Origin of the sequence: Neobacillus thermocopriae (assembly GCF_010975035.1) — a bacterium.
Classification (GTDB): domain Bacteria; phylum Bacillota; class Bacilli; order Bacillales; family Cytobacillaceae; genus Neobacillus; species Neobacillus thermocopriae.
In genome coordinates this window covers 1-104,545 of record NZ_JAAIUV010000010.1, presented here as the reverse complement: position 1 = coordinate 104,545, position 104,545 = coordinate 1, and the positions used below count along the sequence as shown (strand labels likewise).

Below are 104,545 nucleotides of genomic sequence, written 5' to 3'. Positions count from 1 at the left end.
TGGCTTCCTGGCATAGAACTCATGCCCGCCGAGGCTCCATGTCAAGCCACGAAAGGTAACTGTAATTTAAATTAGAAAGTGGTTTGGAATTTAATTTATTTGTGTCCGGAATATTGACGTAGGTCCATTATCTTAGTAGGTTTTATATGAAGAAAATAGGAACAGTTATACTAATTTTATTAATTTTCATTGGAATGGGATTTAGCTATATTCAATATAAAAAGTCAAATGTTAAGAAAAGTGTAACTAAGTATCTAACAACAGTTGCAAATTTACCAGGAGATAAGAATTGGATGGTTAGCATCAAACTAAAAAATGATGATAAAACGTATTATTATTACAAAAGTAAAAATAAAGTTATTTTAGAATCATATGTAGAAAACGGAGTAGAACATGTTCAATAAATAGGTTAATTAAAGAACGAGGAAACCCTTGATAAATGAGGTCTCCTCTAATTTTTATAAAAAACCAACATTAAGATTTAACAGATCCTAGAAATAAAAAAAACCCTTGAAAGATCAAGGGTTTTCTTAAATGACCTGTGAGGGGTTCGAACCCCCGACCTCAACCCTGTCAAGGTTGCGCTCTCCCAACTGAGCTAACAGATCTCTTTAACAAATTACAAATTTAATTATAATAACAGATTTAAAATTGTCAATATGTTTTTTTACTAAAGGCTCTGTTACATTTTAAGGTTGATAAATGAATAAAATTTTTAGGAAACCCTATTTATTAAGGTTTCCTAACGACCGCGTTTCTTTAATAAAAAGCTGTTCCATATATTTTCTTCAACCAAGAAAAATCCTTCGTGTGAACAGGAGGCTAAAAGGCACTTACCATCTTTGTAAAACATTAAGTCCTCTGGTAATTCTGGACTTATCCAATCAAAAAGAGATTTGCTACGTTCTTTTAAAAATTGCCTTGTAACATTGTTTAAATTGAAATAAAAAACGTATGCTGTATCTTCAAGAAGTTTTGTCGTTTCCCATTCTTGTTGAATTTTTCTCTCAATGAAGTGTTCTTTAATAGGTGCTATCAAAATATCAATATAGGCAAGGCGTTCATCTTCAATCTCCATCATTTGTCTATTCTCAACAAAAGCAAAGATATTGCAATTTCTGGATAATAAGTCAATTAGTTCTTTATATCGTTTGCCCTTTACATTTTCCATTATCGTTAGCATTTTAGTTTCCCCCCAAACTACATTGCTTTATTAAGGTTTTTTCGTATCGCACTTTATGTCTATTATCCTTCAACTATCCTACCCATTGAATAAGGGCTACACACTAAATTTTGACAGTCTTAAACTGTCATATGTGTCAGTCATCTCATATACAAATGATGTTAATAAAAATTCTTTTATATGCTGTTTGGTACTTTCGCTACTACGACTGTCTACAAATAAAAACCAAGCAAGGTAATTGTCGAGATACTTTGTTGCCACCCCTTTAAAACGGTCTATCCACTGCTTTAGACGGGAATGAAGACCGTTGACATTTTGAATGTGATACAAGCCCTTGATAACGTGTTTGCCACCGTCTGATTTAATACGGTAATGCTCTAATCCTTTTTCTTTTGCATAGGTATTATAGGCTCTCCACACATCGGTTACAATCACGTTTTCATTAGATAGTTTAGAGCCAATCAAAGTATCGACTTTTGTTTTCACCATCCGCCCCATACAAGCGACTTTTGAGATAGTTGCTTTCGTTCGGTCTCTGGCAACGAGAACACAAACCTGTTCGTGGCTTATACCTCTGTGTTTGGACTTCCCGCCACGTTTGCGAGGTTTACGTTCAGTAATGCCACGTTGTCCCTTTTGAGAGTACAGAAAAAAAGTCTCGTCAATTTCAACGATACCCTCAAAATGTTCAACATCCATTTGTTTTAAGGCGTTTAACAGTTTGTGTCTCCAATAAAATAGCGTAACCTAAGTAACCCCTACGATTTCATCCGATTTTCGCAGAGAATAGCCTTTGAACATACAGTCTACAAAGGTAATCCGTTCGTCACCTTTTCGGGTGCGATAAAGTACAGTATTTGTTGTATCGGTAAAAGTTTTACGACAACTTTTGCAACGATAGCGTTGACGACCTTTAATTTTGCCAAATCGAACAATGTGTTCAGACGAACAATGAGGACACTCAACCCCTTCTTTGAAGCGAGTTTCCCTCATTTCATTGATTAACCGACCACCAACCGAGGATGAAGGATCAACATAGCGTTTAACCCATTGATAAACTTGTTCTTTTTGAGTGTGTGATAATTTGTCGATATTTTTACCAAATTGCTAAACGCTTTGCTCACCTTGATAACCTCTCCGAATGTTTGTTCTTAATAAATTATATTAACAATTCGGATAGGTTTCAAATATCAACAATAGTCTTTAACAGAGCCTTACTAAAAATAACCGAATAACCATTTTTTAATTGAATAAAGAACATATGTTTGGTTATAATATAATTATAAGAAAGGAGGATTGCAGATGGATGGACTCTTCATACGATCAATGGAAGAAAAAATCCCGTTAGACATGATTTACCTGGGGAATAACAAAGAAATCACTCAGCGAAAACTTATTATCAAAGAGGTAAATGATAAATACATTTATGCCTACTGCTTACTAAGGAAACAGTTCCGCACCTTTAAACGCGAAAATATTTTATCCATCCTACCCATATCCGAAACATATTCAATGAACCATTATCTCCACTAACTCACCCCCCTATATGCACCACCTACTTCTGCAATTTCTCCATCATTATGTTAAAATTCATATGTACGATACGAACTACAGGGGGATTTTTTAAAATGGAATATCCAAAAGGCACAATCCATGAACTTACTTTTTTTAGCCAAGAGCTTAATGAAGAAATGCAGCTTTTAATTTACCTGCCAGCAAACTTTTCACCACTATACAAATATTCCTTACTAATAGCACAAGACGGACGAGACTATTTTCAACTTGGAAGAATCGGACGTTTAGCAGATGAGTTTCTGTACAAAAAAGAAATTGAAAATTTAATCATTGTTGGGATACCATACAAGACAGTTAAAGACAGAAGAAGAAAATATCACCCTAATGGAGATCAAAATCAACAATATATTCGGTTTTTAGCCCATGAATTAGTTCCATTTCTTGATCAGAAGTACCCAACCTATCAAATGGGAATAACGAGGGCGCTAATAGGTGATTCCCTTGCGGCGACAGTCTCGTTAATGACAGCGATTCAATACCCGCACACTTTTGGAAAAGTAATTATGCAATCTCCTTATGTTGATTCCCAAGTGTTAAATTTAGTATCCAGTTATTCAGATACGCCAATTTTAGAATTCTATCATGTGATTGGACAACAAGAAACAGAAGTAAAAATGACTGATGGAAAAATAAGTGATTTTCTGAACCCAAATCGTGAGCTTTCCAAAATATTATCTTCTAAACCTTTTACATATTTTTATGAAGAATTCAATGGCAATCATACATGGACCTACTGGCAGCCGGATTTAAGACGCGCACTAAAACAGATGTTTTCTTAAGACTATCTTATTATTTATTATATTTAGAAAATTTGTTATAATAGTTTGAAAGCCATTTACCGTTGCTACTATTCATGTCTTAACCATGGAATTGAACTTTTCTTTATAGGAGGTAAGTCTATGAAATTTGGTGTTGTTGTTTTTCCATCTAAAAAGCTTCAAGATTATGCAAATTCCTTTCGTAAGCGCTATGATCCGCATTATGCATTAATCCCACCGCACCTTACATTAAAAACTGCTTTTGAAGCAACAGAAGAAGAAGTTAAAGGATTTGCTGATAAATTGCGGCAAATTGCAAGTAATACAAGCCCCTTCACATTAAGAACCTTGAAAGTCAGTTCGTTTTTTCCAGTTAATAATGTGATATATTTTAAAGTAGAGCCTACAAAAGAACTGATTGATTTGCAAAAGGAAATTAACAAAGAATTTAGTGACCAAAACTCAGAATATGCCTTTGTTCCCCATATTACAATTGGACAAAAGTTATCCAATGATGAACATTCTGATGTCTATGGGTCACTGAGAATGACAACAATTGATTTTGAGGAAACAATCGATCGCTTCCATCTACTTTATCAATTAGAAAATGGCTCTTGGACAGTTTATGAAACATTTCGTCTAGGAAAGGAATAATTTAACGTGACAGTAAAGCTAGTTGAGAATCAAAAAGAACTTAAAGATGCTTTTTCAATAAGAAAAATGGTTTTTGTAGAGGAACAAAATGTTCCTGTTGAAGAGGAAATCGATCAGTTTGAGGAGGAAGCGGTACATTTTGTTATGTATCACGAAGGCTCTCCAATAGGGGCTGGCCGTTTTCGTCAGGTGGATGATTACGGAAAAGTAGAGCGTATTTGTGTTGTAAAAGAAGCCAGAAAACTCGGAGCTGGAAAGGCGATTATGAACGCTATTGAATCCTATGCACGTGAGAAAGGGTTTCAAAAACTAAAACTCAATGCCCAAACACATGCGATTCCGTTCTATGCTGGATTAGGATATGAAGTTGTTTCTGACGAATTTCTCGATGCTGGAATCCCTCACAAAACAATGGTTAAGAATCTTTAAATTGTAAAGCACTTGCTCGTAACATAAAACGGCAAGTGCTTTTTATTAACTAAGATTTTTCCGTTGTCTCACCTATTAGCGTTATTAGGATAGGCACGTACAATAATCGAAATTAGAGGCGTTTTTAAGATCAAATCAAGTCTTTTTCTAATAACTCAATCCAATAAGACTAGCTCCCTAATTTCTTCCCACACCATTCGCTATTCAAGCATTGAAGGAAAGATTGACTGACAGTACGACAATATTCTTAAAGAAATTTCCAACAAAAAGGAGCCAATTTCTATTAACGGAATCAGCCATCATTCTTATCTTTTATTCATCATATTTGAAATGGTATTAAAATCAAGCTTTTTGCCATCTTTAATAATTGTTTTTACGAGTTGATCTTCTAATTGCTTGCTAACTGGTTTATTGGCAAGTCTAGAAACTTTTCTAATTACACCACGGACTGTTTTTTCATCCTTAAAATTTGCATTCTGTAAAGAATTGGCTAGTTCAAATATATCCTTCATATTTACGCCAGTTCTATTTTCGATGTTTTTAAAGAAACCATTATCCATTCTTTGTTCTCACACTCCTTCATAAACTACTTTATTGTATGAAGGAGCAATAAAATGGTGAAAAGTAAAAGTTAAGAAGGGCTGGCCTATTTTTGGCCAACCCTTCTTGATAGGCATGCTAAATATTAATAAAAGCTAGCTCCTACAATAATCAATAGAATGAATAGTACGACGATTAATACAAAACTATTGCCATAACCACCACCGTAGCCGTAGCCACCATAGCCGCACCACATAGAATCATTCACCTCTCTTTAGTAATCTCATTAATAACATATGAAACCACTAAAAGAAGTGTATAGGCACGTCAATTGTAAAGTGAAAAAACTTATTAACCCTTTGGTTTGAACAAAAGTGCCCCGATAAAGCCGAAAATAATAGCTGCCGATACCCCGGAACTTGTAACTTGGAACATTCCAGTCAACACACCAATCAACCCATGGTTTCTTGCATCCTGGAGAGCTCCATTTACTAATGAATTACCAAAACTAGTGATTGGAATTGTGGCTCCCGCTCCTGCAAAACTGACGAGAGGGTCGTATAATCCGAATCCTGCTAACACTGCTCCTGCTACAACTAATAAACTTAACGTATGTCCAGGTGTAAGCTTTGCCACATCAAATAATAGCTGTCCAATTACACAGATGCTTCCACCAATTACAAAAGCCCAAAAAAACATTGCTAACACACTTCATCTCTCCTTTTAGTCTATCATTTCAATTGCTACCGCATGTGCAATACAAGGTATGGTCTCATTTTGTTGGAAAGTAAGTGGCGACAATAAAGCACCTGTTGCAACAACCAAAATTCTTTGATACTTACCTTTTTTCATTTCATTTAATAAATGTCCATATAATACAGTGGCTGAACAGCCTGCGCCGCTAGCACCAGATTGTACAGGCTGGTCTTCTTTATAAATAAGAAGGCCGCAATCTTGAAATTGCCTACGTTCCAATTGAAGGCCACTTTTATTAATTAGCTCAAAAGCTGTATCATGACCTATTCTCCCTAAATCACCAGTAATGATAAGGTCATAATAGGAAGGTTCTAATCCAAGATCACGAAAATGTGCCTGAATGGTATCTGCCGCTGCAGGTGCCATTGCCCCTCCCATATTAAATGGATCAGATAAGCCCATATCGATAACCCTTCCAATCGTTGCTGAGGTAATAACAGGATGTTTTTGAGAGGGATTATTTTTCTGAACCAGTGCAACGCCCGCACCTGTCACTGTCCATTGAGCGGTTGGCGGCTTCTGGCTACCATATTCCGTTGGATAGCGAAACTGCTTTTCCACTGCTGCATTATGGCTTGATGCTCCAGTTAATACAAAATTTGCCCCCTGATGATTAACAACGAAGGAGGCTAGTGCCAAGCCTTCCATCGAGGTTGAACAAGCCCCGAATAGTCCAAAGTATGGAATCTTCATAGTTCTTGCTGAAAAGCTTGAAGGAGTAATTTGATTAATTAAATCACCTGCAAAAAGAAACTGTACTTGTTCTTTTTGAATGTTCGCCTTCTTTAAAGCAATTTTGATTGCCTCTTCGAACAACACCCGATGCGCTTTCTCATACGAATCTTGTCCGATCCATAAATCCTCAAACAAAAGATCGAAATCTTTAGCCAGATTCCCATTTGCCTCGAACGGACCGCCCGTCACCCCAGTTGCAGTAATCATCGGGTGGTTTTCAAAGACCCATGATTGATGTCCTTTTAACAATTACAATACCCCCCACATACTTAGAAGAGTTCGAATAAGGGCAACTACAAAAGCAGCGAACACTCCAAAGAGCAATACAGATCCTGCAAGCTTAAACATGTTCCCGCCTACTCCTAAAACAAACCCTTCCGTCCTATGTTCGATTGCCGCTGAAATAACTGCATTACCGAATCCAGTTACAGGCACAGCACTGCCAGCCCCAGCAAACTGACCAAGTCGATCATATACTCCAAAACCAGTTAAAATCATAGATAGAAATACCATTGTCGCAACCGTTGGATTCCCTACATTTTGTTCCGTAAAATTAAAAAAATATATATAAAAATAACTGATGGCTTGACCTATAACACATATCAATCCACCAACAAAAAATGCTCTAATACAATTCTTTAATACCGGCCTTTGTTTTTCATGTTTTTGCTGCAACTGCTGATATTTTTGCTGCTCAGGTGTCACATTTTTTTGTTTACTTGCCATCTGTATACTTCCTTTCTACTTCATATCTTTTGTCAGTTTAACGATTTCCTTAAAGCGTTTTTCAGCATCTTTTTCGCTAATATCTTTTGATTGCATCTTCTCGTTAAGCCTTACAGTTTCAAGAAAAATTTTATAATCACTTGAAACTGTAAAATTTTCCTTTGGATATTTCTTTTCTAGCTTTGCTGTAACGTCTTTTTCAATTTTTTTCATTTTAAATCGGTGTAAATGCTTTACTTTATAAACGACCAGTGTATCTTTTTTTCCTTTAACTACAGCAACATCATAAATTGGTGGAAAAGAACTGACATCTTTCTCAATTTGTTTAACGAGTTTGTTACTTTTATGGTGGTCCGTTACAAATGGAGTTGGATTCGTTGTTTTCATTAAGGTCAGCTGGCTATCTTTAGTTTGTTGATTTACACCACAGGCAGTAAGTAAAAATAGACAAGACATAAATATAATCGCACGATAGATGTTGAGCATTTTATGGTTCCTTCCCTTTTGCAAAGTTTATTTTTCTACCTATTATTTTTTTCGGCAAACAAAAAAATTATGAGTCATTGATGAGTTGATTCCAAAAAATAAAAACTGCCAATAAACTGGCAGTTTTTATCCTTATCTATACTTTTTTTGACCGCAGCCACAGCCCTTTTTCTTTTTTTTCTTTGAAGACTTTTTCATCTTATTGACTTCCGATCCATGAAAATATTTCTTCACCTTTTTCGCTCCCTTTTCCTCATTTGCATTCCTACTAATTAAGATATGTGAAATTCACCAAACTGTCTGAGCGAAAACCTTATTTTTCTAATAAAAACTGAATAATGGTCTCCAGAATAGACGCAGCACCAGCAATAGCCAATATTAAGATTACAGGTGTAAAAACTGGTGATAGATAATACATTCCCACAATTCCGACAGTACTCCAAATCCCTGTACACCAGTAACAACTCAAAAGCTCTCCTACAAATCGCTTCCACCCCGACTGTTTTGGTGTGTAATAAATCTCTATATCACCGGAATTCTCCTCTATAACTTCATCAAAAAAAGGTTTACGGAGAAATTCAGTAATCTTATCAAAAACAATCAATCGCGTGAGCCTAAAACTTGCCAAGGAGAGAATTAGTAAATTCATAAAAGTAATGTTCATTTTAAAATCGATCCCTTTCTTATATGATTCCGCCTAATTTTGTTAAATAAGGCAATTGTCCGTAACCCAAAAGGTAGTACTAAAATATGTTAGTAATGTAAGATACATTAAGGATTAAGGAGGAAAATATTAATGGGTTGTGGGAAATCTCGTCATGATCACGACAAGGATAATTGCGTATGCCAAGTCGTTCGAGCGATAAAAGATATCCAAGATAATGCTGTGAATGATTGCAGACCATGTACTAGCTGTTTTAATGAGCCGCTCGGTTCACTTGCCCCAGCATTGGATAGAGTAGATACACGTGTATTTGTTCTAAAAACAAAAGATGGCACTCCATTCCATGCTTTCTTTACTGCGGAAGATCCATCAGATGGTTGTGTTTCTATCTTTTTCCGAGTGGAAGAAGTATTTGACAATTGCTGTGCAACTCTTCGCGTACTAATTCCAGGGGTAATGTCTACTGGTGGTCACAGTCATAGCAGCCATGGCGGACATGGTAAACATCACAAAGGCGGCAATCAATTTGAGCCTGTACAGCTATTTAATTCAGACTCTTGCTGCATTGACTTAAATGCTGTTTGTCAAGTAAATGCTTTCATGCCAACGAATGATTGTGTAACAGTAGATTTAAGCTGCTTCTGTGCAATTCAATGTATTGCAGATGTGTTCCTAGATATTTGCGATTAAACAAAACAGCCAGTCGGTTAATCGGCTGGCCTTTTTGTTTTGTTATCTTCTTATTCCGATCATCACGACATTTAAAATTTCTGCCGCAGAGAATGTTTGGGTTGTATTATTTTGAAATTGAATGGTTACCTTGTCTTCTTCATATTCTTTTAAAAAACCCAAATGTTTTTGTTCTGCCGTATAAAACACGCAAAGAACAGGAGGAAGTGCCTTCGGGAAATTCTTTAAATATTCCAACCTTTCATGAACATTCATTTCCTTGAAAGGCTTTACTCGATTTAACGTAGGGAATCTTTGCGCAGTTTTTGAAGCAGACGTATCTTTATTCGATAGGTCACTGTTTGCTGTTTTCATATTTTCAGTATTGCCAAAATGTTCATATTTTTCTTCTTGTTTCTTCTTCCATTCTTCATTACTGTCATCTTCATTAATAGATGGAAAATTAACTTGCTTGCTTCTAAACACTTCCTGCATTTTATTTGCTGGTGGCCTTAAAAATGGCTGATTTATAAAAAGTAATGGTCCCTGGCTCTTTTTATTTGCCATATAATCTACCTCCTAACGGTCAATCCTACATTCTATATGTATGCGAAATACAGAGACACGTTAACAGGATTTTTCAATCAAAAAGCCCGCTAGATTAGCGGGCTTTAATGATGGTCATGGGACAACCTAATTGTTCAATTGTTTTAGCTTTCTTTTTATAAAATATGATAACCTGAGTCTACATGAATATTTTCACCAGTAATTCCACGCGAAAGATCACTAAATAGGAATAATGCTGTATCTCCAACTTCTTCAGGTGTAGTTGTTCTACGTAATGGCGCTTTTTCTTCAATTTCCTTTAAAATGGAGTTAAAATCACTCACACCTTTAGCAGATAAAGTTCTGATAGGACCGGCAGAGATTGCGTTCACGCGAATATTGTCTTTTCCAAGATCTGCTGCTAAGTAACGGACACTAGAATCCAAGGAAGCTTTTGCTACGCCCATTACATTATAATTCTTAATAGCACGCTCTCCGCCAAGATACGTTAAAGTAACAATGCTGCCACCCTCAGTCATTAAACTGCGAGCTTCCTTCGCTACTGCTGTTAAAGAATAAGAACTAATATTGTGAGCAAGCAAGAAACCCTCTCTTGTCGTGTTCAAGTATTCTCCTTGAAGCTCTTCTTTATTAGCAAAAGCAATACAGTGAGCAACTCCATGAATCGTCCCAACTGCCTCTTTAATTTCAGCAAAGCATTTAGTAATGGCTTCATCACTCGTTACATCACATGGAAGTACAATCGTTCCCTCCGCTTCTAACGACTCTGCCAATTCACGGACACTGCTTTCTAGCCTTTCTCCTGCATAAGTAAATACTAAACGTGCTCCTGCTTTATGTAAGGAACGTGCAATTCCCCAAGCAATACTACGTTTATTTGCTACACCCATTACCACAAATGTTTTTCCGGCTAACGAAAGATTCATAACGAAAAAGTCCTCCTAAAATATATACAAGATATTAGTACTTGGTCCTAATTTTACACTATTTTATTTAAAATGAAAAGTATGTCATCCTAATAAAACCTTTTACTAGCTTCCGAAAACTCCAATTCATTTTTTAACTCATCAACATACTCTTTTGAACCTGTAACAATTAACCGGTCATGCAGTTGCAGCTCCGTATCTCCGTGCGGTACGATGGAATCTTTCCCTCTAAATATCCTGACAAAAATAACGTCCCCTGTAAACGGAAATCTACGTAACGACATGCCATCAAAGGCTTCATTCTTTAAGACAATTTCATAAAGAGCTGTTTCCTGGTTTGTTAAAATATTAATAACATGTGGAGACTCAATCATAGCCCGAAGCAATACTTTTGTAGACATAAAAGAACTAAAGACTTCTACGTCATGCTCCTTTAATTTCTGTTCTAACTCAGGGGATTCAATTCTCGCAATGACTCTTGGAACCCCTTTTTCTTTTGCCTTTATAGCAAGGGAAGCATTTAATTCTTGATCACCAGTTGATAGGACGACAATTTCTGAATCAAACACTCTTGTTTTATCAATGGTTTCAAATGAATAATCTGGAATTTCTTCTATATCAAAAAGTGAATTCGCAATTTGTTTCTCATCCTTCTTTATTTGTGTATGATAGAGAATTGGTTCATACAACCCAGATTTTAATTCTCTGGAAATTGGTAATGTAATTTGATTAGCACCAAGGATAGCAACAGGTATCTTCTTATTGATAATTTCCTCTCTAGGGAACAACTTTTTAAAAACAATAGGTGTAAATATGGAAGTAATAACAGCTACCAATATCAATGTTCCCTTCATTTGCTCGGTGATAACCCCGATCCTTTCTCCAATTGTCGCTGCAGCGATAACAAGGGAAAGAGTCGAAGTAAGTAAAAAACTTGAAGCAATGACCGTTTTTGTATCATACCAAATTTTTAGCAGATAGACTGGAATCAACTTTGATAATAAAAGACCAATCAACAAAAATGGAATTAAAAGTAGCAGTTTTTTATCGCTAAACATGGACCATATATCTAAATCTACTCCAACCATGACAAAGAAAATTGGAATGAGGAAGCCGTAACCAAAAGAATCGAGCTTATGTACCAACTCTTGATTCGGTGATAGTAATGACACTAATACCCCAGCCAAAAAAGCTCCTAGAATATTTTCTGCCCCAACGGTTTCAGATAAACCAACTAACACGATGATCAATGTGAAGACAGCACGAGTTCCTATTTGAACGGTACCTGTTGATAAGGTTTTAATAAAGCTACGATTTTTTAATCTTTTTCCAACAAAATAAAGAACAACCCCTGCAGCAAATAAAATCAATAATAACCAAGTATTGCTGCTTCCAGAATCATTTAACGAAACAAAGATGGCAAGAAGTATCATTGTTGCCAAATCTGCAATAACAGCAATTAATAAAATAATCTGCCCGATGACCGTTTTCATCAAGTGTGCTTCCTTTAATGTTGGAACTACTACACCTAATGAGATGGTCGAAATGATCAATGTCATTAAAAAGGCATTCTCAATAAATCCAGTTTTTACAAATATATATGATAAAATGAGGGATAGGACAAATATCCCTATGAAAATGACCGAGGACACAACAAATGAATTTGGTTCCTTTTTTCCATTAGGAAGAGTTTCACGCCTTTTACTTCTCGAAAACGCGGTGAAATCAATTTCAAGTCCACTTAAAAACATAAGAAAAATAAAACCTAGAGTTGATAAAGTAGACAGCCACATATCTTCATGAACAATATTAAATCCACTTTTCCCGATAATTAAACCTACAATGATTTCGGCTACCACAACAGGGATGGCATTTAATTTTAAACGATGAAGAAGAATGGGAGTTAAAAAGGCCATAGTAACAACTATAAGCAAAGATGTAACTGATACATGCTGATCCATCGTATTCCTCCTTACATAAAGCATTATCGCTTACCTTGATTAAAATGATCACATTAACGAAAAATATTGATAAAGGGGGTTATTCCAATGAAAATAGATATCATTGGCGACATTCATGGATGCTTTCAGGAATTAAAGGAACTAACCTCTTTACTAGGCTATAGTTGGGACAAAGGGGTACCCCTCCATCCTGAAAACAGAGTACTTGGCTTTGTAGGTGATTTAACAGACCGTGGACCTCAATCACTAAGAGTCATTGAAGTGGTCTGGAAACTTGTTATGGAATATAAAAAAGCTTATTATACACCTGGAAATCATTGCAATAAACTTTATCGTTTTTTCCTCGGGAATAAAGTTCAAATCACCCATGGTCTCGAAACAACAGTTGCAGAATATGAATCATTATCCAAACGGGAACGGGAATCCATTCGAAAAAAATTTATAACATTATATGAACAAGCCCCTTTATATTTAGTATTGGATAATAATAAATTAGTTATTGCTCATGCTGGGATTAAACAAGAATTAATTGGGATGAACAATGAAAAAGTTAAAAAGTTCGTTCTTTATGGAGATATAACAGGAGAAAAACATCCTGATGGTTCACCAGTAAGAAGAGACTGGGCTAAAACTTATAATGGCGATTATATAATCGTTTACGGCCATACACCTGTGAAACAACCAAGAATTATTAATAATACTTATAACATTGATACAGGTGTAGTTTTTGGCGGTAGCCTTACAGCATTAAGGTATCCCGAGATGCAAATGGTCTCCGTTCCTTCTACTATGCCATATATTGAAGAAAAGTTTAAGAAATTTGATTGAAAGTACAAGTTAATGTAGAAAGGGCTGACCCTATGTTTGTGGGTCAGCCATTATTAATTTCAACATATCTTCAGGAAGCGGTGCCGTAAAGCTTAGTTTTTCTCTAGTAAATGGATGAGTAAACTGGATTTTTTTACAGTGAAGGGCTTGTCGTTTTATAAGAGAAGTATCTCCTCCATATAAATCATCACCAAGCAATGGATGCCCTATATAGGACATATGCACTCTAATCTGATGAGTTCTTCCGGTTTCAAGCTTTAACTCAATATGCGTATAGTCCCTGAACCGATTAATTACTTGATAATGGGTACAAGCATATTGGCCATCTTCACGTACTTCTCTTTCAATGATGCTATCCTCTTTTCTACCAATAGATGCACGAATCGATCCTTTATCGTTAATTATCCATCCTCCTGCCAATGCTTCATATGTTCGATTTATTTCTCTGTTACGCTGCATCATGCTAAATAAATGATGAACATGACGGTGCTTAGCAATTAAAACTATACCCGATGTCTCTCGGTCAAGCCTCGTAACAATATGTGCGGTTGCTTGGAGTCCTTTTTTGTTATAATATCCGACAAGAGCATTAGCAAGGCTACCATTTGGGTGTTCTCTAGATGGAATCGTGTTCATACCAGCAGGCTTTACGACTACGAGGAGAAATTCATCTTCATATATGATATCTAGTGGTATGTCCTCACCTTCAAAGCTTGGATTCTCAGGAGGAAATATCACTTTTAATACATCCCCAGCTATTAGTCGATATCTCACGTTTTCTTCTTTGCCATTTACAAGTATCTTTCCGCCTTTAAACTTAATATCTGTTAAAGCTGTCCTTGAAATTCCAGCATTATGTAAAAACTCCTTTATTAACAAACCACTAATGTTTTCATCAATGTCCCATTGCAAGTAAAAACATTCCGTCATATTCAATGTCCTCTTTTAATCAGAGATAAATGAATCATGCACTCTTTTCCAGAAAGGAAACGGCCGGAAGCGTGCAAATCGGATTTTTTCATCAGGAACTCTAAATTGAATCGACTTGACATCTTTATGGAGAAATGTCAAATGATCGATTGTGATTTGAAAATCAGTTCGATTCACTGGCTTTAACATGCATGTATGGTGTGCTGGAAGTATAAGAGGAGAACCTACTGTCCTAAACACCCTGTTGTTTATTGATGCCATTTCGGCCACTTGAATCGCTGATATAGATGGATGGATAATCGCTCCACCTAGTGCCTTATTGTAAGCAGTACTACCTGAAGGAGTTGATACACATAGACCGTCACCACGAAAGCGTTCAAAATGTTGACCTCGTATCTCCACATCCATGACAAGGGTCCCTTCAACACATTTGACTGTTGATTCATTTAATGCTAAATATCTGGATTCCTTCCCAGCATGTGAGTAACGAATAATCACTTCTAGGAGAGGATATTCTACGACCTGATAAGGTGTTTTTGCTATAGCAATTACAAGTTTCTCAACTTCATCTGGCGTCCAATCAGCATAGAATCCCAAGTGACCCGTATGTATTCCAACAAACGCTGTTTTACTGAGACGACTGCTATATCGATGGAAGGCATATAATAATGTTCCATCACCGCCAATTGAAATAACAATATCTGGTTGATCTTCATCATATTTAAGATCAAAATCTAATAAATATGTACGCATTTTATGCATTAATATATTAGATTTTTGATCCCCTTTTGATGTTATGGCAAATTTCATCATAATATCTCCTTCTACTGTATTGCTTTCAAAAAGTCGTCAGTGAAATGAGATTCTAATTTCATTTATTTCCTTCTTGTGCCGATTCCTTCTTTCTTGTAAAAAAGGCTTGTGCTTCTTGAATTTCTCCGCGAATTAAAGACATTTCCTCATCCAGGCGAAATGCTGCTTCTGCTGCCCTTTGCAGTCGCATTTTTATATCTGAAGGAAAATCACCTTTGTATTTGTAATTAAGAGAATGCTCAATTGTTGCCCAAAAATTCATTGCCAATGTTCTAATTTGGATTTCTGCGAGAATTTTCTTTTCTCCGTGTATCGTTTGTACAGGATAACTAATCACTACGTGATAAGATCGATATCCACTTGTTTTTTTGTGAGAAATATAGTCCCTTTCCTCAACAATCTCAAAATCATTACGGATTCTTAATAAGGATACAACTTTATGAATATCATCCACAAACTGACACATGATTCTTAGCCCAGCAATATCTTGCATTTCCTCTTCCAATTTATCCAAGGGGATCCCTTTTTGTTTTGCCTTATCCAAAATACTGGCTATTGGCTTCACTCTCCCAGTTACAAATTCAATTGGTGAATGTGTCGAATCAAGTTCAAATTGCCCCCTCATACCTTTTAATTTAACTTTAAGTTCGTCAACCGCCTGTTTATAAGGAGCTAAAAATTGATCCCAATGCTTCATGACTCCACCTCATTGCTTACATATTAAAAAATGCTTTCAATCTTCTCAACCATTGCTTTCCCATAGTTGGTATTTCCTTTAATATTGCTAATGACATATTCCAATTCTTCAAGAAAATGAGTCAGCTCCAATTCTATTTCCCCATTTGTAAGCACTACTTTCAAGTTATGAACGTGAGCCTCCTTTAATGAATCCCATATTGGTTCTGGGATGACAACATAAGTATAGTCGTCTGAATTCTCCAATAAATATATGAAGGAGAAATGATCTGAATCAACAAGAATTTGTCCTCCTGGATTAAGATCATTTAATGATTCGGATACTTCCAAAAAAAGTTTATTTTCAATAATTTTCGCATCTGTAACGTTTAACCTTTTCTTCATCTTTTTACCTCCATCTTTACTCTACTATTTTAGCATAATCTTTTCCATTCTCCTAAAGATTGAAGTTCTAATAATATTTGCGATAATAGTAATACAGGATGGTTGAAAGGAAGAAAATCGAATGAGACAAAATATTGAAATTGAATTTAAAAATATATTGACAAAAAAGGAATATGTAAGACTTCTAAATGCATTTGATATAAAAGAAGAGCAGATCTTTTCCCATGAAAATTATTATTTTGATACGCCCGATTTTGATTTAAAAAAGGTCGGATCGGCATTAAGAATCCGGAAAAAAAAAGAATGTTTTGAGTTGACATTAAAACAGCCTTCCAATCTAGGACTGCTGGAAACAACCCAAACGTTAACTAGTGATGAAGCCATTCAAGCCATTCAATATAACCAACTTCCTTCTGGAAAAATAAAAGACATCATTGAGGAACTCAATATTCCTTATTCAAATATCGTATACTTCGGCCTCCTTAAGACAAATAGGGTTGAAATAAATTATCTAAATGGATTACTTGTTCTTGACTACAGCTCTTATTTGGGAAAAGAAGATTTTGAAATTGAATTAGAGGTAGATAACTATTCAGAAGGCAAAGAAATTTTTAAAAAGCTACTTCAGTATTACGAAATTCCTTTAAGAAAAACAGAGAACAAAATTCAACGCTTTTATAATCAAAAATATCAAAAAGGAAAAACATCATAAGCCTTATCTAATGCAATTCATTTGAGATATAAAAAGAGCATTGATACAATAGAGAAAACTCTAGATGGGAATCATTTTATTTAACACTATAACAATATATTATTGACTTGAGAATTTATTCGAACGATTTGACTGAAATAAACAGTTGGAAGAGGAGTTGTCAACATGATTGAGAAAAAACTTACACCTTTTGAGGCTATTGGGGAAGAAACTCTTCATAGTCTAATTGACAATTTTTATGGCCTTGTTGCACAACATCCTGATCTGGCTCCACTTTTCTCAGATGATTTTTCAGAGATTGCTCGTAAGCAAAAACAATTTTTAACGCAATATTTAGGTGGGCCACCGCTTTATACCGAAGAACATGGACATCCAATGTTGCGCGCACGCCACCTTCCTTTTCCAATTACCCCGACTCGAGCAGAAGCCTGGCTTACTTGCATGTCTAAGGCAATGGACATGACAGGATTGCAAGGTCCATTAAGGGATGAATTTTATTCTCGACTATATCTGACCGCTCAACATATGATCAATACACCCGATGATAAAGAAATTACAGGTGAAGATCGTGAATAATTTCTGGGACCCAAATTCGAAAAACCGTTGCCACGGTACGGAGAAAAAACCAATTGAAATTTATTTGTTTATTGACCCGTTATGTCCCGAATGCTGGGCACTGGAACCAATATTAAAAAAATTACAAATTGAATATGGACGATATTTCTCATTAAAATATGTACTTAGCGGAAATTTAGCAAACCTAAATCTCTCCAGGAAAAAAAATTATGAAAATATCACCGATATTTGGGAGAAAACAGTAAGTAGATCAGGGATGTCTTGTGATAACCGAATCTGGTTTGAAAATCCTGTAGATGCCCCTTATTATATATCCATAGCGATAAAAGCTGCTCAACTCCAAGGAAGACGAGCGGGAACCCGCTTTTTGAGAAAAATTCAAGAGCGATTATTTTTAGACAAACAAAATGTATCCGATATGAACATTTTGAAGGAATGTGCCGCCAAGGCGGGGCTTGATGTTGAAGAGTTCGCCAATGATATGCATTCTGAAAGTGCATCGAAAGCTTTCCAATGTGATTTAGAAATTACATCAGAAATGGATGTTCAAGAAATTCCAACACTTGTATTTTTTAATGAAAATGTGGAGGAAGAAGGTATTAAAATCACAGGTATTTATCATTATGAAATTTATGAACAGATTTTGGAAGAAATGTTGACCGAAAAGCCAGTCAAATCACCACTTCCCCCATTGGAAACATTTTTTAAAATATTTAAATTCGTTGATTCAAAGGAAATTGCAGTAATCTACAATATGACTATTCCTCAAATAGAACGAGAGCTCAAGAAATTACTATTAAAACAAGTAGTGGCTCAAATTCCAGCAAAATACGGGACATTTTGGAGATACATTAAAGAGGATGAGTAATATTAGTCAATATTACTTGGAGTGCTTGGGAAAAAAATAAAAAAATGCCTTGCAGTATAACTGCAAGGCATTTTTTTAAATACGAACAAAGGGGATGGGAGAAATTTTTCACGGTCAAACAAAGGGGTATATGTTTGTTGTGATCAACTTCACGTATTAAATATAGCACGGCATGATATAAGTGACAAGAAGTTTGTGCTTCATTTCACATAATTGTCAAATATTCATAAAAGTATTCAATTCACAATACAAATAATGTAAGGATGTACCATTTCATGAAAAGGGGCATTATTACTTTGAAAAAAATCACTTTACCATTAATGATTCTCTTTTTTGTCATTGCCTTTTTTCTTCATATTTTGGCTCTACTGAATATCTTTCCAATAATCATAAGTGTACCACTATTGTTCCTTGCCATTCTCATTCCTATTGCCTTTATTAATAACCGAAAAAGATTTAAAGGATTTTAAAAAGGATGGCACTTAAAAGCACCATCCTTTTTCATTATGATAATAGTTGCTCTAATTCATTTAATTTTTCTTCAAAAACTTTACATGCATTTTTAATTGGTTCAGCACTTGTCATATCTACACCGGCTTTTTTCAACACCTCAATTGGATAATCCGAACTTCCAGCACTCAAGAAATCGATATAACGTTTGACCGCAACTTCTCCTTCTTCTAAAATCTGCTTGCTTAATGCAGTTGCCGCACTAAAACCTGTGGCGTATTGATAAACATAGTAATTATAATAAAAATGAGGAATACGTGCCCACTCTAAACCGATCTCTTTATCAATAATAATATCCTCTTCACCGAAATATTTTTTGTTTAAATCATAATACTTTTCAGTTAGTGAATCAGCAGTTAATGCTTCGTTATTTTGCGCTTTTTGATAAATAAGATGCTCAAATTCCGCAAACATCGTCTGCCGGAATACAGTCCCTCTAAACCCTTCCAAATAGTGATTGAGTAAATAGATTCGTTTTTGCTCATCATCAATTGTTTTTAACAGGTAATCATTCAACAATGCTTCATTACATGTGGAAGCAACTTCAGCCACAAAAATCGAATAATTTCCATAAGGATATGGCTGTGTCTTCCTAGTAAAGTAGCTATGAACTGAATGGCCGAATTCGTGTGCTAGTGTAAAAAGATTATTAACATTATCCTGCCAGTTCAGAAGAATATACGGATTTGTTCCGTAGGCACCAGAAGAATACGCTCCACTCCGCTTACCTTTGTTTTCATAAACATCCACCCAACGGTTTTCAAATCCTTCCTTTAAGACCTTCAAATATTCTTCTCCTAAAGGTGCTAAAGCTTTAATGACAAGATCCTTAGCTTCCTCATACTTTATTTCCATTTTTACATCTTTCACTAATGGCGTGTATAGATCATACATATGTAGTTCATCAACGCCTAACACTTTTTTCCTCAGTTTTACATAGCGTTGTAATAAATGTAGATTTTCATTTACCGTATTGACTAAATTATCGTATACCGATTCGGGTATGTTATTTGCTGACAATGCTGCATGTCTGGCAGAATGGTATTTGCGAATTCTTGCATTAAAATTATTCTTTTTAACATTTCCGCTTAGTGTACTGGCAAACGTATTTTTAAAATCACCATATGTTTTATATACCGCTTGAAATGCTTCTCGTCTAACGCGTCGATCTTCACTTTCTAAGAAACGGATATATCTGCCATGAGTAATTTCTACTTCGTTCCCATTTTCATCCTTAATAGAAGGGAACTGCAAATCAGCATTATTTAACATGCCAAACGTATTGCTAGAAGCATTCATTACCTCCCCAGCTTCTGCCAATAGTGCCTCCTGCTCAGCAGATAAAATATGCGGCCGCTGAAGATTAATTTCTTCTAGGGAATGTTCGTAGAGCTTTAGTTCTGGCTTTTCATTTAAGAAATTTTTCAACTTAGTCTCATCAATAGATAGTATTTCTGGAACAATAAAGGCAAACTGGCTAGCTGCCTGTGAATAAAGATTTTTCATCCGGTCATCTAAACTTTGATAAAATGAGTTTGTGGTATCTTGGTCATATCTCATATGTGAGTATGTATAGAGTTTACCAATCCGTTCAAATAACTGATCTTGAAATTGAAGTGCATTATAAAGGGTCTCTGCACTTTCACCCAGTCTACCCTCGAATTCTTTAATCCCTGTGATTTTGCTTTTTACCTCGTGAAATTCTTTTTCCCATTCTTCATCACTTGCAAAAATATCTTCTAATCTCCATGTATATTCAACAGGAATTTCACTTCTTAGTGGCAGTGACTTTGCCGCAGTTTCATTGGTCATTCTGAATCCTCCATTTCCTTAGTATCACGAAAAATTTTATTATATTTAATATTCTTCTTAGGATGCCTATTTCCTTTTTCATGTAGGAAATTTTATTGCTGCATATTCTATATTATACCCAAAGACTTGTATATTCCTTTGAAGAATTCGTGTGCTTCTTTTTTCTCTTGCTCAGAGGTGGGGATAATGATTTTTCGTTTAACTTGACATGTGGTGTCTCCAGTACGAATGAAAATATTAAGTTTGATTAATTCTCTAAAATACTCCATGACTGGTACCATTGGATTAATCTCATTTAACTGCGGAAGTTTCCTAATTACAATCTCATTTCTTTTCATTCTTTTATTCACGTGAAATTGTATTTCTTGTAATGTAATCGTTTCACCAGGATGCTTACGGGAAATGACATCTAAATATAAGTATGTTTGCCATTTCACTGGCGATGTTTGAAGATAATATGAATGAGGAAGTGGAAGACCAATTTCAGGAGGTAACAAAAAAATATTTAAATTTCTACTGTATATTTCTTTCAGAAAGGGGTCTTTTGCTGCATGGGAATGAAGTGTCCACTTCAAGGTAAAATGATTAATGGCCCTTGCCCAAGTTGCATATTCGAGTACAAACCATTTTTTAGAAGGAGCAAGCAGGGTATTTATATTCATTTTTTCAAGGGGATTAATAGAGTATTGGGCGAATGCGTTTTTTATTGAATAAGGAAATAAAGATTGAATAAAGTGAAATTGTTTTTTTTCCGAGCAATAAGCGGGAATATAATCTCCTACTGATGACTTCCTTAAAAATAAATACGAAAAATTTGATAATGAGATAACATTATTTCCGTTTCTCTTGAGGTGATTGCTAGAGAGGATCCAAAGTGGAATGTAATCATTTTCCAAGTATGTTTTGGTTCTTTTTTCAAAAACCGATTCAGATATAGTCGAACATTGGTATTCCAACGCAAACTTCCTACCATTGAACTGAAATAGTATATCCGGCCGTTGTTTTATCTCTTTGTCATAATACTCCAAACAGCAAGGAATCTTTTGACGAGTAAGCCATTGATACAGCTGTAGTTTTCCCTCCATGTGATCCATCGTTTCACTTTCAAAAAATTTATGACATGTACTCCCTCTTTTATGAGAAAAATGAAAAATGCGCTGATTCCCTAATTTGAGTATTACATTTTCGCCACAAATCGGACAAATAAATTCCTCTTTTTTTCTTAACTCCAATAATGCTTCCTTTGAATAGTAATTCCCTAAACAAATTTTTAATCCAGTTTTAGTATGCGCGGTTAACATACCATTTCCTCCTTTCCTCCAAATTATTTCAACACATACTTTAAAAATTCCTTTTAAAAAAACCCGTTCTAATGAACGAGTTTTTATAATAGTGGTGATAACAATCTTGCTGTTGATTCCAGAAGTCTGTATCCAATATGTCTTTGTTGAAAGGTTTCCAAGTCAATTTGTTTAGAGTGTTTAAGATCATTTAAGTACTCTTCCACTAGCTTTAGTGTACTTTTTGTCCGAAATAAGAAAGCATTCACTTCAAAGTTTAAGTGGAAGCTTCTCATATCCATGTTTGAAGTACCGATAGAGGCGAGTTCACCATCAACAATAATTATTTTGCTGTGCATAAATCCACGTTCATATTCAAATATCTTTACTCCTGCAGCCATCAATTCTGGAAAATACGATCTTGACGCATGAAAGACAATCCTTTTATCAGGGCGATTTGGAACTAGAAGCCTTACATCAATGCCACTTAGCGCAGCTACTTTTAACGCTGAGAAAATATCTTCATCGGGAATAAAATAAGGTGACGCGATCCATACTGATTCTCTTGCAGAACTTATCATTGAAAAGAAAATATTTTTTATAACACTCCATTCATTGTCAGGTCCTCCAGCAATCAGTTGAACGCCACCATGACTTTCATGATCAATTTGCGGGGATAAATATTCTGCAGTTAAAAAACTATGATTCGTCATATAGTACCAATCTTGAAGGAATATAAGCTGTAAGGTGCGGACTGCTTCTCCTCTAAGCATTAAGTGAGTATCCCGCCAAAAACCAATTTCTTTGTTTCTACCTAAGTATTCATCTCCAATATTTAATCCGCCAACAAAACCAATATTTCCATCGATAACAATAATTTTACGGTGATTTCGAAAGTTAAATTTATTGTTTAAAAATGGTAATCTAACCGGACCAAAAGATACCGTTTCAATACCAGCATTTTTTAATTCATTTATATATGATTTCGAAAGCTGCCAAGATCCAACCGCATCATACATAAATCGAACCTTTACACCTTGACTGGCTTTTTCAATTAAAATATTTTTTATTTCTTGGCCAATTTGATCGTGACGGACGATATAGTATTCTAAATGAATATGATGTCTCGCTCTTTTCAATTCCGCAATAATGTGTTGAAAGGTTTCTTCTCCATTTGTTAATACTTTCGTTGCTGTATCAAAAGAAATTGGACTATTCCCCAGCTTTTGAGCCAACTTAAATAATTTTCCTTGATGTTCTCCCATTAATCGGAGCTTTTCATCGCTTCTAGGGTCTTCTTCTCCTTCAATAGATAAAAAAGCTTGTTTATCAAGAAAATATTTCTTTCGAAACATTCGTTCCTTTCGATAATTCCGGCCAAATAGAAGGTAGAAAATAAAACCAACTAGTGGGAAACTTCCCAAAACCACGAGCCATGTTATGGTTTGTGTTGGGTGACGATTTTCTAAAAAGATAACAAAACTAATAAATATAACAGACAATGAGATCAAGACGCTTAAAAAACCTAAAACCCCATTTTCCAATTGGTCCCTAAAGAAAAACAAGAGAAGAGACAGTACCAAAACGAACAGAATAACTCTTACCGTGTTTTTCAGTGTTCTCACCTACCAAAAACATGCTGTAGTTAAAATATTCTCTTTAACCATGTATAATTTCATATTTCATACAAAATACCGATTTCAAATATGAAATCGGTATGATTATTAATTGAAATATTTTCTCAGTTCTACAAATACATTATTCGAAATAATTTCTTTTCCATATTCCTGAATCCGATGAATAGTTACTTGGGTTTCATCACCATATTCCAATAACACACTTAGTATATCATCTACCTCATCTTCCCCAAACAACTCCTCAGGGAATTCAGCTAATAAATAATAATTGTCTTCAAAATAATAAAGCTTTGTTACTAATTCATCCAAACCAGGGCGTTTTGCTAGGTGAATAACGTCTTCAAAATCCTTAAATGCAATAACAAAATCAAGATTATCATATTCAAATAGAACATCTTCATCATTTAAATTCGAATGATAATGCTGTTCTAAAAGTTCTTCTATTTTATCCTCAACAGGAGAATCTTTAAAATTATCACCAGGTATTGGAAGTTCAAATTTTTGCCCGTCTTTAGACAATTGTGCTTTTGTTACCAGAACCTCTAAACCCTTATCCAAGGCTTGAACTTGAATCCAAAGTGGGCCTTCAACCATAAATTCTTCTTCAGCATGAACTTCATCCATCATTTCCCAAAAGAGTTCTTCGCTTCGTTCCCGATTATACCAAATCTCTTCACGATCGAAGCCCCTTTCTTCTATATCAACATAGGAAATATAAAATTTCACTGTGTTTTCATTAATACGTTCAATTTCCATTATTACCTCTCCCTTCCATTGATCATATTGAAGGGACAAAATACCCCCAAGCAGATAACGCCTTTAGCATTTACTCTCATATATAGTTTATTCTTTCTAAAACAGTAAAAAAGTAAATACTCTTGTACTCTCATTTTATGACAATTAAGCAGATAAGGGAAATAAAATTCACTAAAAATAAAAAACCGTTAATATGCCTAGTAATAGCTTATATAACTTATTTTGAATATATATTCCTTTTATTATAACAATGCAATAAAAAAATCTCAAGAAACAAAAAAGGCCTTTTAATAAAGGCCCATTTATGTCTTTAATTTACCATTCTCTGTGCTTCCCGTAATTGATAAGTACGCACTTTTCTTGGTAGAAATCGGCGAATTTCATCTTCATTATAACCAACTTGTAGGCGTTTTTCATCAATGATAATAGGTCGACGCAATAAACCAGGGTTTTCTTTAATTAACTTAAATAAATCCTGTAATGGCATAGTATCCAAATTAACATCTAATTTTTGAAACGTTTTTGAACGAGTTGAAATAATTTCGTCTGTTCCATCTTCCGTCATTCGTAAAATTTCCTTAATCTCTTCCATTGTTAATGGTTCAGAAAAGATATTTCTTTCTTTGTATGGAATATCATGCTCTTCTAACCATGACTTAGCTTTTCGACATGATGTGCAACTTGGTGAAGTGTATAGTGTTACCATTAATCTTCACACTCCTCTATTATTTACGAAACTAAATTCGATATATAGCAAACCCCAAATTATAATTATTATAAAAAAGGAATTTATATTATTAATTATACACTACAAATTCTAAAAAAGATATCCTTTTTTCAAAAATAATCATAAGGGCACTATTGGGAAAAATACTTCCCTACATATAAATAAACGAATAATTTACAAAAAGGTTTCAACAAATTTTAATTTTCCTTTCATTATTTTTTTCTCAACTAAAAAAATTTACTTTTTAATGTTCGTTTCTTCATAAATTTCTAATTATTAATTATTTCTTATCTACAATACAACTCATTCTCAATTAGTTAAACAAATTGAAAACGTATTCATTTATTCGTCTTTAACCCCATATTTTCTCTTTCATTAAGTGGTAAAATCTTTTAAAATAAAAGTTGGGGGAACTTTATTTAATTTAATGAAAATTCGCTCACAATGGAGGGACATGAATGGGTGCTTACATAACTGATTTAACAGTAGTTGCTATTTTAATTATTGGACTCACCGCAGTGATGGGTGTAATTTTAAATAGCATTGGCGAAAAGGTTTTTGGTGGGAAACACCGCAGTGAATATGTAGATCAAAGCGCAAGATTTCAAACCGGATGGAAAGCCGTTGGTGGTAAAAGAAAATAATATTTAAAAATTAAGGATATACAAATAGCAAGTAGAGAGTCTGTTTGTTATGCGTCTCTCAGCTTACCTAACCCATTTTCAAGTCAAAATTTTTATCTTAGAAATAAAACGATCTCATTTTGAGATCGTTTTATTTTGATTGTGATTGATATTTTCTAAATTCCTTTTCCGAACATAATACAAAATGGCCTGGAGTTACTTCTCTAAATTCTACTGGTTCGTTTTCTTCGTAATTATGGTCAGCAGGATTATATGTTTTCCGCTTTCGTGTACGCTCACTTATTGGGTCTGGTACAGGAATAGCCGATAAAAGAGATTGTGTATATGGATGAAGCGGATTACGATACAATTCTTCTGCCGGCGCCAGCTCTACCATTTTACCAAAATACATGACACCAATTCGATCACTGATATATTTTACCATCGAAAGGTCGTGAGCGATAAAAAGATAGGTTAGTCCTTTTTCTTTTTGCAATTTTTTCATTAAATTTACAACTTGAGCTTGGATCGAAACGTCCAAGGCTGATATTGGTTCATCCGCAATAATAAATTCCGGATCTACAGCAAGAGCACGTGCAATGCCAATACGTTGACGCTGACCTCCAGAAAATTCATGGGGATAGCGATTGGCATGTTCTCTGTTTAATCCAACCGTTTCTAGCAGTTCATATACTTTGTTCATTCGGTCTTCTTTGGATTTTGCTAGGCCATGTATATCAATTCCTTCAGCAATGACATCGGCTATTTTCAATCGAGGATTTAATGATGCATATGGATCCTGAAAAATCATTTGCATTTTTCGATTAAATTGCTTTAATTCTTTTTTTGTTTTTTTACCATGAACATTGACACCGTCGTAAAGGACTTCGCCGCCAGTAGCATCATATAATCGAATAATTGTGCGCCCTGTAGTAGACTTTCCACAACCTGACTCGCCTACAAGCCCTAAAACTTCACCTTTATATATATCAAATGAAACATTATCGACTGCCCTTACTTCATTGGGTTTCCCAACATTAAAGTATTGCTTTAAATTTCTAATTTCAAGTAATTTTTTTCTTTCACCCATCTATTTTCCCCCCTTTACACCAACAAATTGATTTCTTCGCCTTTTAACCGCTTCAGGAGGTTCGACTTTTGGTGCATCAGGATGTAAAAGCCATGTTGCTGCATAATGGGTATCAGATACCTTAAAGAATGGTGGCTCCTGTTCTAAATCAATTTTCATTACATAAGGATTCCTTGGTGCAAACGCATCCCCTTTTGGAGGATCCAATAGATCTGGAGGAGTTCCCGGAATGGAATATAACTCTTCATCATTTGTTTCCATATCAGGCATTGAACTAATTAACCCCCATGTATATGGGTGCTGAGGATTATAGAAAATTTCATCCGCAGTACCTATTTCCACAATTTTACCACCATACATAACCGCCACACGGTCAGCAACATTGGCAACTACACCAAGATCATGAGTGATGAAGATGATCGAAGTATCGATTTTCCGTTGGAGATCCTTCATCAACTCAAGAATTTGTGCTTGAATAGTTACATCTAGTGCAGTTGTAGGCTCATCAGCGATAAGGACCTTTGGATTACATGCCAATGCGATGGCAATAACAACCCGTTGTCTCATCCCGCCAGAAAATTGATGTGGATATTGATCTACACGAATTTCCGGTTTTGGAATCCCAACCAATTTTAATAATTCAATAGCCCTCTCTCTAGCAGCAGCTTTACTTAATTTCTGATGTTTAATTAATGGCTCCATGATTTGACTTCCAATTTTCATTGTGGGATTTAATGAAGTCATTGGGTCTTGGAAAATCATAGAGATGTCTTTACCACGAATTTTTTGCATTTGTTTATCTGTTAATTTAGTTAAATCTTTACCTTCAAAAAGAATTTGGCCACTTTTTATTTCTGAATTATGTTCCGGAAGTAATCGCATAATAGATTTCGTTGTTACGGATTTTCCAGAACCCGATTCACCAACAATCGCCAAAGTTTCTCCCTTTCGTAAATCAAAAGATACTCCTCTAATTGCTTTTACTTCACCCGCAAACGTGTGAAAAGATATATATAAATCTTTAACTTCTAAAACTTTTTCCACTACCATTCACCTACCTTCTAATCACGCATTTTTGGATCTAGTGCATCCCTTAAACCGTCAGCTACCAGGTTGAAACATACCATGATTAACGCAATCATAATAGACGGAATAATCATCTGATACGGAAACGCAATCATAGATTTAAATCCATCATCAACTAAGGTTCCCAAGGAAGCAAACGGTTCTTGTAAACCTAATCCAATAAAGCTTAAAAATGCTTCAAAGAAAATAGCATTCGGTATGGAAAACATAGTATTAATGATTATAACGCCAAACATATTAGGGATCATATGTTTAAAAACAATAGATGTATCAGATGCACCTAAAGTTTTTGATGCTAGAACGAATTCTTGATTTTTAAATTTCAATACTTGAGCACGTACTACGCGTGCCATGCTTGTCCAACCTGTAATGGTTAGAGCTATAACAATTGGAATAATACCTGGTTTCAGCACTAATATCATTAATACAACGATAATCAAATTCGGAATACCTACGAGCACTTCAATGATACGCTGCATGACACTATCTACGCGTCCACCTATATATCCAGATATCGCACCATATGCGACTCCAATGATCATATCGATTACGGCTGCCAAAAAGGCAATCAAGAGGGAAATTTGAGTCCCCTTCCATACACGTGCAAAAATGTCACGGCCTAAACTATCAGTACCAAACCAGTAATAGGCATCGATATTGCGAGCCTCATAGGCATTATATTCTGTTCCGTTCCTCCTAGTTAATGTACCATCGAATGGAAGCCAATGGATATTTTCTAACCCTTGAATTCTCGGAGGAAGGTTGTTATGTTTCGTATTTTGATGATCGAAATCATATGGTGTAAGCATGGGCCCAACAAATGCCATGATGATGATAATGGCCAAAATAATCATACTTGTTACGGCACCTTTATTTTTCCGGACGCGAAGCCATGCGTCCTGCCAAAAGTTTAAACTTGGTTTAGCAATTTTTTCGCTTTTTGAAGGGTCAATATGGGCGGGTTGAAACATATCTTTAATTATGACATTTTCTTTATTGATCATTTAGCTTTCCCCCCCGTAATACGAATACGTGGATCAATAATTCCGTATAATATATCAACAACTAAAATAACAACAACGAATAATAGCGCAAATAATAGATTTGTTCCCATGATGACCGGATAATCGTTTGTTGCAATTGATTTAACAAATTGCTCCCCTAAACCAGGAATAGAAAAAATCTTCTCAATAACGAGGGAGCCAGTCATTAAGCTAACTGCTAATGGTCCCAATACTGTAACAACTGGAATCAAAGCATTTCTTAGAGCATGTTTTACACTAATTTGCCAATAACTTGCACCTTTTGCTTTTGCTAAAGTTATATAGTCTGAACCTAATACTTCAATCATCTCAGTTCGCATAAAACGTGCAGAAATTGATAGCGGGAACATCGCAAGTGCAATAGTCGGAAGGATAGTATATTCAGGTCCTCTCCATAACATAACTGGAAGCCAACCTAGTTTCACAGCAATATAATATTGTAGTAATCCAGCGAAAATAAATGAAGGAATAGATTTTCCGACAACTGCTAGAAATGTTGAAGTATAGTCGATCCATGAATTTTGCTTTAAAGCAGCAATGGCCCCTAAGAAAATTCCAATTAAGGAACCTAAAATCATAGCCTGCAAACCTAAGACAGCTGATGGGCCAATTCGATTTCCTATAAGTTCTGTTACAGGGGTATTATTAAATTGGAAGGAAACTCCTAAATCACCCTTTACAAGATTAGACATGTATTTAAAATATTGAACAGGCACGGGGTCATTTAGCCCATATTTTTCCAAAAGTAAATTCTGTTGGAATTCACTTAACTTCTCAAAGTTATTAAACGGGCTTCCGGGTATTAACTTCATGAGGAAAAAAGTTACTGTTGCAACGATAAATAATGTGATAAACATATAGATTAAGCGTTGCCCTAAGTATTTAACCATGCCCACACCTCCTAATTCATTAAATTTTCGCCATTTTTCGACAATTCCAATACAGGTAAAAAGAGAGTATATTTTTTGAATATACTCTCTTTTTAGTTATTGGTTTAGCTTATTCTGTAATTTTAATCCATTGGTAACTATAGTCTGGACCAAAGGCATGATGTGCGAAGCCTTTTACTTTTGGATTAATTAACAGGTTAACTGAACGCTGATACATTGGAGCAAGAGCTGCATCTTCTTCTAATAGAAGTTTCTCTGCATCTTGTAATGTTTTCCAACGTTTTGCCAAATCAGTATCTTCGTTTGCAGATTGAATCATCTTGTCAAACTCAGGGTTACTGTATTCCATATTGTTATGGCTTCCGTCTGTTAGCCATAAATCCATGAATGTCATTGGGTCAGCATAGTCAGGACCCCATCCACCAAATAATAAGTCATAATCTTTATTGTTTTCACGATCAATACGAATCTTGAATGGTACTGCTTCAATGTTAAGTTTTAACCCTGGAAGGTTTTTCTCCAACTGATCCTTAACAAATGCATCTGTTAATTTTGAAGTCTCAGTGTCTTGACCAACATATGTTAAAGTAATTTCTTTAACACCAAGTTCTTGTAATCCTTTTTCCCAAAGTTTTTTTGCTTCTTCTTTATTAGGTTTTAAGTATTCTCCTGCACCTTCGCGGAAATCCTTGTCTTCAAAGAATGTAAATCCTTTTGGAACAACAAAGTTTGCAGGAATAGATCCATTTGCTAATACGTCATCAACAAGAGCTTGCTTATCAACAGATAGAGCAATTGCGCGACGAATATTTTCATTTTTAAGTGCTGGATTAGTTTGATTCATTTTAATCCAGAAGATAGATGGTTCTTGGTAACGTAATAATGCTGGGTCCCCTTCATATTGTGAAAGGATTGCAGCTTGTGCAAGCTTCGGTGTAATGTCTGCTTCACCTGCAGTAAATGCATTAGCAGATGCTTGCGGATCTTTAGAAACGTTAAAGTTAATCTTAGTTAAAGTAACTTCTTTTGCATTCCAGTAATTTTCATTCTTTTCTAATACCCACTCAGTTGCAGTAGGACCATCCCATTTAGTCATTTTGAATGGGCCGTTTGATAATAAGTTCGCTGCAGTCTTAGCGTAGTTACCACCTTGAGCTTCTACGAACTTTTGGTTTTGTGGATAGAATAATGGGAATGTTAAGTATGATTCAATGTATGGTATTGGTCTTTCTAATGTAATTTCTAATGTGTGATCATCTAGTGCTTTAATACCTAGATCTTCAATTTTTGCTTCTCCTTTTACAATTGCAGAGGCATTTTTAATTTTGCCTTCCATGAAGTATGGACCATATGGAGAAGCTGTATCTGGGTTGATCGCACGTTGCCATGCATATACAAAATCATGTGCAGTAACAGGAGAGCCATCAGCCCATTTTACATCTTTCTTCAATTTAATTGTCAGCACTGTTTTGTCTTCATTATATTCTGGCATTCCATCAGCAACACCTGGAATAACTTTTTGCTCAGGGTCTAGACGATATAGACCTTCCATAGTAGCAGCAATCATCGTAAATCCAATAGTGTCTTCTGCTAATACGCTATCCATAGCAGGAATCTCAGATGATTCAAGGACATTTAGTACTTGTTCAGCAGCTAATTTTTCTTTAGTCTCTTTGCTGCCTTCTTTTTTCTCTGTCCCTTCTTGTTTATTGCCGCCACATGCTGCCAAGAACATGCTTAACACTAGCGATAAAACAAGAAGTAGTGAAAGTTTCGATTTTTTCACTAGTAGTAGACCTCCCTTTTCTATTATTCTGAAAAATTACTACATTCTCTATTATACATATTTTCAATCAGTTGTACATTACTTTTTGAAAATTAATTTAAAACTTTCAAATTTTTATTAAAAGTTGAATTTCTATTCACTGTGTTATATTTTATAGTTATTAAGGAAAATTCACTAAAAACCTTAATAAATCAATGTTTTGGAGGATTAAATGTGTATTATCGATTGAGGAAAAGAATCGCATTGATAGCGTTTACACAACTTTTTATTATGATTTTGTCTTTAATTATGTACCATAATATTTCGATTCTAAGCTATATCAATATATCTTTTTATATTAGTTCGGCCTTACTGCTAACTTCCTTACTTGTTTATACGATACAAAGCGGGTTTTTTGACACCATTTCAAAGTCCTTTAATCTAGCATTTTCAAAAGGTGATAAAAATAGAAAGTTTCATGAGATCCCTGGTATATCAGAACTCATAACTTTTGATAATAAGCCCCTATTTTTTTATGGATTTGTAAATTTTCTATTAATGTTGATAGCTCTGGCTTTTTATTATTTGTAATACCTTGCAATCAAATATGTCATTGCTTTATAATGAGTTATAATTTAATGAATATATTGGCGATGATAAAGAGTAGTAAGTATCATCTTTCGCTTCAGAGAGTTTGTGGGTGGTGTAAACAAACGCGAAAATGATTCCGAATGGACTTTGGAGCCTCTTTCCGAAATTTTAATCCAGCGGGATTGAAACAGTAGGAGTAGACGTTATCCTTGCGTTAAAAGGAATCCAAATGAAATTTGGAACTAAGTGACTCAATTTTGAGTAATTAGGGTGGTACCGCGAGCCATTCGTCCCTAAAAAACGGGATGAATGGCTTTTTTATTTATAGAGAAATTTAAGTAATTATAGGAGGTCAATCATGAAGACGATTTTTTCAGGTATTCAACCAAGTGGCACCATTACACTTGGGAACTATATCGGAGCTTTAAAACAATTTGTGGAGCTTCAAAACGAATATAATTGCTACTTTTGTATTGTTGACCAGCACGCCATTACGGTTCCACAGGATCCAGTAGCACTTCGAAAAAACATTCGAAGCCTTGCTGCTTTGTATATTGCTGTAGGTATCGATCCAGATAAAGCAACTTTGTTTATCCAATCTGAAGTACCTGCCCATGCGCAAGCAGGTTGGATTATGCAGTGTATATCATATATTGGTGAACTCGAGCGGATGACACAATTTAAAGATAAATCAGCTGGTAAAGAGGCAGTATCCGCCAGTTTGTTAACCTATCCTCCATTGATGGCAGCGGACATTTTGCTTTACAATGCTGATCTTGTACCAGTAGGGGAGGATCAAAAGCAACATTTAGAGTTGACGCGTGATTTAGCAGAGAGATTCAATAAAAAGTATCGGGATATTTTAACGATTCCAGATGTACGCATTCCTGAAGTTGGAGCAAGAATTATGTCTCTCCAAGACCCGACCAAAAAAATGAGTAAATCAGACCCAAACCAAAAAGCATTTCTTTCCTTGCTTGATGAACCTAAGCAGATTGAGAAAAAAATAAAGAGTGCTGTGACTGATTCAGAAGGAATCGTAAAATATGACAAAGTAAATAAACCAGGAATATCAAATCTTTTATCCATTTACTCTATTTTAGGTGGTAAATCCATTTCTGAGTTAGAGGAAATGTACCAAGGAAAAGGCTATGGAGATTTCAAAAGCGACTTGGCAGAAGTTGTTGTCAATGCTTTTAAACCAATTCAAGACAAGTATTATGAATTAATAAATTCTAGTGAACTTGATGATATTTTGGACCGTGGTGCTGAAAAAGCCAATAAAGTGGCAAGCAAAACACTGAAAAAGATGGAAAATGCCATGGGATTAGGAAGAAAAAAACGTTAGTAAATAAAAAAGGCATATAACCTTTTCCAAAAAGTGATCACATTCAGTCTTGCATAGATAAACTTCCTGAGATTCAATAAAAAAAGCCTGCATCAAATGGTATGACGGTCATACCATTTGGTGCAGGCAATTAGTTTACTTTCGGACCATGTTCCATTTCCCAAAGTTTTTCGAAAAACGGTTGTCCTTTTATTAAATTTTCACAAAATGTTTCATGCTTTTTGGACCATCCATATTTAATTGCTTCATAGAGCTGTTCCCATGCTTCCGTAAAATTCATTTCCTGTATCTTTGAATAGTTCTCAGGGCACCATTCTGTATACCAGTAACGAATTTCAGCTTCATTATTGGATGATAGCAATTGGTCAAGAGCCATAAATAATAGTTGCTTTAATTGCCGTTCTTTCCTTGTTAGTCCTATCATTAATAATGGATCAGGAGACAAAATATGAAAATCCTTTTTATTTTGCTGCTGATTAAAGTTATATTTTTTTACCTCTTGTGTAGTGATCATTTCGTATACTAGCTGTTCCTGTCTAGGAATTAATCTACTTTTTCGAATTGGAATTTTATACCCTATTGTATCAACTGCCAAGATCCCCATCCCATCTGTGACGACAAAACAATAGTCGAGTTGAATCCTTTCATGATTTTTTCTAAGATATGCTTTTTGATAGATATCATCTAAAAGTTGTTGAGGTAATTCAGATAAGTCATTTTCAATATAGTTAAACAGAATCGGCTCGACCTTTAATAGAGGTACTTGATCTAGTAGTTCAACACCATCATCTTTTCGCCATTCATGAAAATGGCAAACATTATAACCGTTTTCTTCTCCCTCAAACCAATTCACCCATACGTCATGAAGATATAACATTGCTAAATCCCTCACTTCAAGTAACTATTTGTCAATCAGTATGGGCAGTGATTAGTTAAATTATTCCTTTATATATATTTTGCTCCAATGATACTAGTTGAAATCTGCGCAACAAAAAAATCTACCATATATGGATGGCAGATTCTTTATCTTTTGGATTTAGGATTGAAAGCATCCTTTAACCCTTCGCCAATAAAGTTTATTGACAAAATAGTCAAGGTGATTAATAGTGCCGGCGGAACCCAAATCCAAAGTTTGTATTGTAATACATCTGGTTCGTTTGCTGAATTTAACATATTTCCCCAGCTAGGAACTTCCTGTGGGACACCAAAACCAAGGTAACTTAATGCAGACTCAATCACAATCATTGTTGCAAATGTTATTGTTGCTTGTACAATAATCGTGGATAATATATTAGGTAGTAGATGTTTAATAATAACTTTCGCCGGAGAGCAGCCGATTGAAATTGCAGCAGTAATATACTCATTTTCTTTTTCCGAGAGAATTTTACTTCTAACAATCCTTGCAACACCTCCCCAATAAAGAAGGCTAATCACTGCGATTAAAACCCACAAACCACTTACTTTGCCGAAGAGTATAGCATTAATTACAATAACAAAAACGAGAAAAGGAAAGTTTAAAATAAAGTCTGTAAATCTCATTAACAAACTATCAATGATTCCTCCAAAATAACCAGCTATCGATCCAATTAGTGTGCCGATAAAAACCACAAAAAAAGTGCAACTAATCCCCACTAAAAGTGAAATTCGCCCGCCATATAACAATCTTGTAAAAACATCTCGGCCTGATTTATCCGTTCCTAGCCAATGTTCACTTGATGGTTTTAAAGACATTTGACCAATATTCACTTTTGTTATATCGGCCGTCGTTATATACGGTGCAAGAAAAGAAACAATGGCAACAATCACGAGAAAAATAAGACTAATCATAGCTAGTTTATTTCTTAAAAATTTTTTTCTAGCCATCGCTAATGGTGATAAACTTTTTTTTGGGGATACTTGTGTAATATTTGCATCCTTTTGAGTAACAATCTGCATCCTTTTTCCCCCCTAATCCAACCTTATTCTCGGATCTACCACACCATATAAAATATCTGCTACAAGATTACCGATTAGTGTAATTAATGAAAAAAGCATGGTTAACGTCATTAAAACTGGATAATCTCTTGTTCCAACAGATTGTAAGAAAAGTTGGCCCAAACCAGGATAAGTAAATATCGTTTCTGTAATAATGGCACCACTAATAATGGAAACAAGATCAAAACCTAAGAAAGTTACTAGTGGAATAATCGAATTCCTAAGTATATGCACATTATATATTTTGCTTTCAGGAGTACCTTTCGCTCGTGCAGTCCGAACAAAATCCTTTCGACTGTTTTCAATAATATCGTTTCGCAAAAATTGTGTATAACTAGCTATATTTAAAAAGGCAAGAACAAACGCCGGTAAAATAACATGATGAAATCTACTTAACCAATATTCAATGGTCCCTTCTTTCATACCAATACCTATCGAACCATTTGAGGGAAACCATCCAAGTTTATAGGAAAAAAAGTAAATGGCGAAAACACCTGCAACAAAGGAAGGGATGGATAAACCTAAATAGTTAAATGTTCCAATCAGATTATCACCTAGGGTGTAGGGTTTTCTGCCTGCATACATCCCCATTAGAAATGCGAGTACATAGGTAATTAGTATAGAAGTGAATCCTAATAATAAGGTGTTGGGAAGCCGTTCTTTAATTACTTCAGAAACACTAATTTTGAAACGCGTTGATTTTCCAAAATCTCCTTGAATAAAATTAGTAATCCACCGGAAATATTGTTGAGGCAACGGATCATTATAGCCTAACTTTTCCCTCATTTCTGCAATATACTCAGGATTTGTATTTGTAGGATCTATTTCTCCACTAAAAGAGTCTCCTGGCATTAATCTGGCCAAGGTAAATATTACAATAGAGATCAGTAACAACATTGGAATCATGCCTAAAAACCTTCGAAATGCAAACTTTAGCATGTGCATTCTCCTTGTCTATTACTATGTGAAATACGAAGGTGAAAAAAGGGGAACAAAGGATAATTCCTTCGTTCCCTCACCATAATGGAGTTGTTGGAATAATTTTCTATATCTTACAACACCGTTGTCCCTTCTCTGTTAGTCAAAATTTATTGCTTAATCCACCATTCATGCGGACGGTTGTAACCAGATACATCAAATTTTACGCCTTGCACGCGTTTACTTACAGCCATCGTTTCTTCTAGTTCAGTAATTGGAAGAATTGGTAACTCTTCCATAAATAACTTTTGCCATTCAACATAAAGGTTTTTACGCTTTTCGTTATCAGTTCCAACAACACTAATATCCAGTGCTTGATCTAGTAATTTATCACTTTCTTCATTTACCCAGCGAGGATAATTCCATAAGTATTTTGATCCCCAAAGTGGAGTTGGATCTGGATCGGCACCAGTTGACCAGCCGCCGAAAAATACCTCCATAGATTTGTCTGCTTTATCAAGCAAATCGTAGTAAAGGTTTACATCCGTCATCGTTAATTTAGTTTTTAACCCTACTTCTTCCCAATATTGAGCAAGTGCTTTTGCACGAGCTTCAAATGTTGGGTTTTGGGTTGCATAGTGAGAAAAATTTATAACAAATTCCTTTCCATTTGGATCTTCACGATACCCATCGCCATTAACATCCTTATACCCGGCTTCATCTAATAATTTCTTTGCTTTGTTCGGATCATATTTATATTGTTTTAATTCTTTTTGATCTGCGGCAATCCAGTGATTGCTAGGAATTGGGCGGTTAACTGGCTTACCTACTCCAAAGAAGAATGCCTTAACCCATTCTTCCCGGTTTATTGCATAGTACATGGCTTCACGAAGTTTCTTGTCTTGATACTTAGGCTCGTTCATGACATTTTTCTCGCCATCCCAAGTACCAAGGCGGAAACCAACATAGTAATAGCTTACTCCTGGATACGTGATAGCTTCTACATTATCAAGCGCCTTTACCTGATCGATAATACTTGGATGAAAGGAAGTCATATCAAGTGTACCGTTCTTTAATTCACCTACAGAAAGAGAGGGGTCAATAACCTTAATGACGACTTTTTCAATATGAGGCTTTCCACCAAAGTAGTCATCAAAGCGTTCCATCTCAATGGACTCACCAGGAACAACTTTTGTTACCTTAAATGGTCCTAATCCTACGGGCTTCGTGCGGACAACTTCTGAGTTAAGCATATCTTTTACTTCAATTCCCTTAAATGCATTGCGATTCATTGGATATGTCCAAAGATTATCCAAGTTATTTACACGGGCTTTGTCAAATGTGATTTCAATATTGTAATCATCAATCACTTTAATGCCTTCGATTTTATCAGTTTTTCCATCACGGTAATCTTGGGCACCCACAATGTTTCTTACATTCTCAAAACGAGATCCTTCGTAATCTTTATTCGCAATTGTATATAATGCGAATTCCCAGTCTTTAACAGATAATTCGTCACCATTATGCCATTTAACACCCTTTTTAATTGTAAACTTAAATACTTTATTATCCTCTGTTGTCCAAGAAGCAATATGTGGTTGGGCCTTTAAATGTTCATCATAATCAATCAAGTTCTCATCGAAGAATTCTAGTACTTCATGATCAACTGCATCTTCATAAAATGTCCAGTTAAATAATCCTTTTGGCTGAGAATCAAGGGCATACACCAAAGTTCCTCCATCCTGCGGCTTATTAGACGTTTCCACTGATGATCCTTCTTTCTTATTTGTTCCCGCTTTATCATTGCTTGAACATGCAGTTAAAAATGCTGATAATACAAGTATGAATACTATAAGCCAATGCATCCTTGTCCGCTTCATTGTTTTCCCCCCTGTTTTTATTCATTAAGGATAAAGGTGGCAAGCTACTCTATGATTAGGTTTCACCTCCCTTAATGCTGGCTTGGAATTTAAACATTCCTCCATTGCTACAGGACAACGGGGATGGAATGGACATCCACTAGGTGGGTTGATTGGATTTGGTACATCACCTTTTAATATAATTCTTTCCTTCTTTCGTCTTGGATCCGGAGTAGGAATCGCTGAAATTAAAGCTTGTGTATATGGGTGCATTGGTTGTAAATAAAGACTATTTTTTTCAGCAATCTCAACCATGCTACCAAGATACATTACTCCTATTCGATCGCTCATATACTTTACAACACTTAAGTCATGAGCTATAAATAAGAAAGTTAAATCAAATTCTTCTTGTAAATCCTTTAATAGATTTAATACCTGTGATTGCACAGATACATCTAATGCTGATACCGGTTCATCAGCAATGATTAATTTAGGTCTTAACGCTAGAGCACGTGCAATCCCAATCCTTTGACGCTGACCGCCTGAAAACTCATGAGCATACTTGTAATAGGCATCCTGCGGCAAACCTACTTTCTCTAATAAATCCATTACTTCCTTTTTCAATTCGACTTTACTTTTTTTCATAAAATTATAGATTGGTTCAGCTATAATATCCCCTACCATTTGCATCGGGTTCAGAGAAGCATACGGGTCTTGAAATACCATTTGCATATCTTTTCGAATCTCTCTTAAAGATTTACCTGAAAGCCAAGTAATGTCCTTTCCATCAAAAATAATCTTTCCAGCAGTAGGCTTTAACAATCTTAGAATGGTTCTTCCTGCCGTTGATTTTCCGCAACCAGATTCTCCTACCAATCCAAGTGTTTCCCCTTTTTTTATCTCAAAAGAAATATCATCGACCGCTCTGACATGTCCAACTGTTCTTTTAAAAATGCCACCTTTTACAGGGTAATATGTTTTTAGATTCTGTATTTGCAATAAATTTTCATTTTGTGAGGATGGGGTCTCATTATTTCTATGTACAGTTATGTTTCTCACTACCTCACCTCTTCTCTTGGTTTACTAGTTTCATATTGGAGGCAGGCAACCTCATGACCTTCCTCATTTTCAGCTAACAGTGGGGTGGTTGTACTACATTCTGGCATCGCCATTGGGCAACGGTTTGCAAATCGGCAGCCTGAAGTTGGCATATTTATTAGAGATGGAACCATTCCTTGAATAGAACTTAGTCTTTCTTCTTCCTGGTCCATTTTCGGAATTGCTCCTAATAACAATGAGGTGTATGGATGTTTCGGATTATAGAACAATGAATCCACGTTTGTACGCTCTACAATTTTTCCCGCATACATAACCATTACTTCATCACACATCTCTGCAACGACGCCTAAATCATGGGTAATCAAGATAATCGCCATATCATTTACTTTTTGAATCTTTTTCAGTAATTCAAGAATTTGTGCCTGAACGGTTACATCTAGCGCAGTTGTTGGTTCATCGGCAATTAATAGTTTTGGTTGACAAGCAATAGCAATGGCAATCATGACCCTTTGTCTCATACCACCTGATAACTGGTGCGGATATTCATCAACAATTTTTTCAGGCCTAGAAATTCCCACACTTTTTAATAGTGCAATAGATTTCTGTCTTGCTTCCTTTTTTGATATTTTCATATGGTTAAAAAGAACTTCTTGAAGCTGATAACCGATTGTAAACACAGGATTAAGAGAAGTCATTGGCTCCTGAAAAATCATTGAAACATCCTTGCCTCTAATCTTATTCATTTGACTTTCTGACATATTTTCCAAATGGAATCCATCAAAAATGATTTCACCTGATTTTACTTTGCCAATTCCCTTTGGAAGCAATTGCATGATCGAAAGACTCATGACAGATTTCCCACAACCAGATTCACCGACAACACCGACTATTTGCCCTGGTTTCACTTTAAATGATACATTATCCACTGCATTATAATACGTTCCGTCAATTTCGAAGGCTGTCTGTAAATTTTTAACTTCGAGCAATATTTCCTCTTTAAATGAGTTTTTTACGCTCATAAGTACACCTTCTAACTTTTTGATTATTCAGTATATTCTTTACATTTATATAAAATGTTATTACAAATTTTTTACAAAAGCAAGATAGCATTATGTACTATGTATATTTACAGTTTCATAGAAAAAAAGCCCTATATTCAGGCTTTTTTACCTAATAATCTATGTCAGTCAATAAAATCCTCCGCTGGAATGTTAAAGGTTAGTTTTGTAGAAAAATTTCTGTTTTTAAAAAATTTCCCAACCAAATGATACCCAATTGCATATCCTAACAAAGGTGGAATTCTCCCTCCTCCAAAAAGCAGTTCATCGTGAATTCTTTCACCCTTCGTCTTATTCAGATGTTTTTTCAAATATTTGTCCCAATAAAAGAAAAGCTCCTTTTCCGAATACATACTACACCAATCGGCTATATATTTTCGTCCACAGTGATGTAAAACAGCGTATTCTGCCAGTCCTTCGATAATGAGAGAATCAAGTAAGGTATACTCATTCATTTTTTTCCCAAGTGCCCGAAGTCTACATACATGATGATATTCGTGAACAAAAAGTGCCTCGATTTCCATTGGATCGTCATAGTTTGAAAGAAATAAAAACATTTTATCGGGATATGATACCCCTGACTTATTCCTTTCTGTCCTCTTAATAAAAAAGCCCCTTCTTTCTTCTAATGGAAATAGAAACACTGGTATATCTGGTCCAGACCATAAATCCCTATATTTATTAAATAATCTTTCTACCATTTCCCATGCATTGTATTTCTTCATATGCTGAAAGTTTTTTTCAGACATCCGTGAAGGTCTGTACATTCTAAATTTTACAAGTTGTTGATAGATTCCTCTTACATTTTCCTCATTAAAATATGATTTTAATTTCTCACAGATTTTAAGAGGGTTATCGAAATCATTTTCTAACCATTGATCTGTCCGGATGACTCCCATTTCATCACCTCCATTTCTGACCATGACTACTTTTAACAGTTTATGATTAAACCAAAGAGTGGTTCATATCAGAATAGAGGAAGCACCCTGGTCAGCGGCGTATATCCTCCTATCAAAAGCTATGGCTTTCGGTCGTGCAATGTTGATGCTTCCGGTGTCATCTTTATGGTGCCCTACAGCTGAGAGAAAAGAGGCTTCTCGTCGCTATGTATTTGGACAAAACATATCAAAATCGAAAAATCGACAAAAAAGACCAAGCAAAGTGCTTGGTCTTTTTGGATTTATTCATATTTCCGGAAGACGATTGTGGCATTGTGTCCACCAAAACCTAATGAGTTACTCATTGCAGCCTTAATTTCTTTTGGACGAGCTGCATTCACAACATAATCTAAATCACACTCAGGGTCTGGAGTTTCGTAATTCATAGTAGGTGGAAGCATATTATCTTGCATGGCAAGCACTGTAAAGATCGCTTCCACAGCTCCAGCCGCACCAAGTAAGTGACCAGTCATCGATTTTGTTGAGCTCATCGCTAAACGGTATGCATGCTCACCAAATACTTCTTTTACAGCAAGGGTTTCAAATTTGTCATTATATTCTGTACTTGTACCGTGAGCATTGATATAATCAATGTCCTCTGGCTTTAAGCCAGCATCGTTAAGAGCCATTTTCATTGCGCGGGCACCACCTTCGCCTCCTGGTGCCGGAGCAGTAATATGATAGGCATCCCCTGTCGCCCCATACCCGACAATTTCAGCATATATTTTTGCTCCTCGGGCAAGTGCATGCTCCAATTCTTCGAGAATAACAATTCCACAACCTTCACCAATAACAAAACCATCACGGTTTTTATCAAAAGGACGGCTGGCCGTTCGAGGATCCGGATTTGTTGAAAGTGCTGTATTGGCACAGAAACCAGCTACAGACATTTTTGTAATCGGAGCTTCAGAGCCACCCGCTATCATAACATCCGCATCTCCACGTTGAATTACTTTAAATGCATCACCGATTGAATTTGTTCCTGTTGCACATGCTGTTACTGTACATGAATTAAATCCTCTTGCACCAAGAGTGATAGAAACTTGGCCTGTAGCCATATCTGGAATCATCATTGGAACAAAGAATGGACTTACCCGTTTGTATCCTCTCTTTTGAAATGTCTCGAATTGTTGTTCAAATGTTTCCATACCACCAATACCAGATCCAATCCACACGCCTACACGGTGTGAATTTTGTTCGTTAATTTCTAGGTTGGCATCTTTCACTGCCATTAATGCACTAGCCACAGCAAACTGTGTAAAACGATCCATTTTTCGGGCGTCTTTTTTTTCAATAAAATTTTCCGGGTTAAAATCCTTAACTTCTGCAGCGACCTTCGCTGGATAGTCATCTGCATTTAGTCTTGTAAGTGGCCCAATACCAGATTTTCCCTCAAGAATTCCTTTCCAAGTTGTTTCAACATCGTTGCCCAGTGGTGTTACCGCGCCAACTCCCGTCACTACAACTCTACGTTTATTCATTTATACATTCTCCTTTTCTATTCTCTTGTATGAAATGATCTTCGAATAATTTGTTTATTTTCCCCAGCGGATAGCAATTGCTCCCCAGGTTAATCCGCCACCAAAGCCAACCATGACAATTAAATCATCGTCTTTAATCTTCCCAGCTTCTACTTCCTCTACTATAGAAATAGGAATAGATGCAGCAGAAGTATTTCCATATTTATGGATCGTTTTAGACATTTTTTCAGGAGGCAGCTCAAGCCTTTGCCTTGAAGCTTCCATAATACGAATATTTGCCTGGTGTGGAATTAAGAAATCAACATCTTCTTTTGAAAGACCTGCTTTCTCCAATACATTAATACAGCTCTCTCCCATTTGTCTAACGGCAAATTTAAATACCTCTCGACCGTTCATTACTATATATTCTTCCTGATATAGGTGTTTTCCTCCTGAACCATCTGCTCCAAGCTCAAATGAAAGGATTCCGCGGCCTTCAGATACAGCCCCAATAACAGCTGCACCTGCGCCATCCCCGAATAAAACGGCAGTATTACGGTCAGTCCAGTCTGTTATTTTTGAAAGCTTCTCTACACCGACAACAAGAACATATTTGTAGACTTGGGATTCAATGAACTGTTTAGCTGTGACAATACCATACATAAAGCCTGCACATGCGGCACTTATGTCCATCGCAGCTGCCTTTTTTGCTCCAAGTTTTTCTTGAATCATACAGGCAACTGATGGGAATGGGGTATCAGGTGTAACAGTTGCCACTAAAATTAAATCAATATCCTCCGGTTGAATTCCGGCATCATCAATCGCTTTTTGTGCTGCCATAAAAGCCATATCTGATGTATCGACATCATCGGCTGCAATTCGTCTTTCTTCAATTCCTGTTCTTGTTCGGATCCACTCATCCGAAGTATCCATCATTTTTTCTAAATCAAAATTTGTCATTACTTTTTCAGGTAAATACCTACCAATACCAACAATCCCTGCTCTCATTTCGCCATCTCCTTCGGATTTATGGAAATTATATCAATAGTTTAATATCAATTATTATGACTTGGTACTAATTTTATCAAAAATGTTTTTTTTTCACAACAACTAAACTACTAGATAAAAAAACAAGCTGCCCACAAGATATGGCAGCTTGTTTTGTATTATGTATGGGAGGAAATTACTCAGGTAATTTTCCTGTTTCTTTATAAGTTTGTATATGTCTTTTCATTTTTTGAACAAAGTCTTTTTTGACTAAAGGACTAAATTTTCCCAATGTGATGACATCGTCTTGAAAATCAAACGAAAGATTTCCAGATTTGAGTTCACCTTTATTAAATTGTTCAGCAATAATCTCGTATAGTTTACCAACATTCTGAATGGTACTTGTTAAAACAGTCGACTCACCTAAATCAGATTGGTCTGAAACATAACCAATGACATATAATCCTCTTTCCTTTACCCTTTCAATCACTGGGACATTATAACCATCACCAGCTGGGTAGATCACATCCACCCCCTGATCCATCATTTTATCTGCTATTTGGATCGCTTTCATATCATTATCCCAATGTTCCACGTATTCAATGCTTACTTGAACGTCATTTTTCTCAGCTAGAGCCCCTTGATAAAATCCTTCAATTTCGGGCTGCCATTCATAGGCGGCTAAAACTCCCACTTTATTTTTTTTTGACATATGGGCAGCAACCATCCCGCCAAAAAAACCCATTGCATATGACTTAAAATTGAGACTGGTAGTATTAGGATTTTTAGCCTCCCCATTAAAACTGACAAAATGTATATCTGGATATTTCGAGGAAAGATGATTAAAATATTCTGCATACTCCGAGCCATGGCCGAATATCAGATTTACACCTTTTTGATCAAATTCTTTCACAGCTCGTTCAACTACGTATTCAGAATTCATTCCTTCTTTATAAAAAACATCGACTTCCAATTTTGATTGGATCCTTAACAATCCTTCAAAACCTCTTGTCCCCCAAACCTGGTCATTAATTGTCTCTGGGACCAACAAACCAACTTTTGTTAAATGTCCCTTCGGTTTCGTAACTCCACACGCCCCCAATAAAAAAAGGCATAGTAAAATGATTCCGAAACGTTGCAGCATTCATTGCATCTCCTTCGAACGGCACCCTAACCAAACACGTTATTTTCTATTAACAGTAATAAAAAGGAAGAGCATATTTTCTTCCATTCTAACCTTTGAATAATAAAATGAAAAGATTTATTTAGCTAATTGGACCTAAAACAGTTAATAGCGATCTGATGAAAGGTTCTGATATAGCCATTTCGTATGTTCCATTTGTTTCGACAAAGAAGAAGAAATGGATGTAATCTTTGTTGGTATTATTCTCTTAATTTCTCCATCAATTTGAAGTTTTTCCTCATTTATTGATTTTCGATACCTCTTGTTTATTTTTAAATATTCAGCACATGTATCCCAATACATGTCCTTTCCACTTTCCAGTAAATAGGTACCTGATTTTTCTGATTCTATAATACCAAGGATGGATTCTGCAACATCATCAATAAAAAGTGCATCATCCATCCACTCTCTTTCCGAATGAAAAACCTCAGTATTTAAGATCGATGCAAGAATGACTTGTTGAAACATAAATGTTGAAGGCTGCCACGGACCATAAATAGTTGGTAAATAGATCAATTGTAATTTAGTTGATATCTTTTTTACTTGATTGATAAAATATTGAATTTCATTCGAACCGCTCCATTTTAGCAATTGAATGGGCAATAATAATAAAATCTTGAGATTACATTTATGTTTGTTAAAATAGGCAAGAAATTTTTTGGTGAACTGTTCATTTAAAATAATGGACTCTTGTTGTAACATAAAAAAATCATAGATAGGAAAAATCATTAACCGATCATTGTCCGTTCCATCCAAAATTCCTTCGAAGCTATACTCCTTAAAATTGGCATTTCTCCCCACCTCAAGTCTTTTCTCATCTACATAGGTACCATCCACCTCTGGGATATGAACACCTTTTACCTCAATACCTTTATTTAATAGGACTTTCCCAATATGAAATCCTAAAAAATGATATACACCTATAATGATGGCCTTGTCCATACTTACTTCCTCCTCAAACTAGCCTTATAAAATCCTATGCTATTCTAGAAGGAAATATTTCTTTGAGGAGGTGAACCTATAAAACCGATTCATGTGATTTAAAGAATTTGTAACATATTTTTCCAAGCTGTAGTTTTTTTTCAGGAAGGAGAAAGGTGGGATTAATAGGTGAAGAACCAAGAATTTGTTGATATTGTTTTGATTGATTGTATGACCTAGCTCCTGAGAGAACGTGAATAATATGAACTGGGATTCCATCTTCTAATTGAATCGGCACTTCCATTTTAGAAATCAAGTTGTTCAAGCCTATCTCATCCAATTGATATGCATCCATTAACTCTCTTGTTAATTTTTTGTAAAAAAATTTATGTTCCTTTTCTTGTTCAAGATGATATTTTAATGAAAGAATTGGATTGAGAAGTAAAACCGACCTAATATTTTCTTTCATTTTCTTCATTAACTGGATTGCTATTAAAGCACCCATTCCTTCTGCTAAAATATGAATTTTGTGGTTAAGTATCTCACTCCGAATCACCTGATGATATAATCTTTGTGCAAGGTCAGCAGCACGTGCACTTCCCCAATTACGCCCATAAAGATTAGAGGAAAAAATGGTGTACCCCATTTCTTTTAACTCATCGATGATGACCAGCTTTCCTTCATTTTGCGTCCAAAAGCATTTACCTTCTTCCACAAAATGTCTTTCATCACCTATCACAAGTACCCCAAATCCAGTCGGTTTTTCAGGGTAATAAATGATATTCCATTGGGTATCCATTTGAAAACTCCGGCTCTCCATCGGTAATATCTCCTTTTACATATTTCCTCACGATATTGTATGCCATTTCACAAAAGCGGCACGGGGATATGCCTATTTTCAATCATTTATAAAGAAACGGTTCATAATTTTCACATCATATGGTAATATAAGATAGGATGTAATATAGGCAGGTGAAAATAATGAGGTATTTTTGGACGTTTTTCTGGACTTTTCTATTGGTAGAAATGCTTACATATGTGGTTAGTTCAATGTCTTCTGTTGCATTTGATTTTAAATCTGGTGCATTCGTTTCTGTCATCGTGACCATTTTAATTATTGTAGGTACTACTTTAATTCCAAATGAACCTGTACAAAAACATGAATAGTTTGACGTTTCTTAGGTCCTCCATTATGCTGGAGGACCTTTCATTTCATTTACACAATTTCTAAACTAGCTTTAGTATAAGCTCCCCATCGGCTTCGATGATTTCTACTTTAGAGCCTTCGCGTATCCTCCCGGATATAATGTCACGGGCAAGCTTAGTTTCAATATTTCTTTGCAAGTATCTTTTTAAAGGCCTTGCCCCATAAACCGGATCGTATCCATTAACAGCTATAAATTCTTTCGCCTCTTCACTAATCGAAAGTTCTATCTGTTGCTGTTTAAGTCTATTTTCTAATTCTTTTGTTAATTTAACAACAATATTCTTAATATCCTCTAATGTCAATGGCTTAAATAGAATCGTTTCATCAATCCGATTTAAAAATTCTGGTCTAAAATGACTTCTTAATTGTCCTAGAACTTTTTCCCTTGTCGTTTCGGATATATCCTTTTCTTGATCAGAATGATCCAGTAAAAATTGTGATCCAATGTTGGATGTCATAATGATGACCGTGTTTTTAAAATCAACCACTCTTCCTTGTGAGTCAGTAATCCGTCCATCATCAAGTGCCTGCAAAAGTATATTAAAGACTTCTGGATGTGCTTTTTCAATTTCATCCATTAAGATAACGGAGTAAGGCTTTCTACGAACAGCTTCAGTCAACTGACCTCCCTCTTCAAATCCTACATAACCAGGAGGGGCTCCAATTAATCGTGAAACAGCATGTTTTTCCATATATTCGGACATATCAATCCGTATGATATGTTCCTCACTGTCAAAGAGTGACTCTGCTAGTGCTTTGGCAAGTTCCGTTTTACCAACCCCAGTCGGTCCTAAAAATAAAAATGATCCAATTGGCCTATTCGGATCTTTTATTCCAGCTCTTGCCCTAAGTACCGCATCAGCCACCAAATTTACAGCTTCATCTTGCCCAATTACACGCTTATGAAGGATGGATTCCAGACGCAATAGCTTTTCTCTTTCACCTTCAACAAGTTTGGATAACGGGATACCTGTCCATCTGGATACTATATTAGAAATTTCTTCTGCAGTAACCTCTTCTCGCAGCAAACGGTCATCTCTTTCTGTTGCTTGTTCAAGCTCCTTTAATTCTTTTTCAGCCGATGGAATCAAGCCGTGACGTAGTTCCGCAGCCCGATTTAAATCATACTTATCTTCTGCTTGCTGCAACTCTCGGCGATATGCTTCAATTTGTTCTCTTTTTTCCTGCAATTTTTGAATAACTTCTTTTTCACTAAGCCACTTGGCTTTCATCACATTGGCTTGTTCTTTTAACTCAGCTAATTCTTTTATGAGTGCATCCAACCTTTGTTTACTGACCTCATCTTGTTCCTTTTTTAGGGCAGCTTCTTCTATTTCCAATTGCATAACTCTACGGGTCACTTCATCTAGTTCTGTAGGCATTGAATCAATTTCAGTTCGAATTAATGCACACGCCTCATCTACAAGATCAATGGCTTTATCAGGAAGAAACCGGTCTGTTATATATCGGTCGGACAATGTGGCAGCTGCAACTAATGCCTGGTCATGAATTTTAACCCCATGATGAACTTCAAAGCGCTCCTTTAGTCCCCTTAATATGGAAATCGTATCTTCTACATCCGGTTCCTGAACAAGAACCTGTTGAAATCTTCGCTCTAATGCAGGATCCTTTTCTATATATTTTCGATGTTCATCTAGCGTTGTTGCTCCAATACAGTGTAATTCTCCCCTTGCAAGCATCGGTTTCAGCATGTTGCCTGCATCCATTGCTCCTTCTGTTCGACCAGCTCCGACAATGGTATGAATCTCATCAATAAATAAGATAATCCGACCTTCGCTTTTTTTTATTTCATTCAATACGGCTTTTAATCTTTCTTCAAATTCCCCTCTAAATTTCGCACCGGCAATTAATGCACTCATGTCTAAGGCAAAAATCGTTTTATCTTTCAGCCCTTCTGGTACATCTTTTCTCACAATTCGTTGGGCAAGACCTTCCACAATAGCCGTTTTCCCAACTCCAGGCTCTCCAATTAATACAGGATTGTTTTTTGTCTTTCTAGATAATATTCGAATTACATTTCGAATCTCCGTATCTCTCCCAATGACCGGGTCCAATTTTCCTGTCTTTACCTCAGCAACCAAATCTCTTCCATATTTTTCTAAAGCATTATAACTCGCTTCTGGATTCTGTGATGTCACTCGCTGGTTCCCCCTTATTTCTTTTATTGCCTTTAATACATCTTCTGAGGTCAAACCGTTTATTTGAAGGATGTTATGGATCTCATTATCTTTTGTTCTTGCCGCAGCTAATAGAGCATGCTCAACGGAAATATATTCATCAGTAAATGTCGATGCTATTTCTTCCGCTTGCACCAAGAGTTTTTGAGTTTTTGTTGAAATATAGATATTTCCTTTTTCTACTCCGCTTCCGGTAACCTGAGGTTTTTTCGCGAGAATTTCTAAAAGCCTTTCTTCTACTTTTAATGGACTTATGCCTACTTTTTCAAATATGGCTGAAATTAAACTATCTTCTTGGTTCAATAAGGCTAAAAATAAATGTGGCTCATCCAATTCCTGATGATGCATCTTTATTGCTAAACTTTGCGCTTCCATTAACCCTTTCTGCAACCGTTCTGTCATCCGGTTTATATCCATTTTCTCACTCCCTTTCTTGACCTTTTTTGACCTTTTAATTTCATTATAAGACATGGGATGTTTAAAAGTAAATTTATAAAAGCCATCCTTTTGGATGGCTATGTGTTTTGCAATTATGGTTTTCTTAAATACGTCCAGACCCTGTCATCATTAGAAGTCTCAGGAAACCTTTCTCCTGCTTTGAGCTTAATTTTTTTTGGATTGACTACATTATCCCCAGATTCTCCAATTTCAATATATATACCATTGTTTGGTGCTTTTTTACCCGGTCGAAACTGATGACTTTGCCCCATCATTTTCCCTCCTTATCAATATCACCTATATTATGGCCATTATAGATGATAACAATTAAAGGAAGTTCTTTCTATTTAAAAAGAATTGTTTTATTAATTAATGTTATTATAGTCATGAAATATAGCAACTTTACTTCTTTTTAAAAATGCCTCCCCAAATATTCTTTCATGTTTTCGACAATATTTCCTAAGAAATAAGACGGATAAACATTTGAATCATTTTTTGAAGTGCAGTCTCATCATTGATAGGATAGCATGGGATCATCGTTTCTTTTTCTATGTCAGCATTGATTTCATCTTTCCAATATAGAATGGCTATTACATTGGTTAAGTTATGAAGTAATGGAATATCTTTTTTATTCCTTAATAAAAGAATCTTGGGATAGTTTTCTTGCTTGTATCCCTCCACTAAAATCAATTCTGGCTGAAAATACATAAGAAGTTTTATTTGCTGTTTTAGTCCATCAGGCACCTTATCAGCCTGGAGTATCAAACTCCCTTCACCTTCCACAAGGGATACATTTGCTCCTGCCTTTAAATACTTTGTAGAATCCTTTCCTTCCACCAAATCCGGTTTACCGCCATGTCCATGATGCTTAATAACAGCTGTACGGATACTTAATTCCTTTAAACCTTTAATGAGTTTTAAAATTAATGTAGTTTTTCCACTGTTTTGATAACCAACAATTTGAATAATTACAGGATTTACCAAGGCCACTCACTGCCTGTTTGATCTTCAAGTAATAGAACATCTACCTCTGATCCTGCCTGAATCCCTCTTGTACCTCCAGGAAGAATCATCAATGAATTGGCGCCTGCCAGACTCATGATAATATTTGATTTATCCAATCCACTAGGGGAGACTCTAAGCCTACCGCCATCGATTGTTACAGTACTTCGGACAAGTCGTGTAAAAGGATTGGCTTTAGGGAAATCAACGTCTAATTTTGCCTTCTCTTTTCTTAAGTGCGGTTTTTCTGTAAATAATTGCTTCCGAATAATAGGACGTACAAATAATTCAAACCCTACATAACAGGCGGAAGGATTTCCAGAAAGTCCAAATAATAGTTTTCCATTATAATGGGCCACGGTTGTAACACTTCCTGGTCTCATTGCAACTTTATTAAATAATACTTCTGCATTTAATTTTTTATATATCTCAGGTAGGTAGTCAAAATCCCCTACAGAAACTCCTCCTGTTGTAACCAACAGATCTACTTTCCCTATCACGTCCTTTACTGCCTCAAAACATGTATCAAATTCATCTGGCAGCTTACCAAAATATTGAACACTAGCACCTGCCCGTTCAATTTGGGCAGCAATCATATGGGAATTACTATTTCGAATTTTTCCAGGTAATAAAGGTTCTTCAACTTCTAATAACTCAGTTCCTGTTGCAAAAAGCCCTACTATAGGCTTTTGGGCAACAGGAACCTTTTTATATCCAAATGCGGCGAGCATAGCTTGAATTCCAGGATTTATTAAGGTCCCTTTTTTAACTAAAATTTCTCCTTTTGTCGCGTCTTCACCACGAAAGGAAACATTTTCTCCCTTTTTAAAACTACGCTTAATGGACATATAAGGTGTTCCATTCTTTTCATAAGTTTTAGCTACTTCAAGCATTACAACAGCATCAGTACCTTCAGGCATCATAGCGCCAGTCATAATTCTAACTGCTTGATTATCTTTCACCACTTTATTCGAAACCATTCCAGCACCAATATGGTCAATTACTTCAAATTCAATTGGGTTAGATTGTGAAGCATTCGTCGTATCAATCGACCTAACTGCGAAACCATCATATGGTGCCCGATCAAAATGAGGTACATCACAAGTAGCTATTAAATCCTCTGCTAAAAATCGACCATAACTTTCCTCAATCAGTACATATTCCATTTTACCAGGAATTTGATATTCCATAATCTTCTTAACTGCTTCCCCAATGGGAATTGGTTGTCGTCTTTCAAACAATTTTATCGGCTCCTATCATTTAACGATCCATTCTTTTTATATATTTAACATCACCCATTATAAACCTATCTAAATCTTGCAGACATATCAAATATCACATTTATGAAACTTTTTAAGAAAAAATGAAAATCTTACGCTTATGTGATACAGGTCACCTGTTTTATTTCTAATTTCAATTATGCTTAAGTTAGAAAGCTCAATTTATAAACATAAGGAGGATTTTCCATGAATACATTTCCATTTACAACAAACTCATTTGTGAAAGATATTGTTAACGGATTACCTAAATCAAGTGATCTTTTTAAACGATTAAGAATTGATTTTTGCTGCGGGGGAAATATTTCTCTTTCCGAAGCAGCTAGACAAATTGGACAAAATCCCGATTCCATATTGGAGGAATTAAAAGCATTATTTGAAAAAAGCAATGTTCAAGAAACTGATTTAGAAGTTTGGACAAATTCTGATTCAAGCACCATTATTGACCATGTAATATCCCATTATCACCGTGCAACAGAAGAAGAATTTAACATGCTAGGCCCATATGTAACGAAAGTTTCAAAGGTTCATGGTGATCATCATCCAGAACTTATAAAAGTTCATGAATTATTTTTTGCACTGAAGAAAGAAATGTTAGACCATTTAACGAAGGAAGAAGAAACGGTATTTCCAATCATTAAAAAGCTAGAAGACGGAACAATAGAGAATCGTGAAGAAGCAATCAATTTAATTAACGAGCTTGAAAAAGAGCATGACCATGCTGGTGCCATTTTAAAGGAACTTCGCCAAATAACAAATGACTTTACCCCACCATCAGATGCTTGTGGTACGTACCGGTTAGTCTACAAGCGGCTGGAGGAACTGGAAGGATTAACTTTCATGCATGTACATTTGGAAAATAACATCTTATTCCCAAGATATTATTAAGAAAAGAGAAAGCGCCCTGGTCAGCGGCATATAGCCTTCTCCCAAAGCTATCACTTTCGGTCGTGCAATGTTGAAGCTGCCGAGCCTTCCTTATGATGGTCTTCAACTGAGATAAAGGAAACACGAAGAACCGAAAGTGATTCGATGTTGAATTATCGTAGGGCGGAGATTGAGGGGGTCTCGCCGCTAGAGGGCTGGAGCTAGACAGTTCTCACATTAAGAAGAATACGTTTTAATAAAAAACTCTCCACTTTGGAGAGTTTTTTAACCGCCAATGTATGACATTTCAATTTTTTTCCGGTTATTATCCGTTTCTGCTGTTCGTTCATCTGAATATCGATCGTCCCGATGGTTCCAAATGGATGAGATTCTTTCGGCAATTTCTTCATCTGATGCCCCATTTCGCATGAAATTTCGTATATCGTGGCCATTTCCATTAAATAAGCAAGTATAGATTTGGCCGTTTGCAGAAAGACGTACACGTGTACAACTAGAACAAAATGATTCAGATACAGATGTAATAAAACCAACTTTAATATTTGTATCTTTATAACGATAATGCTTAGCAACCTCACCAAAGTAGGCCGCATCTAAGGGTTCTAATTCAAAATGTTCTTGAAGCATGTGAAATATTTCTTTTTTAGTAACGACATCATCCATTTTCCAACCATTCGTCGAACCAACATCCATATATTCAATAAAACGTAGCTCCAAACCATTGTCTTTGCAAAATTTAGCCATTGGTATAATTTCTAAATCATTTAGGCCTTTTTTTACAACCATGTTTATTTTGACACCCAGTCCGGCTTTTTCAGCTGCCTCAATTCCTTCAAGCACAGGTGCAGTACCTATTCCACGGCCATTTATTTTTCCAAAAAGTTCATCATCCAAGCTATCTAAACTTATATTCACTCTTTTTAAACCAGCTTCTTTTAATTTTGAAGCTAATTTTGGGAGCAGTACACCATTAGTTGTTAAACCTAGATCTTCAAGACCATTAATACAAGACAGTTTTTCAACTAGTACAGGCAAATCTTTTCTTAGAAGTGGTTCACCGCCGGTCAAACGAATCTTCTTAACCCCTAGGCTCACAAATATTTTTGCTAAACGTTCAATTTCTTCATATGTCAACAAAGCACTTTTTGGAAGAAATTTAAAGTCAGGGCCAAACTGATCGGCTGGCATACAATATTGACAGCGAAAATTACATCGATCAAAAACAGAAATTCTTAAGTCCCTTAATGGTCTATTTAATTTATCTTTAACAATGATTTTTTTCACTCAATCAACTCCATGAAAATAGAAGCTTTTACCCTATTGTAACAGATACATATTTAATACTGTTATTTTATTCACTATCGCTTCATTATTCCTTTTTTGTAGTAATTAAAGCTTAAATGATAAGTTTTTTCCATTTTATGTAATAATTATAAAAAATTGTTATAAGTTTTCACTATATTGTCATTGTTTACCCCTATTAATAAGAAAATCCTGATATAAAATGATACTATCGAATCATATTGTTAACACAAACTAACTTATTTTTGTTCGAGGTGAACAGAATGACGACAACTTTGAAACCTACGCATTCCATTGAAATAAAAGAATTGCTTAAATTTGCTGACCGCAGATTTAGAAGTGAAAGAGGAAGATTTTTATTCCAAGAGGGAATGGTTGCTGATGAGCTTTATGTCATTATTTCCGGTAAAATACAAATTAGTAAAATTACTTCTGACGGTCGGGAGCTATCCTTAAGAATATGCGGCGAAAATGAAATATGCGGTGAATTAACGCTTTTTACCGATCAACCAAAATATTTATTAAGTGCGAAAGTCCTTGAAGAAGGTGAAATTGCCGCTATTAAAAAAGAAGTCATTGAAAGTGAGATTTTTCAAAATAGCAAGCTTGCCTTTGAGTTAATGAAATGGATGAGCGATCATTTTCGAAAAACTCAAACGAAATTCCGTGATCTAGTTCTGAATGGGAAACGCGGCGCTCTCTTTTCTACATTAATCCGAATGACAAATAGTTATGGTGTAAAAAAAGGCGATGGAATCTTAATAGATCTTCCATTAACCAATCAAGAACTCGCCAATTTTTGTGGAACTTCCCGTGAAAGCACAAATAGAATATTAAGTGAGTTAAAACGTGATAATATCATTTCCATAAAACGAGGAAAAATAACCATATTAGATTTGCAGTATTTAAAGGATGAAATTGGCTGTGAAAATTGTCCAGCTGTTTATTGCAATATTGAGTAAGACGGGGACATTCCCCGTCTAATACATAAAAAAACAAAATCTCCCTTTAATCTCTTACTGGACTTGTTTTTCCCTCATAGCCTTTGGAATATAAACACAATATGGTTCACTTTCCAAATAATCTCCCGTCATGGCATATGCTCTAGATCGTGATCCACCGCAAACATAGCGGAATTCACATACCCCACATTTACCTTTAAACCCATCTGGATTTCTTAATGATTTAAAAATTGGTGATTCCCGATAGATTTCTGCTAGTGGTGTTTCACGAACATTGCCCGCTTTCACTGGTAGAAGGCCACTCGGATACACATCTCCAATATGCGAAATAAACACAAATCCATTCCCATCATTTACACCTTTAGGTGCCCGACCAAGCCCATCAATAGATCCTGTTAATCCTTTTTCCGTCAATGCCGATAGATAACTAATTTCATCCGTCTGCATTTTTGCTTCACGCATTTTTTGCTGGATAACCACTCGGCGATAATGCATGGCTTCTGTTGTTTTAATATCGAAAGACACTTTTTTGCTCAGTTCATAAAGCCAGCGAAGTACTTTTTCATGCTCAACAGGTGAAATCATGTCAGATGCCTGTCCTCTTCCAGTAGGAACGAGAAAAAACACACTCCATAACACACATTTTAATTCCTCAACCAATTTGGCCATTTCATCAAGATGTTCATAATTGTATTTTGATATAACCGTGTTAATCTGAATCGGCATTTCTAATTTATGCAAATATTTAATCCGTTCCATTGTTAAATCAAATGAACCAGATGTTCCTCTAAAATGATCATGTATTTCCGCATTTGGACCGTCAATACTAAATGCCCAACGGGAAAGTCCGACTTCCTTCGCTTTGCGCATTGCTTCAAATGTTACGTTAGGTGTAGCACTTGGTGTCATGGAAACACGAATACCTTTTTCAACGGCATATTTGGCAATGTCAAAAATATCTTCTCTCATTAAGGGATCCCCGCCAGTAAAAACAAGAAGCGGGTTGTTCATATCATATATTTGATCAATTAAATGTTTACCTTCTTCAAAAGTCAACTCTCTTGGATCTCGAGTATATTGTGCGTCTGCACGGCAATGCAGACATTTTAATTGACAGGCACGCGTCAACTCCCATATGACAATAAATGGATCTTTGTTAAAATCCCGGCTAAAATCCATGTTGAAACGCCTCCTAATGTCGGCTATGTTCAAACAATAGCCTTAATTACTTTGTATTATAAAGGTGTTTATGTTAAAAAAAAGTGAACTATCTCACAATTATTGATTAAGATGTGGACGTTTTGTGAAGTGTCACTAATTTTTCTGTATCCCAAATGAATTCATTGAAACATCTATAAAAAATAAAAAACAGCAGAAAATCTGCTGTTTCTTTAAGAAATTGTTAATACCTCATATTTTGCAGCCAAGTCTACAAATTCCGCCATTCCACTAATTTTTCCAACAGCCAACTTATTACTTACTTTATAATGGTCAGCACAAGTTTTACATGCTAAGATTTTAACACCTTTTTCTTCCATTTCTTTAAGGTGAACAGAGACTAAAGAATTCTCTGTCATTGTTAGTACTCCGCTGTTCATACAAAATACAGCGACAGGTAGTTCTTCTTTTTGCTTTACAATCGTAAAGAAGGTTTCTAACACATTTTCACCTAAGGTTTTATCGCCATTTCCCAGTTGATTGGAACTGACTAAAATTACTTTGCCTTTCATATTTTTTTCCTATTGTCCTCCTTTAACGGATTCCTAAAGCAATTTTCGCGTATCGTGACATCATATCTTTATTCCATGGAGGATTCCAAACAATATTCACATCAACATCTTTAATTTCGGGAATATCTGAAAGCGCCCGTTTTACTTGATCAACAATCGTACCTGCTAGAGGGCATCCCATAGAAGTTAATGTCATGGTTATAGTAACTTTCCCTTCATCATCCATTTCCACATTATAAACTAAGCCTAAATTAACAATATCAACGCCTAGCTCAGGATCAATAACCAGCTCAAGCGCCCCCATTATATTTTCTTTTAAATCTTCATTCATTATTGATCACTCCTTATTAATTATCTGTAATCATTACAAGTGGGAATTTTGGTATAAAAAAGAAAAGGTATACCTCATTCTTTTCTTCTTCTTTCCACTTGTAAAGCAAGTATATCGAGTTTCCCAATGATTTGGTGTGAATTTTTTTACAGTTTGGATATAAAATTGTTAACATAGTAACTATGAAAAGCATGTTTTTAAAACCTTACTTATTTGTAGTGTAACATGAAGAGAATTATTTTCCTAAAATTTAGCATGAGAAAGCAAAATTGAAATATAAAGGAGTCTTTAAATGACAAACAGACACTTAATCGCATTGGATTTGGATGGAACTTTATTAAAAGATGATAAAACGATTTCTGCGAAAACTAAAAACATCCTTAAAAAAGCAAGAGAGCAAGGACACATTGTGATGATTGCTACTGGCAGGCCTTTCCGCTCCAGTGAAATGTATTATCGGGAATTAGAACTTAACACACCAATCGTAAATTTCAATGGGGCGTTTACCCATCATCCCCTCGATCCAAATTGGGGATTTTTCCATGAACCACTGGATATAAAAGTAGCAAAAGATATTGTAGAAACATGTAGAAACTTTCATTTTCACAATATTATTGCAGAAGTTATGGATGATGTATATTTCCATTATCATGACCAAAAACTAATTGAGATATTTAATCTCGGAAACCCGAATATTACTACTGGAGATTTAGCCAAATATTTAAAGGATTCACCGACTAGTATGCTCATCCATACAGAAGAAGATGAATTAAAAAAAATCCGCGACCACCTTTCAGAAGTTCATGCTGAAGTCATTGACCATCGCAGTTGGGCGGCACCATGGCATGTCATAGAGATTATAAAAAGCGGATTAAATAAAGCTGTTGGCTTAAAAAAGGCTGCTGACTATTATGGGATACCAGCGGAAAGGGTTATAGCTTTTGGTGATGAGGATAATGATTTAGAAATGATTGAGTACGCCGGATATGGAATAGCGATGGGAAATGCAATTGATCAAGTAAAAAATATTGCCAATGATGTCACATTAACGAATGAGCAGGACGGAGTTGCTTTATATTTGAAAGATTTATTAAAGCTAGAGTAAGCCCTAGGCTAATCACCATTGTTTACCTAAATGAACCGTTCAATGTTGGGCATACTATTTCTTGAGGCAGCACAGCTGTTTCAAAAAGAGCCTTGAGCATATTGGAGGGATTCTAATGGGTAAAGGAAACAAATCTAAACGCTTTGTCCAACAAGGAACTGATTCGGTCAGAAAACACGATGAACGAATCCCCTACCACATGACCTATGCTGAAGCGGAAGCTCAGAAAATGGCCAATGTGAAAAACTCCTCACTTGGAGGAATTTAACTATGGGTAATCGATTGTTCCAAGAAGCTCGAAGATTTGTTGAAATGGCGAAAACCGCAAACCCATCTGACCGCGAAGAGGCAGTAGCAAAAGCCAAAAACGCACTAAGCTCTGCTTTTGCTAACTCTACTTTCGCAGAACAAAAACAACTCCAAGAAATGCAACAAGAGCTTGACCAAATCAACTAAATTCATGAAAAGAAAGTGGAGGCGGCCTTTAAGGCACCTCCTCTTTTCATTTAAACTTTTCTAAAACGATAGGATACATGTGTTCAATTTGACCCATTTGATCTCGACCGTAAAGATTTAGAAGCAAATAAGCATTTTGCGGCAGTTTATCTTTAGGAATATCAATGGCAATCTGAAACGACGTCCATTCATCCTTGTTTCCTAGTACCTCTAACGGATGCTCTTGGATATATTCCACATGACCATCTTCAACGGAATAATAAACAATACTTTTTTGTGGACGGACCTCCCCCTTTATTACATATTTCCCTTTATTACCTGATACCATAATATTTCGAAAGACAGTGTTTTCCTCTGGAATCAAAAAAGCAAGAGATTTTGTTAAGTTTGAACGGTCTTTTATTGGTTTGTCATTCAAACGTATTGGTTTTAGTTGTGCCAACAAGGTATATTTTCCTGAGGGCACTCGCTTGCCATCCCACTGGTAATTCCAATATTCTTTCCATGTGATTGTTTCTTTTGGCTTTACCGTTATTGTATGTATGGCCTGTAGGAAAAGCCTCCCTTTTGAGAATCGATATACTTCTTTCCCTTCTTGGTTAGTAATAACAAGTTCATAATACTGCGAAGTTGGAAACTCATAATGAAGAGGAAATTTTCCTTTATTTTGTAAAACTAGTTCTATTTCTACCCTTTCTGGCCCTGGTGTAACATTTACATTCAAATCGTTATTCTTTACTCTCCATCCACCTGCTGCTTCTGTTCTAATGATGGTTGAAAACAATAACATTATGGCACAAAGAATGATTCGCATATAGACCTCCATCTCTGCTAATCTCGGCGAAAAAACCCATAAACACCTGTAGTTTGAATGATATTTGTAAAAGCATTTGGATCCACTTCATGAATGATTCGTTCTAAATCAAAAAGTTCATAACGGGTAATGACGATCATCAACATATCCCTTGTTTCATTCGAAAACGCACCTTTTGCCGGAATCATAGTAATTCCTCGAACAAGTTTCGAATGGATTGCATTCTTCATCTCATCTGCTTTTTTAGTAATGATAAAGGCAGTTAATTTGTGATGTCTTGTATGAATAGTATCAATCACTCTTGTAGAGGTATATAGGAAAACAAGTGTATATAATGCTTTTTCCCACCCGTAAAGAAAGCCTGCTGTTACGACAATAATCCCGTTCAAAATAAACATATACGGACCAATAGGTTTATCCTTCAACCTCGACAATACCATAGCTATAATGTCTAAACCGCCAGTAGAGGCTCCCCACTTAAGCGTTAATCCGACTCCAACGGCAATAATAACTCCTCCAAAAACCGCATTTAATAAAATATCATTTGATACATGGATAATAGGTATTAGTTCTAAAAAAAATGATGAAAGGGCCACACTTAGAAAACTGTAAATCGTAAATGATTTCCCTACCTTTATCCACCCCAGAATGGCGACTGGAATATTAAGGAGCAACAATAGTATTCCGACAGATAAATGAAAAGGGGTATAATCCGTAAGTACTTTTGAAAATAATTGGGCAATTCCTGTAAAACCACTGGAATACACATTTGCTGGAATTAAGAAAATATTCATCCCAAGCGCACTTAGAAAAGCTCCTAAAATAACAACGAAAAATTTTTTTGTTTGAAGCCAAAACAACGAAATCCCCCCTTTTTATGCAAGTTAAGGTAATTGTGTTTTTAATCCGAAACCGATAAACTTAAAACTATATATCATTAGTTTTTCGAAAGCAGGTGAGCTTCATGCAGGTAAAAATACTAGCTGACAGCGCATGCGATTTACCAAAAAGTTTTTATGAAGAAAATAAGGTTACCTTATTCCCTTTAAAAGTAGAGATTAATAACCAAGAATTTGAAGATGTTAAAAACATTCATCCTAAAACCGTTTATGAAGCAATCAGAAATGGCTCCATTCCCAAAACATCACAAGTTTCTCCATTATTGTTTCAAGAAGTATTCACACAGATGGCTGAAAATAATGAAGAGGGAATTTATATTGCCTTTTCCTCACAATTATCAGGAACGTATTCTACTGCTGTTATGATTCTCGATCAAGTCAAGGAAAAGTATCCAAATTTTGATTTAACCATCGTTGATACTAAATGTGCCTCCCTTGGTCAAGGGTTGATCGTTAAAGAAGCAGCAAGGTTAGCTGCAAATAATGTTTCTAAGGAAGAAATTCTGAAGATAGTCCGCTTTATGGCTGAACATATGGAGCATTTATTTACTGTAGAAGATTTGGATTATTTAGCAAAGGGCGGTCGTGTTTCAAAAGCCTCTGCCTTCCTAGGGGGGTTACTGAACATCAAACCGATATTAAATGTGGAAGATGGAAAACTCGTCCCAATTGAAAAAATACGTGGGAAGAAAAAAGTCCTTCGTCGTTTAATGGAACTGATGAAGGAACGAGGAGAAAATTTAAAAGATCAAATCATCGGGATTAGTCATGCCGATTGTGAAGAAACAGCGATTGAAGTTAAAGGCATGATAGAAGATGAATTTCATCCAAAAGAAGTCTATATTTCTTCGATTGGTTCAGCCATAGGGGCTCATACAGGTGCAGGAACTATCTCTATATTCTTTTTAAATAAAATGCCAACATAAAAGTGAGGTGTCCATTCACCTCACTTTTATTATTTATGATCCGTTTTCTTCGAGTACTGATTTTTTCCAGCTTTGCGATTTTTTTCGCGCATCATGTTCTTTTCATGGAGCAATGCATTATGATCTTGGGCTTTTTTATCATTATCTGATGTATGAGGCATTATTTTTACTCCTTTCCATAAAGATTCACTTTATATTTTCTGTCAATATGGAAAAGAGTATGTAAGGAAGTTAATCTTTCTTCACATAAGTCCAAAAGCCTTCTTGATAAACCTTTCCCTCTTTCATCAATTTTCCCAATGCCCGTTTAAATGCAGCTTTACTGAGACCAAATCGTTCTTGAATATCTTCTGGCATACTTTTATCACTATATGGCATGGCCCCATTACGACTCATCAAATAATCATAAATCCTTATAGCATCCGTTTCCTGTGTCTCCTGTTTTCGACCAAGCAAAGAAACATTTATCGTTCCATCTTCCTTAACATCAATAATCCTTCCTTCTACCTTTTCACCTAAACGCGGTTCCTGTTTCCGCTGCGATTCATGGATGAACCCTTTGAAGCCCTCAATTGTATATATCCAGCTTCCGACTTTTGCAGTCCTATAAATATATCCATGAACATTTTTATTAAAATCCTTTCTGGCCGCTTTACTGGCAATCGATTGAATCACTTGGTCCGATGCCAGTTTCGCATATAATAGACCATTTCGGTTGACCCTTAATGTGACATAAAGTAGGTCCCCTTCCTTCGGCCAGACAGATTTGTAGGACGGCAGATCATCCTTCCCTAGCAAGATATCTTTTCTAAGTCCGATATTTAGAAACACACCGATTTCTGGTTTCACACTCGTTACTTTTACCCAAGCATAACGGCCGACTGCAACCTCAGGTATGGTCATAGAAGCGGCAGGACGACCTTCTGAATCAACATAGATGAAAACTTCTACTTCATCCCCCTCTACTAACTCTCTATTTGCGTCATTAGAATGAAGCAAAATATCTTCATCACCGTCGGTTAAAAAATAACCAAACTGTGCTTTGCGGGCAACAGTTAATTTTGTGGTTTTGCCTATTAATTCTTTAATGGACATGAATAACTCCCCTTTTCTTTTTTGGAGAATATGTTAAGTTGTTTGAACTGCTTTATTTTACTATAATGTAGGCATAAAGGAAAACTTTAGTAGGATATTAAGGAAGTGGAGGTAGAAATCATGTCGAAAGACAGCTCATTTGATATTGTATCCAAAGTGGATTTTTCAGAAGTAACAAATGCGATTACTCAAACGATGAAAGAAATTAGCACTCGCTATGATTTCAAAGGAAGCAAGAGTGAAGTCACTCTTGATAAGGAAGAGCTTGTTCTAATCTCCGATGATGAATATAAAATGGAACAGTTAAAGGATGTCTTACTTAGTAAATTAATTAAGCGCGGTGTTCCGATTAAAAACTTAAATTACGGTAAACTAGAAAAAGCATCAGGGGGCACGGTTCGTCAACGCGTTAAGCTTGTTCAAGGGATTGACAAAGAAAATGCCAAAAAAATTAATACCATTATTAAAAACAGCGGCTTAAAGGTGAAAAGCCAGGTACAAGAGGACCAAATCCGTGTCAGCGGCAAAAGCCGGGATGATCTGCAAAAAATCATTTCCTTGGTGCGTGAGGCTGATTTAAGTATTGATGTACAGTTTGTGAATTATCGATAGTAGAAATGATTAGGAGCTTATAGAGACGAGCTCCAAGTTAAGTCTTTCTAGAATCGAAGATACTGCTTACATAACCAATATTAATAATGAAAACCATAGGATAATGCAAATCATAGTAAAACGCATCGGGAAACCGATGCGTCCATTATTATTCTACTCTATTTCTTTTACCTCTCTTAATGATTAAAATTAAGAACAAAAGTATAAGAAGACTAGAAATGACAACGGCTAAAATGAATGGAATGTTTAATCCTGATTTATCTGCAAGCACATATATCTCCGATTCATCACGTTCTATAACTAAGATGTATTCGTCATTCTTACTACGAACCAAATCTCCCGCCAATAAGCCGCGTAGTTCTTTACCTTTCTCTAGCTGTTCAGCTGTCAATGTTACTTTTTGAGTTTCTCTAGTATTATTGATGGCAATTACTGTTGTTTCACCTTTATATTTCCGTTTATATACTGCCATACCATTTTGATCATACAGCACTTCCATTGTACCTCTAGTTAAAGAAAGCAACTTGTTTCTTAATTCGCCTAGTTTCGTCATATAGTCAATCAGTTCTTTTTCTGCACGGAAATTCATCAATCGGCGATTATCAGGTATTTCACCACCATTTAGGGCAATTTCAGTGCCGTAATAAATGACGGGAATCCCTGGTGTAGTATACAAATAAGTAAGTGCTGTTTTCCAGCGAGAACCCGGAAACTGTCTTTCTTCAACAATGTCTTTTGTAAATCTTGATGTAAATTCATTATCGAAGAAATTTGCCGTTACATAAGCATGTGCCCCATTTTCCGAATAAGAACCAAGTGTACTGAAAGAACGGTTTGTATTGGCAAAAACCTTTCTTAAATTCTCACTATAACTGTAATCGAATATACTGTCTATTCCGGCTTCTCGATATTTTTCTTTATCAATAGCGGTATTTTCAGAAGATATTCCCATTAGAAAAAAGTCATTTTTTTCTCCTTTTACAGCCTTTGAAAAATTACTCCAAAAACTTAAAGGAACACGGTTAAATTCAGGCAAACTATATCCATCAATATCCGTTTCGTTTATCCACCATATTGCTGCATCAATGAATTCATTTGCTTGACTTTCTTCCAAATTCATACCATTCTTATTGACTACAACAAAATCGATAATTACTTTCAGCCCTCGTTTATGGGCTTCCTTTACTAACTGCTTGAACGTATTCAACGTACCGAAATGTTCGTCTACTTTATAATAGTCCTGCACCCAATAACCATGATAGCCGCCTTTTGTATTATCAAAAATCGGTGTCAGCCGGATCGTTGTAAACCCCATATTATGTATGTAATCGAGCTTATCAATAATACCTTGCAAATCACCACCATTATATGCTTCCGGATTTTTTACATCTACATCATAATCATTGCTTATATCGGCATTATTAAAGCGGTCAATCATAATGGAATAAACCAGTTCATCTTGCCAGAATCGACCATCTTTTTTTTGCTCTGCCTTTACTGGAAAGGCTGAAGCGAATAAAACTACCGCGATTAAGAGTAAAATTTTTTTCATATTAATATAAAACCTCCTCACAAAAAAAGAAGAGGATTTCCCCTTCCCTATACCCATTTTAATTTATAAATCTGGTTATTCCAAATTAAAATCATTCGTTCTGTTAATTCACAATGTTAATATTGTAATCTTTAAACCATGTGTGCAATTGAACAAAATAGGCTAATAACTGTGAACCTGTCATGAGTTGCCCAAACCAAGGTTCCTGAAAGGAGTTTCCTCCAGACTTAACAAGTTTCTTCAGTTGCTTTTTATCAAAAAACTCATGTAGGGCCGAATTTTTATCTTTTAAAATGTTTTCCATCATTATTTGGATAATCTCTGTATAAATTGGATTATGTGTTTTGGGGTATGGACTCTTTTTCCTGTATAGTACTTCCTCAGACAAAATACCTTCAAAAGCTTTTCGAAGAAGTCCTTTTTCCCGGCTACCATACATTTTCATTTCCCATGGGATATTCCATACATATTCTATTAGTCGATGGTCAGCAAATGGAACACGAACCTCTAGGCTGGCTCCCATGCTCATACGATCCTTCCGATCAAGTAATGTAGTCATAAACCAAATCATATTAATATAAAATAATTCCCTACGTTTTCCTTCAGACAAGCTTTCTCCTTCTAATTTCGGTGTCTCAGCACAAGCAAGCTGATATTGCTCCATGCAATACTCACTTAATCTTAATTGTTGCTGCCAATGGGGCTTTAGTAAATTCTCCCGCTCAGAAACGGATCGCATCCACGGAAAACCAGGCCTCTGTAAATCTTGTTGGCGATGAAACCATGGATATCCACCAAAAATCTCATCTGCACATTCTCCTGACAAACTGACAACAAAATCCTTTTTAATCTCGCGGCAAAACCATAGCAAAGAGGAATCCACATCCGCCATTCCCGGCAAATCTCTTACTCGAACAGCTTCAAACAATTCTTGCGCTAATTGCTTCTGTGAAATGGTCTTACTATGATGAACGGTCTCGTATTGCTTTGACATTAGTCGTATCCATTTTTCATCTGAATTAGGCTGAAATTCATTAGCTGAAAAATAAGTATCATTGCCTTCATAATCGATGGAATAGGTGTGTAACTGTCCTTTTCCTTGTTTCTCAAATTCTTGGGCCGCAATGGCAGTTATAATACTTGAATCAAGTCCCCCAGATAAAAAAGTACATAAAGGTACATCTGAAACGAGCTGTCTAGTTACAGCATCGCTTACTAAATAACGAACTTTTTCAACTGTTTCCTCCAAACTATCCTTATGTTCTGCACTTTGCACATTCCAATAACGCCAAATCTTTAAACCATTCCTTGAAAAGATTAATGCATGAGCAGGTCTAAGTTCTTTTATTCCTTTAAAAACACCCGAACCGGGCGACCTTGATGGACCGACACCGAACACTTCACGAAGACCATCCTGATTAATTTCTGTCTTTACTTCAGGGTGTGCAAGTAATGCCTTTATTTCTGAAGCAAATAGTAATCCATTTTGATGTTCCTTAAAAAATAACGGTTTAACCCCTAAACGATCCCGTCCAATGAAAAGTTGCTCCTTTTTACCGTCCCAAACTGCAAAAGCATAAATGCCATTTAAATGTTCCACACAATCCTCCGCCCATTCTATATAGGCAGTTAACAGTACTTCTGTATCAGAATGGCCCTTAAAAGAATATCCTTTAGTAAGAAGAATTTTGCGGATATCCTCAGTATTATAAAGTTCTCCATTATAACAAATTGTGTAGGTATAACCTTCTTTTTGTTTGGACATGGGTTGCCGTCCCCCCGCCGGGTCAACTACGATCAACCTTTTATGTCCAAAGCCTACATGTAAATCTGTCCATAAATTCGTTTCATCCGGACCTCTTTTTTCTAACGTGTTCGTCATTTTTGTTAGGGTATCCGTTTCTTTACTTATATTTTTATGGTAATCAGTCCAACCTAAAATTCCGCACATAAACCCTGCTCTCCCTTCCTGAATCTGCCTTGCATGTTTTTTATTGTATTCAGCCAGAGCAATATAGTTAATTGTCCTAATAACGAAAGTGTGTGAGGGATTCTTACAAGGTTAAAAGAAATTTTTATTTCGGTTGAAAATGATTAAAGTTATAAAATGGATGGATTATGTCTAAAAAGGAAAATGAAAGCTTTTGCACGGAGGGAAACGATGAATCGACAGCAACGAATGCATTTATACGATATTCAAATGAGGGCTTATACAGAAGGATCTGTTGAATATATTAACGACCAATGGATTTTTTTCGATGAGGAGACAGAGGAAGCTTCTTTGTTAGAGAATTTTCTCCAACAGGAAATTGAAATCTTTCGAATGAACCGTTGGAAAACAGGTATACTGGAAGACTCGGGAAAAATTCGAGTAGGAAATGAAATTATCATGGTGCGCGACCATGATAAAATTAGGATGAGAAAGCACCTAATCTATTCTCTTGAAAAATTGCTGGAAGGAATTAATGATGATGCTTTTTTTCAGTTTGTCACAACATTAAATTCTTTAAATTTCTCTATTTATGATTGTATATATTGTTATAATCATTTATCCTTCCTTTCCGATGAAGACTGTAAAGATGGGGTAAATTTCATGGTTTTTGACAATCAAGAACATATTTGCACTGTTCAACATCATTTTTGCTATTTTGAAAGGGTAAACGACCGGTTTGAATTTACTTTAAATACAGGGAAACGATTAATCATTGAAAAAATGATCTCTTAGGAAAAGGCTCCCGAATAATGAGCCTTTTTTAGTTTGGTTATATAATCATCTCTGCTTTCACATTTTTATACCCCATGTTCTAACACTGTTGACCTCTTTAATAACAACGAACGAAATATCCTTTTTTTAGAAAATCGGTGTAATGCGAACACCACGACACTAAAGTCATGCACTAGACCATTCCCTCAATTGAAAGTATAATTTCTTAACCAATAATAAAAACTGCTAGAGAAATCTAGCAGCCTAAATTAGAATGAATTATTGCGGATACATAATGGACATTGGTAATTTATGAAAACCTAAATACAATACAAGGATCCATGCAACCACAAATTGAATCCATAGTATGTTTGTTTTACGATTAGCAGCAGACTTTCCAAGAATTATTTCAAACAATCCGATAATCCAAAGTCCAACAACCATCTTTAAGATATACCATACATCAATTTGGCTAACCATAAAAATAAGTCCTAAACCCGTTCCAATAATAAGAAGATATACTACCCTCAAAATCATTTTGACGATCTTTGCCCCTTTATCCTTTCCGCCTTTTTGCAAAAATAGGGCAATAACAAACAAAATAAGAGCTAAAGCCCAAGCTGTAACATGACCGTGAATCATTCATTTGCCTCCTATGTATATTTTTCGAAAATATCATACCATAGCCTCCGGAAAAATACGAAAAAAACAAACCAATTAGGGTCATACATCTGTCTATTGCTTTCTCTTTTACCTTCTATTTTCTGAATGTCCGATCAAAATTTGGGCGAACAAATCACATTATATTTGCCTATACATAAGATGATACAGAAGGAATTAATAAACAAAGGGTGTTTTTTCATGCCAGCAATAGTGGGAGTTGCTCAGGTGATTACACTTGGAAACAGCTCTATTTTTCATATTGGTGATGTTTATAAAATCATGCCATTTTCAAATGCAAAAACTTTTTCCGGTGCCGGCTCATTTAATACAGGAGAACAGTTGGTCGTTAATAATAAAATGAGTTCGACGAACACATTTGATCCTGATACAGTTGATCAGCCGAATTTATTAAATATGTGATGAATGGAGGACTTTCCATGAATTATTACATCCAACAGTCAATATCCATCAATTTAATAAAAATCGGAGCAATCTCCAATTCATCCATCCTTCAAATCGGTAGTGCCGGGATTATTAAATCACAAGCAAATTTATATAATACAGGAGGTTTCACTGAACCCGCGCCAGAGGCCGTACATCCTTCTGGTGCAACAATAACCGATTTATCAGAATTACCTGCCGTACCATTACAAGCACCAGTTCGATCAAATCATCCTAACTAAAGGTATTGGAAAAAACAGCAAGTGATAAAAGGGGAGAATTATTAAATGGGGTGAGTTCATGTATCAAGATTTTTACCAATACCTTCAATCACTAAAAGGAACTATCCAGTCTCATGAAAAAAGAATAGCCATTTTGGAGCAGACCATCCAAAAAATGCAAAAAGAAATTAAAGAATTAAATGAAAAGAAGACGATTCATGTAGATCGTATAGAATATAAATTTGATCAATTAAAAGTAGAGACTCTTGATGGAACTTTAAATATCGGTTTGAATCCGAATGATTTGTCTGCTATTGAAGAGTTCCAGGTACAAAATCAAACTAATTCCCCACCAAACTCACCAAAAATGCAAATGCAGCGCTCCATATTCATTGAAGACGCCATTTATCGATATTTAGATACAGACCTACCCAGAATTATGGAAGAAAGCCAGAAAAAGCTTGGAATGGAGCCAAATGATTCCTATATTGAATTTGTGAAACAAGATATCATAAAACAGCTCCCGAATAGAATTGATTTTCATCTTAAAATGAAACAGGAAAAAGAACGTTCTAATGAAGGAATTCAAATCACAGATGAACATATTATTGAAACTTTAAAACAAGAAATTCAAAATGGGGTTATTAGCTTCTTGAAAAATATTCCAGAACATTTGAAAGGAAGGAATCCTTAATGAATTTTGAGGTATATAATCGAGATTTATGTGTTCACAATATCGAAATTACTGGGGTGACCAGCTCGTCAATGGTATTCGTTGGAGATACAAATACTATTCAGCTAGCATCAATATTCGATACTCCTCCAGAATCCTTAATTATTGGCCCATTTGTTCCATTACAACCGGAAGTGACAGGATAATGTTTCAAAGAACTTCCTATGTAGACAATATTCATGTAAAATCGATATCCTATTCCTCTATATTCCAAATAGGCGACTCTCATTATATTTATCAATTATCTAGAGCGATTGCGGTCCAAAGAGAAGCAGAAATTTATTATGATAATGAAGGAGAATTTTCTAATTATCGAGTATTTACACAGCCTATTCACTTTGAGCCAATTGATGAACCCATTTCCATTCAACAACACCAATTACATCCGATCATAAAAGTAAATAATATGAATATTACTGGATTATCATCTTCCTCCATGTTAAATATCGGTAGCAGCAAACATCTTTCATTAGAAGCTAGGGTTAAGCACATACGTCAAATCTTCCCAAAAGAGAATGAACATAACAGTAATTCATAGCATATATTATCATAGGCAAGGACCCGACAGTCTAATAAAAAAGGATGTTTTGAATGCCAGCAATAATAGGACCCGTACAAATTGTTAATGTGACCGGAGGAATTGTCCATTTTGGTGATACCGTCTATATTTCTCCGAAATCCGGCTCTAAAACTTCTGCCGGTTCGGGTGGATTTAATACTGGCGGTCTTATCGTTACAAATAATGGGCTGAGCGGAACCAATGTCTTAGACACAGACCTAATTGACCAACCTATTACAGGAAATGGTTAAAAATGACATAGACCTACTGGCCTATGTCATTTTCTATTTACATCTTCAATATATGCGCCCCATCAAAGAAGAATAAATATCGCTCCGCCACTTTCCTTTTCCAAATTTGTTCAATAGCTCTTGTATATAATTGGATCTGAAGCTTGTACCTGTTTTCAAGAATTGGCTTCGCTTGTTCAAAGCCCCCTTTGAAACGATCGGTTATTCCATCTGATTTATAATCAATGAGAATAAGACCAGCTTCATCCTCAAGAATACAGTCAATAATCCCTTGTACAAAAACCGACTCCTCTTCGTCTTGCCAGTCTGAGTATACATCCCGTGCAGGTAAAGATAAAGTAAATGGAACCTCCCGGTGGATCCTCTTGGCATGAAAATATCTGTTTCCCAGTACGGTCTGAAAAAACTGTACAATTAAGTCTGCATTTATGACAGCAGCCTGTTCGGGAGTTAACAATTCATTTGTTACCATTTGATTCACTTGGTCTCTTATCGATTCACTGCTGACAGGTCTATTTAAATCTATATGTTGCATGACCATATGCATGGCTGTTCCACGTTCAGCAGGACTTATTGACTTTTCCTGCATAAATTTCGGTCGCCTTAAGATGGGCTTTTTAAACCTTCGGACAATATCTGTTCCACTTTGCTCGTCCGCTATTTCCCTCTGTCGTTTAATTTCGGAAACGGATTGTTTAGAACGGTGTGTTACAGCATTTGTAAAAGTATAATTCCAAGAAAGTCGGTCAGTGACTTCTTCTGCAAAATCAGAGACAAGAGGAACTTTTTCCCCGTTCCTCACCAGTTCAATAAAATCAGTTGTTTCTTGGCCTGTAATATTCTCCAGTCGATTTAGATCCTCCGCATTCAAAATCGAAATTTTCCAGGACGAAGGATGCTGGATAATTTCTTGAGGAACAAGTTCATTAGGCTTAACTGTGGCCTTAAATTTTGAACAATCCTTATGGCGAACTAAAGATGGGCCAATCCAGTCAATATAACTTGAAGCAGATGCCCGTTGGTAATCTTTTAATAGCCAATCCGTTTGTTCAGAGACATCATTCCATTGCTCAAATTGTTTGTCCGCATCTTTTAAAGTTGCGGTTAAATAGAGCTTCTCCTTAGCCCTCGTCATTCCTACATACAAGACACGCATTTCTTCGGCTAGCATTTCCATTTTCTTTTTCCGCTTAAATGCTAGTTGTGGCAAGGCAGGATAAGTAATTCGTTTTTCTGCATTTACATACTTCGTAGCAAAGCCTGAATCCTTATCAAGTAAATAGGATTTGTATAGATCCATCATATTAAATTGCTTGGCCATCCCTGCCATAAACACAATTGGAAACTCCAATCCTTTACTACTATGGATGGTCATAATTCGAACAACATCTTCCTGCTCACCAAGCGCTCTGGCTGCCCCGAGATCATCGCCTCTTTCCATCATTCGCTCAATAAAACGTAAGAAACGGAACAACCCGCGGAAAGAAGTTTGTTCATAGCCTCTGGCTCGGTCATATAATGCTCTTAAATTAGCCTGCCTTTGTTTTCCACCAGGAAGGCCACCAACAAAGTCATAAAAGTGAGTATCCCGATATAGCTGCCATATGAGTTCAGAAAGTGCTCCTTGCCTAGCGATCCTACGCCATCCTTTCAACAATTCATAGAAGTGTCGAACTTTATTGTAAAATGTCACATCCGTTTCAGCTCTCCGATTTTGACAGAAAGCACTTACTGCCTCCCAATACGAACCTCGCTTGTTATATAGTCGGATTTTTGCCAACTCTTCTTCATTCAGACCGACAATCGGAGACCGTAACACGGAAGCCAAAGGAATATCCTGGTATGGATTATCGATCACTCGAAGCAAAGAAATCATGATTGTCACTTCTGTTGCTTGAAAATACCCTGTTGACAAATCAGCATAAACTGGAATCCCTTGTTGCTTAAATTCTTCCATAACTTGCGGAGCCCAGGTCATAGAACGAAGCAAGATTACGATATCACGATACATTAGCGGCCGTTGTGATTTCGTTTTTGCATTATAAACTAATGTTTGTTTATCTAGTAATTCCTTAATTTTAGTGGCTATCACTCTCGCTTCTAACTGAGATTGATCAAGATCTTCTGCATCCAAATCAGCTTTTATTATCTCTGGATCTGTCTCTTGGTTGGAAGGAACTTCTGACACTTCTGATTTTTGATCAATAATAATCAGCTCTGTCGGGTAAGAAATGTCCTCTGGATATGGGGCACCTTTCCTTAATTCAGCCGCTTCATCATATTCAATTTCTCCAACCTTAACACCCATAATTTGCTTAAATATATAATTGGTAGCATCGAGCACTTCCTTCCGACTCCGGAAATTCTGCGCCAAATCGATTCTGAGACCGGAACCTACTCCATCTGTTTTAAAGCGGTTATATTTGCTCAAAAACAAATTTGGCTCGGCCAAGCGAAAGCGATAAATAGATTGCTTGACATCTCCGACCATGAACATATTTCCATTCGATTCATCTTCTTTAGCCACAAGCTTTAATATAGTTTCTTGAACTAAGTTTACATCTTGATATTCATCTACATAAACCTCTTTAAACTGATGTCGATAGGAAATAGCAGCTTCAGATGGAATAAATTTACCTTCTTCAGTGACATGATCCGTTAATATCTCAAGGCAAAAATGCTCTAAATCAGCATAGTCGACAATTCCTCTTTCTCTTTTAACTTTTTCAAAACGATTGGAGAATTCCTCGACAAGATAGACAAGGGTTTTAATTAATGGAAGCATTTCCTCCATATCTCGCAAAAAACTTTCCGGCCTACGGGAAAACAGTTCGTCCTTTATATCTTGGAGTTTTTTCTTTGCACTTTCTCTCAGCTTTTGTGCCTTCGCCGTCAGCTCTTTATCGTATTGATCCCCTCTCACCTGTTTCGCTCTAGAGAACGACCAGCATTGCATAGCATCATATAAAGCATCCCATGATTCCTGCTTTGCTTGAATCAACGTGTCTATGACTGCCAAATCATCCGTAAAATTTTCTGCCCTTGGAGCTGGACCGCCGGGAAGCTTTGTAATATCCAATCCCCGCTTAATCATTTCCCTAGCTGCATTTAATTGCAGTTCAACATCAAACAGAAGGGCTTTAATAAACGGAAGTTCTTCAATATCAGTAATATTACTTACTTCATACATCGAAACAATAGTATTTAAGTATGCTTTCGGCAACGGATTAGACTTAGCAAAATCATAAATGGATTGAACAATATCCATTAATTCTCTATCACTTCGGTCACTTGTGAAGGAGTCAACCAAGGTAAAGAATGCGTCATTTCCTGGTTTTGCATATTCCTCCTCAAATAACTCATCCATCACTTCATCTCGGAGTAATTGTACCTCCGTTTGGTCGGCAATCCGAAAGCCAGGATCGACATCGATTAAATAATAATATTTACGGATAACCTCTAGACAAAATGAATGAAGAGTTGAAATCGATGCTTTGTTTAACAAGCTAAGCTGTTTCCTTAAATGACGGGACGCAGGATCTTTATCAATGGCCTTTTCCAATGCTTCACCAATTCGGTGGCGCATTTCTGCCGCGGATGCATTCGTAAATGTCACGACTAGCAATTCATCCACATTGATAGGATCATCTTCTGAAAGGATTTTTCGAATAATTCTTTCCACAAGAACAGCTGTTTTCCCCGAACCTGCCGCTGCGGCAACTAGAATATCTTTATCCCTGGCCATTATCGCTTTCCATTGGTCATCAGTCCAAGTAACTCCTTCTGGCTTTGGAGGAATCTCAATATTTGTCAATTTCACCCGCCTCCTTTCTTATAAGTGCAAACACATCTTCCTTTGTATGAGGGACGAGAATCCGGAATCGATTATCTTCAATTGATTCATCAAATTGGCACAACGATCTAAAAGAACAAAACGTACAAGGTATTTTATCCTTTAGTTTATAAGGAGAAATCTCGATATGACCATCAACAATTGCATTCCCTGTTTTTTGATAAAGGCGGCGAACATATTGTTTGAGATCTTCAAATTCTTGCAAACTCGCAACCTTAGATTTTTTTGTAAACTGTCCATCTTTTTTTATTCCGGCTGCAATAATCTGTGAATCTCCTGATTCTAACGTTTGATCCATTAGGCGAATGGCATTGAAATCATTTAACATTAATCCGTTCATTTTAAACTTTTTCATGATTTCTTTTTCAATTTCATCTATTGTTAACATTTTCGTTGTATGCACAAATGGATTATGAACGTGAAAATAAAGAACACCTGCAGGACTGGCCTTCATTTCGACTAACTCATTAGAGTGGGTCATAACAATATCTAAATACGTTAACATTTGCAAGGCCAAACCATAATAAACCTCTGTCAAATTAACATCTTTCTCACTTGATTTATAATCAATTACCCTCAAATAGACGCTATTACCTTCTCCTTTAGCCTGGTCTACCCTGTCAATTCGTCCAGCCAATTCCATTCTCTTCCCGTTTTTTAAGGTAAAGGACAGGGGAGGTAATTTTCCGTTTGGTCCAAATCCCAGTTCGAGTCCTATTGGCGAAAAACCGCTAACCTTTGCATGTTCACTTAAAACAATAGACGCACGTGTAATAATTTGCTCGAGCTTTCGTTTCATATAATGATGGCGTTCCGAGCTTAGTAGAATTTCGTTTTGTAGTTTTGGTGCCAATGTTTTAATTGCTTCTTTTGACAAGTCCTCACATTGCTTTCTGGTCAACTGTGCCCAGGATATCTTATTCTTATTAACGATTTCAGCAATTTGCTTAAGAGCAGCATGAAACAACTCACCTATATCAGGTGCCTCCAAGCGGAAAATTTGCCGTTCCCTTAATTTGAGACCATGCTGGGCAAAATGGGAGAATGAACATGCATGGTAGAGCTCCATACGGGAAACACTTGCCGTGATGGTTTCTCCATACAATTCATCTGCCGTTTCTTTCGAAAGTTTAATAGCTTTGTTTGTATAAAAAAGACTTGAAAAAACCTTTTCTGCCTGTTCTTTCCTGCTACTTTCTATATAAAAGTTATATACATCCCACCACAAATTGGAAATTGGATAGTTCCGTTTCTTCAACTGAAGTTGGGCATTAAGGTAGGACAATGCAGTGGTAAAATTGGATACAAACATTAGCTGCTCTTCTTCTGAACATTGGGCAGGGTCTGCCAAAAAGGACCGTAAAATTGCGTTCGGAAACATTTCTTTCATTCTTTTCATATACGATGAAGGAAGTAATGCCTTACCTTCTTCATTTGCCAATGGGTAGCTAATATAAAGTAATTCTGAAGGTGCTGTAAAAGCTTTATAAGCAAGAAAATTTTCATCAAGTAAACGAACTCTGCTACTTGGGGCAACTTTAATTCCACACGCTGTCAACAATTCCCTGTCTTCTGTCGAAAGTATCCCCTCATCGGAAAGTTTTGCTGGCAATACTCCTTCATTTACCCCTACTACAAATACGACCTTAATCTGATTTAACTTTGATTTTTCCAAATCTCCAATTAATACTTGATCAAGGGCTGGAGGGATTAGGGAAAATTGCAAGGATTCAAAACCAGCCTCTAAAATAGATGCAAATGATTTAAGAGAAACGGATTGTTCCCCAAGTATTTCAACAAACTGGTCTAAAAGATCCACAACGGCGTTCCAAACCTGTTCATGTTCCCTTGCTTTCACAAGGTCTCCTTTCTCTTCCGCCTCCATTTTCCACTTTTCCAGCTTTGCAGGAATATCTAATTCTTCTAAAAATAAATAAACAGCTTCACAAAGCAGCCTTCCAGTATCTGCTCTTTTTACCCGTCTTGAAAGACGCATTAGAGGTGCAGTAATCATGACTTTTAATTCATTAATTTCTTGTTCTATTGCTTTTTCCGCATCAGTTTGAGTAGTTCCTTCAAATTCTAATCCTCTTATGCGTCGATAAGTCCATCGTTCCTTCTTTGTCCACTTACTCCCATTGATTCCATAAGCCAAGCAATAGTTTTCCAGCCTGTCCATTCTTTCACGCATTTTATCCGGATTTTCATGAAGCGGATAAATCAAGTCTGTTTTTATCACCCTAAATACCGGTTCATATCGCCAATAAGACAAGATTACCTCAAGGCTTGAACGAATTAATTCGATTAGAGGGTGATGCAGCATAGTCCTTTTTTGATCAATAAAATATGGAATCTGGTAGTCATGAAAAACGGGCTCAGCGATTTCAAGATAATCTCCGCCATTTCTAATTAATACGGCAATATCCCGATAGCGGTATCCTTTTGTACGAACTAACTCGCGAATCTCACGCGCAATCCCTTCCATCTCTGACCTACGATTGGCTGCTTCGCAAAGGGAAATATCAGTCTTTCCATAAAAAGGGACGGATGGCCGTGAGTCAAAATTGGCCTCCAAATGATGTAGTGATGGATTTATCCACTTTTTGGATTCCTTCAATTGGATTATCTCTTCGATAACAATGTTATTCGCTTGAGCTAAGTTATAAAGGATACAACAAGTCTCTTTTGCAGTTCGAAATAAATCAAGCTCGTCTAAAGAGGCATTCAAATTGAATGAATCTGCTGTCAAAGCGATAGATACTCTTCGACAATGCTTCATGAGTTCTTGCATGATTTCGTATTCCTGCGGAGTAAAACTATTAAAACCATCTATATATATTTCAGCCTCTTTTAAATAGGCTGAGGCATTAATTTTTTCAGTAAGCAGGCGAAAATAATCTTCTGAATCAATATATTTCCCTAAAATTTCATCTTCAAATTGTTGATAAATTACTTCCAAATCATTTAATTTATCATGCAACACTTTTGAAGTCGAACGGCTGTCAGCACCAACAAGATCATTTCCTTTGATAAGATCTTCTGGCCTGATGCAATACCGTTTAAATTCCGTAATCATTTGTTCTAATTGTTGTACAAAACCGTTCTTATCAGCTGCCTGTTTAAAGATCGATAATCGTTCTCGTTGTTCATCGATAATTTTGCGAATTAACATATTCATACCGACACTGCTTAAATGCGTCCGACTGATACCACCAGTTTCTTGCAGAATTCTCCATGCTAGGCGAGAAAAGCTGTACACTTGGGTACGAATCATCCCCCCAATTTCAGGATCCGTTGCAAGCCGATATTCTGACATAAATGTCATCTGTTCAGGAACAATATAAATGATTGGAGGACCAGCTGGGTCTTCAATAAGCCGTTTCCGTATCTCTTCAAGGAATAATTCAGTTTTACCGCTTCCGGACCGACCCAGTATCATTCTTAAAGACATATTCGAACCTCTCTTTCGCCTGATCTTGTATTTCCCATTTTACCACAATTTAAGCACAAACGTTTGGTTTCAAATGACCTAATGCTCAAAAAGGTATTATTACATTAATAACGGCAAAAAAAATAACACGATGTTCCAATCGTGCTGCTAAATCATTTCTTTAAAAATGAATGTCCATTTCTTGTAACGGCCAGTAACGAAGATCCACTTTGCCGACAACTTGATCAATAGAAATAAACCCAAAATGACGGCTATCCCAACTGCCTAAGCGATTATCACCAAGCACAAATAATTTTCCCTCAGGAACCGTTTTTTCTCCAGTAATTTCTTGTAAACTGAAGTCGCCGGTGAGCTTTACAGTAGCTGAATTTTTTTTATAAATATCTAAATATGGCTCGTCATATTTTTTCCCGTTAATATACAATTGATCATTGCGATACTCAATTGCATCACCTGGTAGCCCGATAATTCTCTTTACAAAATCCTCTTTCGCATTTGCATGAAAGACAATGACATCAAATCTTTCTAACTCTCCTACATGATAGCCAACCTTATTAACCACAAGCTTATTTCCATCCTGGAGTGTGGGCATCATCGATTCGCCTTCCACAACATAATTAGAAAAGAAAAATGTGCGAATAAAGACAAAAATAATCACTCCAATGGCAAAGGCTTTCACCCATTCCATACCTTCCTTTTTCCAATCATTCTTCACCATATCTCCTCCGTTTTTCCTGTTCAAAAAATTGTTTTACCTCTCTATAGTGTTTCTTACCAGTACTCTTATTCAATCTTACTTCTATTCTTTTACCAACATACCAAAGAATAAAAATAATCACTAATACAATGATTGTCCGATATGGCTGCGTAATCAAGGAGTGAATATCATACCCAATAAAGCTAATGGTAAAAATCATCACCATTTTTCCAATACCGACGGCAAGTATATATTGAGCAACACTTAGTCTCGAAAGTCCTGCAACAATATTGACAACCGCTGAGGGAGTAAATGGAAAACAAAGCATTAGAAACAATGGGCCAAAACCATTCTGTTCCACCCAGTCCATTAACCTATAAATCTTAGGGTGTCTCAGTAAAAATGCCAGAAGCCTTTTTTGACCGTATTTTCGAACAAGTAAAAATACCAATAGTGCACCGATACAGGCACCAAGCCAAGAATAAAGAAATCCTAGCCACAGCCCAAAAGCACTGGCATTAGCCATTACAAACAGAAATAAAGGGAGAAACGGCAGAAAGGCCTCAAGCACTGTTAACAAAATACCAGGTAATGGGCCAAGGGATCGATACTCCTGAATAAGGTTCATAATATTTTCAAGTGTAAACCAAGCTCTAATTGATTCAAAATCCATCCGTGTTCTCCTTCATCTGTTTATAAGTCTATTTTAAATACTGAAGTATAGTTATTTAGTAATAAATTCGTGAAGTGCTTGTTTATTTTTTTCAAGATCAAGCTTTAATATAAATCCTTCCCCTTTAACCCTTGTTTCAGTAAAGCCATCCTCTACAGGAATCCGGAGCGTTTCGACCGTTCCTCTATTACCTGAAAAGAAATCCTTTCCTATAAAAATCATATCGGAGGTATCCATATTCGTATTGACATATGGGGTGAGGACACCAACTAATTTTGGAAGTTTGGCAATGGTTTGGATACTGCTAAGCTGCTCACCAATTGCTTTTACCGCCTTTTGCTGTCGTTCGACACGGCCAAAGTCCCCAACTGCATCTTGACGAAAACGAACATAACCAAGCAGTTGTTCTCCGTTTAACCGTTGAAGGCCAGGTTCTAATGTAACATCAATGTTTTTTGACATTTTCTTCTCCACATCTATTTCCACACCATTCGGAAATGCCTCATCAATTAAGTGAACAAAGCCTTGAAAATTGACAATCGCATAATATTGGAGATCAATATCAAAATTTTTTTTAATGGTTTGTCTCATCAACTCCGGGCCACCGTATGCGAAGGCTGAATTAATTTTATGTTTTCCACGTCCTGGGATATCAACATAGCTGTCCCTCATAATCGAGGTTAATTTAAATGTTCCTTTATCCTCATTATAATGAGCAATCATTATCGTATCAGCACGAGATTTTTCTTTTCCTCTAGCATCACTACCTAGTAATAAAATATTCGTCCCTCCATACTGGTCTTTCTTTCCTTCAAACTTATAAACCATTTGTTCTTCTTCACGTTCTCCATCTAGCTTTTTTAAGGATTGGTTCACCCCTTGTTTATATTGAAAATAGGAATAACCAATAACACCGCCAAGTATGAATAAAAATAGGACAAATATTTTTTTCCATCTTCTCTTTTTACGATGTCTATCTGATCTCATTTTATCACCTTTAGGTTTGATTTTTCCTTTACAATTGATTGGACTTCATTTTTGCATTCTATGTTTCTTCTTTTATTCATTTTTCCCTTTCCTATTTCCTTCTATTATAAAAAACTTTCTCAGGAAATCATTGAATTTGGCAAAAAAAAACTCGCCTCTGGCAAGTTTTTTTACAAGAATGTACTATTGCTTTTACTAAATCTATTGGATAAAATAAAAACAGAACATAAGTTCGATAAATGTGAGGTGTGATTGTAAATGACCAGAATTCCAGAGAATGACCGTGACATTATGGAAAAAGCCATTTATTTACCTATGGTTTTAACCATCTTAAATCGGGATTTATTAGTTGTGAAAAATAGTCCATTTAAATTAAAAAAACCCTACCTGGAATTAATTGAAGAAACATTGAAGGAAATTCAAAGAGAATTGGCTGAGGCAAAACAGTATATGAAAAAGAATAAGCTTCAAGTAATTCAAACAAAACGGGACGATGCTTTTACAATGTACATGTTTATTTATAAAGGTTATGAAGAAAACCATAACTACTTTAATCCAAGAATCCGAAATAAGGTCGAAGAAATCATGGAAACCTATTTTTTAAAAAAACATCTATCCCGTTAATCATTGTTACTAATTACTATTCATAGTCATGAGATTTTTCCAAAGCCTGTAGCGTTTTCGGCCTGTCCATTAAATAAAAAGACATTTTTCTGCCTTCAATTCTTTGTAGCAGTTTTGTTTTTAATAAAGACGTCCTTAACATTTGCTTTTCGATCATGCCGTATGACACCGGTAACACATGAGTGTATTTATTCCGGAAGGTTATAAGTGTTTGCTGTGGCCCGATTCGACGGTAATTCTCAACATGTTCAGACGAAATCCAGATACATTCATTTCCGGCAGGTGATGTTGTTGGAAAAAAGAAAATCCGATTCGATGGTTCAATGGCAATGGGAACTTTTCTCGTATACCCTATTAACTGTTTTGTTCCTTTTTTCCGGCTCTCGTAATCAACACCAAAATATTTACAGCTATTTTTGATAACATCTAATGGTTTTAACGGAACTAAAAATTCATCACTAATTTCGAAAACTTTTGTAAATAATTTGCTCCCATATTGAACCGGCTCTAATAACATGGTAAAAGAATTTACTTCATATTCTTCCAAATGCTGATTCAATCCCCTCAACTCCTAAACTAATTAATTACTACCACATTTTAACATGTTATTAAATTAATTCCTCCCTTTTTCATAAAAAGTTACCAAATTATTCACAATTTACAAAATAAAATAATAAACAAAATTACAATTTTATTGATATTATTCAGAAAAATCCATATAATAGAAAAAAGCGTCAGAGGTGATTTTCATGAACGAAAAATCCCACACGGAATTAGTGAAAATGGATGCCATGAAACGCTATCAAAAAAAAGAAAATTTTGTTCAGGACCTCTACATTGAAATGCTCTTATCAGAAATTCAATTAAGGATTGAGAAAGAAAAATTATTATTAAAAATTGATTCAGCCATTGATCGTCGTGACAAAAAGACATTTTTTCATTTAACGAGTAAACTTAAGGAAATAAACAAAAAATTTGGAACTTAAATGTGACCGTCATCGAACGGTTTATTTTTTTATTGAAAAAAGCTTAAGACAAAAATGTCTCAAGCTTTTTCAATTCTAATCGTTACGATGTTTTATTTGGTATTCTTCAAGCCTTGAAATGCGTTCCAGCATCGAAGGATGACTATAGCGGAATATTTTAACTAAGAGTGGAGGATTTACTTGACTTAAACTGATCCTTGATAATTCTTGAAACGAAGAAATAGCGGCATCCGGATTTTTCGTCATTTCAATCGCATATTGATCTGCTCGTGATTCCTGATAACGTGAAACCAAATTAGAGAGCGGACTTGATGCAAACAACAACATGGATATAATCATAAAAAATAATGGTAGTGAACAGATATCCGAAACTTCCTTTGTTTTCAATTCATTTCCCCATCGCTCACAGGCCCAATTCATCAGCCGATATGTCAAGTATAATCCAAATAGTGACAGCAATAAATAGCCAGCAATCCCCCAATAAATATGTTTTTCCACATAATGGGCCATTTCATGAGCCATGATGAATAAGATCTGGTCATCATTCAGCTTATTTAATGTAGTATCCCATAGAACAATCCGAGCATTGGATCCAATTCCCGTGACATATGCATTTAATGCATTCGTTTTTTCCGCCATATTTACCTCGAAAACATGATCAGCAGGAATATCTGCTCGATCAGCCAGTGCTAAAATTTTCGTTTCCAATTCCTTATTTTTCAGTGGATAAAAATCATTATATAACGGATCGATGATTACAGGCTGGATAAACATCATAAATAATGTAAATGGGATGGATAGCAGCCATGCATAAAGCCACCAACGTTTCTTACTTTTTTTCATTAACCAATATAGGACTGGTACGATAATGAGCCACGTTCCATAATTCACCCAAAAATCAATCAGCTCATCCTTCATCCATGATGGAAAGGATTGAGTAGAGATATTATATGATTTTGAAAAGTGATAGCTAATATAACTGATGGGCAAAGTAGTGACAAAAGAAAAAAGAGACAACCAAAAGAGATAAATCGGTGTTTGAAGTATTTTATATTTAGCTGAATCATCTGCCCACCGCTTAAATATTTTTGATAATCCAAATAATAATATTAGAAAATAAATAAGCCATTCAAGCGGTGTAGAAAGGAAAAATAAAAGATTTCTTATTTTAGAATATTCCTCGCTTAATTCCAGCTCCCTGCCATTTAAAAACGTTGCTGGATCTGCACTTGTTCCTTGATATTCAAAAGGCAAGACCGGATCAGCCAAATGGAATAAATACCAGTAGAAAAACAATCCATATAAACAATAAGCTAGGACCGCATAGACCCCCATTTTTCTCACCATGTTATGTCCCCCTTTTTGTACAGCCTCTCTATTACATAGTTTAGATGAAAAACGAAGAAATAGAACTCTATATTAAGAAAAGCGGAAGCCCCTGGTCAGTGGCGTATGGCTTCCTCCCAAAAGCTATCGCTTTCGGTCATGCGATGTGAATGCTGCCGAAGTTTTCCTTGTGGAGACTCTCCAACTGAGAGAAAGGAAACACATTGAGCCGAGAATGAATCGATGTCAACGTATCGTAAAGTAGAGAGGACTAGACACAAGATGCTAGGACACTTATGTATTAGCTTATTATCAATGTCAAAAAGAAACATTTTTCAACTCAAGAAAAAAGCCAGTACAATTTGGCTTACAGGAAATAGGAGTAAAGTGTAAGGACAGCAATAGAGCCAATCACAACGAAAATTACATTTGCTCCTAAATAAGAGACAAGAAAAGCAGCACCAGCCCCTAATACCCCATACCAAATATCATCATCTTTAATAAAAAGAATAGCCGGGAAAATTAATGCCCCTAATGTCGCATATGGGACATTTCTCAACACTCCCTGAATAAACGGAGGTAATTCCTTTCCCTTTAATAGGACAAAAGGCAACATCCTAGGAAGATATGTAACGATCGCCATTCCGATAATCATCCAAAAAACGTCACTTCTCATTTACTTCACCTCGTACCCTCTTCTTTATATACTCAATGGATTCTATAAGAATAGCCGATAATAGGGTGGATAACACAATCGACCATCCCTGTGCCATCATTTGTCCCAAAGTGAAAATGGAATTAAAAACAGCCCCAAGAATCGATAAAAGAAATACCTTTGTACTCTTTTTCAAGGATGGAACCAATAATCCGATAAACATCGCATAGAGTGCTACCCCCATACTTTCCTGAAGTGTATGCGGCAAACTTGCCCCAATCAAGTGGCCGACACCAGAAAAAATAACCCAGCTCAAATATGATATAGAGATAAGGCCGAACATATAACCGGTAGAAACCGTCCCATCCTTTGTTGCAGCAACTGAAAAGGTCTCATCCGTAATACCGAATGCGTAAATGATTTTGTTAATTATACGATCCTCTTCTGCCTTTTCATTTAATGTTGCACTCATCAAAAAATGTCTAATATTCACGATAAAGGTGGTTAAAATAATCTCAAAGATTCCAGTCCCATAACTGATAAGGCTTAATGATATATATTGAGATGCCCCCGCAAACACGATCAAACTCATTAAAACCGTTTCATAGATTGATAGCCCTGAAGTTTTAGCAAGGAGTCCAAAAGTTAAAGCAATCGGAAAATATCCAATCCCAATACTGAGACCGCCCTGAACCCCTTTTCGAAACGAAGAAGTGACTTTTCCTATAGCCAAATCCGTCAAGTTGATTCCCCCTTATCTTTGACTCCATATAAAAATGAATTTTAACAAATTTTCAGATAAATAGAAATAAAAATAAACATGATGGATTATCCATCATGTTTATTTCCCTTTAAATACAGGCTCTCTTTTTTCAGCAAAGGCTTGCAATGCTTCCATTCGATCCTCGGTAGGTAGTGTGACTTCATAAGCTTTACGTTCGATTAAAAGACCTGTGTTTAAATCTACATTCATCCCATTTTTCACAGCAAATTTTGCTTGCTGTAAGGCAACAGGTCCATTCTTTAGCATAATCGAACAAAAGGCAAGACATTCATCGAGAAGCTGATCCTGCTCGACAATCTTGGTTAATAAACCATAAGAAAGAGCTTCATTTGCAGTCAACCGGCGAGCAGTTAATATAAGTTCTAATGCCTTTGCCTGACCTATTAACCGTGGGAGACGCTGTGTACCGCCTGCTCCAGGTATAATGGCTAAACTCGTTTCTGTTAATCCCATCAACGCATTACTCGTTGCTATTCGAAAGTCACAAGCCAAAGCTAGCTCCATGCCACCACCGAAAGCAAATCCGTTTATCGCTGCGATAGTCGGCTGTGGCAATTGATCAATCGCATTAAACACCTCATTAATCTTATAAAGATTTCGTTTTACTTGTTCATCGCTTAAACTTTTTCTTTCCTTTAAATCAGCCCCGACACTAAAAGCCCGATCCCCAGCACCTGTAAAAATGACTGCACGAATATCCTTAGACATGCGAATATTTTCTACTGTTTCCTGTAAATCCAGTAGTGTGTCATAATTAAATGCATTCAAACTTTGAGGACGGTTAATAGTCACGATTGCAATATGATTATTCAATTCCAACACAACGGTATCCATTATTCCACTCCTTTCCTATTTTACATTCGAAAAAGCTAAACAAAAAGCCTGCTTTTTAAAAAAAATTTTTAGAAAAAAATGGGTTATACAATTTGCGATACCTTTGCTTTAAGAGCCCTTCTTAAAATTTTTCCAGTAGTATTTTTTGGTAGTTCTTCTAAAAAGAATACGGATGAAGGCACTTTATATTTAGCAAGATGTTCTTTACAATAGCTAATAATATCTACGTCCGTAAGGCTTGGATTTTTGCTAACTACATATGCATGTACTGCCTCCCCTTGATTGGGATCCGGAACACCAAGAACAACTGCTTCCACGATATCTGGATGATCATAAAGAACTTCCTCAACCTCACGAGGATATACATTATATCCCCCAACAATAATCAAGTCCTTTTTTCGATCAACAATATAGAAGTAACCTTCTTCATCCATTCTTGCCATATCACCTGTGTAAAGCCATCCATTCTTGAGCACAGCTGCGGTCTCCTCCGGCATTTTATAGTACCCTTTCATCACGTTAGGACCCCGAACAATCAACTCTCCCACTACACCGTGAGGGACCTCTTCCCCAAGCTCATTGACCACCTTGGTTTCCACATTGATAATTGATGTTCCTATAGAACCCGGCTTGCGCGGTCGATCTAGTGGATTAAAGCAAGTTACCGGTGAAGCTTCAGATAAACCATAACCCTCAGAAATCAGCACATTAAATTTTTTTTCAAAATTATTTAATAAAGATACAGGAAGAGAGGCTCCACCAGAAATACAAAGCCTTAATGTTTTTAAATCCTCAGGATTTCCTTCCGGATATTGATAGAGAAAGTTATACATCGTTGGCACACCAGCAAAAACGGTAGCTTTATAGTTTTTTGCTACTTGAAAGATTTCCTTCGGACTGAACTTTGGAACGATTAATAGTGTTGCTCCTCTTAATAATGGTGCATTAAGGGCAACCGTCAGGCAAAAGACATGGAACATAGGTAAGGTAGTAATAACGCGGTCATCATTGTTCATATTTAAATAATCGCCAACATCCTTGGCATTGCTGTATAAATTTTTATGAGTGAGCATTGCACCTTTTGGTTTGCCAGTAGTACCAGAAGTGTAAAGAATAACAGCCGTATCATCGTCATGAAGAATAGCATCTTGGAAACTTAGATCCCCCGAAGATATCACGTCTGTAAACGATTTCAATTTGGGGTATACGGAAAGATTGGCCATACCTTTCTGATTTAATCCATTATGTTCTGTTTCACAGATAATATAACGCTCCACGGTTGGTAGGAGTGTATGCACCTTTTCGGCTAATGGGATCATCATGTCCAATCCAACAACGACCTTGACATCTCCATTATTGAGGATATACCCAATTTCATCTGCGGTGTAAATTGGATTCACCGGGATAACAGTTGCCCCTAATCTTAAAGCCCCATAAAAACTAATGATAAATTGCGGAGAATTCCCTAAAAGCAGTGCAATATGATCTCCTTGTTTTACTCCTAATTTTGCAAGACCGGAAGCAAACTTTGTAATTGCCTCATCCAACTCAGCATATGTACTAGATTGTCCCATAAAGTAATATGCGACTTTTTCGGCAGAAACCTTGGCAGTATCGCGAAGCTGTGAGGATAGGTTCATTTTACTCCTCCTTTTATGAATGAATAATCATTCATATATTTATTTCAATTTTCTAAATATATTATATTGAAAGACTTTTTGGTGCACAAGTGTAATTTATAAAAATTCTGAAAAATATCCTTGCATAAAAAGCATTTAGGCTCTCCTCAACCAAAAGCGATCACGTTTGATCCATATACGCTACCGAACCCTCCTCTTATGGTATACTTCCACGAAGAAAAGGAATTGAAGAGCTAGAAGAGATAATGTTGCCGAATCGTGCGGAGGAGTGTAATGGACGTAAACCTCCAGACTAATCTCAAAATCTAAATATATTTTTCCAACTAATAAATAAAGCACCTTTAAAAAGGTGCTTTTAAACTATTCATTAATATAGCAAGGAAATAAATTCATCTTTTGAAATATTTCCAAAATAATGGTGTGTATTCAAATCAGCCAATGCCTTTTCAATTTCATTTTTCTCATAACGAATGCCTATAAGTTTCTCCTCTATTTCTCCAACATCACCGACACCAAAAAAGTCCCCGTAAATTTTACAATTTTCAATCATCCCTTTATTTACATCGAGCCGAACATCAATCGAACCTGCAGGGAAACGCTGTGAATGCTGTAAGTTAAATTTAGGAGATTTGCCATAATTCCACTCCCAATTTTGGTACCTTTCCTTTGAAAGTTGGTGGATTTTCTCCCAATCTTCCTCAGTTAAAACATATTCCTGCACTTGCTCCTGCCCGTCAAAAATAAATTTTAATAGTAACGAGCGGAATTGTTCGATAGAAATTTTTTCCTCTAAAAACTCTGAAATATTGGCTACCCTACTTCTAACAGATTTAATCCCCTTAGATTCAATTTTATCTTTTTTCACCTTTAAGGCTGATACCACATTTTCAATCTCCGAATCAAATAATAATGTTCCATGGCTGAACATTCGGCCTTTTGTTGAAAATTGGGCATTACCTGAAATTTTCCTTCCATCTACTTCTATATCATTACGGCCACTCAACTCAGCATTGACACCCAACTTTTTTAATGCAGCAATAACAGGTTCCGTGAATTTTCGGAAATTGTGAAAACTATCCCCATCATCTTTTGTAATAAAACTAAAATTTAAATTTCCTAAATCATGATAAACAGCTCCCCCACCTGAAAGTCTTCTTACAACATGTATTCCATTTTTCTCAACATACTCCGTATTGATTTCTTCAATGGTGTTTTGATTTTTCCCAATAATGATAGACGGTTCATTTATGTAAAATAATAAGTACGTTTCATTTATATCAAGATTTTTTAAAGCATATTCCTCAATCGCTAAATTTATCCGGGGGTCAGTTATTCCTTTATTATCAATAAATAACATGCTTAAAAGGCCTCCTTTAAAGTACTACCGTCAAAAATTCGTCGGCAAGCTTTATTATACCAGTAAACTCTCTAGATGCCTCGTAAAGCAAATCAGAAAGATTACCATAGTGAGGTAGGTGAGTAAGAATTAATTGATGGACAGCTGCTTGTTGAGCAAACTGACCAGCCTCTATACTGTTCATATGACCTGCCGACTTCCCATCTTGCCCTCCATAAAAATTACATTCACAAAGTAAAACATCTGCTCCTATGCTAAATCCAATAAATTCTTCTTTAAAGGCACTATCCGCGGTATAGACTAACTTTTTTCCACCTGCTTCTATTTTCATTGCATAACAAGGTACAGGATGGTCAGTTTTTAAAAAGGAAATATTAAAAGGTCCAACAGTTAAAAGCTGACTCGGATCATAGGCCACTCCTTTAGTAATATTCTTATAAGTCAATTTCGAAAATTCTTGTTTATTAAATGAATGACCATAGATCGGTAAAGTTGGAACTTCTTTCCCTAAGAACCCCTGGATAAGCCTAGCATGCTGCAATACTCCAATATCAGCAATATGATCTGGATGATAATGCGAGAGAATTACTGCATCCAATTCTTCTGGAGCTAAAACATTTTGTAATTTAGATAGGACCCCACTTCCACAATCAATTAACAACTGAAATCCTTCATGTTCCAGTAAGTATCCTGCGCTTGCTGCATTTTTCTTGGGATAGCCGCCCCAGAATCCGATAACCGTTAATTTCATGATCTATTACCTCCCATTCTTTATTTATTACTATTTCCAATTGACATACTTTCTCTATTATTAATACAGAAAAAACCAGCCAAATCAAACGATTATAGCTGGTTTTTTCATATCATTCATTCACTTGTAACTTGTATGATTGACGATATTTAATCGTGAAATAAATAATGGTTAGAATGGCAAACAATAAGATATAGCTTAATAAAATGAAACTATTATGCCACATGAAACTGTAGTCTCCACTTGAGATTACCGCTTTAAAGCCAAAGACTGTATATGTCATTGGTAGATATGCATTAAAATGCTGTAAAAATTCCGGAATTAATTCAAGTGGAAATGTTCCAGCACTTGTTGTTAATTGGAAAATCAAAATGATGATAGCGATAAAGCGACCCGCATCCGCAAAGGTTGTTACTAAAAATTGAACAAGAGCAATAAATGTCAAGCTTGTTAATATAGAAAAGAAAATAAACTTAGGTGTACTTTGGACATGCAAGTCTAATCCGAATAAAAGAATTGCGTCAGCCAATAATGCTTGAACAACCCCAACACCCGCCATCGTCAAAAACTTCCCTGCAAACCAGTGGAATCCGCTTGAAGGCTTCACAACTGTATCACGCATTGGGAAAACAATAGATAACAGTAAGGCACCGACAAATAAGCCTAATGATAAGAAATAAGGTGCAAATCCAGTACCATAGTTAGGAACTGGGTTTAGTTTTTCATCAGCTAGTTTGACTGGTTTTGCCATCATATCATATGTTTTGTCTGTTGCATGAACTTTGGATGCTTCAGTTGCTCCTTCTGACAACTTATTAGCTAATTCCTTCGTTCCATCTGTAAGTGTATTTGATCCTTCTTTAAGCTGTTCTGATCCAGCTGCTAATTTTCCTGTCCCTTCTGTTAATTGATCTGTTCCATTAGAGAGCTGGTTTAAGCCAGAAGATAGTTCCGTTGCTCCATTATTTAATGCTGTTGCTCCCTCATATAACAGATGAATTCCATTCTGTAGTGTTTTTTGATTTTCATTGATAGTCCCAATACCACTGATTAATTGGTCAAAATAAGGATTTGTTTTATTCTCTATTTTCTTTTCCAATCCGTTTGAAGCACCACTGAGCTGACTATTTAACCCTGTTTTAAATTGATTAAAACCTTCATCTAATTTAGAATCAAGTTTAGTTAAAATTTGTTGTTGCAGCTGTTCTTTAGATGGTGCATTTTGTTGCATTTGTGTCATTATTCCACTCACAAGCTGTGGTGATACACCATTTTGAATTAATGCATTTGAAAGCTGCTCCATTTTTGCGGTTTGCTCATCTATTAATTGTTCTGCAATTTGTGCTGATAATGATGTTGATAATTGAGATTGAAACTGATCAATTCCCTTATTTAATCGACCTATATTTCCAGTTAATTGTTTCTCGATTTCAGAAGCAATTCCAGCAGGAAGTTCATGTTTTAACTGTTCTAAACCAGAATACACTTGGTTCGTTCCCTCAATTAACAATGGAAGGTTATTATCTACCTTACCTAAACCTTTTTTTATTTCCAAAGTTCCAGCTGTGAGTTTTTGTGAACCTATAGCCGCCTCTTTGGAACCTTCACGAAATTGAATGGATTTTTCCGCTAAAGTGGCAAGGCCTTTATTTAATTCTTTTGTTCCTTCATTTAATGCCACTGTCCCATCGCTTAATTTTTCAGCACCTTCACTTGCCTTCTCAACTCCATCAGCAAGCTCAGATATTTTCTCAAACATGGTTTCCGCATATGTCTCCGTTACTTTTTCAGATACGGCAGTTTTAATTTTCTCAACTGCTGTTCCCCCGATTTGAGAAGATAAAAAGTTAAAGCTTTCATTCGGAATATATTTTAATTCCAGCTTTTTTGGATCATCATCTAATAATGTCGTTGCATTTTTAGAAAAATCTTTTGGAATTTCAATGAGCATGTAGTATTTTTGGTTTTTTAACTGATTATACGCTTTTTGTTTGTCAACTTTTTCAAAACCAAAGTCTTTGCTTTTCTCCAATTTTGTTACAAGGTCATTCCCAAGATGTAATTGATCTCCTTCAAATTCAGCTCCCTGGTCCTCATTAACTATTGCAACGGGAAGTTTACTTAAATTTGCATAAGGATCCCAAAAAGCCCAAAGAAACATGCCTGCATATAACACTGGAACAAACATAACTGCAATGATTGGGATTAAAACCTTTTTATTTTTTAAAATGGCAGAAAGCTCTTTTTTAAAGAAATGATTTTTCATCCTTCATGCCTCCTTTTATAAAAATTGACTATTTTATTCATTTGGTCAATAAACTCCAAAAAAATAACCCCCAAAATATATATAAAACAAAATGACCAAATGGACATTTTAGTCATTTATTTCACCCAATGAGTATACTCGAAATTTTCCTCGTTTGCAAGTAGAAAAGCAAAAAACCATGCCAATAGGCGTATAGCCTGGAGAGCATCAACTGTAATAAAGAAAACACAAAGAGACCAAAGAAGTTTCAATGTTGTCTTATCTTAGGACGGGAAACAAAGACGTCACACCCTCTAGGGTGCTTTTACTGAATCATTTTTTAAGTCAAATTAAATGAAAAAAGAAGCTGTTACATTGTAACAGCTTCTTTTACGTTTAAATATTCTAAAACTCCTTTAACAGCAGCTTCTCCCTGATCAATACAATCAGGTACGCCTACTCCACCATAAGAAGCACCAGCCAGAAATACACCGGGAAGCTCTTGTCCCATTTTTTCCAAAATCGTTGCAAGACGCTGTTTGTGGCCAACTGTATATTGTGGCATGGCATTTTTCCATCGTGAAATGATCGAAAAATCGGGATTCATCGTGATATCCATTGTTTTCTTCAGATCATCCAGAACAATTTTATTAATTTGGTCATCGGAAAGATCGACAATGGTCTCATCACCGGCCCTACCTACATAACAACGAAGTAATACTTTTCCTTCTGGCGTAGAATGCGCCCATTTTTTATGTGTCCAAGTACATGCAGTAATGGAATAATCACTATTTCTAGATACGACAAATCCAGTTCCATCAATATCCTTCTTAATGGCTTCCTTCGGAAAAGCCATTGCAACTGTAGCAACAGATGTAGATGGTACCGCTTTTAATGGATCAAAAAAACGATAATCAGAAAACATAGACTGAGTGATTTGGTGCGGAGTAGCGGCGATAACGCAGTCTGCCGTCATTTCTTCTCCGTTATTAAGGAAAATTCTATATTTACCATTAGTTCTTGTAATCTTCTCAACTCTATGTCCTTTTAAAATAGAATGAGGATCAAGCTTTGCTTCTATTGCTTCGGCAAATGACTGTAATCCCGTTTTAAAGGTCAGGAAAGCCCCTTTGGTCGGTTTATTTTGTACAGGCTGCTTTGCCTGATTAGGGGTAGATTTTTTCATACCAATAATTAAACTACGATACTTTTGTTCTACCTCATAAAATTGGGGAAATGTTGACATTAAACTGAGTTGATCAATGTCCCCTGCATAGATACCTGACAATAAAGGTTCGATTAAATTTTCAACGACCTCGTTACCTAATCTTCTGCGGAAAAATTGTCCCAAAGCTTGGTCTTTTCCAGCTTCTGAACGGGGAAGTAGAAAATCTGCTGCTGCTCTCAGCTTACCAGGAATTGAAAAAAGACCAGTAGTGATAAAAGGACCAATTTCCGTCGGGATCCCCATGATAGATCCACCAGGCATCGGATGAAGTTTATTATTAACCAATACATACGATTTACCTGTAGAATTATGAACTAATTGATCATCCATCCCAACTTCTTTAGCCAATCTAATCATACTAGTTTTTCTAGCTAAAAAAGAATCAGGTCCCCGCTCAATCGTAAAACCGTCCCTTCTGACAGTTTGTAATTTCCCGCCGAGACGGTGAGACGCTTCAATTAGTTGAATATCGATCGGAAGTTGATTTTCCTTTATTTTTTTTTGCAAATAAAAGGCTGAGGTCAGTCCGGCAATTCCTCCCCCAATGATAACAACTTTCTGTTTTTCTTCCGCCACGGAAGTCACCCTCTTTCATTACCTGAGTTTCCTTTACTGTATTGCTTTTAATACAACAGACGCCAATGCATCAATAAACTCTTCTTTGGCATTTGGCATTTCCGGGCGATAATAGCTGGCACCAATTTCATCCGTTACAGCCTTACATTCAATATCATTATCATATAGTACTTCAAGATGATCAGACACAAATCCCACTGGTGCATAGACAAATGCTTGATATTGATGTTTATTATATAAATCTCTTGTTAAATCTTGTACATCAGGTCCTAACCATGGCTCAGGAGTATTGCCGGCACTTTGCCAACCAATCACATAATTTTTTACACCCGCTTGTTTAGCAATTAATGTTGCTGTATCCTGTAGCTCTTGTGGATATGGATCTCCAAACTGCAATATTTTCTCTGGCAAACTATGTGCAGAAACAATAAGAACCGATGATTGCTTCTCTTCTTCAGGCATACGATCAAAAATTCTTTTGACTTGATCCGCCCAATATTTAATAAATTTCGGCTCTTTATACCAACTCTCAATGGTTATTATTTTAGGCCCACCAAGCTTTTCTGCTTCCTGTACTGCTCTTCCATTATACGATTTAACACTAAATGTAGAAAAATGTGGTGCTAGTACAATACTAACGGCTTCTGTAATACCATCTTCATGCATCTGCTTAACAGCATCCTCGATAAATGGGTCAATATGTTTTAATCCGAGATACATTTTAAATTCGATCTGATCTTGAATCTTATTTAAATGTTCTTCCAGTTTTTCTGCTTGTGCAAGGGTAATTTTAGCAAGCGGTGAAATTCCCCCAATTGCTTGGTAACGATTTCGGAGATCCTCCAACATTTCCGTAGTTGGCTTTCGCCCATGTCGAATATGAGTATAATACCGTTCCAGATCATCTAAAGTATAAGGTGTGCCGTATGCCATAACGAGCAAACCCATTTTCTTTTTTTTCATATGTACACCTCTTTAAATAATTCCATTTTCCCTATCAAATTAGGGACAGGGCCATAAAGATAAAGCAATGATCCTGCCTCCTTTATGCCCCTTTTTTCACAGCTTATTATATTGTGCCAAAAATCCTAAATATTTACCAAGCAAGTTGCTTCAATCACAGATTTTAACGCTTTTTCTGTGATAAAGAATATTCATGGATAAAGGCTGTTAATCTCTTTAATGTTTCTGGATTAACAGATGGAAATACTCCGTGCCCTAAATTGAAGATATAGCCATTCTGAGCCATACCTTGATCTAAAATGGCCTTGGCGCGTTCCTCCACAACTTCCCAAGGAGCTAACAAAATGGCTGGATCCATGTTACCTTGAATGGTTTTGTGTATCCCTAGTTCCCTTGCCTGTTTAATTGGAAGTCTCCAGTCTAGTCCAACGACATCAAGTGGTAAATCATTCCATTCTAATGCTAGGTGGCTAGCTCCCACTCCAAACATGATCAATGGAACATTTTCTTCTCTCAATGCAGAAAAAATTCGATTCATAATTGGCTTAATATAATACCGATAATCTTCTACATTTAACGCTCCAACCCATGAATCAAAAATTTGAATCGCACTGGCACCAGCATTAATTTGTGCTTTCACATATGTAATAATCATATCTCCGAGCTTATCCATTAGAGCAAACCATGCTTTCGGCTCTGCATACATAAATGCCTTGGTTTTATTGTAATTTTTGGAAGGGCCGCCTTCAATCATGTAACTAGCCAGTGTAAACGGCGCACCAGAAAAGCCAATTAATGGTACCGATAATTGCTCCTCTGTCAATAGTTTAATTGTATCTAATACAAAAGGGATATCCTCTTCAGGATTAATTTCTCCAAGCTTTTCAACATCTGCCAGTGAACGAATGGGATTGTCAATCACAGGACCTACACCAGACTTAATGTCTACATGAACGCCCATTGCAGGAAGCGGTGTCATAATATCTTTGTATAAAATCGCTGCATCTACGTTATACTGTTCTACAGGCAAACGTGTTACATAAGCGCATAATTCAGGTTGATGAGTAATTTCAAATAAAGAATACTTTTCTTTAATCTCTCTATATTCTGGTTGTGAACGTCCTGCCTGACGCATATACCAAACAGGAACGTAGTCTGTTATCTCTCCGCGCGCAGCTCTCAAAAATGTGTCGTTTATTTGCTTTTTCATAAAATGAATTTCCACCTTTCAAAGACATGTCTGATTCCCATTGTAATATATAAAGGACAAATTTAAAAACTTTCAAGTAGGTAGACAGTTTCACTATATCGGTTATTATTGTATAAGTATAGACAGCTGTATGAACTGTCATAAAAAATTCGAATTTATGTTTGTAAAATTTGTCATTCTGTGTGTTTTGCACGGTTATCTGCTAAAACCCTAAATAGTATCTTTGTCCAAAGAAGAGAGAGGAATAAATTTAATAAAAAGAATAGTAACTTATGCTCCATTTTTTGAAAAAAGAAAAACGCCTTAGCGTCATAACATCTTCGCTGGTATCCCCAACGGATTTGGAGCCTCCCGGTGATCCCGACTACTGAACCTTTTCGACAATATTGGCACGTATTTTCAGATGCTTTTCATCTTGTGTTTTTTAATCTTTCTTTAATATTTCCGCTTCTCCATTCATCGTTGCAGCCAACTCCTTAGCAAAAGTAAAATCTACATCAGATAACTTAATCAGTTTTAAAATATTGAAGAATTACTTTCAATGGCGGAATGTCAACGGTCTTATTGACTTTCTTAAACTTCTTAAATTCAGCCTTTCCAGCTTCGGTTTTACTGTTTGGCCAACTTCGTCCATTTTAGGCTCGGAAACTTATTCTTTTTGTCCCCTGGCTTTGGTTCTTACTGTGGCTCACTGCCGTACTTGATTCTTCAGAACCGCCGCAGCTTAGTAAGGAAAGAGCCTGCTAACAAAGCTAGAACTATAAATTTTGAAAAACCTCTGCATTTTGAAATGCCCCAAAAAAATTTATCTATACTCCATAATAATTTCATTAAAACTTTAAAAATCCACCAGAAACGACACTTATAAAACCCAAGGGCATGATAAAATATAAAACAAAAGGGAGAAACTAGACTTAATCTTAGGTCTAGTCTCCCCCTTTTGTTTTAAAATTTCTCTTCATTGCACCTGCTATATAGAGAGTCCAAATCTGCATTCGAAGAAGTTAACTCACCCTTTAGTTCTCTCAAAAACAAGTTCGTAGTAAGAGGCCACACCATTAATAGTAAGATCAGGTGTTAGCATTTGCACAAACCTCCAACCTTCTCTAGCATGTTCTTTGATGACCTCCTTATAATTTTCCTTCGGTTTTCCAGATAACTTGCCGAATTCTATTTTTACAAACTTATATTCGTACATTTATTTCCTCCTGTTTACTTTAATTAATATTCATTGTTGCATATACTGTCTTTTTCTTTCGGGTATATTTGCTTTCTCTAATATACTATTTTTGATAACCCATATCTCATCAACTATTTCATCCAATTCATCAATATCGTGAGTAGTTATCAAAATCGTTAGTTTATGTTCCTTTGATAATTGAAGTAAGATGGATTTAAGCCGCTGAACACTTTCTTCATCAAGTCCATTGGTTGGTTCGTCCAAAAGTAGCAATTTTCCAGCCATTAATATTGCAATAATCAAAGAAACCTTTTGCTTAGTGCCTAAAGAATAGGTTTTTACTTTCTTGTCAACGAATGCTTCTAGCTGAAATACTTTTATTAACCATTCAGGCTCAAGAATGGTTGTTGCAAGATCGGATGTGAAAATACTGATGTTTTGTCTCCCAGAAAGAAAAGGATATAATTTAGGACTCTCCAAATGAATTCCAACGGGAGAGTAGTCACTAGGAAATAAATCAATCCTATGTTTTCCGTCATCCACTTCTAGTCCGCTTATTAATTTCAAAAGTGTCGTCTTCCCTGATCCATTTTTTCCCAAAATCCCATATATTTTTCCAGGCTCTAAATCCAAATTTAGGTTTTTAAATATGATATTACTTTTATTTCGCTTGTTCAAATTCCTTATTTTAATATTCAAATTAACCTCCCCTTTTTGCGGGTAAAAGTATAAAAAGCCATGAGGACAATCAGCAGCAAATATACAAAATAGATTAAAAGAGTAAACGGAAATGAAAAGCCTCGGTCTATTCCTTTAGACGGCAAATCAAAAAAGTAGGAAATATCAATATGATTCAAAACGATAAACTTCGAAAACGAAAACTTATTCAGTACACTATAAACACCGATTTTGGCCATTTCGACAATAAAAAAAATGGAAAGAACGAAGACATAATTATTGACTAACAAGGCAAATAGAATTCCTAAGGAAACATAGAAAATAGCTGTGTATGATTTCGTGAGTAACAGTAGAATAGCATTGAAAATCATTTCTTTTTCGCCACCATATATAGATAGCGCAATAATACTAGTGAATAAAATAATATACACATTACTAGTTAAAACAAAACTATAAGCAGCCGTAAATTTATAAGTAAGTATCTTTAACGAGGGTACTTTTTTTACAAAAGAATACATGAAAACGCCATTTCTTTTATCATTAATGATGGAAGAGGCTGAACAATAAATGAAATATACCAACGATAAAAAAGTGATGGAATCCGCTGCGAAGTTTTGGTAAATCAAGCCTTCTGAACTTACTCCCAATACATCTTTTACAGATGATATATTTTCTCCGGAAAGGATAAAATACTGCATCATACACCCAACAAAAATAAAGGCTGTCAATATGAGGAATGGTTTATGGCGATAAAAGTAAAGCTTAAATTCATTAATCATTTGTATCTCCTACTCGTTAATAGTTTTCCAAATTTACAAGTTAAATTAGATTAACCAGTAGTACTAATAAATTTATAATTGTTAGGATTACCCACATTACCAGAGCTTTTTTCGCTTCTATAAACCGCTTTTTAACAATAATGAAAATATAAACAAGATTGACTAACAACGTCGAGCCAACTTTAAAGTATAGGTTTGTGACTATATCATAAAGACTTAGAGTGTCCATAAAATTTATTGCAATTATAGTAACAGAAAACGGTAAATACCCAATGATCAAATAATAAAAACTAGTAATTATCGAAGGATATTTATCGCTTTTAAACAGCAATAAAATGAACCGGTAAATAAACCCTTGGAATAACAGAAAAAAAACAGAAAAAAACATAATAACAAAGTTCAAAAACACAAACATTATTTCTTTTGTTTTGAATATATTATTCTGACTTATGAAATCCCCTTCTAACTGAATAAGCTCCTGACTTACAAATTGGACAGATAATAAATACCATAACGTAAATAATAGAAGTAATACTTTTTCTTGACTTTTTAACTTAACCACTTTGATCCCCCTAGTAATTTAAAAACATTGTACTCAATTATGGCGGCAACTAAATATATAAGGATAAGGCCCCCGACAAATTTAAGAACCCATAAAAGCAGATCGACTTTAACCCGCTTTTTAAAAAGTTCCTTATAAAAGATAAACATCCTTTTAGAGGCTATAATACAGACAATCCATCCAAATATTTCTATTGGTGTGTGAAAAATAAGTGTCATAAAAGTTTTATATGCCCCAAATAACTGAATGGCAAAAAAGATGTTAAGGCCTAAAAAGAATCCATTGAATAAAATAATTGGATAAGAAACTAAGCTTGTAAAAAGAACTAATACTATTCCGATGATTAAGTTGTTCAAAAATATGTCTATCAAATTGATATTTTCCCTATTTATCGACAGGTCAATATCTAAAAGTGAACCAAAGAATACGCCTAAAATGATGGATAGTAATAGGAAGAGTGAGATCTTGTAAATTTCAGTAATTTTTATTTTATATGTAGAGACCAATTTTAAGCCTCCTGTTCTAAGTCTAAATATGTATAAAGCATTTCCCTGTAAGTGTCCATGCTACTATTGTCAATTTCAATGATGGTATTTTTATTTTTCATTACAATACATTTGTTTGTGTAGGTTTCAATATCTGTAAAATTATGGGTTGTAATAATTATTGTAAAACGATATTTATTGTCCCGGAGCAGTGTCTTAAAAAATCTTTCAGATTTGTAGTCCAAGCCATTAAATGGTTCATCAAAAATCAGTACGTCAGCATTCGATAGAAATCCTGTTAGGATTATTAATTTTTGCTTTTGCCCTAACGAAAGCCCTTTTAGTTTTGTATTCAGGAAACTTGATATATTCATTGGCTCAAAGTCAGAGAGTATTGTACGAACTTCAAGTTTTGTTTTATTGTTATAATCGGCGATTAAGCTAATAAATTCTTTTGCAGTCAATTCATCAAAAACTAAATACTCGAGATCCAGATAAACAACTTTTTTTTCAAGTAATAGTTTTTTCACAGATTCATTTTTGCTTTGCAGTATGCCGGCTAACAACTGTACTGTAGTGGTTTTCCCGACCCCGTTCGGTCCGACAATAGCCGTAACCTCCTCTTCCGGTATTGTAAAAGATAGATGTTCCAAAATTATATTTTCGTCAATTGAGTAGTCCAAGTCCTTTATGTACAGCATGCCGATACCTCACTTAAATAAATCTTCAAAGAAACTTCGTCTCCAAATATGAGCAACCAATGATACGCAGGCAAATAAAAGGAACAAAATAATAAGGATATTGATTCCCATTATAGTAGAAGGCGATTGTTTACTCTTCACAATAAAACTGATCAGTGCCACCGGAATAAATGCAATAAGTAATACACTAGAGAGCCCTTTTTTTGAGTGAATAAACAAATTAGGTAACTCTTGATTCTTCACTACTTTTCTCGTAATATGAGTGACTAGTTCATCTAACTGAATATCAAGAACGTACAAACATAATAGAATAGTAAAAAAAATATGGTCTTGCTGTATTAACAAATAGAATAAATGAATAAGCAGTACTGGTAATAGGAACAGGTAATTATTAATACGGATATCTTTTATTATCGTTTTCTGTAGTTGGCGGTCGAGAATCTTCAAATAAAATAGGAAGTATCCGTAGGTTTCGATTGTCAGGAAATTAACAAACCTAACTTTAATCCATAAAGAAATTAATAAAAAAGACATCAAAACCAATGGACTTTGAACCTGCTCGAATATTTCAAATGTTTGACTCAAGATCAATAGGACAACAAGAAAGATGACTGAAAAACAAATCGATTTTATATAAGATCTGTAATGGGCATTTTTAAATTTGTAATTGGTCTGTTTGACCTTTTGGAATAAATTTCGTGTAAAGAAGAGTACCAAAACTGCAAGACCTATCATAAGAATAGTGTGATGGATTTGCTCGTTAGTGACTTGCAGGTTGATATCAAATCTTTTCAATAGCTCCTTTGATAGCGAGAAAAAAATGATGACGAAGCTCCCAACTAAACATCCATTCATAATAAATTTTGTATATTTATATAACAATAATTTTGCATATAAGAAGGCGAAAAGGATACCACAGCTTAATAGGAATAAAGAGATAAATATTCCGAGATGGAAAAGTTTTAGGTAAATTAATTGAATGAATAGCAAAGTGAAAAAGTGTTTGAAATTACTGCATAGTATATAAAACATCGATGGCAAAATGCCATAGATCATATGAATTTTGAATGGAAATGAAAACCTATATATATTCGTTAAAATTATGATTTCTATAAAAAATTTTAACATTATCAATTCTATTCTAAAATCAGCAGTGAATCGATTTACAAACTGATTCTCTTGAAAGTTTACAATCAAAAGGATTAAAATTAAGAATAGTTGGGTAAGAAGGTATATATAAATAACATAAGTACTGATATTCTTGAACTCAGGGAATATTCGTTCTGTTTTTTCATTAATCTGATTTCTGAACACTCTAAATGAATTTGTAAGGATTAGCCAATAAATGTTTTTTTTCATCATAACACCCCAACTTTGAGAAGAAGAACCTGGTCAAGAATGGTCGTTCATGACCAAGTTCTTCAGTGAAAATCAACTTTTTACCATTTAATGAATTGTTTTAATGTTTGTTTCTTGACTGCTGCCCAAATCGCATGAGCAACAACAGCTCCTAACCCAAAGCTAGCCACAATTGATGCAGCAGTTGCTCCCCAACTTACCCACTGTAAGGCAAAATAAATATTAGTGGCTAATCCTTCACTAATTCCAACTGTTACGGCTGCGTAATGGAAATTCATAAATAGCAATGCTGATGCTAGAATCCCCAACGAAACAATTGCAATCATCTTTGAGTCTTTTCTCAAAATTGTTTCCACGTTTTATATTCACCCCATATTCGTTTAATACTGCAAGAACTGTTTTAAAGTATGCTTTTTCACGTATGACCATACTGCTTGAGCTACAAATGCTCCTAGTCCAAAGCTAGCCACAATTGATGCAGCAGTTGCTCCCCATGCTACTGCATTTAAAGCCGTATAGAGCAATGTCGCAGTACTCGCTGATAACCCTAAATTTACTGCTGCAAAATTAAATGCAAACAACATCATAGAAATTAGGGCAAATGTCAGCGTCATACTAACGAAAAGCTTAGCATCCTGTTTTAGTGCTAGATTCCTCATCGTATCCCCCTCCTTCTGTTATGAATCAACTAAATTTTTTCATATTTTTTCTATTATTTCAACTATTTTTTACAATTATGGATATTTTTTACAGTAAATTAGATGGAGATACCAAGAATGTAGTTATATTTGGCCATAGACCATTTCCTTATAGAGGAATACTAGAAGTATTTCTGTATTTTTATATGAATATATTATAATTTAACTAAAAATCCGAGATTCCTTAACCTAAAGAGGTGATTAATAACAGGACTGTGCAATTCAGTGAATACGAAAAATCATTTTGTATATTTACTTAATTAATATATTATTATCCTAGTTTTGTTTAACTTAGTCTCCCTTAATGAAAGGAGCAAAAACGCCTGATTTATCTTTTGCATAGATACTCTATAGAATGGTGATTGAGAAATGTGATAACCTTTGGATATTCTCATTTCTCTTGAAGATCTACCCATCCATTTTTCAAAGAATCTTCCTCTTCATGTCTTCATCAACCTTTCGGCCATATTGAAGTTCAGGCTCCATACTGAATAGCACCAAATTGCTAAGCCAAAATTATTACTAGTCTAAATGAAACAGAAATTAACCAAGGCACCAATTTAATTCATAAATTTACAATTCTGAGTAATATTTCGACATTAAAGTCCATCTTTCCTCCTTTTTTTGGCAAATCTAAACGTTTGATTAAACATAAAAGAGTTAACCTAAATTTTTGATGAGCTAATAGTACAATCCTTTTTTCAGTATCTTTAAGGCGCTTCCCTTGGAAGTTCACTACTATGCCTTGTCTTTTAAGTTTAATTAAAAAGTTTAAAACGTTATAATAATAAGCCATTCTAGCTGATCTTCCCTTTTTGTAGAGCTTCATGCTAAACGCCGCTTGGCAGGAGCTTTAGCTTTTTTCGAAAAGATAAGAAAATATCTTTTTGACTTTGAGAATCTGTCTAACCCCAACGCCCTAGCGACTAATGCCCTTCGGTCTAAGCCCTACGATAAGTCAACATCGAATCGCTTCGCTCATTATGTTTCCTTTTATCTAAGTTGGAGGCCTCCCCAAGGAAGGCTTCGGCAGCATAAGCATCGCACGATCGAAATCGGTAGCTTTTGGGAGGAGCTCATACGCGGCTAATCAGGACGCTTCCGCTTTCCTATTCTCCTTTCACCCTTTTGGGCTATTTTCATATTCTGTATTACATCCATAAAAGGATGAGAAAGGAGTCCATAGTATGATTGTAGAGTTGACTGCTCTTCATTGGATATATGTTGTGTTCATTGTCCTTATTATTGGGTTTATGGTCGCAAGACGTGACACAACTATTGTATGTATTGCGGGCATCTTTTTAATTGCCATTACAGCCACAGGTAGTATTAGCCATTCAGTCAGTAGTATTTTTAATAGTTTTATCTTTGCCATTCAAGAATTATTATCTACGATCCTTGTTATATCCATCATTGTAGCAATGAGTCATACATTAACATCCACCGGGATAAATGATGTGATGATTTCACCATTTCAAAGACTAATTCGCAATCCTTCACTTGCTTATTGGACTATTGGTATCTTAATGATGATCATCTCTTGGTTCTTTTGGCCATCGCCAGCAGTTGCCCTACTTGGAGCCGTTTTATTACCGGTAGCTATTCGTGCTGGCCTTCCAGCACTTGGAGTTGCCATGGCCATGAACCTATTTGGCCACGGTATTGCATTATCAGGTGATTTTGTGATTCAAGCTGCACCAAAATTGACGGCGGATGCAGCAGGATTACCAATTGATGAAGTAATTTCAGCGAGTGTCCCTTTAGTATTTATTATGGGATTAGTAACAACTATAACAGCATACTTTTTCCTTAGACGAGATATGAAGCGAGGAGTATTCAAAGCGATTACATCTAATACCGATCCTCAAGCCAATACATCCCAAAATAAGGCTCTTTTAACACTTGCCCAAAAAAGATTCTTTGCCATTCTCGTCCCGTTATTATTTGCCGCTGATGTTACAGCAATGATTTTACTAGATCTAACCGGCGGGGATGCTACCGCATTAATTGGCGGAACCTCCATTCTCATTCTCCTATTTATCTCATTAACTGGATATAAAGATAAAGGTCTTGAAAAAACAACACAATTTTTAATTGAAGGTTTTCAATTTGGCTTTAAAGTGTTTGGACCAGTAATTCCGATTGCCGCCTTCTTCTATCTTGGAGATGCAGGATTTACGAAAATTATTGGGGAATATTTACCTAGTACTTCCCAAGGGATCGTCAATGATTTGGGGGTTGCCTTAGCCAATATCGTCCCATTGAGCAAAGCAGTGGGAGCCATTACTCTTACAACGGTTGGTGCCATTACAGGGCTTGATGGTTCAGGATTCTCTGGAATCTCCCTAGCTGGCTCGGTTGCCGGACTATTTGCAGTTGCTATAGGAAAAGGTGCGGCTACGTTAACGGCCCTTGGACAAATTGCAGCCATTTGGGTAGGAGGGGGTACACTGGTACCATGGGCATTAATCCCAGCAGCAGCCATCTGTAATGTCGATCCTTTTGAATTGGCAAGAAGAAATCTAGTGCCAGTCATTATTGGCCTAATCATTACGACGATCATAGCCATGTTTTTAATATAGTTTTAGAAAATATAATGACATGGAAAACACTTCAGACCCTTGACAGCATGTTGGAGCTAACATTCTGTCTAGAAATACGTAAATGTTTTCCTATTTTTATATCTTTATTGACAAACTTTTTTGTTGATAGTAAAAAAGATCTTCTTAATCGAAGATCTTTCAGATTGTAGACAAAAGGCATTCCGAATAAGCTTAATTCGAAATGCCTTTTCAAATTTTAAGCAATTTGTGGTCTATATAAACTTTAATTTGACCCCTACGGGGTCAATTATTATACCATTTTTGGACTAGTCCAAGTCCAGTTTGCCAGTTTCTTTAAATTCATTGCAGCAAAAGTAAGCATCGCCTGCATGGACAATTTTTTAAG

At 35.8% G+C, this 104,545-nt stretch carries 109 protein-coding genes, 1 tRNA gene, 1 pseudogene and 1 other annotated feature; of the genes and pseudogenes, 32 read left to right on the top strand and 79 right to left on the bottom strand.

Annotated features, from left to right (window positions below; genetic code table 11):
- Positions 1-146: 146 nt before the first annotated feature.
- Positions 147-404 carry a hypothetical protein gene (locus G4Z05_RS08415; RefSeq protein ID WP_163251425.1) on the top strand — a complete coding sequence of 86 codons (258 nt, stop codon included), beginning with the start codon at positions 147-149 and terminating at the stop codon, positions 402-404.
- A gap of 131 nt (positions 405-535) precedes the next feature.
- Here the strand turns inward: G4Z05_RS08415 and G4Z05_RS08410 are convergent.
- From G4Z05_RS08410 to G4Z05_RS08400, 3 genes and pseudogenes are all read right to left on the bottom strand, one after another.
- Positions 536-608, bottom strand: a tRNA-Val gene (locus tag G4Z05_RS08410).
- A 134-nt stretch (positions 609-742) separates the two neighbouring features.
- Positions 743-1,183: a stage III sporulation protein AH gene (locus G4Z05_RS08405; protein WP_163251424.1), complete on the bottom strand. Its 441-nt coding sequence runs from the start codon at positions 1,181-1,183 to the stop codon at positions 743-745.
- Positions 1,184-1,279: 96 nt separating this feature from the next.
- Positions 1,280-2,307: pseudogene (locus G4Z05_RS08400) on the bottom strand (IS1595 family transposase).
- A gap of 178 nt (positions 2,308-2,485) precedes the next feature.
- Here G4Z05_RS08400 and G4Z05_RS08395 point away from each other — a divergent pair.
- From G4Z05_RS08395 to G4Z05_RS08380, 4 genes are all read left to right on the top strand, one after another.
- Positions 2,486-2,716 (top strand): WYL domain-containing protein, encoded by a 231-nt coding sequence (locus G4Z05_RS08395; protein WP_163251422.1) that lies wholly within the window; start codon positions 2,486-2,488, stop codon positions 2,714-2,716.
- Between the two features lie 95 nt (positions 2,717-2,811).
- The gene (locus G4Z05_RS08390; RefSeq protein ID WP_163251420.1) at positions 2,812-3,537 is read left to right on the top strand and encodes an alpha/beta hydrolase; all 726 of its coding nucleotides are present in this window, start codon (positions 2,812-2,814) and stop codon (positions 3,535-3,537) included.
- Between the two features lie 120 nt (positions 3,538-3,657).
- Entirely contained in the window at positions 3,658-4,170 is a 513-nt protein-coding gene (locus tag G4Z05_RS08385) for a YjcG family protein (protein WP_163251419.1), read from the top strand.
- Positions 4,171-4,176: 6 nt separating this feature from the next.
- Positions 4,177-4,599, top strand: coding sequence for a GNAT family N-acetyltransferase (locus G4Z05_RS08380; RefSeq protein WP_163251417.1), 423 nt, complete (start codon positions 4,177-4,179; stop codon positions 4,597-4,599).
- Between the two features lie 305 nt (positions 4,600-4,904).
- Here G4Z05_RS08380 and spoVIF read toward each other — a convergent pair whose 3' ends face one another.
- The 7 genes from spoVIF to G4Z05_RS08345 all read right to left on the bottom strand — a co-directional run bounded on the left by spoVIF (position 4,905) and on the right by G4Z05_RS08345 (position 8,491).
- Positions 4,905-5,159: a sporulation-specific transcription regulator SpoVIF gene (spoVIF, locus tag G4Z05_RS08375; RefSeq protein ID WP_038540488.1), complete on the bottom strand. Its 255-nt coding sequence runs from the start codon at positions 5,157-5,159 to the stop codon at positions 4,905-4,907.
- Between the two features lie 125 nt (positions 5,160-5,284).
- The gene (locus G4Z05_RS08370) at positions 5,285-5,395 is read right to left on the bottom strand and encodes a YjcZ family sporulation protein (protein WP_081905147.1); all 111 of its coding nucleotides are present in this window, start codon (positions 5,393-5,395) and stop codon (positions 5,285-5,287) included.
- Between the two features lie 95 nt (positions 5,396-5,490).
- Positions 5,491-5,847: a stage V sporulation protein AE gene (spoVAE, locus tag G4Z05_RS08365; protein WP_163251415.1), complete on the bottom strand. Its 357-nt coding sequence runs from the start codon at positions 5,845-5,847 to the stop codon at positions 5,491-5,493.
- 15 nt (positions 5,848-5,862) lie between these two features.
- Entirely contained in the window at positions 5,863-6,879 is a 1,017-nt protein-coding gene (gene spoVAD / locus G4Z05_RS08360; RefSeq protein ID WP_163251413.1) for a stage V sporulation protein AD, read from the bottom strand.
- Positions 6,880-7,356, bottom strand: coding sequence for a stage V sporulation protein AC (gene spoVAC / locus G4Z05_RS08355; protein ID WP_163251412.1), 477 nt, complete (start codon positions 7,354-7,356; stop codon positions 6,880-6,882).
- 15 nt (positions 7,357-7,371) lie between these two features.
- Positions 7,372-7,842 (bottom strand): YhcN/YlaJ family sporulation lipoprotein, encoded by a 471-nt coding sequence (locus G4Z05_RS08350; protein WP_163251410.1) that lies wholly within the window; start codon positions 7,840-7,842, stop codon positions 7,372-7,374.
- Between the two features lie 313 nt (positions 7,843-8,155).
- Positions 8,156-8,491: a DUF1360 domain-containing protein gene (locus G4Z05_RS08345; RefSeq protein ID WP_327989893.1), complete on the bottom strand. Its 336-nt coding sequence runs from the start codon at positions 8,489-8,491 to the stop codon at positions 8,156-8,158.
- Between the two features lie 147 nt (positions 8,492-8,638).
- Between G4Z05_RS08345 and G4Z05_RS08340 the strand changes: the two genes are divergently transcribed.
- Positions 8,639-9,196 (top strand): CotY/CotZ family spore coat protein, encoded by a 558-nt coding sequence (locus tag G4Z05_RS08340; protein ID WP_163251406.1) that lies wholly within the window; start codon positions 8,639-8,641, stop codon positions 9,194-9,196.
- A gap of 42 nt (positions 9,197-9,238) precedes the next feature.
- On the opposite strand, the gene G4Z05_RS08335 is transcribed toward G4Z05_RS08340, so the two are convergent.
- The 3 genes from G4Z05_RS08335 to G4Z05_RS08325 all read right to left on the bottom strand — a co-directional run bounded on the left by G4Z05_RS08335 (position 9,239) and on the right by G4Z05_RS08325 (position 12,629).
- Positions 9,239-9,742 carry a CotO family spore coat protein gene (locus tag G4Z05_RS08335; protein WP_163251404.1) on the bottom strand — a complete coding sequence of 168 codons (504 nt, stop codon included), beginning with the start codon at positions 9,740-9,742 and terminating at the stop codon, positions 9,239-9,241.
- A 155-nt stretch (positions 9,743-9,897) separates the two neighbouring features.
- Entirely contained in the window at positions 9,898-10,668 is a 771-nt protein-coding gene (gene fabI, locus G4Z05_RS08330) for an enoyl-ACP reductase FabI (RefSeq protein ID WP_163251402.1), read from the bottom strand.
- A gap of 89 nt (positions 10,669-10,757) precedes the next feature.
- Positions 10,758-12,629, bottom strand: coding sequence for a monovalent cation:proton antiporter family protein (locus G4Z05_RS08325; RefSeq protein ID WP_163251401.1), 1,872 nt, complete (start codon positions 12,627-12,629; stop codon positions 10,758-10,760).
- Between the two features lie 87 nt (positions 12,630-12,716).
- Here G4Z05_RS08325 and prpE point away from each other — a divergent pair, with 87 nt between their 5' ends.
- On the top strand, positions 12,717-13,457 hold the full coding sequence (gene prpE, locus G4Z05_RS08320; RefSeq protein WP_163251400.1) for a bis(5'-nucleosyl)-tetraphosphatase PrpE: 741 nt from the start codon (positions 12,717-12,719) through the stop codon (positions 13,455-13,457).
- A 30-nt stretch (positions 13,458-13,487) separates the two neighbouring features.
- Here prpE and G4Z05_RS08315 read toward each other — a convergent pair whose 3' ends face one another.
- The 4 genes from G4Z05_RS08315 to G4Z05_RS08300 form a co-directional block, all read right to left on the bottom strand.
- Positions 13,488-14,387, bottom strand: a complete 900-nt coding sequence (locus tag G4Z05_RS08315; RefSeq protein WP_163251398.1) for an RluA family pseudouridine synthase — start codon at positions 14,385-14,387, stop codon at positions 13,488-13,490.
- A 15-nt stretch (positions 14,388-14,402) separates the two neighbouring features.
- Entirely contained in the window at positions 14,403-15,197 is a 795-nt protein-coding gene (locus G4Z05_RS08310) for an NAD kinase (RefSeq protein ID WP_163251396.1), read from the bottom strand.
- 61 nt (positions 15,198-15,258) lie between these two features.
- On the bottom strand, positions 15,259-15,897 hold the full coding sequence (yjbM, locus tag G4Z05_RS08305; RefSeq protein ID WP_163251395.1) for a GTP diphosphokinase: 639 nt from the start codon (positions 15,895-15,897) through the stop codon (positions 15,259-15,261).
- A gap of 23 nt (positions 15,898-15,920) precedes the next feature.
- Positions 15,921-16,280, bottom strand: coding sequence for a UPF0738 family protein (locus tag G4Z05_RS08300; protein ID WP_163251393.1), 360 nt, complete (start codon positions 16,278-16,280; stop codon positions 15,921-15,923).
- Between the two features lie 121 nt (positions 16,281-16,401).
- Between G4Z05_RS08300 and G4Z05_RS08295 the strand changes: the two genes are divergently transcribed.
- The 4 genes from G4Z05_RS08295 to G4Z05_RS08280 all read left to right on the top strand — a co-directional run bounded on the left by G4Z05_RS08295 (position 16,402) and on the right by G4Z05_RS08280 (position 18,906).
- A complete protein-coding gene (locus G4Z05_RS08295; protein ID WP_163251391.1) occupies positions 16,402-16,992 on the top strand; it encodes a CYTH domain-containing protein in 591 nt (196 codons plus the stop codon).
- A gap of 165 nt (positions 16,993-17,157) precedes the next feature.
- Positions 17,158-17,568, top strand: a complete 411-nt coding sequence (locus G4Z05_RS08290) for a globin domain-containing protein (RefSeq protein ID WP_163251390.1) — start codon at positions 17,158-17,160, stop codon at positions 17,566-17,568.
- Entirely contained in the window at positions 17,534-18,436 is a 903-nt protein-coding gene (locus tag G4Z05_RS08285) for a ClpXP adapter SpxH family protein (protein ID WP_163251388.1), read from the top strand. Before G4Z05_RS08290 ends, G4Z05_RS08285 begins: the two co-directional genes overlap by 35 nt.
- Before the next feature lie 275 nt (positions 18,437-18,711).
- Positions 18,712-18,906 (top strand): hypothetical protein, encoded by a 195-nt coding sequence (locus G4Z05_RS08280; protein WP_163251307.1) that lies wholly within the window; start codon positions 18,712-18,714, stop codon positions 18,904-18,906.
- Positions 18,907-18,940: 34 nt separating this feature from the next.
- Here G4Z05_RS08280 and pepF read toward each other — a convergent pair whose 3' ends face one another.
- The 5 genes from pepF to spxA all read right to left on the bottom strand — a co-directional run bounded on the left by pepF (position 18,941) and on the right by spxA (position 25,137).
- The gene (gene pepF, locus G4Z05_RS08275) at positions 18,941-20,758 is read right to left on the bottom strand and encodes an oligoendopeptidase F (protein WP_163251386.1); all 1,818 of its coding nucleotides are present in this window, start codon (positions 20,756-20,758) and stop codon (positions 18,941-18,943) included.
- Positions 20,759-20,865: 107 nt separating this feature from the next.
- Positions 20,866-22,059, bottom strand: a complete 1,194-nt coding sequence (locus G4Z05_RS08270) for a competence protein CoiA (RefSeq protein WP_163251384.1) — start codon at positions 22,057-22,059, stop codon at positions 20,866-20,868.
- 83 nt (positions 22,060-22,142) lie between these two features.
- Positions 22,143-23,654 (bottom strand): cardiolipin synthase, encoded by a 1,512-nt coding sequence (gene cls / locus G4Z05_RS08265; RefSeq protein ID WP_163251432.1) that lies wholly within the window; start codon positions 23,652-23,654, stop codon positions 22,143-22,145.
- A 108-nt stretch (positions 23,655-23,762) separates the two neighbouring features.
- The gene (mecA, locus tag G4Z05_RS08260) at positions 23,763-24,431 is read right to left on the bottom strand and encodes an adaptor protein MecA (RefSeq protein ID WP_163251382.1); all 669 of its coding nucleotides are present in this window, start codon (positions 24,429-24,431) and stop codon (positions 23,763-23,765) included.
- 310 nt (positions 24,432-24,741) lie between these two features.
- Entirely contained in the window at positions 24,742-25,137 is a 396-nt protein-coding gene (gene spxA / locus G4Z05_RS08255; protein ID WP_163251380.1) for a transcriptional regulator SpxA, read from the bottom strand.
- 479 nt (positions 25,138-25,616) lie between these two features.
- Here spxA and G4Z05_RS08250 point away from each other — a divergent pair, with 479 nt between their 5' ends.
- The gene (locus tag G4Z05_RS08250; protein ID WP_163251378.1) at positions 25,617-25,802 is read left to right on the top strand and encodes a hypothetical protein; all 186 of its coding nucleotides are present in this window, start codon (positions 25,617-25,619) and stop codon (positions 25,800-25,802) included.
- Positions 25,803-25,932: 130 nt separating this feature from the next.
- On the opposite strand, the gene G4Z05_RS08245 is transcribed toward G4Z05_RS08250, so the two are convergent.
- The 5 genes from G4Z05_RS08245 to G4Z05_RS08225 all read right to left on the bottom strand — a co-directional run bounded on the left by G4Z05_RS08245 (position 25,933) and on the right by G4Z05_RS08225 (position 31,676).
- On the bottom strand, positions 25,933-26,871 hold the full coding sequence (locus G4Z05_RS08245; protein ID WP_163251376.1) for an ABC transporter ATP-binding protein: 939 nt from the start codon (positions 26,869-26,871) through the stop codon (positions 25,933-25,935).
- Complete coding sequence (locus tag G4Z05_RS08240; protein WP_327989900.1) at positions 26,872-27,915, bottom strand: ABC transporter ATP-binding protein; 1,044 nt, start codon at positions 27,913-27,915, stop codon at positions 26,872-26,874.
- Between the two features lie 17 nt (positions 27,916-27,932).
- A complete protein-coding gene (opp3C, locus tag G4Z05_RS08235) occupies positions 27,933-28,961 on the bottom strand; it encodes an oligopeptide ABC transporter permease (RefSeq protein ID WP_163251373.1) in 1,029 nt (342 codons plus the stop codon).
- Positions 28,958-29,890, bottom strand: a complete 933-nt coding sequence (gene opp3b, locus G4Z05_RS08230; protein ID WP_163251372.1) for an oligopeptide ABC transporter permease — start codon at positions 29,888-29,890, stop codon at positions 28,958-28,960. The genes opp3C and opp3b overlap by 4 nt, the downstream gene beginning before the upstream one ends.
- Before the next feature lie 109 nt (positions 29,891-29,999).
- On the bottom strand, positions 30,000-31,676 hold the full coding sequence (locus G4Z05_RS08225) for a peptide ABC transporter substrate-binding protein (RefSeq protein ID WP_163251371.1): 1,677 nt from the start codon (positions 31,674-31,676) through the stop codon (positions 30,000-30,002).
- 270 nt (positions 31,677-31,946) lie between these two features.
- Between G4Z05_RS08225 and G4Z05_RS16700 the strand changes: the two genes are divergently transcribed.
- Positions 31,947-32,246 carry a DUF3899 domain-containing protein gene (locus G4Z05_RS16700; protein ID WP_395534382.1) on the top strand — a complete coding sequence of 100 codons (300 nt, stop codon included), beginning with the start codon at positions 31,947-31,949 and terminating at the stop codon, positions 32,244-32,246.
- 53 nt (positions 32,247-32,299) lie between these two features.
- Positions 32,300-32,544 (top strand) — a binding site (T-box leader).
- A gap of 60 nt (positions 32,545-32,604) precedes the next feature.
- A complete protein-coding gene (trpS, locus tag G4Z05_RS08215) occupies positions 32,605-33,594 on the top strand; it encodes a tryptophan--tRNA ligase (RefSeq protein WP_205597485.1) in 990 nt (329 codons plus the stop codon).
- A gap of 130 nt (positions 33,595-33,724) precedes the next feature.
- On the opposite strand, the gene G4Z05_RS08210 is transcribed toward trpS, so the two are convergent.
- The 12 genes from G4Z05_RS08210 to G4Z05_RS08155 all read right to left on the bottom strand — a co-directional run bounded on the left by G4Z05_RS08210 (position 33,725) and on the right by G4Z05_RS08155 (position 46,771).
- A complete protein-coding gene (locus tag G4Z05_RS08210; protein WP_163251369.1) occupies positions 33,725-34,471 on the bottom strand; it encodes a YjbA family protein in 747 nt (248 codons plus the stop codon).
- 146 nt (positions 34,472-34,617) lie between these two features.
- Entirely contained in the window at positions 34,618-35,529 is a 912-nt protein-coding gene (gene opp4C, locus G4Z05_RS08205) for an oligopeptide ABC transporter permease (protein WP_163251368.1), read from the bottom strand.
- Between the two features lie 12 nt (positions 35,530-35,541).
- Positions 35,542-36,507 (bottom strand): oligopeptide ABC transporter permease, encoded by a 966-nt coding sequence (opp4B, locus tag G4Z05_RS08200; protein ID WP_163251367.1) that lies wholly within the window; start codon positions 36,505-36,507, stop codon positions 35,542-35,544.
- A gap of 149 nt (positions 36,508-36,656) precedes the next feature.
- Positions 36,657-38,366, bottom strand: a complete 1,710-nt coding sequence (gene opp4A / locus G4Z05_RS08195) for an oligopeptide ABC transporter substrate-binding protein (RefSeq protein ID WP_163251366.1) — start codon at positions 38,364-38,366, stop codon at positions 36,657-36,659.
- A 24-nt stretch (positions 38,367-38,390) separates the two neighbouring features.
- On the bottom strand, positions 38,391-39,404 hold the full coding sequence (locus tag G4Z05_RS08190) for an ABC transporter ATP-binding protein (protein WP_163251365.1): 1,014 nt from the start codon (positions 39,402-39,404) through the stop codon (positions 38,391-38,393).
- Positions 39,404-40,423 carry an ABC transporter ATP-binding protein gene (locus G4Z05_RS08185; RefSeq protein ID WP_163251364.1) on the bottom strand — a complete coding sequence of 340 codons (1,020 nt, stop codon included), beginning with the start codon at positions 40,421-40,423 and terminating at the stop codon, positions 39,404-39,406. The genes G4Z05_RS08190 and G4Z05_RS08185 overlap by 1 nt, the downstream gene beginning before the upstream one ends.
- A 164-nt stretch (positions 40,424-40,587) precedes the next feature.
- Positions 40,588-41,361: a DUF2268 domain-containing putative Zn-dependent protease gene (locus tag G4Z05_RS08180; RefSeq protein WP_163251363.1), complete on the bottom strand. Its 774-nt coding sequence runs from the start codon at positions 41,359-41,361 to the stop codon at positions 40,588-40,590.
- Positions 41,362-41,642: 281 nt separating this feature from the next.
- On the bottom strand, positions 41,643-42,881 hold the full coding sequence (gene fabF / locus G4Z05_RS08175) for a beta-ketoacyl-ACP synthase II (protein ID WP_163251362.1): 1,239 nt from the start codon (positions 42,879-42,881) through the stop codon (positions 41,643-41,645).
- A 54-nt stretch (positions 42,882-42,935) separates the two neighbouring features.
- Positions 42,936-43,868 (bottom strand): beta-ketoacyl-ACP synthase III, encoded by a 933-nt coding sequence (locus tag G4Z05_RS08170; protein ID WP_038540389.1) that lies wholly within the window; start codon positions 43,866-43,868, stop codon positions 42,936-42,938.
- Between the two features lie 175 nt (positions 43,869-44,043).
- Entirely contained in the window at positions 44,044-44,991 is a 948-nt protein-coding gene (locus G4Z05_RS08165; RefSeq protein WP_163251361.1) for a BMP family ABC transporter substrate-binding protein, read from the bottom strand.
- A 144-nt stretch (positions 44,992-45,135) separates the two neighbouring features.
- Positions 45,136-45,972: a hypothetical protein gene (locus G4Z05_RS08160; protein ID WP_163251360.1), complete on the bottom strand. Its 837-nt coding sequence runs from the start codon at positions 45,970-45,972 to the stop codon at positions 45,136-45,138.
- A 76-nt stretch (positions 45,973-46,048) separates the two neighbouring features.
- Entirely contained in the window at positions 46,049-46,771 is a 723-nt protein-coding gene (locus G4Z05_RS08155; protein WP_163251359.1) for a hydrolase, read from the bottom strand.
- Between the two features lie 161 nt (positions 46,772-46,932).
- Here G4Z05_RS08155 and G4Z05_RS08150 point away from each other — a divergent pair, with 161 nt between their 5' ends.
- Positions 46,933-47,118: a YjzD family protein gene (locus G4Z05_RS08150; RefSeq protein WP_163251358.1), complete on the top strand. Its 186-nt coding sequence runs from the start codon at positions 46,933-46,935 to the stop codon at positions 47,116-47,118.
- 60 nt (positions 47,119-47,178) lie between these two features.
- Here the strand turns inward: G4Z05_RS08150 and clpB are convergent, their stop codons facing one another.
- The 4 genes from clpB to G4Z05_RS08130 form a co-directional block, all read right to left on the bottom strand.
- The gene (gene clpB / locus G4Z05_RS08145; RefSeq protein WP_163251357.1) at positions 47,179-49,773 is read right to left on the bottom strand and encodes an ATP-dependent chaperone ClpB; all 2,595 of its coding nucleotides are present in this window, start codon (positions 49,771-49,773) and stop codon (positions 47,179-47,181) included.
- Positions 49,774-49,886: 113 nt separating this feature from the next.
- The gene (locus tag G4Z05_RS08140) at positions 49,887-50,066 is read right to left on the bottom strand and encodes a YjzC family protein (RefSeq protein WP_038540372.1); all 180 of its coding nucleotides are present in this window, start codon (positions 50,064-50,066) and stop codon (positions 49,887-49,889) included.
- Between the two features lie 187 nt (positions 50,067-50,253).
- Entirely contained in the window at positions 50,254-50,784 is a 531-nt protein-coding gene (gene mobB, locus G4Z05_RS08135; protein ID WP_163251356.1) for a molybdopterin-guanine dinucleotide biosynthesis protein B, read from the bottom strand.
- On the bottom strand, positions 50,772-52,037 hold the full coding sequence (locus G4Z05_RS08130) for a molybdopterin molybdotransferase MoeA (RefSeq protein WP_163251355.1): 1,266 nt from the start codon (positions 52,035-52,037) through the stop codon (positions 50,772-50,774). The genes mobB and G4Z05_RS08130 overlap by 13 nt, the downstream gene beginning before the upstream one ends.
- A 225-nt stretch (positions 52,038-52,262) precedes the next feature.
- Here G4Z05_RS08130 and ric point away from each other — a divergent pair, with 225 nt between their 5' ends.
- On the top strand, positions 52,263-52,961 hold the full coding sequence (ric, locus tag G4Z05_RS08125) for an iron-sulfur cluster repair di-iron protein (RefSeq protein WP_163251354.1): 699 nt from the start codon (positions 52,263-52,265) through the stop codon (positions 52,959-52,961).
- 264 nt (positions 52,962-53,225) lie between these two features.
- Here ric and moaA read toward each other — a convergent pair whose 3' ends face one another.
- Positions 53,226-54,242, bottom strand: coding sequence for a GTP 3',8-cyclase MoaA (gene moaA / locus G4Z05_RS08120; protein ID WP_163251353.1), 1,017 nt, complete (start codon positions 54,240-54,242; stop codon positions 53,226-53,228).
- A 281-nt stretch (positions 54,243-54,523) separates the two neighbouring features.
- Here moaA and G4Z05_RS08115 point away from each other — a divergent pair, with 281 nt between their 5' ends.
- Entirely contained in the window at positions 54,524-55,222 is a 699-nt protein-coding gene (locus tag G4Z05_RS08115; protein WP_038540362.1) for a Crp/Fnr family transcriptional regulator, read from the top strand.
- Between the two features lie 54 nt (positions 55,223-55,276).
- Here the strand turns inward: G4Z05_RS08115 and G4Z05_RS08110 are convergent, their stop codons facing one another.
- The 3 genes from G4Z05_RS08110 to G4Z05_RS08100 all read right to left on the bottom strand — a co-directional run bounded on the left by G4Z05_RS08110 (position 55,277) and on the right by G4Z05_RS08100 (position 57,283).
- Entirely contained in the window at positions 55,277-56,401 is a 1,125-nt protein-coding gene (locus G4Z05_RS08110) for a TIGR04053 family radical SAM/SPASM domain-containing protein (RefSeq protein ID WP_163251352.1), read from the bottom strand.
- A 212-nt stretch (positions 56,402-56,613) separates the two neighbouring features.
- On the bottom strand, positions 56,614-56,952 hold the full coding sequence (locus tag G4Z05_RS08105) for a DsrE family protein (RefSeq protein ID WP_163251351.1): 339 nt from the start codon (positions 56,950-56,952) through the stop codon (positions 56,614-56,616).
- A gap of 22 nt (positions 56,953-56,974) precedes the next feature.
- Complete coding sequence (locus G4Z05_RS08100; protein ID WP_163251350.1) at positions 56,975-57,283, bottom strand: metal-sulfur cluster assembly factor; 309 nt, start codon at positions 57,281-57,283, stop codon at positions 56,975-56,977.
- A gap of 292 nt (positions 57,284-57,575) precedes the next feature.
- On the opposite strand from G4Z05_RS08100, the gene G4Z05_RS08095 reads away from it, so the two are divergent.
- The 3 genes from G4Z05_RS08095 to G4Z05_RS08085 all read left to right on the top strand — a co-directional run bounded on the left by G4Z05_RS08095 (position 57,576) and on the right by G4Z05_RS08085 (position 58,844).
- The gene (locus G4Z05_RS08095) at positions 57,576-58,388 is read left to right on the top strand and encodes a Cof-type HAD-IIB family hydrolase (protein WP_163251349.1); all 813 of its coding nucleotides are present in this window, start codon (positions 57,576-57,578) and stop codon (positions 58,386-58,388) included.
- Between the two features lie 115 nt (positions 58,389-58,503).
- Complete coding sequence (locus tag G4Z05_RS08090) at positions 58,504-58,656, top strand: hypothetical protein (RefSeq protein WP_163251348.1); 153 nt, start codon at positions 58,504-58,506, stop codon at positions 58,654-58,656.
- Between the two features lie 2 nt (positions 58,657-58,658).
- Positions 58,659-58,844, top strand: a complete 186-nt coding sequence (locus tag G4Z05_RS08085; RefSeq protein WP_163251347.1) for a DUF3813 domain-containing protein — start codon at positions 58,659-58,661, stop codon at positions 58,842-58,844.
- Between the two features lie 46 nt (positions 58,845-58,890).
- Here the strand turns inward: G4Z05_RS08085 and G4Z05_RS08080 are convergent, their stop codons facing one another.
- Both G4Z05_RS08080 and G4Z05_RS08075 read right to left on the bottom strand, forming a co-directional pair.
- Positions 58,891-59,658 carry a BsuPI-related putative proteinase inhibitor gene (locus G4Z05_RS08080; RefSeq protein WP_163251346.1) on the bottom strand — a complete coding sequence of 256 codons (768 nt, stop codon included), beginning with the start codon at positions 59,656-59,658 and terminating at the stop codon, positions 58,891-58,893.
- Between the two features lie 17 nt (positions 59,659-59,675).
- Positions 59,676-60,518 (bottom strand): YitT family protein, encoded by an 843-nt coding sequence (locus G4Z05_RS08075; protein ID WP_163251345.1) that lies wholly within the window; start codon positions 60,516-60,518, stop codon positions 59,676-59,678.
- A gap of 104 nt (positions 60,519-60,622) precedes the next feature.
- On the opposite strand from G4Z05_RS08075, the gene G4Z05_RS08070 reads away from it, so the two are divergent.
- Positions 60,623-61,483, top strand: coding sequence for a DegV family protein (locus G4Z05_RS08070; RefSeq protein WP_163251344.1), 861 nt, complete (start codon positions 60,623-60,625; stop codon positions 61,481-61,483).
- 29 nt (positions 61,484-61,512) lie between these two features.
- Here the strand turns inward: G4Z05_RS08070 and G4Z05_RS08065 are convergent, their stop codons facing one another.
- Both G4Z05_RS08065 and G4Z05_RS08060 read right to left on the bottom strand, forming a co-directional pair.
- The gene (locus tag G4Z05_RS08065; protein ID WP_081905143.1) at positions 61,513-61,644 is read right to left on the bottom strand and encodes a DUF3941 domain-containing protein; all 132 of its coding nucleotides are present in this window, start codon (positions 61,642-61,644) and stop codon (positions 61,513-61,515) included.
- Between the two features lie 70 nt (positions 61,645-61,714).
- A complete protein-coding gene (locus G4Z05_RS08060) occupies positions 61,715-62,578 on the bottom strand; it encodes a CvfB family protein (protein WP_163251343.1) in 864 nt (287 codons plus the stop codon).
- Between the two features lie 120 nt (positions 62,579-62,698).
- Here G4Z05_RS08060 and G4Z05_RS08055 point away from each other — a divergent pair, with 120 nt between their 5' ends.
- Positions 62,699-63,190: a YajQ family cyclic di-GMP-binding protein gene (locus G4Z05_RS08055; protein ID WP_038540337.1), complete on the top strand. Its 492-nt coding sequence runs from the start codon at positions 62,699-62,701 to the stop codon at positions 63,188-63,190.
- Positions 63,191-63,338: 148 nt separating this feature from the next.
- On the opposite strand, the gene G4Z05_RS08050 is transcribed toward G4Z05_RS08055, so the two are convergent.
- Both G4Z05_RS08050 and asnB read right to left on the bottom strand, forming a co-directional pair.
- The gene (locus tag G4Z05_RS08050) at positions 63,339-64,742 is read right to left on the bottom strand and encodes an alpha-amylase family glycosyl hydrolase (protein WP_163251342.1); all 1,404 of its coding nucleotides are present in this window, start codon (positions 64,740-64,742) and stop codon (positions 63,339-63,341) included.
- Between the two features lie 103 nt (positions 64,743-64,845).
- Positions 64,846-66,693 carry an asparagine synthase (glutamine-hydrolyzing) gene (gene asnB, locus G4Z05_RS08045; protein ID WP_163251341.1) on the bottom strand — a complete coding sequence of 616 codons (1,848 nt, stop codon included), beginning with the start codon at positions 66,691-66,693 and terminating at the stop codon, positions 64,846-64,848.
- A gap of 210 nt (positions 66,694-66,903) precedes the next feature.
- Between asnB and G4Z05_RS08040 the strand changes: the two genes are divergently transcribed.
- A complete protein-coding gene (locus G4Z05_RS08040; RefSeq protein ID WP_163251340.1) occupies positions 66,904-67,467 on the top strand; it encodes a DUF2777 domain-containing protein in 564 nt (187 codons plus the stop codon).
- A 258-nt stretch (positions 67,468-67,725) separates the two neighbouring features.
- Here G4Z05_RS08040 and G4Z05_RS08035 read toward each other — a convergent pair whose 3' ends face one another.
- Positions 67,726-68,088 (bottom strand): YisL family protein, encoded by a 363-nt coding sequence (locus G4Z05_RS08035; RefSeq protein ID WP_163251339.1) that lies wholly within the window; start codon positions 68,086-68,088, stop codon positions 67,726-67,728.
- 219 nt (positions 68,089-68,307) lie between these two features.
- On the opposite strand from G4Z05_RS08035, the gene G4Z05_RS08030 reads away from it, so the two are divergent.
- From G4Z05_RS08030 to G4Z05_RS08005, 6 genes are read left to right on the top strand one after another with little or no spacing between them, the layout of a single operon-like run.
- Positions 68,308-68,529: a spore germination protein gene (locus tag G4Z05_RS08030; RefSeq protein ID WP_163251338.1), complete on the top strand. Its 222-nt coding sequence runs from the start codon at positions 68,308-68,310 to the stop codon at positions 68,527-68,529.
- A 17-nt stretch (positions 68,530-68,546) separates the two neighbouring features.
- Entirely contained in the window at positions 68,547-68,792 is a 246-nt protein-coding gene (locus G4Z05_RS08025) for a spore germination protein GerPB (RefSeq protein ID WP_163251337.1), read from the top strand.
- A gap of 58 nt (positions 68,793-68,850) precedes the next feature.
- The gene (gerPC, locus tag G4Z05_RS08020; protein WP_163251336.1) at positions 68,851-69,465 is read left to right on the top strand and encodes a spore germination protein GerPC; all 615 of its coding nucleotides are present in this window, start codon (positions 68,851-68,853) and stop codon (positions 69,463-69,465) included.
- A complete protein-coding gene (locus G4Z05_RS08015) occupies positions 69,465-69,650 on the top strand; it encodes a spore gernimation protein GerPD (RefSeq protein ID WP_163251335.1) in 186 nt (61 codons plus the stop codon). Before gerPC ends, G4Z05_RS08015 begins: the two co-directional genes overlap by 1 nt.
- The gene (locus tag G4Z05_RS08010; protein ID WP_163251334.1) at positions 69,650-70,042 is read left to right on the top strand and encodes a spore germination protein GerPE; all 393 of its coding nucleotides are present in this window, start codon (positions 69,650-69,652) and stop codon (positions 70,040-70,042) included. The genes G4Z05_RS08015 and G4Z05_RS08010 overlap by 1 nt, the downstream gene beginning before the upstream one ends.
- Before the next feature lie 53 nt (positions 70,043-70,095).
- Positions 70,096-70,314, top strand: a complete 219-nt coding sequence (locus G4Z05_RS08005; RefSeq protein ID WP_038540305.1) for a spore germination protein — start codon at positions 70,096-70,098, stop codon at positions 70,312-70,314.
- Between the two features lie 37 nt (positions 70,315-70,351).
- Here G4Z05_RS08005 and addA read toward each other — a convergent pair whose 3' ends face one another.
- From addA to G4Z05_RS07980, 5 genes are all read right to left on the bottom strand, one after another.
- Complete coding sequence (gene addA / locus G4Z05_RS08000; protein WP_163251333.1) at positions 70,352-74,128, bottom strand: helicase-exonuclease AddAB subunit AddA; 3,777 nt, start codon at positions 74,126-74,128, stop codon at positions 70,352-70,354.
- Complete coding sequence (gene addB / locus G4Z05_RS07995; protein ID WP_163251332.1) at positions 74,115-77,618, bottom strand: helicase-exonuclease AddAB subunit AddB; 3,504 nt, start codon at positions 77,616-77,618, stop codon at positions 74,115-74,117. The genes addA and addB overlap by 14 nt, the downstream gene beginning before the upstream one ends.
- A gap of 160 nt (positions 77,619-77,778) precedes the next feature.
- Positions 77,779-78,333, bottom strand: a complete 555-nt coding sequence (lepB, locus tag G4Z05_RS07990) for a signal peptidase I (RefSeq protein ID WP_163251331.1) — start codon at positions 78,331-78,333, stop codon at positions 77,779-77,781.
- Positions 78,323-78,988, bottom strand: coding sequence for a TVP38/TMEM64 family protein (locus tag G4Z05_RS07985; protein WP_163251330.1), 666 nt, complete (start codon positions 78,986-78,988; stop codon positions 78,323-78,325). The genes lepB and G4Z05_RS07985 overlap by 11 nt, the downstream gene beginning before the upstream one ends.
- A 51-nt stretch (positions 78,989-79,039) precedes the next feature.
- Positions 79,040-79,975, bottom strand: a complete 936-nt coding sequence (locus G4Z05_RS07980; RefSeq protein ID WP_163251329.1) for an LCP family protein — start codon at positions 79,973-79,975, stop codon at positions 79,040-79,042.
- 258 nt (positions 79,976-80,233) lie between these two features.
- Here G4Z05_RS07980 and G4Z05_RS07975 point away from each other — a divergent pair, with 258 nt between their 5' ends.
- On the top strand, positions 80,234-80,599 hold the full coding sequence (locus tag G4Z05_RS07975) for a YhjD family protein (protein ID WP_163251328.1): 366 nt from the start codon (positions 80,234-80,236) through the stop codon (positions 80,597-80,599).
- Between the two features lie 16 nt (positions 80,600-80,615).
- Here the strand turns inward: G4Z05_RS07975 and G4Z05_RS07970 are convergent, their stop codons facing one another.
- Complete coding sequence (locus G4Z05_RS07970) at positions 80,616-81,158, bottom strand: competence protein ComK (protein WP_240465347.1); 543 nt, start codon at positions 81,156-81,158, stop codon at positions 80,616-80,618.
- A 190-nt stretch (positions 81,159-81,348) separates the two neighbouring features.
- Between G4Z05_RS07970 and G4Z05_RS07965 the strand changes: the two genes are divergently transcribed.
- On the top strand, positions 81,349-81,585 hold the full coding sequence (locus tag G4Z05_RS07965; protein WP_163251327.1) for an IDEAL domain-containing protein: 237 nt from the start codon (positions 81,349-81,351) through the stop codon (positions 81,583-81,585).
- A 75-nt stretch (positions 81,586-81,660) separates the two neighbouring features.
- On the opposite strand, the gene G4Z05_RS07960 is transcribed toward G4Z05_RS07965, so the two are convergent.
- From G4Z05_RS07960 to G4Z05_RS07870, 19 genes are all read right to left on the bottom strand, one after another.
- The gene (locus tag G4Z05_RS07960) at positions 81,661-82,932 is read right to left on the bottom strand and encodes a M48 family metallopeptidase (RefSeq protein WP_163251326.1); all 1,272 of its coding nucleotides are present in this window, start codon (positions 82,930-82,932) and stop codon (positions 81,661-81,663) included.
- 346 nt (positions 82,933-83,278) lie between these two features.
- The gene (locus G4Z05_RS07955) at positions 83,279-83,587 is read right to left on the bottom strand and encodes an AzlD domain-containing protein (protein ID WP_163251325.1); all 309 of its coding nucleotides are present in this window, start codon (positions 83,585-83,587) and stop codon (positions 83,279-83,281) included.
- On the bottom strand, positions 83,577-84,308 hold the full coding sequence (locus G4Z05_RS07950; protein WP_163251324.1) for an AzlC family ABC transporter permease: 732 nt from the start codon (positions 84,306-84,308) through the stop codon (positions 83,577-83,579). Before G4Z05_RS07950 ends, G4Z05_RS07955 begins: the two co-directional genes overlap by 11 nt.
- Positions 84,309-84,407: 99 nt before the next feature.
- The gene (locus tag G4Z05_RS07945; RefSeq protein WP_163251323.1) at positions 84,408-85,184 is read right to left on the bottom strand and encodes an enoyl-CoA hydratase-related protein; all 777 of its coding nucleotides are present in this window, start codon (positions 85,182-85,184) and stop codon (positions 84,408-84,410) included.
- Positions 85,185-85,267: 83 nt separating this feature from the next.
- Entirely contained in the window at positions 85,268-86,824 is a 1,557-nt protein-coding gene (locus G4Z05_RS07940) for a fatty acid--CoA ligase family protein (protein WP_163251322.1), read from the bottom strand.
- Positions 86,825-87,191: 367 nt separating this feature from the next.
- Complete coding sequence (locus G4Z05_RS07935) at positions 87,192-88,181, bottom strand: lipoate--protein ligase (protein ID WP_163251321.1); 990 nt, start codon at positions 88,179-88,181, stop codon at positions 87,192-87,194.
- A 16-nt stretch (positions 88,182-88,197) separates the two neighbouring features.
- A complete protein-coding gene (locus G4Z05_RS07930; protein WP_163251320.1) occupies positions 88,198-88,932 on the bottom strand; it encodes an MBL fold metallo-hydrolase in 735 nt (244 codons plus the stop codon).
- A 112-nt stretch (positions 88,933-89,044) separates the two neighbouring features.
- The gene (locus G4Z05_RS07925) at positions 89,045-91,198 is read right to left on the bottom strand and encodes a YhgE/Pip domain-containing protein (RefSeq protein WP_163251319.1); all 2,154 of its coding nucleotides are present in this window, start codon (positions 91,196-91,198) and stop codon (positions 89,045-89,047) included.
- A 349-nt stretch (positions 91,199-91,547) separates the two neighbouring features.
- Positions 91,548-92,981, bottom strand: coding sequence for a protoporphyrinogen oxidase (hemY, locus tag G4Z05_RS07920; RefSeq protein ID WP_163251318.1), 1,434 nt, complete (start codon positions 92,979-92,981; stop codon positions 91,548-91,550).
- 33 nt (positions 92,982-93,014) lie between these two features.
- Entirely contained in the window at positions 93,015-93,944 is a 930-nt protein-coding gene (hemH, locus tag G4Z05_RS07915; protein WP_163251317.1) for a ferrochelatase, read from the bottom strand.
- 163 nt (positions 93,945-94,107) lie between these two features.
- The gene (gene hemE, locus G4Z05_RS07910) at positions 94,108-95,154 is read right to left on the bottom strand and encodes a uroporphyrinogen decarboxylase (RefSeq protein ID WP_163251316.1); all 1,047 of its coding nucleotides are present in this window, start codon (positions 95,152-95,154) and stop codon (positions 94,108-94,110) included.
- A gap of 1,009 nt (positions 95,155-96,163) precedes the next feature.
- A complete protein-coding gene (locus G4Z05_RS07905) occupies positions 96,164-96,352 on the bottom strand; it encodes a DUF4177 domain-containing protein (protein ID WP_163251315.1) in 189 nt (62 codons plus the stop codon).
- A 30-nt stretch (positions 96,353-96,382) separates the two neighbouring features.
- Positions 96,383-97,033 (bottom strand): ATP-binding cassette domain-containing protein, encoded by a 651-nt coding sequence (locus G4Z05_RS07900; RefSeq protein WP_163251314.1) that lies wholly within the window; start codon positions 97,031-97,033, stop codon positions 96,383-96,385.
- Positions 97,030-97,791, bottom strand: a complete 762-nt coding sequence (locus G4Z05_RS07895; RefSeq protein WP_163251313.1) for a hypothetical protein — start codon at positions 97,789-97,791, stop codon at positions 97,030-97,032. The genes G4Z05_RS07900 and G4Z05_RS07895 overlap by 4 nt, the downstream gene beginning before the upstream one ends.
- A gap of 549 nt (positions 97,792-98,340) precedes the next feature.
- Positions 98,341-98,859: a stage II sporulation protein M gene (locus G4Z05_RS16695; RefSeq protein WP_163251312.1), complete on the bottom strand. Its 519-nt coding sequence runs from the start codon at positions 98,857-98,859 to the stop codon at positions 98,341-98,343.
- A gap of 2 nt (positions 98,860-98,861) precedes the next feature.
- A complete protein-coding gene (locus tag G4Z05_RS07885; RefSeq protein ID WP_163251311.1) occupies positions 98,862-99,539 on the bottom strand; it encodes an ATP-binding cassette domain-containing protein in 678 nt (225 codons plus the stop codon).
- Positions 99,540-99,548: 9 nt separating this feature from the next.
- On the bottom strand, positions 99,549-100,082 hold the full coding sequence (locus tag G4Z05_RS07880) for a hypothetical protein (protein ID WP_205597482.1): 534 nt from the start codon (positions 100,080-100,082) through the stop codon (positions 99,549-99,551).
- Between the two features lie 896 nt (positions 100,083-100,978).
- Complete coding sequence (locus tag G4Z05_RS07875) at positions 100,979-101,254, bottom strand: hypothetical protein (RefSeq protein WP_327989887.1); 276 nt, start codon at positions 101,252-101,254, stop codon at positions 100,979-100,981.
- Positions 101,255-101,278: 24 nt separating this feature from the next.
- Positions 101,279-101,557, bottom strand: a complete 279-nt coding sequence (locus G4Z05_RS07870; protein WP_163251309.1) for a hypothetical protein — start codon at positions 101,555-101,557, stop codon at positions 101,279-101,281.
- Positions 101,558-102,783: 1,226 nt separating this feature from the next.
- Between G4Z05_RS07870 and G4Z05_RS07865 the strand changes: the two genes are divergently transcribed.
- Positions 102,784-104,178, top strand: a complete 1,395-nt coding sequence (locus G4Z05_RS07865) for a hypothetical protein (protein WP_163251308.1) — start codon at positions 102,784-102,786, stop codon at positions 104,176-104,178.
- The last annotated feature ends 367 nt before the right edge of the window (positions 104,179-104,545 follow it).

What these genes read in the sequence shown, in the direction of transcription:
- G4Z05_RS08065 (WP_081905143.1), bottom strand. Translation starts at nt 61,644, where the DNA reads ATGCCTCATACATCAGATAATGATAAAAAAGCCCAAGATCATAATGCA.
- spoVIF (WP_038540488.1), bottom strand. Translation starts at nt 5,159, where the DNA reads ATGGATAATGGTTTCTTTAAAAACATCGAAAATAGAACTGGCGTAAAT.
- G4Z05_RS08335 (WP_163251404.1), bottom strand. Translation starts at nt 9,742, where the DNA reads ATGGCAAATAAAAAGAGCCAGGGACCATTACTTTTTATAAATCAGCCA.
- addB (WP_163251332.1), bottom strand. Translation starts at nt 77,618, where the DNA reads ATGTCTTTAAGAATGATACTGGGTCGGTCCGGAAGCGGTAAAACTGAA.
- prpE (WP_163251400.1), top strand. Translation starts at nt 12,717, where the DNA reads ATGAAAATAGATATCATTGGCGACATTCATGGATGCTTTCAGGAATTA.
- opp3b (WP_163251372.1), bottom strand. Translation starts at nt 29,890, where the DNA reads ATGGTTAAATACTTAGGGCAACGCTTAATCTATATGTTTATCACATTA.
- G4Z05_RS08005 (WP_038540305.1), top strand. Translation starts at nt 70,096, where the DNA reads ATGCCAGCAATAATAGGACCCGTACAAATTGTTAATGTGACCGGAGGA.
- G4Z05_RS07870 (WP_163251309.1), bottom strand. Translation starts at nt 101,557, where the DNA reads ATGAGGAATCTAGCACTAAAACAGGATGCTAAGCTTTTCGTTAGTATG.
- G4Z05_RS16700 (WP_395534382.1), top strand. Translation starts at nt 31,947, where the DNA reads ATGATTTTGTCTTTAATTATGTACCATAATATTTCGATTCTAAGCTAT.
- G4Z05_RS07965 (WP_163251327.1), top strand. Translation starts at nt 81,349, where the DNA reads ATGAACGAAAAATCCCACACGGAATTAGTGAAAATGGATGCCATGAAA.
- G4Z05_RS08010 (WP_163251334.1), top strand. Translation starts at nt 69,650, where the DNA reads ATGTTTCAAAGAACTTCCTATGTAGACAATATTCATGTAAAATCGATA.
- G4Z05_RS08150 (WP_163251358.1), top strand. Translation starts at nt 46,933, where the DNA reads ATGAGGTATTTTTGGACGTTTTTCTGGACTTTTCTATTGGTAGAAATG.
- G4Z05_RS08370 (WP_081905147.1), bottom strand. Translation starts at nt 5,395, where the DNA reads ATGTGGTGCGGCTATGGTGGCTACGGCTACGGTGGTGGTTATGGCAAT.
- G4Z05_RS08080 (WP_163251346.1), bottom strand. Translation starts at nt 59,658, where the DNA reads ATGCGAATCATTCTTTGTGCCATAATGTTATTGTTTTCAACCATCATT.
- G4Z05_RS08160 (WP_163251360.1), bottom strand. Translation starts at nt 45,972, where the DNA reads ATGGACAAGGCCATCATTATAGGTGTATATCATTTTTTAGGATTTCAT.
- G4Z05_RS08170 (WP_038540389.1), bottom strand. Translation starts at nt 43,868, where the DNA reads ATGAGAGCAGGGATTGTTGGTATTGGTAGGTATTTACCTGAAAAAGTA.
- G4Z05_RS08090 (WP_163251348.1), top strand. Translation starts at nt 58,504, where the DNA reads ATGGGTAAAGGAAACAAATCTAAACGCTTTGTCCAACAAGGAACTGAT.
- G4Z05_RS08035 (WP_163251339.1), bottom strand. Translation starts at nt 68,088, where the DNA reads ATGATTCACGGTCATGTTACAGCTTGGGCTTTAGCTCTTATTTTGTTT.
- G4Z05_RS08095 (WP_163251349.1), top strand. Translation starts at nt 57,576, where the DNA reads ATGACAAACAGACACTTAATCGCATTGGATTTGGATGGAACTTTATTA.
- spxA (WP_163251380.1), bottom strand. Translation starts at nt 25,137, where the DNA reads ATGGTAACACTATACACTTCACCAAGTTGCACATCATGTCGAAAAGCT.
- spoVAC (WP_163251412.1), bottom strand. Translation starts at nt 7,356, where the DNA reads ATGGCAAGTAAACAAAAAAATGTGACACCTGAGCAGCAAAAATATCAG.
- hemE (WP_163251316.1), bottom strand. Translation starts at nt 95,154, where the DNA reads ATGAAAAAGCAAATAAACGACACATTTTTGAGAGCTGCGCGCGGAGAG.
- G4Z05_RS08315 (WP_163251398.1), bottom strand. Translation starts at nt 14,387, where the DNA reads ATGACGGAATGTTTTTACTTGCAATGGGACATTGATGAAAACATTAGT.
- G4Z05_RS08285 (WP_163251388.1), top strand. Translation starts at nt 17,534, where the DNA reads ATGATAAAGAAATTACAGGTGAAGATCGTGAATAATTTCTGGGACCCA.
- trpS (WP_205597485.1), top strand. Translation starts at nt 32,605, where the DNA reads ATGAAGACGATTTTTTCAGGTATTCAACCAAGTGGCACCATTACACTT.
- G4Z05_RS07985 (WP_163251330.1), bottom strand. Translation starts at nt 78,988, where the DNA reads ATGGATTTTGAATCAATTAGAGCTTGGTTTACACTTGAAAATATTATG.
- G4Z05_RS07975 (WP_163251328.1), top strand. Translation starts at nt 80,234, where the DNA reads ATGACCAGAATTCCAGAGAATGACCGTGACATTATGGAAAAAGCCATT.
- G4Z05_RS08280 (WP_163251307.1), top strand. Translation starts at nt 18,712, where the DNA reads ATGAAAAGGGGCATTATTACTTTGAAAAAAATCACTTTACCATTAATG.
- G4Z05_RS08415 (WP_163251425.1), top strand. Translation starts at nt 147, where the DNA reads ATGAAGAAAATAGGAACAGTTATACTAATTTTATTAATTTTCATTGGA.
- G4Z05_RS07955 (WP_163251325.1), bottom strand. Translation starts at nt 83,587, where the DNA reads ATGAGAAGTGACGTTTTTTGGATGATTATCGGAATGGCGATCGTTACA.
- G4Z05_RS07925 (WP_163251319.1), bottom strand. Translation starts at nt 91,198, where the DNA reads ATGAAAAATCATTTCTTTAAAAAAGAGCTTTCTGCCATTTTAAAAAAT.
- asnB (WP_163251341.1), bottom strand. Translation starts at nt 66,693, where the DNA reads ATGTGCGGAATTTTAGGTTGGACTGATTACCATAAAAATATAAGTAAA.
- G4Z05_RS08025 (WP_163251337.1), top strand. Translation starts at nt 68,547, where the DNA reads ATGAATTATTACATCCAACAGTCAATATCCATCAATTTAATAAAAATC.
- G4Z05_RS07905 (WP_163251315.1), bottom strand. Translation starts at nt 96,352, where the DNA reads ATGTACGAATATAAGTTTGTAAAAATAGAATTCGGCAAGTTATCTGGA.
- G4Z05_RS08140 (WP_038540372.1), bottom strand. Translation starts at nt 50,066, where the DNA reads ATGGGGCAAAGTCATCAGTTTCGACCGGGTAAAAAAGCACCAAACAAT.
- G4Z05_RS08245 (WP_163251376.1), bottom strand. Translation starts at nt 26,871, where the DNA reads ATGGGTGAAAGAAAAAAATTACTTGAAATTAGAAATTTAAAGCAATAC.
- G4Z05_RS08310 (WP_163251396.1), bottom strand. Translation starts at nt 15,197, where the DNA reads ATGAAATTTGCCATAACATCAAAAGGGGATCAAAAATCTAATATATTA.
- G4Z05_RS08350 (WP_163251410.1), bottom strand. Translation starts at nt 7,842, where the DNA reads ATGCTCAACATCTATCGTGCGATTATATTTATGTCTTGTCTATTTTTA.
- G4Z05_RS07895 (WP_163251313.1), bottom strand. Translation starts at nt 97,791, where the DNA reads ATGATTAATGAATTTAAGCTTTACTTTTATCGCCATAAACCATTCCTC.
- pepF (WP_163251386.1), bottom strand. Translation starts at nt 20,758, where the DNA reads ATGACCAATGAAACTGCGGCAAAGTCACTGCCACTAAGAAGTGAAATT.
- opp4B (WP_163251367.1), bottom strand. Translation starts at nt 36,507, where the DNA reads ATGCTAAAGTTTGCATTTCGAAGGTTTTTAGGCATGATTCCAATGTTG.
- G4Z05_RS08040 (WP_163251340.1), top strand. Translation starts at nt 66,904, where the DNA reads ATGAATCGACAGCAACGAATGCATTTATACGATATTCAAATGAGGGCT.
- G4Z05_RS08165 (WP_163251361.1), bottom strand. Translation starts at nt 44,991, where the DNA reads ATGCTGCAACGTTTCGGAATCATTTTACTATGCCTTTTTTTATTGGGG.
- G4Z05_RS07980 (WP_163251329.1), bottom strand. Translation starts at nt 79,975, where the DNA reads ATGAGATCAGATAGACATCGTAAAAAGAGAAGATGGAAAAAAATATTT.
- G4Z05_RS07940 (WP_163251322.1), bottom strand. Translation starts at nt 86,824, where the DNA reads ATGAACCTATCCTCACAGCTTCGCGATACTGCCAAGGTTTCTGCCGAA.
- mecA (WP_163251382.1), bottom strand. Translation starts at nt 24,431, where the DNA reads ATGGAAATTGAACGTATTAATGAAAACACAGTGAAATTTTATATTTCC.
- G4Z05_RS08250 (WP_163251378.1), top strand. Translation starts at nt 25,617, where the DNA reads ATGGGTGCTTACATAACTGATTTAACAGTAGTTGCTATTTTAATTATT.
- gerPC (WP_163251336.1), top strand. Translation starts at nt 68,851, where the DNA reads ATGTATCAAGATTTTTACCAATACCTTCAATCACTAAAAGGAACTATC.
- G4Z05_RS07865 (WP_163251308.1), top strand. Translation starts at nt 102,784, where the DNA reads ATGATTGTAGAGTTGACTGCTCTTCATTGGATATATGTTGTGTTCATT.
- G4Z05_RS08180 (WP_163251363.1), bottom strand. Translation starts at nt 41,361, where the DNA reads ATGGGAGTCATCCGGACAGATCAATGGTTAGAAAATGATTTCGATAAC.
- G4Z05_RS08270 (WP_163251384.1), bottom strand. Translation starts at nt 22,059, where the DNA reads ATGTTAACCGCGCATACTAAAACTGGATTAAAAATTTGTTTAGGGAAT.
- G4Z05_RS08290 (WP_163251390.1), top strand. Translation starts at nt 17,158, where the DNA reads ATGATTGAGAAAAAACTTACACCTTTTGAGGCTATTGGGGAAGAAACT.
- opp3C (WP_163251373.1), bottom strand. Translation starts at nt 28,961, where the DNA reads ATGATCAATAAAGAAAATGTCATAATTAAAGATATGTTTCAACCCGCC.
- G4Z05_RS08030 (WP_163251338.1), top strand. Translation starts at nt 68,308, where the DNA reads ATGCCAGCAATAGTGGGAGTTGCTCAGGTGATTACACTTGGAAACAGC.
- G4Z05_RS08385 (WP_163251419.1), top strand. Translation starts at nt 3,658, where the DNA reads ATGAAATTTGGTGTTGTTGTTTTTCCATCTAAAAAGCTTCAAGATTAT.
- opp4A (WP_163251366.1), bottom strand. Translation starts at nt 38,366, where the DNA reads ATGAAGCGGACAAGGATGCATTGGCTTATAGTATTCATACTTGTATTA.
- clpB (WP_163251357.1), bottom strand. Translation starts at nt 49,773, where the DNA reads ATGGATATAAACCGGATGACAGAACGGTTGCAGAAAGGGTTAATGGAA.
- G4Z05_RS07885 (WP_163251311.1), bottom strand. Translation starts at nt 99,539, where the DNA reads ATGCTGTACATAAAGGACTTGGACTACTCAATTGACGAAAATATAATT.
- G4Z05_RS08110 (WP_163251352.1), bottom strand. Translation starts at nt 56,401, where the DNA reads ATGGATTTTAGCCGGGATTTTAACAAAGATCCATTTATTGTCATATGG.
- ric (WP_163251354.1), top strand. Translation starts at nt 52,263, where the DNA reads ATGAATACATTTCCATTTACAACAAACTCATTTGTGAAAGATATTGTT.
- G4Z05_RS08295 (WP_163251391.1), top strand. Translation starts at nt 16,402, where the DNA reads ATGAGACAAAATATTGAAATTGAATTTAAAAATATATTGACAAAAAAG.
- G4Z05_RS08100 (WP_163251350.1), bottom strand. Translation starts at nt 57,283, where the DNA reads ATGAATGAAGATTTAAAAGAAAATATAATGGGGGCGCTTGAGCTGGTT.
- G4Z05_RS07935 (WP_163251321.1), bottom strand. Translation starts at nt 88,181, where the DNA reads ATGTTATTTATTGATAATAAAGGAATAACTGACCCCCGGATAAATTTA.
- G4Z05_RS08050 (WP_163251342.1), bottom strand. Translation starts at nt 64,742, where the DNA reads ATGAAAAAAATTTTACTCTTAATCGCGGTAGTTTTATTCGCTTCAGCC.
- G4Z05_RS07960 (WP_163251326.1), bottom strand. Translation starts at nt 82,932, where the DNA reads ATGGTGAGAAAAATGGGGGTCTATGCGGTCCTAGCTTATTGTTTATAT.
- hemH (WP_163251317.1), bottom strand. Translation starts at nt 93,944, where the DNA reads ATGAAAAAAAAGAAAATGGGTTTGCTCGTTATGGCATACGGCACACCT.
- G4Z05_RS08015 (WP_163251335.1), top strand. Translation starts at nt 69,465, where the DNA reads ATGAATTTTGAGGTATATAATCGAGATTTATGTGTTCACAATATCGAA.
- G4Z05_RS08345 (WP_327989893.1), bottom strand. Translation starts at nt 8,491, where the DNA reads ATGAATTTACTAATTCTCTCCTTGGCAAGTTTTAGGCTCACGCGATTG.
- G4Z05_RS07930 (WP_163251320.1), bottom strand. Translation starts at nt 88,932, where the DNA reads ATGAAATTAACGGTTATCGGATTCTGGGGCGGCTATCCCAAGAAAAAT.
- G4Z05_RS08390 (WP_163251420.1), top strand. Translation starts at nt 2,812, where the DNA reads ATGGAATATCCAAAAGGCACAATCCATGAACTTACTTTTTTTAGCCAA.
- G4Z05_RS08185 (WP_163251364.1), bottom strand. Translation starts at nt 40,423, where the DNA reads ATGAGCGTAAAAAACTCATTTAAAGAGGAAATATTGCTCGAAGTTAAA.
- G4Z05_RS08325 (WP_163251401.1), bottom strand. Translation starts at nt 12,629, where the DNA reads ATGGATCAGCATGTATCAGTTACATCTTTGCTTATAGTTGTTACTATG.
- G4Z05_RS08060 (WP_163251343.1), bottom strand. Translation starts at nt 62,578, where the DNA reads ATGTCCATTAAAGAATTAATAGGCAAAACCACAAAATTAACTGTTGCC.
- fabI (WP_163251402.1), bottom strand. Translation starts at nt 10,668, where the DNA reads ATGAATCTTTCGTTAGCCGGAAAAACATTTGTGGTAATGGGTGTAGCA.
- G4Z05_RS08070 (WP_163251344.1), top strand. Translation starts at nt 60,623, where the DNA reads ATGCAGGTAAAAATACTAGCTGACAGCGCATGCGATTTACCAAAAAGT.
- G4Z05_RS08155 (WP_163251359.1), bottom strand. Translation starts at nt 46,771, where the DNA reads ATGGAGAGCCGGAGTTTTCAAATGGATACCCAATGGAATATCATTTAT.
- G4Z05_RS08395 (WP_163251422.1), top strand. Translation starts at nt 2,486, where the DNA reads ATGGATGGACTCTTCATACGATCAATGGAAGAAAAAATCCCGTTAGAC.
- G4Z05_RS08085 (WP_163251347.1), top strand. Translation starts at nt 58,659, where the DNA reads ATGGGTAATCGATTGTTCCAAGAAGCTCGAAGATTTGTTGAAATGGCG.
- G4Z05_RS08115 (WP_038540362.1), top strand. Translation starts at nt 54,524, where the DNA reads ATGACGACAACTTTGAAACCTACGCATTCCATTGAAATAAAAGAATTG.
- G4Z05_RS08055 (WP_038540337.1), top strand. Translation starts at nt 62,699, where the DNA reads ATGTCGAAAGACAGCTCATTTGATATTGTATCCAAAGTGGATTTTTCA.
- G4Z05_RS08105 (WP_163251351.1), bottom strand. Translation starts at nt 56,952, where the DNA reads ATGAAAGGCAAAGTAATTTTAGTCAGTTCCAATCAACTGGGAAATGGC.
- G4Z05_RS08340 (WP_163251406.1), top strand. Translation starts at nt 8,639, where the DNA reads ATGGGTTGTGGGAAATCTCGTCATGATCACGACAAGGATAATTGCGTA.
- G4Z05_RS07945 (WP_163251323.1), bottom strand. Translation starts at nt 85,184, where the DNA reads ATGGATACCGTTGTGTTGGAATTGAATAATCATATTGCAATCGTGACT.
- fabF (WP_163251362.1), bottom strand. Translation starts at nt 42,881, where the DNA reads ATGAATAAACGTAGAGTTGTAGTGACGGGAGTTGGCGCGGTAACACCA.
- yjbM (WP_163251395.1), bottom strand. Translation starts at nt 15,897, where the DNA reads ATGAAGCATTGGGATCAATTTTTAGCTCCTTATAAACAGGCGGTTGAC.
- G4Z05_RS08300 (WP_163251393.1), bottom strand. Translation starts at nt 16,280, where the DNA reads ATGAAGAAAAGGTTAAACGTTACAGATGCGAAAATTATTGAAAATAAA.
- G4Z05_RS08405 (WP_163251424.1), bottom strand. Translation starts at nt 1,183, where the DNA reads ATGCTAACGATAATGGAAAATGTAAAGGGCAAACGATATAAAGAACTA.
- G4Z05_RS08210 (WP_163251369.1), bottom strand. Translation starts at nt 34,471, where the DNA reads ATGTTATATCTTCATGACGTATGGGTGAATTGGTTTGAGGGAGAAGAA.
- opp4C (WP_163251368.1), bottom strand. Translation starts at nt 35,529, where the DNA reads ATGCAGATTGTTACTCAAAAGGATGCAAATATTACACAAGTATCCCCA.